General features: G+C 64.5%; 89 protein-coding genes, 2 pseudogenes and 2 riboswitches (1 of these 93 running past the window's edge). Of the genes and pseudogenes, 45 read left to right on the top strand and 46 right to left on the bottom strand.

Features of this window, described 5'->3' with window-relative positions; translation table 11 throughout:
- Nucleotides 1-58 precede the first annotated feature (58 nt).
- On the top strand, nucleotides 59-292 hold the full coding sequence (locus tag C4K38_RS19780; RefSeq protein WP_025804516.1) for a DUF465 domain-containing protein: 234 nt from the start codon (nucleotides 59-61) through the stop codon (nucleotides 290-292).
- 175 nt (nucleotides 293-467) lie between these two features.
- On the opposite strand, the gene C4K38_RS32355 is transcribed toward C4K38_RS19780, so the two are convergent.
- The 3 genes from C4K38_RS32355 to C4K38_RS19770 all read right to left on the bottom strand — a co-directional run bounded on the left by C4K38_RS32355 (nucleotide 468) and on the right by C4K38_RS19770 (nucleotide 3,099).
- Complete coding sequence (locus tag C4K38_RS32355; RefSeq protein WP_007932359.1) at nucleotides 468-605, bottom strand: PA0050 family protein; 138 nt, start codon at nucleotides 603-605, stop codon at nucleotides 468-470.
- A 189-nt stretch (nucleotides 606-794) separates the two neighbouring features.
- Entirely contained in the window at nucleotides 795-1,904 is a 1,110-nt protein-coding gene (locus C4K38_RS19775) for an SMP-30/gluconolactonase/LRE family protein (protein WP_053279829.1), read from the bottom strand.
- 25 nt (nucleotides 1,905-1,929) lie between these two features.
- Nucleotides 1,930-3,099: an SRPBCC family protein gene (locus C4K38_RS19770; protein WP_053279828.1), complete on the bottom strand. Its 1,170-nt coding sequence runs from the start codon at nucleotides 3,097-3,099 to the stop codon at nucleotides 1,930-1,932.
- 94 nt (nucleotides 3,100-3,193) lie between these two features.
- On the opposite strand from C4K38_RS19770, the gene bsrA reads away from it, so the two are divergent.
- Together bsrA and C4K38_RS19760 are read left to right on the top strand one after the other, a co-directional pair.
- Nucleotides 3,194-4,132, top strand: a complete 939-nt coding sequence (gene bsrA / locus C4K38_RS19765; protein ID WP_053279827.1) for a LysR family transcriptional regulator BsrA — start codon at nucleotides 3,194-3,196, stop codon at nucleotides 4,130-4,132.
- A 124-nt stretch (nucleotides 4,133-4,256) separates the two neighbouring features.
- Entirely contained in the window at nucleotides 4,257-4,883 is a 627-nt protein-coding gene (locus tag C4K38_RS19760) for a thiol:disulfide interchange protein DsbA/DsbL (protein WP_053279826.1), read from the top strand.
- A gap of 107 nt (nucleotides 4,884-4,990) precedes the next feature.
- Here C4K38_RS19760 and C4K38_RS19755 read toward each other — a convergent pair whose 3' ends face one another.
- From C4K38_RS19755 to C4K38_RS19720, 8 genes are all read right to left on the bottom strand, one after another.
- Nucleotides 4,991-6,403 (bottom strand): amidase, encoded by a 1,413-nt coding sequence (locus tag C4K38_RS19755; RefSeq protein WP_053279825.1) that lies wholly within the window; start codon nucleotides 6,401-6,403, stop codon nucleotides 4,991-4,993.
- The gene (locus C4K38_RS19750) at nucleotides 6,400-7,683 is read right to left on the bottom strand and encodes a Zn-dependent hydrolase (protein ID WP_053279824.1); all 1,284 of its coding nucleotides are present in this window, start codon (nucleotides 7,681-7,683) and stop codon (nucleotides 6,400-6,402) included. Before C4K38_RS19750 ends, C4K38_RS19755 begins: the two co-directional genes overlap by 4 nt.
- Before the next feature lie 13 nt (nucleotides 7,684-7,696).
- Nucleotides 7,697-8,392, bottom strand: coding sequence for an ABC transporter ATP-binding protein (locus C4K38_RS19745; protein WP_053279823.1), 696 nt, complete (start codon nucleotides 8,390-8,392; stop codon nucleotides 7,697-7,699).
- The gene (locus C4K38_RS19740; protein ID WP_053279822.1) at nucleotides 8,392-9,153 is read right to left on the bottom strand and encodes an ABC transporter ATP-binding protein; all 762 of its coding nucleotides are present in this window, start codon (nucleotides 9,151-9,153) and stop codon (nucleotides 8,392-8,394) included. The genes C4K38_RS19745 and C4K38_RS19740 overlap by 1 nt, the downstream gene beginning before the upstream one ends.
- Nucleotides 9,150-10,160: a branched-chain amino acid ABC transporter permease gene (locus C4K38_RS19735; protein ID WP_025804508.1), complete on the bottom strand. Its 1,011-nt coding sequence runs from the start codon at nucleotides 10,158-10,160 to the stop codon at nucleotides 9,150-9,152. Before C4K38_RS19735 ends, C4K38_RS19740 begins: the two co-directional genes overlap by 4 nt.
- Nucleotides 10,161-10,162: 2 nt before the next feature.
- Complete coding sequence (locus tag C4K38_RS19730) at nucleotides 10,163-11,023, bottom strand: branched-chain amino acid ABC transporter permease (RefSeq protein ID WP_009044477.1); 861 nt, start codon at nucleotides 11,021-11,023, stop codon at nucleotides 10,163-10,165.
- 84 nt (nucleotides 11,024-11,107) lie between these two features.
- Nucleotides 11,108-12,310: an ABC transporter substrate-binding protein gene (locus C4K38_RS19725; RefSeq protein WP_053279821.1), complete on the bottom strand. Its 1,203-nt coding sequence runs from the start codon at nucleotides 12,308-12,310 to the stop codon at nucleotides 11,108-11,110.
- A gap of 111 nt (nucleotides 12,311-12,421) precedes the next feature.
- Nucleotides 12,422-13,192, bottom strand: coding sequence for a FadR/GntR family transcriptional regulator (locus C4K38_RS19720; protein WP_009049687.1), 771 nt, complete (start codon nucleotides 13,190-13,192; stop codon nucleotides 12,422-12,424).
- 216 nt (nucleotides 13,193-13,408) lie between these two features.
- Between C4K38_RS19720 and C4K38_RS19715 the strand changes: the two genes are divergently transcribed.
- Nucleotides 13,409-13,813 carry a DUF488 domain-containing protein gene (locus C4K38_RS19715; RefSeq protein ID WP_053279820.1) on the top strand — a complete coding sequence of 135 codons (405 nt, stop codon included), beginning with the start codon at nucleotides 13,409-13,411 and terminating at the stop codon, nucleotides 13,811-13,813.
- Nucleotides 13,814-13,825: 12 nt separating this feature from the next.
- Here C4K38_RS19715 and C4K38_RS19710 read toward each other — a convergent pair whose 3' ends face one another.
- Nucleotides 13,826-14,287 carry a hypothetical protein gene (locus C4K38_RS19710; RefSeq protein ID WP_053279819.1) on the bottom strand — a complete coding sequence of 154 codons (462 nt, stop codon included), beginning with the start codon at nucleotides 14,285-14,287 and terminating at the stop codon, nucleotides 13,826-13,828.
- 106 nt (nucleotides 14,288-14,393) lie between these two features.
- Nucleotides 14,394-14,672 (bottom strand): hypothetical protein, encoded by a 279-nt coding sequence (locus C4K38_RS19705; RefSeq protein ID WP_231998521.1) that lies wholly within the window; start codon nucleotides 14,670-14,672, stop codon nucleotides 14,394-14,396.
- A 198-nt stretch (nucleotides 14,673-14,870) separates the two neighbouring features.
- On the opposite strand from C4K38_RS19705, the gene C4K38_RS19700 reads away from it, so the two are divergent.
- Together C4K38_RS19700 and C4K38_RS19695 are read left to right on the top strand one after the other, a co-directional pair.
- Complete coding sequence (locus C4K38_RS19700) at nucleotides 14,871-17,507, top strand: MGH1-like glycoside hydrolase domain-containing protein (RefSeq protein WP_053279817.1); 2,637 nt, start codon at nucleotides 14,871-14,873, stop codon at nucleotides 17,505-17,507.
- 208 nt (nucleotides 17,508-17,715) lie between these two features.
- Nucleotides 17,716-18,252, top strand: coding sequence for a GNAT family N-acetyltransferase (locus C4K38_RS19695; RefSeq protein WP_053279816.1), 537 nt, complete (start codon nucleotides 17,716-17,718; stop codon nucleotides 18,250-18,252).
- Between the two features lie 225 nt (nucleotides 18,253-18,477).
- Here C4K38_RS19695 and C4K38_RS19690 read toward each other — a convergent pair whose 3' ends face one another.
- Nucleotides 18,478-20,196, bottom strand: a complete 1,719-nt coding sequence (locus tag C4K38_RS19690; RefSeq protein WP_053279815.1) for a hydrogenase maturation protein — start codon at nucleotides 20,194-20,196, stop codon at nucleotides 18,478-18,480.
- Nucleotides 20,197-20,498: 302 nt separating this feature from the next.
- Between C4K38_RS19690 and C4K38_RS19685 the strand changes: the two genes are divergently transcribed.
- The 8 genes from C4K38_RS19685 to C4K38_RS19650 all read left to right on the top strand — a co-directional run bounded on the left by C4K38_RS19685 (nucleotide 20,499) and on the right by C4K38_RS19650 (nucleotide 33,829).
- Complete coding sequence (locus C4K38_RS19685; RefSeq protein WP_053279814.1) at nucleotides 20,499-21,011, top strand: sigma-70 family RNA polymerase sigma factor; 513 nt, start codon at nucleotides 20,499-20,501, stop codon at nucleotides 21,009-21,011.
- Nucleotides 21,008-21,961 carry a FecR domain-containing protein gene (locus tag C4K38_RS19680; RefSeq protein WP_053279813.1) on the top strand — a complete coding sequence of 318 codons (954 nt, stop codon included), beginning with the start codon at nucleotides 21,008-21,010 and terminating at the stop codon, nucleotides 21,959-21,961. Before C4K38_RS19685 ends, C4K38_RS19680 begins: the two co-directional genes overlap by 4 nt.
- Before the next feature lie 104 nt (nucleotides 21,962-22,065).
- Nucleotides 22,066-25,005 carry a TonB-dependent receptor gene (locus C4K38_RS19675; protein WP_053279812.1) on the top strand — a complete coding sequence of 980 codons (2,940 nt, stop codon included), beginning with the start codon at nucleotides 22,066-22,068 and terminating at the stop codon, nucleotides 25,003-25,005.
- A gap of 205 nt (nucleotides 25,006-25,210) precedes the next feature.
- Nucleotides 25,211-28,105, top strand: a complete 2,895-nt coding sequence (locus C4K38_RS19670) for a TonB-dependent receptor (protein WP_081001547.1) — start codon at nucleotides 25,211-25,213, stop codon at nucleotides 28,103-28,105.
- A 173-nt stretch (nucleotides 28,106-28,278) separates the two neighbouring features.
- Nucleotides 28,279-30,132, top strand: coding sequence for an extracellular solute-binding protein (locus tag C4K38_RS19665; RefSeq protein ID WP_053279811.1), 1,854 nt, complete (start codon nucleotides 28,279-28,281; stop codon nucleotides 30,130-30,132).
- On the top strand, nucleotides 30,119-31,183 hold the full coding sequence (locus C4K38_RS19660; protein WP_053279810.1) for a microcin C ABC transporter permease YejB: 1,065 nt from the start codon (nucleotides 30,119-30,121) through the stop codon (nucleotides 31,181-31,183). The genes C4K38_RS19665 and C4K38_RS19660 overlap by 14 nt, the downstream gene beginning before the upstream one ends.
- Entirely contained in the window at nucleotides 31,183-32,205 is a 1,023-nt protein-coding gene (locus tag C4K38_RS19655) for an ABC transporter permease (RefSeq protein ID WP_053279809.1), read from the top strand. The genes C4K38_RS19660 and C4K38_RS19655 overlap by 1 nt, the downstream gene beginning before the upstream one ends.
- A 1-nt stretch (nucleotide 32,206) precedes the next feature.
- A complete protein-coding gene (locus C4K38_RS19650) occupies nucleotides 32,207-33,829 on the top strand; it encodes an ABC transporter ATP-binding protein (protein ID WP_053279808.1) in 1,623 nt (540 codons plus the stop codon).
- Nucleotides 33,830-33,909: 80 nt separating this feature from the next.
- On the opposite strand, the gene C4K38_RS19645 is transcribed toward C4K38_RS19650, so the two are convergent.
- Nucleotides 33,910-34,224, bottom strand: coding sequence for an SCP2 sterol-binding domain-containing protein (locus tag C4K38_RS19645; protein ID WP_007921837.1), 315 nt, complete (start codon nucleotides 34,222-34,224; stop codon nucleotides 33,910-33,912).
- Between the two features lie 50 nt (nucleotides 34,225-34,274).
- Complete coding sequence (locus tag C4K38_RS19640; RefSeq protein ID WP_053279807.1) at nucleotides 34,275-34,985, bottom strand: histidine phosphatase family protein; 711 nt, start codon at nucleotides 34,983-34,985, stop codon at nucleotides 34,275-34,277.
- 204 nt (nucleotides 34,986-35,189) lie between these two features.
- Here C4K38_RS19640 and sohB point away from each other — a divergent pair, with 204 nt between their 5' ends.
- Entirely contained in the window at nucleotides 35,190-36,212 is a 1,023-nt protein-coding gene (gene sohB / locus C4K38_RS19635) for a protease SohB (RefSeq protein WP_053279806.1), read from the top strand.
- A 153-nt stretch (nucleotides 36,213-36,365) separates the two neighbouring features.
- Here sohB and C4K38_RS19630 read toward each other — a convergent pair whose 3' ends face one another.
- Nucleotides 36,366-36,860, bottom strand: coding sequence for a DUF934 domain-containing protein (locus tag C4K38_RS19630; RefSeq protein ID WP_009049671.1), 495 nt, complete (start codon nucleotides 36,858-36,860; stop codon nucleotides 36,366-36,368).
- On the bottom strand, nucleotides 36,844-38,502 hold the full coding sequence (locus C4K38_RS19625; RefSeq protein WP_053279805.1) for a nitrite/sulfite reductase: 1,659 nt from the start codon (nucleotides 38,500-38,502) through the stop codon (nucleotides 36,844-36,846). Before C4K38_RS19625 ends, C4K38_RS19630 begins: the two co-directional genes overlap by 17 nt.
- Nucleotides 38,503-39,000: 498 nt before the next feature.
- On the opposite strand from C4K38_RS19625, the gene C4K38_RS19620 reads away from it, so the two are divergent.
- Entirely contained in the window at nucleotides 39,001-40,098 is a 1,098-nt protein-coding gene (locus C4K38_RS19620) for an ABC transporter substrate-binding protein (RefSeq protein WP_053279804.1), read from the top strand.
- Nucleotides 40,099-40,105: 7 nt separating this feature from the next.
- Here C4K38_RS19620 and C4K38_RS19615 read toward each other — a convergent pair whose 3' ends face one another.
- Both C4K38_RS19615 and metH read right to left on the bottom strand, forming a co-directional pair.
- Nucleotides 40,106-40,324 carry a DUF2970 domain-containing protein gene (locus tag C4K38_RS19615; protein ID WP_007921856.1) on the bottom strand — a complete coding sequence of 73 codons (219 nt, stop codon included), beginning with the start codon at nucleotides 40,322-40,324 and terminating at the stop codon, nucleotides 40,106-40,108.
- Nucleotides 40,325-40,430: 106 nt separating this feature from the next.
- Nucleotides 40,431-44,141: a methionine synthase gene (gene metH / locus C4K38_RS19610; protein ID WP_053279803.1), complete on the bottom strand. Its 3,711-nt coding sequence runs from the start codon at nucleotides 44,139-44,141 to the stop codon at nucleotides 40,431-40,433.
- Nucleotides 44,142-44,297: 156 nt separating this feature from the next.
- Here metH and C4K38_RS19605 point away from each other — a divergent pair, with 156 nt between their 5' ends.
- Both C4K38_RS19605 and nfuA read left to right on the top strand, forming a co-directional pair.
- Nucleotides 44,298-46,589 carry a fatty acid cis/trans isomerase gene (locus tag C4K38_RS19605; RefSeq protein WP_053279802.1) on the top strand — a complete coding sequence of 764 codons (2,292 nt, stop codon included), beginning with the start codon at nucleotides 44,298-44,300 and terminating at the stop codon, nucleotides 46,587-46,589.
- Nucleotides 46,590-46,793: 204 nt separating this feature from the next.
- Nucleotides 46,794-47,378, top strand: a complete 585-nt coding sequence (gene nfuA, locus C4K38_RS19600; RefSeq protein ID WP_007921862.1) for a Fe-S biogenesis protein NfuA — start codon at nucleotides 46,794-46,796, stop codon at nucleotides 47,376-47,378.
- 166 nt (nucleotides 47,379-47,544) lie between these two features.
- Here the strand turns inward: nfuA and cobM are convergent, their stop codons facing one another.
- The 4 genes from cobM to C4K38_RS19580 all read right to left on the bottom strand — a co-directional run bounded on the left by cobM (nucleotide 47,545) and on the right by C4K38_RS19580 (nucleotide 49,690).
- Complete coding sequence (gene cobM / locus C4K38_RS19595) at nucleotides 47,545-48,291, bottom strand: precorrin-4 C(11)-methyltransferase (protein WP_053279801.1); 747 nt, start codon at nucleotides 48,289-48,291, stop codon at nucleotides 47,545-47,547.
- 81 nt (nucleotides 48,292-48,372) lie between these two features.
- On the bottom strand, nucleotides 48,373-48,786 hold the full coding sequence (locus C4K38_RS19590) for a cobalamin biosynthesis protein (protein ID WP_053279800.1): 414 nt from the start codon (nucleotides 48,784-48,786) through the stop codon (nucleotides 48,373-48,375).
- Entirely contained in the window at nucleotides 48,783-49,490 is a 708-nt protein-coding gene (locus C4K38_RS19585; RefSeq protein ID WP_053279799.1) for a CbtA family protein, read from the bottom strand. Before C4K38_RS19585 ends, C4K38_RS19590 begins: the two co-directional genes overlap by 4 nt.
- Nucleotides 49,491-49,501: 11 nt before the next feature.
- Nucleotides 49,502-49,690, bottom strand: a complete 189-nt coding sequence (locus C4K38_RS19580; protein WP_053279798.1) for a CbtB domain-containing protein — start codon at nucleotides 49,688-49,690, stop codon at nucleotides 49,502-49,504.
- Between the two features lie 98 nt (nucleotides 49,691-49,788).
- Nucleotides 49,789-50,010: riboswitch (cobalamin riboswitch) on the bottom strand.
- Nucleotides 50,011-50,115: 105 nt separating this feature from the next.
- Nucleotides 50,116-50,314: riboswitch (cobalamin riboswitch) on the top strand.
- 96 nt (nucleotides 50,315-50,410) lie between these two features.
- On the opposite strand from C4K38_RS19580, the gene cobW reads away from it, so the two are divergent.
- The 4 genes from cobW (at nucleotide 50,411) to C4K38_RS19560 (ending at nucleotide 57,057) form a co-directional block, all read left to right on the top strand.
- Nucleotides 50,411-51,478: a cobalamin biosynthesis protein CobW gene (gene cobW, locus C4K38_RS19575; protein ID WP_053279797.1), complete on the top strand. Its 1,068-nt coding sequence runs from the start codon at nucleotides 50,411-50,413 to the stop codon at nucleotides 51,476-51,478.
- Nucleotides 51,479-51,481: 3 nt separating this feature from the next.
- Nucleotides 51,482-55,255 carry a cobaltochelatase subunit CobN gene (gene cobN / locus C4K38_RS19570; protein WP_053279796.1) on the top strand — a complete coding sequence of 1,258 codons (3,774 nt, stop codon included), beginning with the start codon at nucleotides 51,482-51,484 and terminating at the stop codon, nucleotides 55,253-55,255.
- Between the two features lie 120 nt (nucleotides 55,256-55,375).
- Nucleotides 55,376-56,383 carry a magnesium chelatase ATPase subunit I gene (locus C4K38_RS19565; protein WP_053279795.1) on the top strand — a complete coding sequence of 336 codons (1,008 nt, stop codon included), beginning with the start codon at nucleotides 55,376-55,378 and terminating at the stop codon, nucleotides 56,381-56,383.
- Between the two features lie 53 nt (nucleotides 56,384-56,436).
- Entirely contained in the window at nucleotides 56,437-57,057 is a 621-nt protein-coding gene (locus C4K38_RS19560; protein WP_172833173.1) for a vWA domain-containing protein, read from the top strand.
- A 90-nt stretch (nucleotides 57,058-57,147) separates the two neighbouring features.
- Here the strand turns inward: C4K38_RS19560 and C4K38_RS19555 are convergent, their stop codons facing one another.
- The gene (locus tag C4K38_RS19555; RefSeq protein WP_053279794.1) at nucleotides 57,148-58,371 is read right to left on the bottom strand and encodes an NADH:flavin oxidoreductase/NADH oxidase family protein; all 1,224 of its coding nucleotides are present in this window, start codon (nucleotides 58,369-58,371) and stop codon (nucleotides 57,148-57,150) included.
- 78 nt (nucleotides 58,372-58,449) lie between these two features.
- Here C4K38_RS19555 and C4K38_RS19550 point away from each other — a divergent pair, with 78 nt between their 5' ends.
- Nucleotides 58,450-58,863: a MerR family transcriptional regulator gene (locus C4K38_RS19550; RefSeq protein WP_053279793.1), complete on the top strand. Its 414-nt coding sequence runs from the start codon at nucleotides 58,450-58,452 to the stop codon at nucleotides 58,861-58,863.
- An 87-nt stretch (nucleotides 58,864-58,950) separates the two neighbouring features.
- On the opposite strand, the gene C4K38_RS19545 is transcribed toward C4K38_RS19550, so the two are convergent.
- From C4K38_RS19545 to C4K38_RS19535, 3 genes are all read right to left on the bottom strand, one after another.
- Nucleotides 58,951-60,312 carry a Wzz/FepE/Etk N-terminal domain-containing protein gene (locus tag C4K38_RS19545; protein WP_053279792.1) on the bottom strand — a complete coding sequence of 454 codons (1,362 nt, stop codon included), beginning with the start codon at nucleotides 60,310-60,312 and terminating at the stop codon, nucleotides 58,951-58,953.
- 593 nt (nucleotides 60,313-60,905) lie between these two features.
- Nucleotides 60,906-62,444 carry an MFS transporter gene (locus C4K38_RS19540; RefSeq protein WP_053279791.1) on the bottom strand — a complete coding sequence of 513 codons (1,539 nt, stop codon included), beginning with the start codon at nucleotides 62,442-62,444 and terminating at the stop codon, nucleotides 60,906-60,908.
- Complete coding sequence (locus C4K38_RS19535; RefSeq protein WP_053279790.1) at nucleotides 62,441-62,938, bottom strand: GlcG/HbpS family heme-binding protein; 498 nt, start codon at nucleotides 62,936-62,938, stop codon at nucleotides 62,441-62,443. The genes C4K38_RS19540 and C4K38_RS19535 overlap by 4 nt, the downstream gene beginning before the upstream one ends.
- 103 nt (nucleotides 62,939-63,041) lie before the next feature.
- Here C4K38_RS19535 and C4K38_RS19530 point away from each other — a divergent pair, with 103 nt between their 5' ends.
- The 7 genes from C4K38_RS19530 to C4K38_RS19500 all read left to right on the top strand — a co-directional run bounded on the left by C4K38_RS19530 (nucleotide 63,042) and on the right by C4K38_RS19500 (nucleotide 67,687).
- Nucleotides 63,042-63,917 carry a LysR family transcriptional regulator gene (locus C4K38_RS19530; protein ID WP_053279789.1) on the top strand — a complete coding sequence of 292 codons (876 nt, stop codon included), beginning with the start codon at nucleotides 63,042-63,044 and terminating at the stop codon, nucleotides 63,915-63,917.
- Between the two features lie 174 nt (nucleotides 63,918-64,091).
- Nucleotides 64,092-64,745: a hypothetical protein gene (locus C4K38_RS19525; protein WP_053279788.1), complete on the top strand. Its 654-nt coding sequence runs from the start codon at nucleotides 64,092-64,094 to the stop codon at nucleotides 64,743-64,745.
- A 19-nt stretch (nucleotides 64,746-64,764) separates the two neighbouring features.
- Nucleotides 64,765-65,157 (top strand): PAAR domain-containing protein, encoded by a 393-nt coding sequence (locus tag C4K38_RS19520; RefSeq protein WP_016705345.1) that lies wholly within the window; start codon nucleotides 64,765-64,767, stop codon nucleotides 65,155-65,157.
- A 2-nt stretch (nucleotides 65,158-65,159) separates the two neighbouring features.
- The gene (locus C4K38_RS19515) at nucleotides 65,160-65,729 is read left to right on the top strand and encodes a DUF4123 domain-containing protein (protein ID WP_231998522.1); all 570 of its coding nucleotides are present in this window, start codon (nucleotides 65,160-65,162) and stop codon (nucleotides 65,727-65,729) included.
- Nucleotides 65,722-66,105, top strand: coding sequence for a hypothetical protein (locus C4K38_RS19510; RefSeq protein WP_053279787.1), 384 nt, complete (start codon nucleotides 65,722-65,724; stop codon nucleotides 66,103-66,105). Before C4K38_RS19515 ends, C4K38_RS19510 begins: the two co-directional genes overlap by 8 nt.
- Nucleotides 66,102-66,947: a Tox-REase-5 domain-containing protein gene (locus C4K38_RS32620; protein ID WP_269458469.1), complete on the top strand. Its 846-nt coding sequence runs from the start codon at nucleotides 66,102-66,104 to the stop codon at nucleotides 66,945-66,947. The genes C4K38_RS19510 and C4K38_RS32620 overlap by 4 nt, the downstream gene beginning before the upstream one ends.
- Before the next feature lie 17 nt (nucleotides 66,948-66,964).
- Complete coding sequence (locus C4K38_RS19500) at nucleotides 66,965-67,687, top strand: Imm52 family immunity protein (protein ID WP_053279786.1); 723 nt, start codon at nucleotides 66,965-66,967, stop codon at nucleotides 67,685-67,687.
- Nucleotides 67,688-67,739: 52 nt separating this feature from the next.
- On the opposite strand, the gene dhaL is transcribed toward C4K38_RS19500, so the two are convergent.
- The 7 genes from dhaL to C4K38_RS19465 form a co-directional block, all read right to left on the bottom strand.
- Entirely contained in the window at nucleotides 67,740-68,384 is a 645-nt protein-coding gene (gene dhaL, locus C4K38_RS19495) for a dihydroxyacetone kinase subunit DhaL (protein ID WP_053279785.1), read from the bottom strand.
- A 3-nt stretch (nucleotides 68,385-68,387) separates the two neighbouring features.
- Nucleotides 68,388-69,389, bottom strand: a complete 1,002-nt coding sequence (locus C4K38_RS19490) for a dihydroxyacetone kinase subunit DhaK (RefSeq protein WP_053279784.1) — start codon at nucleotides 69,387-69,389, stop codon at nucleotides 68,388-68,390.
- A gap of 133 nt (nucleotides 69,390-69,522) precedes the next feature.
- On the bottom strand, nucleotides 69,523-70,629 hold the full coding sequence (locus C4K38_RS19485) for an MDR/zinc-dependent alcohol dehydrogenase-like family protein (RefSeq protein WP_053279783.1): 1,107 nt from the start codon (nucleotides 70,627-70,629) through the stop codon (nucleotides 69,523-69,525).
- 39 nt (nucleotides 70,630-70,668) lie between these two features.
- Nucleotides 70,669-71,427, bottom strand: coding sequence for an SDR family oxidoreductase (locus C4K38_RS19480; protein WP_053279782.1), 759 nt, complete (start codon nucleotides 71,425-71,427; stop codon nucleotides 70,669-70,671).
- A gap of 39 nt (nucleotides 71,428-71,466) precedes the next feature.
- Nucleotides 71,467-72,489: a substrate-binding domain-containing protein gene (locus C4K38_RS19475; RefSeq protein WP_053279781.1), complete on the bottom strand. Its 1,023-nt coding sequence runs from the start codon at nucleotides 72,487-72,489 to the stop codon at nucleotides 71,467-71,469.
- 48 nt (nucleotides 72,490-72,537) lie between these two features.
- Entirely contained in the window at nucleotides 72,538-73,539 is a 1,002-nt protein-coding gene (locus C4K38_RS19470; protein WP_053279780.1) for an ABC transporter permease, read from the bottom strand.
- On the bottom strand, nucleotides 73,536-75,023 hold the full coding sequence (locus tag C4K38_RS19465; RefSeq protein ID WP_053279779.1) for a sugar ABC transporter ATP-binding protein: 1,488 nt from the start codon (nucleotides 75,021-75,023) through the stop codon (nucleotides 73,536-73,538). Before C4K38_RS19465 ends, C4K38_RS19470 begins: the two co-directional genes overlap by 4 nt.
- Nucleotides 75,024-75,307: 284 nt before the next feature.
- Here C4K38_RS19465 and rpiB point away from each other — a divergent pair, with 284 nt between their 5' ends.
- The 9 genes from rpiB to C4K38_RS19420 all read left to right on the top strand — a co-directional run bounded on the left by rpiB (nucleotide 75,308) and on the right by C4K38_RS19420 (nucleotide 99,096).
- Nucleotides 75,308-75,769, top strand: coding sequence for a ribose 5-phosphate isomerase B (gene rpiB / locus C4K38_RS19460; RefSeq protein WP_016705333.1), 462 nt, complete (start codon nucleotides 75,308-75,310; stop codon nucleotides 75,767-75,769).
- Nucleotides 75,770-75,878: 109 nt separating this feature from the next.
- Nucleotides 75,879-76,859, top strand: a complete 981-nt coding sequence (locus tag C4K38_RS19455) for a sugar-binding transcriptional regulator (protein WP_016705332.1) — start codon at nucleotides 75,879-75,881, stop codon at nucleotides 76,857-76,859.
- A 432-nt stretch (nucleotides 76,860-77,291) separates the two neighbouring features.
- Nucleotides 77,292-78,854: a TerC family protein gene (locus C4K38_RS19450; protein ID WP_053279778.1), complete on the top strand. Its 1,563-nt coding sequence runs from the start codon at nucleotides 77,292-77,294 to the stop codon at nucleotides 78,852-78,854.
- A 263-nt stretch (nucleotides 78,855-79,117) separates the two neighbouring features.
- Nucleotides 79,118-81,229 (top strand): type I secretion system permease/ATPase, encoded by a 2,112-nt coding sequence (locus C4K38_RS19445; protein ID WP_053279777.1) that lies wholly within the window; start codon nucleotides 79,118-79,120, stop codon nucleotides 81,227-81,229.
- Nucleotides 81,226-82,614: an HlyD family type I secretion periplasmic adaptor subunit gene (locus tag C4K38_RS19440; RefSeq protein ID WP_053279776.1), complete on the top strand. Its 1,389-nt coding sequence runs from the start codon at nucleotides 81,226-81,228 to the stop codon at nucleotides 82,612-82,614. Before C4K38_RS19445 ends, C4K38_RS19440 begins: the two co-directional genes overlap by 4 nt.
- Nucleotides 82,615-82,616: 2 nt before the next feature.
- Complete coding sequence (locus C4K38_RS19435; RefSeq protein ID WP_053279775.1) at nucleotides 82,617-84,758, top strand: type I secretion system permease/ATPase; 2,142 nt, start codon at nucleotides 82,617-82,619, stop codon at nucleotides 84,756-84,758.
- Nucleotides 84,759-84,887: 129 nt separating this feature from the next.
- Complete coding sequence (locus C4K38_RS19430) at nucleotides 84,888-93,875, top strand: TcdA/TcdB pore-forming domain-containing protein (RefSeq protein ID WP_053279774.1); 8,988 nt, start codon at nucleotides 84,888-84,890, stop codon at nucleotides 93,873-93,875.
- An 81-nt stretch (nucleotides 93,876-93,956) separates the two neighbouring features.
- Nucleotides 93,957-95,414, top strand: a complete 1,458-nt coding sequence (locus C4K38_RS19425; protein ID WP_081001545.1) for a TolC family outer membrane protein — start codon at nucleotides 93,957-93,959, stop codon at nucleotides 95,412-95,414.
- A 112-nt stretch (nucleotides 95,415-95,526) separates the two neighbouring features.
- A complete protein-coding gene (locus C4K38_RS19420) occupies nucleotides 95,527-99,096 on the top strand; it encodes a PAS domain-containing protein (RefSeq protein WP_053280006.1) in 3,570 nt (1,189 codons plus the stop codon).
- On the opposite strand, the gene C4K38_RS19415 is transcribed toward C4K38_RS19420, so the two are convergent.
- The 6 genes from C4K38_RS19415 to C4K38_RS19390 form a co-directional block, all read right to left on the bottom strand.
- Complete coding sequence (locus C4K38_RS19415) at nucleotides 99,093-100,010, bottom strand: LysR family transcriptional regulator (protein ID WP_053279773.1); 918 nt, start codon at nucleotides 100,008-100,010, stop codon at nucleotides 99,093-99,095. The genes C4K38_RS19420 and C4K38_RS19415 overlap by 4 nt on opposite strands.
- Before the next feature lie 20 nt (nucleotides 100,011-100,030).
- Nucleotides 100,031-101,005, bottom strand: a complete 975-nt coding sequence (locus C4K38_RS19410; protein ID WP_053279772.1) for a response regulator — start codon at nucleotides 101,003-101,005, stop codon at nucleotides 100,031-100,033.
- A gap of 79 nt (nucleotides 101,006-101,084) precedes the next feature.
- Nucleotides 101,085-102,161, bottom strand: a complete 1,077-nt coding sequence (locus C4K38_RS19405) for a GGDEF domain-containing protein (protein WP_053279771.1) — start codon at nucleotides 102,159-102,161, stop codon at nucleotides 101,085-101,087.
- A 310-nt stretch (nucleotides 102,162-102,471) separates the two neighbouring features.
- Nucleotides 102,472-102,933 (bottom strand): YccF domain-containing protein, encoded by a 462-nt coding sequence (locus tag C4K38_RS19400; protein WP_009044436.1) that lies wholly within the window; start codon nucleotides 102,931-102,933, stop codon nucleotides 102,472-102,474.
- A gap of 73 nt (nucleotides 102,934-103,006) precedes the next feature.
- Nucleotides 103,007-104,770: a hypothetical protein gene (locus C4K38_RS19395; RefSeq protein ID WP_053279770.1), complete on the bottom strand. Its 1,764-nt coding sequence runs from the start codon at nucleotides 104,768-104,770 to the stop codon at nucleotides 103,007-103,009.
- 214 nt (nucleotides 104,771-104,984) lie between these two features.
- Nucleotides 104,985-105,983, bottom strand: coding sequence for a bile acid:sodium symporter family protein (locus C4K38_RS19390; protein WP_053279769.1), 999 nt, complete (start codon nucleotides 105,981-105,983; stop codon nucleotides 104,985-104,987).
- Nucleotides 105,984-106,067: 84 nt separating this feature from the next.
- Here C4K38_RS19390 and C4K38_RS19385 point away from each other — a divergent pair, with 84 nt between their 5' ends.
- Entirely contained in the window at nucleotides 106,068-106,862 is a 795-nt protein-coding gene (locus C4K38_RS19385) for an AraC family transcriptional regulator (protein WP_053279768.1), read from the top strand.
- Nucleotides 106,863-106,972: 110 nt separating this feature from the next.
- Here the strand turns inward: C4K38_RS19385 and C4K38_RS19380 are convergent, their stop codons facing one another.
- The 3 genes from C4K38_RS19380 to C4K38_RS19370 all read right to left on the bottom strand — a co-directional run bounded on the left by C4K38_RS19380 (nucleotide 106,973) and on the right by C4K38_RS19370 (nucleotide 110,446).
- Nucleotides 106,973-108,622: an FMN-binding glutamate synthase family protein gene (locus C4K38_RS19380; protein ID WP_053279767.1), complete on the bottom strand. Its 1,650-nt coding sequence runs from the start codon at nucleotides 108,620-108,622 to the stop codon at nucleotides 106,973-106,975.
- 56 nt (nucleotides 108,623-108,678) lie between these two features.
- Nucleotides 108,679-109,161 (bottom strand): acyl-CoA thioesterase, encoded by a 483-nt coding sequence (locus C4K38_RS19375; protein WP_009049637.1) that lies wholly within the window; start codon nucleotides 109,159-109,161, stop codon nucleotides 108,679-108,681.
- Nucleotides 109,162-109,654: 493 nt separating this feature from the next.
- Nucleotides 109,655-110,446 carry a class I SAM-dependent methyltransferase gene (locus C4K38_RS19370; RefSeq protein WP_053279766.1) on the bottom strand — a complete coding sequence of 264 codons (792 nt, stop codon included), beginning with the start codon at nucleotides 110,444-110,446 and terminating at the stop codon, nucleotides 109,655-109,657.
- A gap of 90 nt (nucleotides 110,447-110,536) precedes the next feature.
- Between C4K38_RS19370 and C4K38_RS19365 the strand changes: the two are divergent.
- A pseudogene (locus C4K38_RS19365) lies at nucleotides 110,537-110,638 on the top strand (ATP-binding protein); the annotation flags it as partial.
- Here C4K38_RS19365 and C4K38_RS19360 read toward each other — a convergent pair.
- Nucleotides 110,635-110,823 (bottom strand): annotated as a pseudogene (locus tag C4K38_RS19360) (IS4 family transposase); the annotation flags it as partial. The pseudogenes C4K38_RS19365 and C4K38_RS19360 overlap by 4 nt on opposite strands.
- 428 nt (nucleotides 110,824-111,251) lie before the next feature.
- Nucleotides 111,252-111,524: a hypothetical protein gene (locus tag C4K38_RS19355; protein WP_053279764.1), complete on the bottom strand. Its 273-nt coding sequence runs from the start codon at nucleotides 111,522-111,524 to the stop codon at nucleotides 111,252-111,254.
- Nucleotides 111,525-111,939: 415 nt separating this feature from the next.
- On the opposite strand from C4K38_RS19355, the gene C4K38_RS19350 reads away from it, so the two are divergent.
- From C4K38_RS19350 to C4K38_RS19335, 4 genes are all read left to right on the top strand, one after another.
- Nucleotides 111,940-112,329, top strand: coding sequence for a RidA family protein (locus C4K38_RS19350; protein WP_028682636.1), 390 nt, complete (start codon nucleotides 111,940-111,942; stop codon nucleotides 112,327-112,329).
- 213 nt (nucleotides 112,330-112,542) lie between these two features.
- On the top strand, nucleotides 112,543-113,307 hold the full coding sequence (locus tag C4K38_RS19345; protein ID WP_053279763.1) for an IclR family transcriptional regulator: 765 nt from the start codon (nucleotides 112,543-112,545) through the stop codon (nucleotides 113,305-113,307).
- Nucleotides 113,308-113,344: 37 nt separating this feature from the next.
- Nucleotides 113,345-114,562: an amino acid deaminase gene (locus tag C4K38_RS19340; RefSeq protein WP_053279762.1), complete on the top strand. Its 1,218-nt coding sequence runs from the start codon at nucleotides 113,345-113,347 to the stop codon at nucleotides 114,560-114,562.
- Between the two features lie 154 nt (nucleotides 114,563-114,716).
- Nucleotides 114,717-115,343: the 5' portion of a sugar kinase gene (locus C4K38_RS19335; RefSeq protein WP_053279761.1), read on the top strand. 291 nt of this gene lie beyond the right edge of the window; the window shows 627 of its 918 coding nt (coding positions 1-627); the start codon lies at nucleotides 114,717-114,719; the stop codon falls past the right edge of the window.

Genomic DNA, 115,343 nt, shown 5'->3' with positions numbered 1-115,343 from the left:
GGTAACTGGCGAGCGCCTGTAAGTGCGCTTGCTACCGATCAACAAACGGAGGTGTTTCATGCCGGTGCCCCATGACCTGTATCAGGACCTGAGCTACAGCAAAGAAGACATTCAACAGCGTCGGGCCAATGACCCGCACTTGAATGCCTTGTTCGATAAATACTCCACCATTGATGATCAGGTGCTCAAAGCGGAGGCCGCGGCGGCCGCTGACGAGGAGTTGAAACGACTCAAGGAAAAGCGGCTGCTGATCAAGGATGAAATTTCCGAGAAGCTGACTGCCCGCTTCTGACCCCGACCCTGTCCTGAGCGAGATGTCCCGAGGTTTCGGGCGTCTCGCCAGGTTCTATGCAATCAAGAGCATCGCTGCTCTTCCTGCTGGTTGCGTATTTATTCCCCTGTCTCCACCCGCACGCTTGGCGAGACGCGCCCAGGAGCGGGCGCGCCTGTTTCAGCGCTTGCCTGCCTCAAGGGCACTCGCAGGTGCTCGGGCCGAATACCGGGCCTGCGCAGGGATCCTCGGACGGTCCGAACACCGGGCACGCGGCCAGCGCCGACAGGGATGAAGTGAGCAGCAGGGAAGCCAGGAGGATTTTGATTTTCATGGGTGGATCCACTCTCAATGTGATGGGAATCAATCGGATTCGATTGTTTGTCGTTCCATGGTGGGGGCGCCTGACGGCGCCGCGCGGGAGAGCTTAGATCAGAATCAATAGGCCTCCACCTCTGGCGGCCATGGCGGTGTCCGGTAGCGGCTCAGGACCCGATTCGCCCGGATCCAGGTCGCTACCGCATCAAGGCGCCTTCGCCAGGGCGACGCTCAGCGGCAGGCGCGCCATATGCGTGGCCTTGAGCGAGCCGAAGTACAGGGCGTCGCCGTATTCGCGCACCGTGGTGATGGGCGCGTAGTTGCCGGCGCTGGCGTCCTGCAGGTTGGCAATGACCTGGCCCTGGGTATCCAGGCCCAGGACGAAGCCGCGTTTTTCCACCGGCTTGGGCAGCAGGGTCATGGCGCGGACGATCATCTTGCGCACCAGGGGGTAGGGCGCGGTGCCGTCGAGCAGGACGTTGCGCGGGGCGTAGAGCGCCACCCAGAAACGTCCCTGGCCGTTGAAACTGAGGTTGTCCGGCAACCCCGGCAGGTTGTCGATGAACAGGTCGCGGGTGCCGGCCTTGGCGCCGCTGAGCCAGTAGCGGCTGATCCGGTAGGCGCCGGTTTCGTTGACCAGCACATAGGCTTCCTGGGGCCCGAGGGCGATACCGTTGGCGAACTCCAGGCCATCCAGCAATTGTTCGGTCTGGCCGGTCTGGAAGTCATAACGCAGCAGGCGCCCGTCGCCGCCGTGTTCGATCACCGCCTCGCCATCCTGGCCGTAGCCCCAGCGGCTGGTGGCGTCGCTGAAGTAGGCATAACGCCCGGCGGCGTCCACTGCCACGTCGTCGGTAAAGCCGAAGGGCAGGCCGTTGGCGGAAGTGCTGAGGGTGCTCAACTGGCCTTTGGCGTCCAGCGCGAGCAGGCCCTTGACCGCGTCGGCGATGATCAGCCGGCCATCCGGATGGCGGGCCAGGCCCAGGGGGCGCCCGCCGGTATTGGCCAGTACCTGCAGGGTGCTGCCGTCCAGGGCGGTGCGGATCACCCGCCCGTCATGCAGGCCGCTGATCAGCGAGCCGTCTTCCAGCAGCAGGGCTTCCGGCCCGTCGATATCCAGCGCACCCACCGCCTGCACGCCCTTGAGCTTCTGGTTCTCGGCGTACAGGCCGCTCTTCAGCGAAGGCGCCGCCGGCGGGGTCCAGGCCAATGGCTGGACCTTGGTCGGCATCAGCAGCAGAAAGGCGCCGATGGCGATGATCACGACCAGCAGCAGATGGCGAAACTTGATCCGACGGGGTGCGACTGGCTTCATCGATGGCGGCTCCTGGGTGATGGGTTCAGGTCACACTCTGCGGTGCGACGCTGGCGCCCAGGGGAATTGCCCGTTGCGCCATTTCGCATAAGGCTAGCAGGGAGTCGGCGGACTCCCGTTCTATCCGCCTTCTGAATAACAGGCGATTGCCCAGGCGCATCAGCAGGCCGTCGAAGCGGTATTCCAGGGTGCGGATAAACCGCGTGTGATGGGCGTCCAGTGCCTGGCACTCGTAGGTCACCACCAGCTGCAGGCCATGATCGCCCTGGGCCGAGGCACGCCAGCGATGCCCCGGCAGGTACTCATCGACCCTCCAGCTCAGGTGCCCGCTGCGCCCGCCGGCGTGGATGTCTTCCTCGAACCGCGCGCCGGCGGGCAGGGCCCCGGCCGGACCCTGGACCTTCAGCGAAGACGGGTGCCACTCCGGCCAGCGGCTGGAGGCGCTGGCGTAGTCGAGCAGGGCTACCGGGTTGCGCGGAATATCGATCTGATGCTGCATGCGGGTCATGGACGAGGACCTTGTCGATAGAGAGGAGGTAGCGGGTTCCGGCTCCCAGTACAGGGTGCCGAACAGGTAATCCATCAGCGGCAGGACAATGTTGAAGTTGCGCTCCTGCATCAGCTCGCGGCGGTGATGCAGCTCATGCAGGCGGCGCATCTGGCGGATCCACGGCAGCCGCGCCAGCGGGTGCCCGGCCGGCAAGTGTTCGCAGGCATGGAACACTTCGTAGGCCAGGTAACCGATCAGGGTGCAGCTGGCGAACAGCGCCGCGACATTGGCATTCCACAACTGCAGCAGCCACCACAGCGGCAGGGCGAACAACAGGCTGTGGACCAGGATCAGCCAGGCCGGGAACAGGATCACCCGCCAGTCCCGGGGGCTGTCGTAGGTCATGTATCCAGGCACGAAAAAGCTGTGGTGATCGCCGCTGTGGCGGGCGTAGAACATCCGCGCGAAGGCCTGCTTGTGGTGGCCCAGCCAGCGGTGCACGACGTAGATGCACAGGTTGAAGAACAGCAGCGCCACCGGCACCGCCAGCCACTCCAGCGGCTGCACCTGGTGCAGGGTGCTCCACAGCAGGGCGATGCACGCCATGCCGTAGGCCAGCACGAAACCGCCGTGCAGCCACGGGTTGTAGCGCGGATGAACCGCGGCGCGGTAACGCTCGCGAAATGCCAGGGTGGTTTGCCTCAAGGCCGTTCTCCTGTGGGTTTTGTTGTTCTTATTGACAGAAGATTAGTCCTGCTCGAATTATCCAGCTAATGGATATTCGGAATGGGCATTATTCATGAAGCTGAATTTGCGCCACCTGGATCTCAACCTGCTCTTGGTGTTCGACGCGCTGATGCAGGAGCAGAACCTGTCCCGCGCGGCGGTGCGCCTGAACCTCAGCCAGCCGGCCGTGAGCAACGCCCTGGCGCGCCTGCGCAGCCAGCTCGACGAGCCGCTGTTCATCCGCACCGCCCGGGGCATGCAGCCGACGCCGCGGGCCCATGTGCTGCACGGTTCGGTGCGCCAGGCGTTGCGCCTGTTGCAGGAAGGCCTGGACCCGAGCAGCGAGTTCGACCCGGCGGCGTCCGACCAGACCTTTAGCCTGTCGATGAATGACTACGCCCAGGCGCGCCTGTTGCCTGCGCTGTCGCGACGCCTGCAAAGCGCCGCGCCCAAGGTCCGCCTGGCGGTGCGCAGCGATGCCGCCGATTCCCTGCCGGCCTGGCTGACCACCGGCCTGCTCGACCTGGCAGTGGACTACCTGTATTTCGACGACCCCGACCTCTGCTACCAGCCGCTGCTGGAAGAACAGCTGGTGGTGATCGGCCGTATCGACCACCCGGACTTCGAGCCGCAACTGAGCCTCAAGGCCTATGAACAGAGCCAGCACGTGGCGATTCCGGACCGGGGCGGGCGCGGCTCGCCGCTGGAGATCGTCCTCGGTTCGGCCAAGGTCCAGCGCCATGTGCAGCTGTTCGTCCCGCATTACCTGAGCATTCCCTTGATCGTCGCCCAGTCGGACTTGCTGGGCACAGTGCCGCGGCGCCTGGCGGAGCACTTCTGCGCGCTGATGCCGATCCGCATCGCCGAGCTGCCGCTGGTGGCGCCGCCGGTGCAGGTCAGCCTGATCTGGCATCGCCAGCAGGAGCGAGTTCCGGGGCATCGCTGGCTGCGCGAGGAGATCATCGCCCTGGCTGCCCGGTTCGTGGGGCAGACGGAGCTGTCCGGGCATTGATGACAAAAAACCAACAAAAGATTGGGACGGGTCCGATTGGCATCGTGGACACCGCCTGTATCCTTTGGGGCCCGCTCGATGAGCAGCAGTGCTGACTCAGAGGCGTCAACCCATTGGAGATTGCATGCGTCACTCGATTCTGAACATTGCCCTGGCAGCCAGCTGCCTCTTTGGCTTGGCCGGGCAGACCGCCATGGCAGCGGTGGATGCCAGCCAGTACGTGGAACTCAAGGATGCCGTGCCGCAGGTCGTGCCCGGCAAGATCGAAGTGGTGGAACTGTTTTCCTACGGCTGCGGCCACTGCTACAACCTCGAAGCCTCTATCAACCCCTGGGCGGCAAAGCTTCCCGAGGACGTGAACTTCGTCAAGCTGCCGGCCATGTTCGGCGGGATCTGGGATGTCTACGGCCAGCTGTACCTGACCCTGGCGACCATGGATGCCAAGCCCGAAGTGCACCACGCGGTATTCGAGGCGATCCGCGGCGGCAACCGCCTGAAGACCCCCGAAGCCATGGCCGAGCTGCTCAAGGGGCAGGGCATCGAGCCGGCGAAGTTCCTCGCCACCTACAGCTCCTTCGCCGTGCAGGCCAAGGTGATGGACGCGAAAAAACGCACCGCGGCCTACCAGGTCACCGGCGTACCTTCGCTGGTGGTGGACGGCAAGTACCGCTTTGGCATGACCAGCGATGGCGCCAAGGGCCTGTTCGCGGTGGCGGACCAGTTGATCGCCCAGGTGCGGGCGGCGAAGTAAGCCTTTGATCCCCTGGCCGCTGCCGAGCCTTCAAGGTTCGGCGGCGGCTCCAGGGCATCGAGCGGTAGCCAAAAGGGCATCGATAGCGATGCCCCCCACAAGCATTGTCAGTCCTTGATCAACGGCGCCTGCGGATGCGGGCTCGGGAACGCCTGCTCATAAGCCCGGCACAGGCGCAGCACCTGATCATCGGCAAACCGCGCCCCCACCACATGCAGCCCGACCGGCAAGCCATCCTCGGCGAAGCCGCATGGCACCGACGCGGCCGGTTGCTGGGTCAGGTTGAAGGGGTAGCTGAAGGGCGTCCACTCCATCCATTCGCCCAGGCCGGAACCCGGCGGCACGTTGTGCCCGGCGGCGAAGGCGGTGAGCGGCAGCATGGGCGAGACCAGCAGGTCGTAGCGACTGTGGAACTCGGCCATGTGCGCCACCAGCGCCGCACGGGCTTCCAGGGCCAGGGTGTACTGGTGGAGGCTGATGCCTTCGCCCTGCCGGGCAATGCGCAGCAGGCCCGGGTCGAGCTGCTGGCGTTGCTCCTGGCTCAGTTGCCCGGTCAAGCGCGCGGCGCCGGCGAACCACAGGGTATTGAACAGTTCCAGCGGGTCGCTGAACCCCGGGTCGACCTGCTCGACGTGGGCGCCCAGTTGCGCCAGGCGTTCCACCGCCCTGGCCACCACCCGCGCCACCTGTGGCTGTACCTTCACGTAACCGAAATCGGCGCTGTAGGCGATACGCAGGCCTTTGAGGTCGCTGCGCTCCGGTAGCCAGGGCGTGCTGCGCGGGGCGCCGACCAGGCCGTCGCGGGCATCCGGCCGGGCGACGGTTTGCAGCATCAATACCGCATCGTCGACGGTGCGGGTCATCGGTCCCAGGTGCGAGAGAAGGGTCATGGCGCTGGCCGGCCACTGCGGCACGTAGCCGAAGGTCGGCTTGATCCCGAAGGTGCCGGTGAAGGCGCAGGGAATGCGGATCGAGCCACCGGCATCGCTGCCCTGGTGCAGCACGCCGAGGTTCAGCGACGCCGCGGCGGCCGCGCCACCGGAGGAGCCGCCGGCGGTGGTGCGGGTGTCCCAGGGGTTGCGGGTGATGCCGTACAGCGGGTTGTCGGTCACGCCTTTCCAGCCGAATTCCGGGGTGGTGGTCTTGCCCAGCAGCACCGCGCCGGCGTTGCGCATAAAGGCCGGGAAGGGCGCATCGACATCCCAGGGGCCGCTGGCGGAGGTGGTTTTCGAACCCTTGCGCGTGGGCATGCCACGGGTCAGGGTCAGGTCCTTGATCGAGGCCGGCACGCCGTCCAGCGCGCCGCAGGGCTGGCCCTTGAACCAGCGCTGCTCGGAGGCCTTTGCCGCGTCCAGCGCGCCTTGCGGGTCGACATGGCAATAGGCGTTGACTTGCGGGTTGAAGCGCTCGATGCGCGCCAGGGCATCCTCGGTCACTTCCACCGGCGACAGGCGTTTGTCGCGGTAATGGGCGAGCAGTTCGACGCCGCTCATCTCGGCGATTTCGCTGTGTCGGGTCATGCCGTCGCACCTGTTTGTTGTGCCGCGTTGACCATGGCCCGCAGCAACACCGCGCAACCGTCGGCCAGGTCCTGGGGCGCGGCGTTTTCGATTTCGTTGTGGCTGATGCCGCCTTCGCAGGGCACGAAGATCATCCCCGCCGGGCCCAGCTCGGCGATGAAGATCGCGTCGTGCCCGGCGCCGCTGACGATGTCCATATGGCTCAGGCCCAGCTGTTCGGCGCCCTGGCGCACCGCGGCGACGCAGGCGGGGTCGAAGTCCAGCGGCGGGAAGTCGGCGGTGGCGGTCAGCTCGAAGCCCAGGCCGTGCTGCTGGCAGGTGTCTTCGATCACCTGGCGCACCTCGTCGACCATGGCCTGCAGCTTATCGGCATGCAGGTGGCGCAGGTCGAGGGTCATCTGCACCTGGCCGGGAATCACGTTGCGCGAGCCCGGGTGCAGGCTCAGGCAGCCGACGGTGCCACAGGCGTGGGGCTGTTGTTCATGGGCGATGCGATTGACCGCGCTGATCACCTGGGCGGCGCCCACCAGGGCGTCCTTGCGCAGGTGCATCGGCGTCGGCCCGGCATGGGCCTCGACCCCACTCAGGGTCAGGTCGAACCACTTCTGGCCGAGGCAGCCCATGACCACGCCAATGGTGGTCTGGCGGTCTTCCAGCACCGGACCCTGTTCGATGTGCGCCTCGAAATACGCGCCCACCGGATGGCCGAGCACCGCCCGCGAGCCGGCATAACTGATGCGCTGCAACTCGCTGCCCACCGACAGCCCCTGTTCGTCCTGCTTGCGCAGGGTGTCGTCGAGGTCGAACTTACCGGCGAACACCCCCGAGCCCATCATGCACGGCGGGAAGCGCGAACCTTCTTCGTTGGTCCAGACCACCACCTCGATCGGTGCCTCGGTCTGCAGGCCGAGGTCGTTGAGGGTGCGGATCACCTCCAGGCCGGCCATCACCCCGTAGCAGCCGTCGAACTTGCCGCCGGTGGGCTGGGTGTCGATATGGCTGCCGGTCATCACCGGCGGCAGTTGCGGGTTACGCCCGGCGCGGCGGGCGAAGATATTGCCGATGCCGTCGATGCTGACGCTGCAGCCGGCCTCTTCGCACCAGCGCACGAACAGGTCGCGGGCCTGGCGGTCGAGGTCGGTCAGGGCCAGGCGGCATACGCCGCCCTTGGCGGTGGCGCCCAGTTGAGCGAGGTCCATCAGCGATTGCCAGAGGCGTTCGCGATTGACCAGCGGGGCGCTGTCTTGCAACAGGGGTACGGACACAATCGGACTGTTCATTTCAGCTCTCCCCTCAGGCGCTCAGGGCCAGGTAGCGGTTCTTGATGCTCGGGTCGGCGCGGAAGTCAGCGGCGCTGCCTTGGTAGACCACGCGACCCTGTTCGAGGACGTAATGGCGGTCGGCGAGCTTGTCGCAGACCATCAGGTTCTGCTCCACCAGCAGCACCGGCAGGCCGTCGTCCTTGATCTTGCGCAGGATCTTCACCAGCTCGTCGACGATCACCGGGGCCAGGCCTTCGGTGGGTTCGTCGAGAATCAGCAGTTTGGGATCGTTGAGCAGGGCGCGGGCGATGGCGAGCATCTGCTGCTCGCCGCCGGACAGCGCGTGGCCGGCGTTTTTGCGCCGTTCCTTGAGGCGCGGGAACATGCCGTAGACATCCTCCAGCTGCCAGCGGCTGCTCTTGCGCTGGGCGATGCGCAGGTTCTCCTCGACGCTGAGCAAGCGGAAGATGCCGCGGTGCTCCGGTACCAGCGCCAGGCCCTGGCGGGCGATCTCGAAGATCTTCTTGCCCACCAGCTCCTGGCCGTTGAAGCGGATCTGCCCCTGGCGCGGGCAGATGATCCCGAGGATGCTGCGCAGGGTGGTGGTCTTGCCCGCGCCGTTGCGCCCCAGCAGGGTCACCAGTTCGCCGGCGTTGACCTGCAGCGAGACGCCTTCGAGGACGTGGCTCTTGTCGTAGTAGGAATGGATATTCTCGACGGTCAGCATCAGGCGGCTTCTCCCAGGTAGGCGCTGCGCACGCGCTCGTCGGCGCGGACGAATTCTGGCGTGCCTTCGACCAGGATCTGGCCGTGGCTCATGACGGTGATGCGTTGGCTGATGGACATGACGATGCTCATGTTGTGCTCGATCAGCAGCACCGTGTGGTCGCGGCCCAGGTCGCTGATCAGCTGGGTCATGATCGGGATGTCGTCGATGCCCATGCCGGAGGTCGGCTCGTCGAGCATCAGCAGCTTCGGCCTGGAGCAGATCGACATGCCGACTTCCAGCACCCGCTGCTGGCCGTGGGACAGCTCGCCGGCGAGGGTGTCGGCGCGTGCCGTCAGTTGCAGGCGTTCGAGCACCTGGTCGGCCATCTCCAGGTGTTCGCGGCGGCTGTCGAGGTGGCGCCAGAAGTTCAGCGCCGCCAGGCCATCGCGACCCTGGGCGGCCAGGCGCAGGTTTTCCCGCACGCTGAGGTTCTGGAACAGGCTGGTCAACTGGAACGAACGGGCCATGCCCAGGCCGACCCGGCCGTGGGCCGGCTTCTTGATGATGTTCTTGCCGTTGAACAGGATCGCCCCTGCGGTGGCCTGGCGTTCGCCGGTCAGGCAGTGGAACAGGCTGGTCTTGCCGGCGCCGTTGGGACCGATGATGGTGTGGATGGTGCCGGCCTCGACCTTCAGGTTGACGCCGTTGACCGCGTGGAAGGCGCCGTAGGCCAGCTCCAGGTCCTGGGTTTGCAGCAGGTACTGCGCGGGGCTGCTCATGACAGTTTCTCCTCGGTCGGCAGGGCCGCCTTGCGTGGCCTCAGGATGCGTTCGAACAGGCTCGACAAGCCGCCCCACAAACCACCGCGCATGAAGATCACCACCAGGATCAGGATGATTCCCAGCAGCATCAGCCAGCGTGGCCAGAGTTCGGAGAGGAACTCGCCGAGCAGCACGATGGAACCGGCGCCCAGCAGGGAGCCGAACAGCGAGCCGGTGCCGCCGACTATGGTCATGATCAGGATGTTTTCCGACATCGCCAGGTCGATGCTCGACAGCGGCACGAAATGCAGGAGCATGGCGTACAGCGCCCCGGCGATCCCGGTGACCGCGCCGGACAGCATGAACACCAGGATCTTGAAGTGCCGGGTGTCGTAGCCGATGGCGGCGGCGCGGGTTTCGTTCTCGCGGATCGCCATCAGCGTGCTGCCGAACGGCGAGGCGATCACCCGCCGGGCGCCGATGAAGATCAGCAGGAACAGCACCGCGACAAAGGCGTAGAAGTAGCGCGCGTCGCTCAGCGACAGCAGCACCGTGTCGCCGATGCGGATCTCCGGGCGCGGCACGCTGAGCAGGCCATTGTCGCCGCCGGTCCAGTCGCTCAGGGTGTAGGCGATGAAGTAGGCCATCTGGCTGAACGCCAGGGTCAGCATCACGAAGTAGATACCGGTGCGCCGGATCGCCAGGGCGCCCACCAGCAACGCCAGCAGCGCGCCCACCAGGGCCGCGCCGAAGAGGGCGCTGAACAGCCCCAGTTGCAGGTGGATCATCAGCAGCGCGGCGCAGTAGGCCCCGGCGCCGAAGAAGATGCCCTGGCCGAACGACAGCAGGCCGGTGTAGCCCAGCAGCAGGTTACAGGCCAGCGCCGCGAGGGCGAAGATCAGGATCTCGCTGGCCAGGGTCGCCGATGGCAACACCAGCGGCAGGCCGATCAGTACCGCGACCACCAGCCACGGCAGGGCGCGCGACTGGGTCTTGGCGAACGGCAGGGGATTTTTCTCGCTCATGTTCATGCTCTCCCGAACAGGCCGTAGGGACGGACCAGAATCACCGCCGCCATGGCGCCGTAGATCATCAGGCTGGCGCCTTGCGGCCAGAGGGTGGTCATCAGGCTCTGCACCACGCCCACCAGCAGGCCGCCCACCAGGGCGCCGCTGAACGAACCCATGCCGCCGATCACCACCACCACGAAGGCGACCCCGAGGATTTCCGGGCCGACAAAGGGCTGGGCGCCACGCAACGGGGCGAACAGCACCCCGGCGATCCCGGCCAGGGCCACGCCGAGGGCGAAGGTCATGGAGAACAGGCGGAAGATGTTGGTGCCCAGCAGCGACACGGTCTCGGTGCTTTCGCTGCCGGCGCGCACCAGGGCGCCGAAGCGCGTGCGCTCCAGCAGCAGCCACAGCGCCAGCCCCACCAGTGCCGAGAAGACAATGAGGAACAGGCGGTAGTAGGGGTAGACGAAGTCGCCGACGATCAGTACGCCGCGCAGCAGTTCCGGCACCGCGACGCTTTTGCCGACGGGGCCCCAGATCAGCACGCTGGCTTCCTGGATGATCAGCGCGATGCCCAGGGTCACCAGGATCTGGAAGGTGTGGGGCAGGTGGTAGATGCGCTGGATCAGCAATCGCTCGATGGCCCAGGCCAGGGCCGCGACCACCAGCGGCGCGACCAGCAGCGCCAGCCAGAAGCTGCCGGTGAGGCTGACGGCGGTGTAGCAGATGTAGGCCCCGAGCAGGAAGAACGCGCCGTGGGCGAAATTGACGAAGTTCAGCAGGCCGAAAATGATCGTCAGGCCCACCGCGATCAGGAAGTAGATCATCCCCAGGCCGAGGCCATTGAGGATCTGGAACAGGTAAAGATTGAGCATGCAGGTACCCTCGACAGGGGGCCGGCGACTGTTGTCGTCGGGCGGCCCGCTGCCTCTAGCCAGCGATGAAAAGGTCGGTCGGGGTCAGGCCAGGTTGCAGCCGGTGGCGCCGGCATCCGGGAACGAGCGCCCGGAACTGAGCACTTCGGCCAGGTCGTCCTTGTCGCGCATGCTGGCCGTGGCCTTGCCCTGCAGCAGGTAGTAATCCTTGATTACCTGGTGGTCGCCGGCGCGGATGCTTTCCTCGCCGGTCGGCCCCTGGTACGTCAGGCCTTGCATGGCCTTGGCCACGGTCGCGCCGTCGAAACTGCCGGTGGCGACTATGGTGTCGAGCATGATCTTGGTGCCGATGTAGTCGGCGGCCAGCGGGTAGGTAGGGTTGATGCCGTACTTGGCCTGGGTCAGCTTGACCAGATCGCGGTTGAGCGGGGTGTCGACCTGGTGCCAGTACTGCGCGCCGAGATAGACGCCTTCGAGCACGTCGCTGCCCAGCTCCTGGAACTGGTCGAGCCCGGCGGACCACACCAGCAGCACTTTCATGCGTTCCTTGATGCCGAAGTTCACCGCCTGGCGCAAGGCGTTGGAGGACTGGCTGCCGAAGTTGAGCAGCACCAGCACGTCGGGCTGGGCGGCGATGGCGTTGGTCAGGTAGCCGGAGAACTCCTGTTCCTGCAACGAGTGATAGCTGTTGCCAACGTGCTCGATGCCATGCTCGGCGCACACCTGTTTGGCGCCGGCCAGCAGCGCTTCGCCGAATACGTATTGCGGGGTGATGGTGTACCAGCGCTTGGCCTCGGGCAGGCGCTTGATCAGCGGCACCATGGTTTCGCGAATGGCGCCGTAGGTCGGCACCGACCAGCGAAAGGTCGAGGCATTGCAGTCCTTGCCAGTGACTTCGTCGGCGCCCACCGGGGTCATGAACACGCCGTTGACCTTGCCCACTTCCTTGGCCACCGCCAGCGCCGAAGACGACAGGGTGCAGCCCTGGAAGAATCGCGCGCCGTCCTGGGCAATCGCCTCCTGGACCTTGCGCACCGCCTTGCCGGCGTTGCCTTCGGTGTCGATCACCTTGTAGTTCAGCGGGCGGCCGAGCAGGGTCGGGTACTGTTCCACCGCCAGGCGCGAGCCCATGTCGGCGAACTTGCCGTAGCTGGCGAAGGCGCCGGACATCGACTTGAGCCCGTAGAAGGTAAAGGGGTCGGCGGCAAAGGCGTTGCGCACCCCCAGCGGAAGGCTGAGGGCTCCGGCAACGGTCAGACTGGCTTTCAACAACGTACGACGCTGCATGGGGTAACTCCCTGGTTTAGTTATTGGCAGGAGTGGCAATGGCAAAACGGCGCAGCAGCCTGTGTTCAGGCTTTGTTATTGGCGAAGCGGCGGTGGCGGGTGCGGCGGTTATCAGTGGTGGTGATCGAACTCCAGCAGGAAGTGTTGGGTGACCTCGCCCTCGAGGGCGCTCATATGGTGTTCGGCGTCGCACATGTGTTCGTGCATCAGCTGGCGTACCGCGGCTTCGTCCTCGGCTTTGAAGGCCAGCAACAGGCGCTTGTGGTAATCGAGGTTGGCGGCGTCGAACTGCTTGCGCTTGGGCTTGTAGGCCTTCTTCAGCACCACCAGGTCGCGCAGCAGGTCGTTGAGGAACTGCGCCATGAAACTCAGCAGTGGGTTGGGGCAGGCGCGGCCCAGCAGGTTGTGGAATTCCAGCTCGGCGATGCGCTGTTCGCGCTGGCCGGCCTCGCTGTCTTCCGGGGCGCTGCAGAAGTCGATATTGGCCTGCAGCGCCTCAAAGTCGTCGGCGCTGAGGCGGCCGATCACCGACACCGCCAGCTCCACTTCGATGACCTTGCGCAGCTGGTACACCTGCTCGCCGTCCATCTGCTGGAAGTGCAGGTAATTGCGCAGGGCTCGGCTCGCCGGCTCAGTGCCGGCCTGGTTCAGGTAGGCGCCGCCGCTGGGGCCGGTGCGGGTGTTGACCAGCCCTTCGACCTCCAGCGCCTTGAGCGCTTCGCGGGCCGACCCCTTGGAACACTGGAAGCTTTCCATCAGCTCGCGCTCGGTCGGCAAGCGGTCGCCGGGACGCAGGGCGTTGATCACGATGGAGCGTTTGACCGACTCGACAATCACGTCGGAAAGCTTCTGGCGTTTGCGGCGAACAGGTCGTTTGAGCATGTTTTCGATTTATCGTATTAATGCGGATAAATAGTACTTAATAGGGCTGGACGCGGTGCGTCAATCATCCTGGGGACGAGGTGTCGTTTTCGATGCGGGAGGGTCGTAATCAGAACCCGGGCGAGTGGAGGCGAGGCACTTGTCTTCGTCCTGTGCCAGGTCTTGTCCAGCCACTAAGCTGATGGCAGGTCATGCAGTCATAGAGGGGAAGAACCCATGATTCAGTGCAAACGCGCCTACGAGCCGGCGAGCCCCGACGACGGTTATCGGGTGCTGGTGGACCGGCTGTGGCCGCGCAACTGTCGCAAGGAGCAGTTGCCGCTGGATGAGTGGTTGAAAGACCTGGCGCCGTCCACCGGATTGCGTCGCGCCTTCAAGTCCGGCGAGCTGGATTTCGCCAGCTTCCGCAGCCGTTACCGCCAGGAGCTGACAGCCCGCCCCGAGCATTGGTGGGCGTTGCTGGAGCGCGCGCAAAAGGGCCGCTTGACCCTGGTGTACTCGGCCCATGATGAAGCGCACAACAATGCCCGGGTGCTGGCCGAGTGGCTGGAAGACGAGCTGGACCGCCAGGGCGAGGGGAGTTCGCCGGTGTGTTACGCGCACCTGTCGCCGCCTGAGTGAAGGCGCTGGGTTTCAGGGGCGTTTCAACATCACATAGGCCTCGCCACCACGCCGGTCGTGCATCAGCAGGAAGGTCTGCTTGTCGAGGGTGATTTGCGCCGGCAGGTTCTGCGCCACCGGGGTGCTGGAAAACTGCTCGGCTATCTTGAGAAATTGCGCGGTCAGGGTCTTGTCCCCCTGCGACGGTGTGGTCACCGCGCATTGCTTGCCTTTCTGCACCTGGACCCCAAGGCTGTGGTCCGGCCTGAGCCCCATCCGCGCATACCCGGCATCGTTCAGCCTGGCGATGCCATAGCCTTTGGCCGCGCTGTCGGCCCCGGCGAAGGAGGGCGCGGACTTCAGGCAGATATCGCGAAAGGCCAGCACGCCTTCGGCGATGGCCGCCGGTTCCTTGTCGATGACTTCGGGCGGGCTGGCGCAGCCGGCCAACAGGGCCAGGGCCAGGCTCAAAGGGCTCAGGATCGTGCGGTTCATCGGGCCTCCCAGGCATTCGCGGGGCATGTTTATAGCCTAGCCAAGCTTCTGCCTGTGGGAGGACCTGGGCGACGGGAGCCTTACAGGCGTCGCTGAAAGAAGCGGCTCAGTTGAACCCGACCGACCACCGGTTCACCGTTTCTGGCTCATGGCGCTGGCTCGGGTCGGTTTCGTAATTGCACTGGGGGCCGCTGCAGGCGTGTTCCAGGGTGATCGGCGCCTTGAACTCCAGGTGGAACCTGCTGGGTTCCGGCTCCGCCGCCGGGCCGGCCGTCGCCTCTGTCAGGGCGGGCGCCGGGTAGCTCAGGTCCAGGCCTTCGGCCTGTGCCGGCAGGGCCAATACGCTGAGCACAAGGCTCGCCAGGAGGGTTTTGTCGCTGGACATCATGGGTACCGCGTTTACACAAAAGGGTTGCCGAGTATAACGAGCGTCTCCCCGGAAATTTAAGCCGAAGGCTCTATCACGGGGCTTGTGCGGCAATGGGTCGCGGTTGGCGCCTCGCAGCATGAAACATTTGTCATGGGCCGCCGGCGCCGCCAGCCCCTACACTGGCTTTCACCTCCATGGCTCACGGACACCCCCATGACGGCAGCAGCGGCGGCAAGCATCCTCGAAACGGTCGAAGGCCAGCGCCTCAATGGCCCGGCGGGCGAACCCTGGCGCGAGTGGGGGCCGTACCTGAGCGAGCGGCAGTGGGGCACGGTGCGCGAGGACTACAGCGCCGATGGCGATGCCTGGGCCTACTTGCCCCACGACCATGCCCGCAGCCGGGCCTACCGCTGGGGCGAGGACGGGCTGGCGGGGTTCTCCGACAAGGCCCAGCACTGGTGCCTGGGGCTGGCCCTGTGGAACGAGCGCGACAGCATTCTCAAGGAGCGCCTGTTCGGCCTGAACAACGCCGAGGGCAATCACGGCGAAGACGTCAAGGAGCTGTATTTCTACCTCGATGGCGTGCCCAGCCATGCCTATATGCGCATGCTCTACAAATACCCGCAGGCGGCCTTTCCCTATGAGGACCTGCTGCGGGAAAACGCCCGGCGCGGCCTGGACGATACCGAGTACGAGATCCTCGACACCGGGGTGTTCGAGGACGACCGCTACTTCGACGTGACGGTGGAATACGCCAAGCACGCGGTCGACGACATCTTCATGCGGGTCACCGTACACAACCGCTTTCACCAGCCGGCGCGCCTGCGGGTCTTGCCCCAGGTCTGGGCGCGCAATACCTGGAGCTGGGGCGGCGATTCGCGCAAGCCGAGCCTGCGCCTGGAGGGCGAGCGACTGCTGGCCCGGCATCCGCGCTGTTCGCCGATGCAGGTCACGGCCTGGGGGCCGGAGCCTTGCGAGTGGCTGTTCTGCAACAACGAAACCAACTTCCCGAAGCTCGATGGCCTCGCCACGCCCGGCCCGTTCAAGGACGGGATCAACGACTACCTGCTGGGTGGCGCCAGCACTGCCATTGCCCGCGACGGCGGGACCCGCGCCGCCGCCCACTTCAGCCTGGAGCTGGCCGGGCTGGAGAGCAAAAGCCTGTATCTGCGTTTTGCCCCGGCCGGTTCGACCCAGGTCAGCGCCCGAACGCTGTTTGCACAACGACGGGCCGAGGCCGACGAGTTCTACGCCGCGCTGCAACAGGGCATCGCCGATGCCGACGCGCGTAATGTGCAGCGCCAGGCCCTGGCCGGGCTGCTGTGGTCCAAGCAACTCTACGATTTCGATGTCAACCGCTGGCTTGATGGCGACCCTGGCCAGCCCGCGCCACCGGCGCCCCACGCCCATCTGCGCAACAGCCATTGGCGGCACCTGGCGAACTTCGACATCGTGGCCATGCCCGACACCTGGGAATACCCCTGGTACGCCTCCTGGGACCTGGGTTTCCAGGCGGTGGCCCTGGCCTTGATCGATCCGGGGTTCGCCAAGCACCAGCTGTTGCTGCTGGTCAAGGACCGCTTCATGCACCCCAATGGGCAATTGCCGGCCTACGAGTGGCGCTTCGACGACGCCAACCCGCCGGTGCACGCCTGGGCCAGCTGGCGGGTGTACCAGCGGGAAAAAGCCCTGACCGGCCAGGGCGACATGGACTTTCTCGAGCGGATCTTCCACAAGCTGCTGCTGAATTTTTCCTGGTGGGTCAACCGCAAGGACGCCGAGGGGCGCAACCTGTTCCAGGGCGGTTTCCTCGGCCTCGACAACATCGCGCTGTTCGACCGCTCGGCGCCCTTGCCGCCGGGTTACACCCTGGACCAGGCTGACGGCACTGCCTGGGTCGCGGCCTACGCCCTGGACCTGATGCGCATTGCCCTGGAGCTGGCCAGGCGCAACCCGGTGTACGTGGATATCGCGGTGAAGTTCTTCGAGCACTTCCTGTACATCGCCGGGGCCATCAACCGGCTGGATAACAGCGACGCAGGGCTGTGGGACGAGCAGGACCGGTTCTTCTACGACGTGCTGCATCGCCCCGACGGCGGCAACGAACCGCTGCGCCTGCGCTCCATCGTCGGCCTGATGCCGCTGTTCGCCGTGCAGGTGCTGGAGCAGCATGAACACGAATGCCTGCCGGGGCTGCGTGAGCGCCTGCTGGAGTTCATGCACCATCGGCCGGACCTGGCCAGCCTGGTGTCGCGCTGGAACGAACCGGGGCAGGGCAATCGCCTGTTGCTCGCCCTGCTGCGCGGCGAGCGCACCAAGGACTTGCTCAAGCGCATGCTCGACGAGGCGGAGTTTCTCTCCGACTTCGGTATCCGTTCGCTGTCCAGGGTCTTCGCCGAACACCCCTTCGCCCTGCAGGTCGACGGTCATCAGCTGCGCGCCCGGTACGCGCCGGCCGATTCCGACTCACGACTGTATGGCGGCAACTCCAACTGGCGCGGGCCGCTGTGGATGCCGATCAACTACATGCTGATTGAGTCTCTACGTGAGTTTCATCGCTACTACGCCGACAACTTCTCGGTGGAATACCCCAGCGGTTCCGGCTACCTGGCATCCCTGGAGGAAGTCGCCGACAGTCTGAGCCAGCGCTTGACCCGCCTGTTCCTGCGCGACGAGGACGGGCGGCGCCCGTCGATGTGCGCCTACGCGCAATTGCAGGCCGACCCCCGGGACCGGGAGCTGCTGCTGTTCCATGAGTACTTCCACGGCGACACCGGCCGCGGCCTGGGGGCCAGCCACCAGACCGGCTGGACGGCGCTGGTGGCATTGTTGTTGCAGCCCGGGGCCTAGTCAGCAACACCGACGGGCGAGGAGGCTGGTGGATTAACTAAAGGGACTTTTGTCGAGAAAGGCGTAGCCGCTGCCCGCCCGTTTGAGCAAAAGTAACTGAAAGACCTGGCCCGCTTGGGGCTGATAACGATGAGTCGTTATGGATGTTTGTCTCTGGGCTTCTCAAATGTGATGCAGGTTTTTGTAACTATATGGGGGCGGGTTTTTTGTGAAGATCGATACGCGGATTCCTATTGTTAATGGCGATTTTTATCTGGGGCCGTTGTTAATTTCCCATGTGGCGAGCTGGTACGAGTATCTGACGGATGAGCGGGTCAATCGTTATACCAGTTGGAATCTGCAGAGCCTGGCGGAGCTTGAGGAACTGGTTCACTTCTATAACTCTGGGAGCCCTGGAGGAGCGGTACGTTTCGGAGTATTCAGTGTCAGTACCCACGAACTGGTTGGCACGGTAGGGCTGCACTCGTTTTCGATAAAGGATGGTCGCGCGGAAATAGCCTATGACGTCAGGCCCGAGTTCTGGCGGCGAGGGATCGCTCGCGCGGCTTGTGGCGCCCTGGCCGGGTTGGCGCTCGGCAAGTGGAAATTGCAGCGTGTCCAGGCAACCCTGCTGGACGAGAACATTGGTTCGGCGAAAGTGCTGCAGCGGTGTGGGTTCGAGTTCGAAGGCGTGATGCGTAAATACCGGGTGCTCAGGGGCGTTGCCCGGGATTACCACCTTTACTCGCGGGTCGTTGAGGCGTGATGAGGCGCTTGCCCTGAAGCACATTTTCTGTGGCGTTGCTGGAGTCCTTGAAGCCGTCTTTCAGATCGTTGGCGGCCGATTTCTGATCGACGGATACAAAGGGCGTAAGGGTGGTCATCAGGATGAACGAGATGAACCACATAGCCGCTGTCGGGTTTTTCAGGACCGGCAAATGGGGGTAGATGTAGCCGCTGCCTGCGCCAGCGGCTACCACGCTTGTGCCGATCAGGCACTCAAGGTGTCTGGCTGCGGCACCGCCCAATCCTCGATCAACCGCTGCGGGGTGCAGCAGGTCTTGCGCTTGTAGACGAAGCCTGCGCATTTCTCGGCGAAGCCGTGGCGGTTCTGCACCATGTCCAGGTGCATCTGTTCCAGCTCGGCGTTGCGGCAATGTTGCATCAGCTGCGGGTCGGCGTTGGCCTTGCGCTCGCGCAGGGCCTGGTACTTCGGCTCGGTCAGTACCGCGTTGGCCCGTTGCAGCAGCCACAGGCCGAATTCGTCGGGGCAGCGCGGGCCGACTTCCTGGACCATGCCCATCTGCAGGGCCTGGAAGGCGTTGATCGGCAGGCATTCCTCGGTGAGCTTGTGTGCCATGGCGTGGCCGACGGCGCGGGGCAGGCTGTAGGTCCAGTATTCCGAGCCGTACAGGCCCATGCTCTTGTAGTGCGGGTTGTAGAGGGTATTGGCCCGGGCCAGCACCACATCGGCCGCCAGGGCCAGCATCAGGCCGCCGGCCCCGGCGTTGCCGGTGAGGCCGCTGACCACCAGCTGGCGGGCGCTGAGCAGCTCCTTGCAGACGTCGTCGATGGCCTGGATGTTGTTCCAGGCTTCCAGGCCCGGCACCGGTGCGGCCTGGATCACGTTGAGGTGCACGCCGTTGCAGAACGCGCCACGCCCGCCCTTGAACAGCAACACTTTGGTGTCCCGGGCCTTGGCCCATTGCAGCGCGCTGACCAGGCGCTGGCAGTGCTCGGTGCTCATGGCGCCGTTGTAGAACTCGAAGGTCAGCTCGCCGACATGGCCCGACTCGCGGTAGCGGATCGGCTGGTAGGCCTCGTCGCTGAACGGCTCGCTGGCGACCGACCAGTCCAGGTGGGGCACGCCGTCCAGTTGGCCGGCCAGCACATGGCGGGCCGGCAGCTTGAAGTGTTCCGTGCCCGGCCGGGCCTTGCGCTTGAGGGAGCCGATCCACAGGCTGCGGTCGCCGCAGGCCACCAGCACCGCATCGTCGTGCACCGCCAGCAACTCGCCGGGGGTGCCGCTGCGGCTATCCAGGTGCGCGTCATACAGGTAGTACTGGCCGCCGGCGAGGCTGGCCAGGACTCCGGGCTGGCCATCGGCGGCGTCGATGCAGCGCTTGATGAAGTTGGCGCTGTCGTGCCAGCTGAAGCTGCGGTCGTCCTGTTTCATGTTCGGTTGCAGGCGGCCGCGCACCTGCGGCTTGCTGTAGTCCAGGGGGACAGGGACGAACTCGCTGCCGAACTTCTCCACCACATCGCGAATGCAGTAGATCGCCGCATCGGCCACCGGCCCGTTGTACAGCTCGGACTTGCGTACCTGCGCTGGCACCTTGAATTCCCAGGTGGACCAGACCGGCCCGGCGTCCATTTCTTCCACCGCCTGCAGGGCGGTGACGCCCCAGCGCTCGAGGTTGTTGCTGATGGCCCAGTCCAGGGCGCTGGCGCCGCGGTCGCCGACGATGCCCGGGTGGATGATGATCACCGGACGGGTCGGGTGGCGCCACAGTTGCTCGGGCACCCGGTCCTTGAGGAAGGGGCAGATCACCAGATCGGCATCGGCCTGTTCGATCTGCCGGCAGACTTCGTCTTCGCTGGTGAACAGCACCACGCTAGGGCGGTGGCCGGACTGGCGCAGGTCCAGCCAGGCGCGCTGGGTGAGACCGTTGAAGGCGGTGGACAGCAGAATGATCTTCAGCGATTGCATAACGACTCTTCCTTGAAGGTGAAGCGGGGCCGGCCGTTCCGAAAAGCCGTCCCTGGCCGATGGAGGCGCCAGAGTAGAGAGGACCTTTGGGGGTACTGCTGACCGAGATCAATCAAGTGCGTCGCGCGGTGTAGCGAGGTGCCGGATTACATATATTCGTTAGTTAGCCTGGGTAAATTTTTAATTACTTCCAAATGGATTCAGCCCTGTTGCACAGTCGCTCCCCTAATCCTGGGTCGGCAATGTCCCGACCCAGCCAGATGATTTCGGGATGGGGGAGCTGTCTCGTGAGGGAGCAAGGCATGGGTGCGAATCAGAGCCCTCATTACTCACTGATCGGGCAGATGTTCAAACGCGACTATCAGTGGCTGTGCGCCTCGGTGGGTCGCGTCCTGGGCTGCCATCACAGCGCCCAGGACATCGCCTCGGAAACCTTCGTGCGGGTGCTGGCCCTGCCGGACCCTGCGGCCATCCGCGAGCCTCGGGCGCTGCTGACCACCATTGCCCGGCGCCTGGTCTACGAAGGCTGGCGACGCCAGGACCTGGAGCGCGCCTACCTGGAAAGCCTGGCCCTGGCGCCGACGCCGGTGCACCCGTCACCCGAGGAGCGGGCACTGGTGATCGAAGCGCTGCTGGCGGTGGACCGCTTGCTCAACGGTTTGTCCGCCAAGGCCAAGGCAGCCTTTCTCTACCATCAGCTCGACGGCTTGACCTACGCCGAAATCGGCCAGCAGCTGGGGGTGTCCACCAGTCGCGTCCAGCAGTACATGGCCGAGGCGTTCAAGCGGTGTTATCAGGCGATGGTCGACGCATGAGCCGTCCGCGCGCGAACGAGGCGCTGGTGGATGAAGCCGCGCAATGGATGGCGCTCCTGCAATCGGGGCAGATGAACGCCCAGGAATGCCAGGCATTCCACGACTGGCGCGCCGCCGACCCCCAGCACGAGCAGATCATCGCGCTGATGGGCGGTGGCCTGGGGGCGTTGCGCAGCCAGGCCTTGCGCAACCTGTCCCGGGACAGCCTGCTGCACAGCCTGAATGCGCCGTCGAGCCGCCGGCGCTTTATCGGCGGCAGCCTGAGTGTGATGGCCCTGGCCTTGGCCGCGACCTTGCTCGGCCGACGCTACGGCCTGCTGCCCGAGGCGGGCGCCCTGTACACCGGCACCGGCGAGCGCCGCGACTTCACCCTGGCCGACGGCAGCGCCCTGACCCTCAATGCCCGCAGCCAGGTCGTGACCCGTTTCGATGCCCAACAGCGGCTGTTGCAGTTGCGCAACGGACAGTTGCTGGTGGACGTGGCCAAGGAACCGCAGCGCCCCTTCGTGGTGGAAACCGAACACGGGCGCATGCGGGCCCTGGGCACGAAGTTCCTGGTGGAGCGCGGCGAGGACTGGACGCGCCTGGTGATGCTGCACTCGCAGGTCGAGGTGCTCACCGCCAGTGGCGCACGGCAGGTGGTCGAGGCTGGCGAAAGCCTGCGTTTCGACGGGCAGCGGCTGTTGTTGCTGGAGCGTGCCAAGGGCCATGAAAGCGCCTGGACCTCGGGGGTATTCGAGGCCCGCGACCGGCCCCTGAGCGAGGTGGTCGACAGCTTGCGTGGCTACCGGCGCGGCATCATCCGCCTCAGCCCCCAGGTGGCCGACTTGCGCTTGAGCGGCATCTACCCGCTGGACGACAGCGACCGCAGCCTGCAGCTGCTCGAGCGTTCGCTGCCAATCCGCGTCAGCTACCACAGCTCGTACTGGGTCAGCATCGAGCCGCGCTGAAGGGCGTGGTTATAACCCCATAGCCCCTTGGCCTAAGCGCCACCCTATAAAAACCCATCGGTCACTGCTCATTCCCTGCAACCGCATTCAACAGGGAATTGTCCATGCACTCATCGATCCTTTTCCACCCGCAGCGCCGACCACTGGCGTGCCTGTCACTGGCGTTGGCCCTGGCGTTCGGCGCTTGTGGCAGCGCTGCCTGGGCCCAGCAGGCAGAGACCAGGCCGATCACCTTCGACATTTCCGCCGGCCCGCTGGACGAGGTGCTGCTGGATATCTCGCGGCAGACCGGGGTGCCGATTTCCTTCAGCCAGGACCTGGTGCAGGGCAAGCGCAGCCCGGCCATTCGTGGCGCCCTGGGCGGCCAGCAGGCGGTGGACAAGGCCCTGCAAGGCAGTGGCCTGGAGGCTCAGCACAGCGAGCAGGGGCTGACCATTCGCAACGCCCCGGCCAGTGCCAAGGCCAGCCCTAAAGTCAGCGCCGTGGCGCCGGTTCGCGCGGCGGACCCGCAACTGGAAAAAGTCACGGTGACCGGCTCGCGCATCGCCCGCGGCCAGTCCGACGGCGCCACCCCGGTGAACGTCATCACCCATGAGGAGATGGAGGCCCGCGGTTACCGCAACGTCTACGATGCCCTGGCGACCCAGACACAAAACACCGGCATGACCCAGGGCGAGGACTACGGCAACACCTTCCAGCCCGCGGCCAGCGCCCTCAACCTGCGGGGGCTGGGGCCCAACCACACGCTGGTGCTGATCAACGGCCGGCGAGTGGCGGACTACCCGACGGCCTATGACGGCCGGGTCAATTTCACCAACCTGGCCAATATTCCTTCGGCGATCATCGACCGCATCGAGATTCTCAGCAGCGGCGCCTCGGCGATCTACGGTTCCGATGCGATCGCCGGGGTGGTCAACATCATCCTCAAGGAGAAGGCCAGCGGCATCGACGTCAACCTGCGTGGCGGTACCACCGAGCGTGGTGGCGGCGACAACCAGCGCCTGCAGATCAGCGGCGGTGGCAGCTGGGGGAATTTCGACGGCCTGTTCGGCCTGGAGCTGACCCAGCGCGATCCGATCTGGAACGACGATCGCGGCTTCATGAAAAACGGGCCGGTCCAGGATGTCGGTTACCGGCGCAACCTCGACACTGGCAAGTACATCGGCCCCGGTTGCGGCGCCTATCCGGGGGTCTTTGGCAATCACCTCAGCGGCAGCGGCGGGCGCTGCACCACCGACCAGTCCTACAACGATTACCGGACCCTGCAGACGCAAAAGGAAAACTACGACGGCTACACCCGTGGCACCTGGCATTTCAGCGACAGCGGCAAGGCCTTCGCCGACCTGATGTATGGCCTGGACCATATCCAGAACAACACCCGCGGGCCGAGCTTCACCTCGCCGGATTTCATCAACCAGAACAGCGGCAATCTGGAGCGCTGGTTCCGGCGTTTCTCCGAGGAGGAAATCGGCGGCCGCACCAGCAACAACAGCAAGTGGCGCGACACCTCCTGGACCGGCACCCTGGGTCTGTCCGACCGGATCGCCGACACGGCCTGGAGCTATGAGCTGGCGGCCAACCGTTCGGAGTACCGCAGCGTGCGCACCACCCGCTATACCCCGTCGGCCACTATCCGCGATTTCTACCTGGGCCCGCAGTTGGGCGAGCAGGGTGGTTATCCAGTGTTCGCCCCGGATGCCTCGCGCCTTGACCGGCCGCTGACCGAGGAGGAGTGGCGGCAGTTTCGCCGCAACCTGAGCCAGACCAGCAAGTCGGTGTCGCAGAGCTACAACGCCTCGCTCAATGGCGAGCTGTTCGACTTGCCAGCCGGGCCGGTGGGCTTCGCCGGCATCCTGGAACTGGGCAAGCAGGAATACCGCATCGACCCGGACGACGGGCTCAACGACGGCAGCTTCTACGGCACCACCCCGGCGCAGAGCTCCGGTGGCTCACGCAAGCGCTACGCCGCCGGCGGCGAGTTCAGCGTGCCGATCAGCGACAGCCTGCTGGCGTCGCTGGCGGGACGCTGGGACCAATACAAATTCAGCGGTCGCACCGAGCAACAGAAGACCTACAACCTGGGCCTGGAATGGCGCCCGCTGAACAGCCTGCTGTTGCGCGGCAGCTACGGCACCAGCTTCCGCGCCCCGGACCTGAACTACATCTACCAGGCCGACACCAACGGCTACATACCGGACCAGATCGACTACTACGGTTGCAGCCAGGGCGTGGAGGGCACCTGCGATCGCGGGCGGGTGGACTACACCCAGAGCGGCACCGCCGACCTCAAGTCCGAGCGGGGCAAGTCCTGGACCTACGGTTTTGTCTGGTCGCCGTCGCGCAACTTCGATGTGTCGGTGGATTACTGGCGCGTGCAGATCGAAGACCTGCTGACCACCGTCGACCAGAACCGCCTGCTGCAGGAAGAGAACGCCTGCCGCAGTGGTGCCATGGACATCAACTCGGCCGCTTGCCAGGCGACCCTGGCGCGGATCCAGCGCAACCCGGGCACTGCCGCGGTGGACCCGAACCGCTTGCAGCGGGTGCAGCTCAACGCGATCAACGCCGCCAGCGAACGGGTCAGCGGGCTCGACCTGAAAAGCAATATCCGCTGGGGCGCCGGGGAGTACGGGGCCTTCAGTTCGACCCTGGGCTACACCCTGGTGCTCTCGCATTACTACAAGGAATCGGACGACGCACCGACCCAGGACTGGCGCGTGGACCGCAGCAATCACGACTGGCGCAGCAAGGCGAACGCCAGCCTGACCTGGGATTACCAGCACTACACCGCAACCCTGCTGGGCATCCGCTACGGCAGCGTCACCAACGGCAGCGCCGACGGGCGCGTGTCGCCCTGGACGGTGTTCAACGCCAGCGCCCGCTACAAGGTCAACGACCGCGCCAGCGTCGGCCTGACCGTCAACAACCTGCTGAACCAGGTCAAGCGCGACGACTCCGCCGGCTGGCCGTATTACCCCGTCGGCAACTACGACCCCTATGGCCGGCAGTGGTGGCTGGATCTGAGCTATCACTTTGGCGGTTGATCCCTCCGCCGGAGGAGTCTTCTGTAGGAGCGAAGCTTGCTCGCGATAGCGGTGGGTCTGATACGACGCCATCGCGAGCAAGCTTCGCTCCTACAGGAATGATGAACGAGCATAAGCTCATCACCCAACGGTCTAGATCGGCCTCTATAAAAACCTCCCGGCCGTTGCACATCCCTGCATAAACCTAATGCAGGGATGGTTGTCCATGAGTCTGTTCGTACCCGGTAGATCCCCTTTGAGCCTGGCCTTGCTGCTGGCGTTGAATGCGTTGCCGGCCTGGGCCGCGACCACCCCGTTCAACCTGCCCGCGGGGCCGCTGGACCAGACCTTGCTGCAGATTTCCCGGCAGACCGGCCTGCCGATTTCCTTCGAGCAGAAGCTGGTGAGCGGCCGTTATGCGCCGGCGATCCAGGGCCAGCTCGACCAGCACCAGGCGCTGACCCTGGCGTTGCAGGACAGCGGCCTGAAGGAGCAGCAGGACACCCAGGGCGTGACCATCACGGCGGACACCAGCACCGCCAGCAGCACCCCGGCGTTCGCCGAGCCCACCACCCAGTTGCAGCGGGTGGAAGTGACCGGCACCGCGATCCGCCGGGTGGATGCCGAGACCGCGGTACCGGTCACCGTGCTGCGAGTGGAGAAGCTACGCGAGCAGGGTGTGACCACCACCGAAGAGCTGATCAACCGGATTTCCGCCAACCAGTCCTCGGTCGGTTCCGGGCGCTCGGTGGGCTCCAGCAGCGGCGGGGCGGCCTATGCCGACCTGCGCGGCATAGGCCCGAACAAGACCCTGGTGCTGCTCAACGGCCGGCGCCTGAGCAACAACGCGACCAACGCCATCAACGGCTCCGGGGTCGACCTCAACACCATTCCCTTCGCCGCTATCGACCGGGTCGAGGTGCTGCGCGACGGCGCGTCCGCGCTGTACGGCACCGACGCCATCGGCGGGGTGATCAACTTCATCACCAAGAAGAGCCTGACCCGTGGCCAGGTCAGCACCAGCTACGACACCCCGACCCATTTCGGTGGTGGCCAGAGCAAGAACTTCAGCGGCAGCTGGGGCATCGGCGACCTGGAAGAAGACCGCTTCAACGTGTTCGGCGTGGTCAGCTACGACAAGCAGGAGCGCCTGGCCGCCAAGGACCGTGGCTACACCTACAACTACCAGCCCGGCCGGGGCCTGGACTACACCTCCGGCACCGCCTCGCCGGCCAACTGGAGCCAGGGCGCCAATGCCACCCACCCGCTGGCCGGTTCCGGCTGCAACGCGCCGGGGCTGCTGTCGCGCAACGGCATCTGCCGCCAGAGCCTGTGGAGCTACCTGGACCTGGTGCCGGAAACCGAAAAGACCTCGGCCTTCGCCAAGGCCACCGGCAAGCTCAGTGACGATCACAACGTTAGCCTCGAATACTTCTGGGCGCGCAACGAGAACCGCACCCAGATCGGTCCCGGCACCCTGATGGGCAACCAGGTCAACCCGGGCACGGCGTTCTACCCGGGCAATGGCATCACCCCGGGGCCCAGCGGCTTTGCCCTCGACCCGACGCAACCGGTGGCGGCCAACTGGCGGGAAACCGATGTCGGCGCCCGCCGTCATGAAGACGACAACACTGGCCAGCGCCTGCTGCTGACGTTCGACGGCAGTGTCTCCGGCTGGGATTACAACATCGGCGCCTCGTACAACCAGAACAAGGTGGTCAGCACCATCCGCAGCGGCTACGTGAACGATGTGGCGGTGTCCCAGGGCATCGCCAATGGCGTGATCAACCCCTTCGGCCCGCAGACCGCGGCGGGCAGCGCGCTGTTGGCGGCCAATACGGTGGACGGCGATTACGCCACGGCGGTCGGGCGGGTCAAGGTCATCGACGGGCGGGTCAGCCGCGAGATCGGCGACTGGTTCGGCTCGGGCCCATCGGCCCTGGCCCTGGGCGGCGAGTACCGCAAGGAGGACTTCCACCAGGATTTCGCCCAGTTCGCCGGCAATGTGCAGAGCCTGGGCATCGACCCCAACGGCAGCGTGTCGGGCGACCGCAGCGTGCAGGCGCAATATGCCGAACTCAACGTGCCGGTGCTCGACAGCCTGGAGCTGACGGCGGCGATCCGGCATGACAAATACAGCGACTTCGGCAGCACCACCAACCCCAAGTATTCGTTCCGTTTCCAGCCGTTCAAGGAGCTGGTGCTGCGCGGCGCCTACAGCGAAGGTTTCCGCGCGCCGTCGCTGTATGAGCTGTACAACCCGACCTTTACCACCTTCACCAACGCCAACTACAACGACCCGCGGCTGTGCCCCGGCGGTACCCCGGCCAATGGCGGGATCGGCAATCGTGACTGCGCCCAGCAGTTCAACCGCAGCACCGGCGGCAATACCGAGCTGAAGCCGGAGACCGCGCGTAACGTGACATTCGGCTTCGTCTATCAGCCGTTCGACCGGCTCAACGCCGGGCTGGATTTCTGGTGGATCAAGCTCGCCAACCAGATCGCCGAGTTTCCCGAGTCGGCGCCGTTCGACAACCCCGACCTGTACGCCGACCGCCTGGTGCGCAAGGCCGACGGCTCCATCGATCACGTGGTCACCGGCATGGACAACCTGGGTAAGCTCAAGACCAGCGGGGTCGACGTCAGCCTCGACTACCGCCTGCCGGCCAATGCCTGGGGCGAGTTCGGCCTGGGGCTGCAAGGCACCTACGTCACCCGCTACGACTACCAGCAACAGCTCAAGGGCGAATACATCGACAAGCTGGGGGATTTTCGCGGCGGCGACTTCGCCTCGGCCGGCGCGGTGGCACGCTGGCGCCATAGCCTGACCGCGACCTGGAACCAGGGGCCGCTGGGCGCGACCCTGACCAACCGCTACACCAGCGGTTACCACGACTCCGATCGCGACAGCCATAACCGTGTCGGCTCCTACAACATCTGGGACCTGGCCGGCACCTACACCTGGCGCCAGGCCCTGGGCGTGACCCTCGGGGTGAAGAACCTGTTCGACCGCGAGCCGCCGTTCAGCAACCAGACCTACACCTTCCAGAGCGGCTACGACCCACGCTACTCGGACCCGTTCGGAAGGACCTTGTACACGCGGCTCAGTTACAACTTCTGAGTCGAGAGGCAATAAAAGGTCCGGACGCTTTTTAGTAACCAATGGTTCTAAAACCCGCTCTATAAAAATGCCCGGTCAGTTGCACATGACAGGCAGGAGCGGGGTGTTCCGGTGAGTCCAGGCTGGGGAGCGGACGCCGCCCTCCCGGCCGCTGTTCGCAGAGGCATCATTCCATGCTATTGCAACGCGCTGTGCTGTTCTGGCTCTGCCTGCTGCCGAGCCCCGTGCTGCTGGCCGCCGTGCAACCGTCGCTGACGGTCTACGGCGAAGCCCCGAAATACCCCGCCGGCTTCCAGCACTTCGACTACGTCAACCCGGACGCGCCCAAGGGCGGCAGCCTGCGCCGGTCCTCCCTGGAAAGCGGACCCTTCGACCATCTGATTCCCTATATCGACAAAGGCACCGGCGTGGCCGATATCGACGGCTGGCTGTATGCGCCGCTGGCCTATCGCTCCAAGGATGAGCCTTACACCGTGTACGGCCTGGTGGCCGAGGGCCTGGAGCTGGCCGCGGACCGTTCCTGGCTGCGCTTTTACCTCAACCCCCGGGCGCGCTTCGACGATGGCAGCCCGATCACCGCCCAGGACGTGCGCTACACCTTCGAGCTGCTGATGACCCAGGGCAGTTTCGTCTACCGCCAGCAGTTCGCCGATGTCGCCGAGGTGCAGGTGGAGTCGTCGACCCGGGTACGGTTTGTGTTCAAGAACAGCGACAGCCGGACCTTGCCCCTGGACCTGGCGTCGTTGCCGGTGTTGCCCGAGCACTGGTGGCGCGGCCGCAATTTCGCCGACGGTGGCGGCTTCGAAGCGCCGCTGGGCAGCGGGCCGTACCGGGTGAGCGCGGTGGACGCCGGGCGCAGCGTGGACTTCGAGCGGGTCAAGGACTGGTGGGGGCAGGACCTGCCGGTGGTCCGGGGGCGCTACAACTTCGATCGGCTGCGGGTGGAGTTCTTCGCCGACACCGATGTGTCGCGGCAGATCCTCAAGGCCGGCGGCTATGACTACAACCGTGAGCTGTCCGCCACCGGCTACACCATAGGTTATGCCGGCGCCGCGCTGGAGCAGGGGCGCCTGGTGCGCGAGCACCTGGCGCCGGGTTCGGCCCTGGGCGCCCAGGGTTTCATTTTCAACCTGCAGAAACCGCAGTTCCAGGACCGCCGGGTGCGCCAGGCGATCGCCATGCTCTGGGACTTCGAGTGGAGCAACCGGCAGATGATGCGCAGTATGTACCTGCGCCAGCAGAGCTTCTTTTCCCACAGCGAGCTGGCGGCGGTGGCGCTGCCGGACGCTGAAGAATTGAAGATCCTCGAACCCTGGCGCGGGCAGATCCCCGAGGAGGTGTTTACCCAGGTGTTCCAGGCGCCACGCACCGACGGCAGTGGGATCATCCGAGCGCAGCAGTTGCAGGCGCTGAAGCTGCTGGAGGCGGCGGGCTGGACTCCCCGGGGCGATCAGCTGGTGAATGCCGCCGGCGAGCCCTTGCATTTCACCTTTCTCAACGGCCAGAAAGGCCTGGAGCGCCTGCTGCTGCCGTTCAAGCGCAACCTGGCGCAGATCGGCATCGGCTTCGATATTCGCCAGGTCGACACCGCGCAATACACCAACCGCGTGCGCAGCCGCGACTACGACATGATCATCGCCGCCTACCCGGTGTCCCTGGCGCCGGGGCGCGAGCTGTTCAACTATTTCGGTTCGGTGAGCGCCGACGACCCGGGCTCGAACAACTACATGGCGCTGCGCGATCCGGCGGTGGACGGCCTGATCAGCGCCCTGGTGCAGGCCGACAGCCGCGCCAGCATGCTGGCCCACGCCCGGGCGCTGGACCGGGTGTTGCAGTGGGGCTACTACTGGATTCCCAACTACTACCCGCCGGGCATTTCCTCGGTGTGGTGGAACCGTTTTGGCCGGCCGGCCATCGCGCCGCTGTACGACGCCGGGCTCGACACCTGGTGGGAGGTCAGCCCGCAAGCGCTGACCCTGAGCCAGATGCGCCAACGCAGCAGGGAGGTTGTCCATGCTGGGTTATAGCGCGCGGCGTCTGCTGCTGATCGTGCCCACCTTGCTGTGCATCCTGCTGGTGAACTTCGTCATCGTCCAGGCGGCCCCCGGCGGTCCGGTGGAGCAGGCCATTGCCCGCCTGCAAGGCATTAGTGGTGCCGCGGCGGTGGGCGGCGGGCATGTGGAATCGGTGGGCGGCGAGTCCCGCGCCACCCGTGGCCTGGACCCCAAGCTGCTGGCCGATATCGAGCGCCAGTACGGCTTCGACAAACCCGCCTGCGAGCGTTTGTGGCTGATGCTCAAGAACTATTCGCGGCTGGATTTCGGCGACAGCTTCTTTCGGGGCGCCAAGGTCACCGAGCTGATCGCGCAGAAGCTGCCGGTGACCCTGTCGCTGGGCCTGTGGGCGACGCTGATCACTTACCTTGTGTCGATCCCCCTGGGGATTCGCAAGGCCATCCATGACGGCTCGGCCTTCGATGTCTGGAGCAGCGCGGCGATCGTTATCGGTTATGCCATGCCGGGTTTCCTGTTCGCTCTGTTGCTGATCCTGGTGTTCGGCGGCGGCACCTTGCTCGACTGGTTTCCGGTGCGCGGGCTGGTGTCGGAGAACTTCGCCCAGCTCTCGGCCTGGGGCAAGGTCGCCGACTATTTCTGGCACCTGGTGCTGCCGGTCAGTGCCCTGGTGATCGGCGGGTTCGCCACCTTGACCCTGCTGACCAAGAACAGCTTTCTCAACGAGATCTCCCGCCTGTATGTGGTCACCGCCCGGGCCAAGGGCCTGAGTGAGCGGCAGGTGCTGTACGGCCATGTGTTTCGCAACGCCATGCTGCTGGTGGTCGCCGGCTTGCCCCAGGCCCTGGTCAATGTGTTCTTCGGCGGCTCGCTGCTGATCGAGGTGATCTTCTCCCTCGATGGCCTGGGGCGCCTGAGCTACGACGCCGCGGTATCGCGGGATTACCCGGTGGTGTTCGGTTCGCTGTTCATCTTCACCCTGTTCGGTCTGCTGATAAAACTGCTCGGCGACCTGTGCTACACCCTGGTCGATCCGCGTATCGACTTCAGTGCAAGGAGCGCCTGATGTTGACCTTGTCTCCCATAGGCCAGCGGCGCTGGCAGCGCTTCAAGTCCCACCGGCGCGGCTGGTGGTCGTTGTGGCTGTTCATCGCGTTGTTCGCCTTGACCCTCGGCGGTGAGCTGATCGCCAACGACAAGCCCTTGCTGGTGGCTTACCAGGGCCACTGGTATTTCCCGGTGTTCAAGCGTTACACCGAACAGCAGTTCGGCGGCGAACTGCCGTTCCAGCCGGATTACCGCAGCGCTTCGGTGCGCCAGTTGATCGAGGGGCAGGGCGGCTGGTTGTTGTTCGCGCCCATTCCTTTCGCTTTCGACACGGTCAACTACGACCTGACGGAACCGGCGCCCAGCCCACCCTCGGCGCAGAACTGGCTGGGCACCGACGACCAGGCCCGGGACGTGCTGGCGCGGGTGATCTTCGGCACCCGGGTGTCGCTGCTGTTCGCCCTGGCGCTGACCGCCGCCAGTGCGCTGATCGGCATCGCCGCCGGCGCCCTGCAGGGCTATTACGGCGGCTGGATCGACCTGTTGGGGCAGCGCTTGCAGGAGGTCTGGTCGGGGCTGCCGGTGCTGTACCTGCTGATCATTCTCTCGGGGTTCGTCGAGCCGGGTTTCTGGTGGCTGCTGGGGATCATGGCGCTGTTTTCCTGGCTGACCCTGGTGGACGTGGTGCGCGCCGAGTTCCTGCGCAGCCGTGGCCTGGAGTACGTCAAGGCGGCGCGGGCCCTGGGCGTCGGCGATACCCAGGTGATGCTGCGGCACATCCTGCCCAATGCCATGAGCGCCACCCTGACGTACCTGCCGTTTATTCTCACCGGGGCCATCGCCACTCTGTCGGCCCTGGATTTCCTGGGCTTCGGCATGCCGGCCGGCAGTGCTTCCCTGGGCGAGTTGATCGGCCAGGGCAAAAGCAATCTGCAGGCGCCCTGGCTGGGGCTGACGGCGTTTTTCGCCCTGGCGCTGATTCTGTCGTTGCTGGTGTTTATCGGCGAAGCCTGCCGCGACGCCTTCGACCCGAGGCATTGAGATGAGTGAAAGACTGATTGAACTGCGTGGCCTGCGGGTGGCGTTCAAGGCCACTGAAGTAGTGCATGGCATCGACCTGGAGATCCGTCCCGGCGAATGCCTGGCGCTGGTGGGCGAGTCCGGCTCCGGCAAGTCGGTGACGGCCCACAGCCTCCTGCAACTGCTGGATCCGGGCAGCACGCGCATCGCGGGCAGCATCCGTTATCGCGGCGAAGAGTTGCTGGGTGCCAGCCCGGCGCGCTTGCGCCAGCTGCGCGGCAACCGCATCGCGATGATCTTCCAGGAGCCCATGAGCTCGCTGAACCCCCTGCATAGCCTGGAGCGGCAGCTGGGGGAGACCCTGCGCCTGCACAAGGGCATGGCCGGCACCCAGGCCCGCGAACGGATTCTGGAACTGCTGCATCTGGTAGGCATCCGGCAGCCGGAGCAGCGCTTGCAGGCCTACCCCCATCAGCTCTCCGGCGGGCAACGCCAGCGGGTGATGATCGCCATGGCCCTGGCTTGCGAACCGGAACTGCTGATCGCCGACGAGCCGACCACTGCCCTGGATGTCACTGTGCAACGCAAGATCCTGCTGCTGCTCAAGGACCTGCAGCAGCGCCTGGGCATGGCCTTGCTGCTGATCAGCCATGACCTCAACCTGGTGCGCAGCATCGCCCAGCGGGTGGCGGTGATGCGCGCCGGGGAGATAGTCGAAACGGCTGGCTGCGAGCAGCTGTTCGCCGATCCCCGGCATCCCTACAGCGTCCAGCTGCTGAATGCCGAGCCCGGCGGCCAGGCGCTGCGTCGCGGGCCCAGCGAGACCCTGCTGGCGGTGGAGGGGCTGAAGGTCTGGTTCCGCCTGGGCGGTGGCTGGCTGCGGCCCAGGCGTTACCTGAAGGCGGTGAACGGCATCGACCTGCAACTGCAACGGGGCAAGACCCTGGGCATTGTCGGGGAGTCCGGCTCGGGCAAGTCGACCCTGGGCCAGGCGATCCTGCGGCTGATCGCGTCCGAAGGCAGCATCCGCTTCAAGGGCCAGGACCTGCAAAGCCTCGACGGCAAACAACTGCGGCCGTTGCGCCGGCAGATGCAGGTGGTGTTTCAGGATCCCTTCGGCAGCCTCAGCCCGCGCCTCAGCGTGCAGCAGATCATCGCCGAAGGCTTGCTGGTGCACAGCGAGCTGAATGCGCGGCAGCGTGAGCAGGCGGTGATCGAGGCGCTGCAGGAAGTCGGCCTCGACCCGGCCAGCCGCCATCGCTACCCCCATGAGTTCTCCGGCGGCCAGCGCCAGCGCATCGCCATTGCCCGGGCCCTGGTGCTCAAGCCGGAACTGATCCTGCTCGACGAACCGACCTCGGCCCTCGACCGCACCGTGCAGAAACAGGTAGTGGCGCTGCTGCGTCGCCTGCAGCAGGAACATGGCCTGACCTACCTGTTCATCAGCCACGACCTGGCGGTGGTGCGGGCGCTGGCCCATGACCTGATCGTGATGAAGGAGGGCGAAGTGGTGGAGCGCGGCGAGACCGAGCAGCTGTTCGCCACGGCGCGCCATCCCTATACCCGGGAGCTGCTGGCGGCGTCCTCGGTGATGGCGGCTTCCGTCGCCGGCTTGCCGCTGGCCGAGCCCCTTGGCGCCGACTGAAAGCGCGGGCCTGAAACGACGAATCCCGCCAGAAGGCGGGATTCGTGGGTAAACAAGGGCTTCCCTGGGGAAGCGCTTACTTAGGCCGGGAACAGTTCGCTCAGCTTCATCGCCAGCATCATGTCGCCTTCGGCGCGCAGCTTGCCGCCCATGAAGGCCTGCATGCCGTCGGTTTCGCCGCTGACGATGCCTTGCAGGGTTTCGCCGTCCATTACCAGAGTGACCTGGGCGTCCGGGTTCTCGCCTTCCTTGAGCTCGCAGGTGCTGTCTTTGACGATCAGCGAGAAGTTCTTGGTGTCATCGATACGGAAGCCGAAAACCAGGTCCAGGCCGGCAGCGGCAGCTGGGTTGAACTTGGCTTTCATGGCTTGTACGGCGTCGGCTACGGAGGTCATGGTTCGATCCTTTTATGGGTTGTTACAGCAAGGGTCACAGTGATCCGGACTCAGCGGAAAGTGATGAGTTCCGGGGCCTTCAGCAGCTGCAGGTGGGCATGGCTGTTGAAGGAAGCCAGGGCGACCTCGCGACCGCGAAACTTCAGCAGGTTGAGCGAGGTATTGACGATTTGCCAATTCAGTTCGAAGGCCTGGGCGGCAGGCATCCGGGTAATCAGGTGGAGCAGGGCGGTGATGGTGCCGCCGGAGGTGAACACGGCGATTTTCTGGGTGTTGTCGGCCTGGTCCAGAATACGCTGCAGGCCGGCCTGCACCCGTTCGACGAACCCCAGCCAGCTTTCCAGGCCCGGTGGATCGTAGGTGCCGGCCAGCCAGCGGTCGATGATCAGGGCGAAGATGCGCTGGAATTCGGCGCGGTTCTGCGCGGCGTTGCGCAGGATGTCCAGGGCGTTGGGCTCCTCGGACAACATATCGGGCAGCAAGGCGCGGATCACCGCGTCGGCATCGAATTCGTTGAACGCCGAATCGGTTTCCAGGATCGGCGTGGGCAGGCCCGCGGCGCTGAACTGTTGCAGGGTGGAGTTGGCGGTGTGTTGCTGGCGGCGCAGGTCGCCAGCCAGGCAGCGGTCGAAGTTCACCCCCAGTTCGACCAGGTGTTGACCGAGCACTTCGGCCTGGCGAACACCCGTGGTCGACAGGACGTCGTAGTCGTCCGCACCGAAGGAGGCCTGGCCATGTCGAATCAGATAGATGCTGCCCACGTCCGCGTCATCCCGGTACGTTGAAAGTTTTGCGAGGTTATGAGGATGCCGGTGAGCTGTCAATGAAAAAACATACGCTTGTTTGAAATGCCCGTTAGAGCACGGTAACAGAAGGTTTCGCGACTGGTCGACGCCTGGCTGCGCCGGTATGCTGGAGCCATTCCGCCACGTGTTGGCAGTGATGCACGTCTTTAAGGAGTCCCTGTGGAGTTTCTCTCCGAGTACGCCAGTTTCCTGGCCAAAACCGTCACCCTGGTCATCGCCATCCTGGTGGTGCTGATCACCGCTGCCTCGCTGCGCAGCAAAGGCCGGCGCAAGGGCGCCGGGCAGCTGCATGTGAGCAAGCTCAACGATTTCTACAAAAGCCTGCGCGAGCGTCTGGAGCAGAGCCTGCTCGACAAGGACCAGCTCAGGGCCCTGCGCAAGTCCGAGGCCAAGGCCGAGAAAAAACACAAGAAGCACCCCGAGGAAAAGCCGCGGGTGTTCGTGCTGGATTTCAGCGGCGACATCAAGGCTTCGGCCACCGAGGGGCTGCGCCACGAAATCACCGCGCTGCTGAGCCTGGCCACACCCAAGGACGAAGTGGTGCTACGCCTGGAAAGCGCCGGCGGCATGGTGCACAGCTACGGGCTGGCGTCGTCGCAACTGGCGCGGATTCGCCAGGCCGGCGTGCCGTTGACGGTGTGCATCGACAAGGTCGCGGCCAGCGGCGGCTACATGATGGCGTGCATCGGCGAGAAGATCATCAGCGCGCCGTTTGCCATCCTCGGTTCGATCGGCGTGGTGGCGCAGTTGCCGAACGTCAACCGCCTGCTGAAAAAGCACGACATCGACTTCGAGGTGCTGACTGCCGGTGAGTACAAGCGCACCCTGACCGTGTTTGGCGAAAACACCGAAAAGGGCCGGGAGAAATTCCAGGAAGACCTGGACGTCACCCATCAGCTGTTCAAGAACTTTGTCTCCCGTTACCGGCCACAGCTGGTCATCGACGAGGTGGCCACCGGTGAAGTCTGGCTGGGTGTTGCGGCGCAGGAGAAAAAGCTGGTCGACGAGCTGAAAACCAGTGACGAGTATCTGGCCGAACGCGCCAAGAGCGCCGAGCTGTTCCACCTGCACTACGCCGAGCGCAAGAGCCTGCAGGAGCGGGTCGGGCTGGCAGCCAGCAATTCTGTCGACCGTGTGCTGCTGACCTGGTGGAGCCGCCTGACCCAACAGCGTTTCTGGTAAGGGACACTACGCGGACCTGTTTCTTCTGTAGGAGCGAGCGGGCGGCGATCCGACTTGCCCGCGATCGCGGGCACCGCGTTAAAGTTAAAGATGGCAGGTACAAAAAAGCCCTGAACCGGTTTCCCGGTCCAGGGCTTTTTGTTGGCGCAGCGCTTAGCGGCGACGGAACAGCGGCAGCGGTTCGTCGGTGGCGGCCTGGTAGGTCACGGAGAAGTCCTTGAGGCTTTCCAGGGCTTCATACGGGTCCTTGTCGGCGCGCAGGGCGTAGGCGTCGAACCCGCAGCGGCGCAGGTAGAACAGCTGGTCGCGCAAGATGTCGCCGATTGCCCGCAGCTCGCCCTTGAAACCGTAACGGTCACGCAGCAGGCGGGCGTTGGAGTAGTTACGGCCGTCGGTGAAGGCCGGGAAGTTCAGGGCGATGACCTGGAAGTGCTGCACGTCATCGCCGATCTCTTCGGCTTCTTCATCGCTGTCCAGCCACACGCCCAGGCCGCCGTCGCGGGCCTTGAGGGCGTGAGCGTGCTCGCGCCACAGGGCCAGCGGCACGATCAGGTCGTCGCAGTTGGAAATGCCGTCGAGGGTCGCGTCCTTGGGCAACAGGTGCCAGGTTTCGTCGATGACCTCGTTGTTCTTAATGATTCGCTGCATAGACGCGCTCCTTGAAGAGGTCGATGCCAATACGTTGGTAGGTGTCGATGAAGCGCTCGTCCTCGGTACGTTGTTCCACGTACACGTCGATCAGTTTCGAGATCACGTCGGGCATGTCGTCCTGGGCGAAGGACGGGCCGAGGATCTTGCCCAGGCTGGCGTCGCGGCTGGCGCTGCCACCCAGGGATACCTGATAGAACTCTTCGCCTTTCTTGTCCACGCCGAGGATGCCGATGTGGCCCACGTGGTGGTGGCCGCAGGCGTTCATGCAGCCGGAGATGTTCAGGTCCAGCTCGCCGATGTCGAACAGGTAGTCCAGGTCGTCGAAACGGCGCTGGATGGATTCGGCGATCGGGATCGACTTGGCGTTGGCCAGGGAGCAGAAATCGCCGCCCGGGCAGCAGATGATGTCGGTCAGCAGGCCGATGTTCGGCGTGGCGAAACCTTGCTCGCGCAGCTCGCCCCACAGGGTGAACAGTTGGCTCTGCTCGACGTCGGCGAGAATCACGTTCTGCTCGTGGGAGGTGCGCAGCTGGCCGAAGCTGTAGCGCTCGGCCAGGTCGGCGATGCCGTCCAGCTGCTTGTCGGTGACGTCTCCCGGGGCTACGCCAGTGGGTTTCAGCGACAGGGTCACGGCGACATAACCCGGCTTCTTGTGGGCCAGGGTGTTGCGCGTGCGCCAGCGGGCGAAGCCCGGATGCTGCTGGTCGAGTTCGGCCAGTTCGGCGTCCTGGTTGACCAGGGCCTTGTAGTCCGGATCGACGAAGTGCTTGGCTACGCGATGCACTTCGGCGTCGGTCAGGGTGGTCTGTCCGCCGCGCAGGAAGGTCATTTCCGCGTCGACTTTCTCGGCGAACACTTCTGGGGTCAGGGCCTTGACCAGGATCTTGATCCGCGCCTTGTACTTGTTGTCGCGACGGCCATAGCGGTTGTAGACCCGCAGGATGGCGTCGAGGTAGCTCAACAGGTCCCGCCATGGCAGGAACTCGTTGATGAAGGCGCCGACCACCGGGGTCCGGCCCAGGCCACCACCGACCAGGACCCGGAAGCCCAGCTCGCCAGCGGCGTTGTGCACCGGCTCCAGGCCGATGTCGTGGACTTCGATGGCCGCGCGGTCCGAGGTCGAACCGTTGATGGCAATCTTGAACTTGCGCGGCAGGTAGGCGAATTCAGGGTGGAAGGTAGTCCACTGACGGACGATTTCACACCAGGGGCGCGGGTCGATCAGCTCGTCCGCGGCGACGCCGGCGAACTGGTCGGTGGTGACGTTGCGCAGGCAGTTGCCGCTGGTCTGAATGGCGTGCATCTGCACGGTCGCCAGCTCGGCCAGGATGTCCGGGATGTCTTCCAGCGCCGGCCAGTTGAACTGCACGTTCTGCCGGGTACTGATGTGGGCGTAGCCCTTGTCGTAGTCGCGAGCGATCTTGGCCATCATCCGTGCTTGGCGCGAAGTCAGCTGGCCATAAGGCACCGCCACCCGCAGCATCGGGGCAAAACGTTGGATATAGAGCCCATTCTGCAGGCGCAGAGGGCGGAATTCTTCTTCGCTCAGCTCGCCTGCCAGATAGCGCCGGGTCTGATCACGGAACTGCTTGACGCGGTCCTCGATGATCCGCTGATCGTACTCGTCGTATACGTACATATAGATCCTGTTCTCAGGCTTATCAGGTGACGCAGAGGCGGATGTCACCCAAGAAATTCTGCGCGCACGGCCGCGCACTCCCAACGGAGCCGGGCGAAGATACCAGTTTGCAGTTATGCGCAAAAGTGATGTTTGAGTATATGCAAAGAACCAAAACGACTAACGGTAACCAGCCGCCTCAAACCCACATTTGTGGTAAGGGCAATCCTCGACTTAACTGTGCTCGAGTCTTTGTGCAGTCACCGATAAAACCGACAAGAGGCGATGCTATGAGCAATCCAACCAAGGCAAGGAAAAGCGACAGCAGTGTCGATGCTTGGGCCATTCTCTTTCTGATCATTCTGGTCGTGGGAACGGCGGTGTTCTGGGTCAGTCATCAATAGTTGCGGTCGAGCGATGAACAGAGCCCGAATTGTCTCTGGGAAATGACAATTTGCCGACATTGGCCAGTATTTTGCCAGTTATACTGCAAGGCAATATTCCGGGGCTCTGGTCGCAATGTTGAAGGTGTTAGGTAGGTATCTGCTGGTACTGCCGCTGGTACTGAGCGGGTCGTTCTGGGCCGTGGCCCATGCCACCTCGGTGGTGTTTCTGAACCCGGGCCATTCTACCGAAGCCTTCTGGGTCGGCTATTCACAGTTCATGCAGGCCGCGGCCAACGACCTCGGCCTGGATCTGCGCGTGTGTTATTCGCAGCGCGATTCGCAAATCACCATCCGCCAGGCCCGGGAAGCCCTGCAGGGCCCGGACCGGCCGGATTACCTGGTGGTGGTCAACGAGCAATATGTCGCGCCGGAGATCCTGCGCCTGTCCCAGGGCAGCGGGGTGAAGCTGTTCGTCGTCAACAACGCGCTGACCAGCGACCAGCAACGCTTGCTGGGCGATCGCCAGAGCCGTTATCCCGACTGGATCGGCAGCATGATCGCCAACGACGAAGAGGCCGGCTACCAGATGCTCAAGGAGCTGATTCGCCGTCATGGCCCGCTCGCCCCCGGGCAGCACATCGACCTGTTGGCGTTCTCGGGCGTGAAGAACACCCCGGTGGCGCAATCCCGTGAACAGGGCCTGCAGCGGGCGCTGGCCGAGCACCCGGAGGTGCGGCTGCGCCAGCTGGTGTACGGCGAGTGGAGTCGCCAGCGCGCCTTTGAACAGGCCCAGCAGTTGCTCAAGCGCTATCCGCAGACGCAACTGATCTGGTCGGCCAACGACGAGATGGCCCTGGGGGCCATGCAGGCGCTGGAACAGCAAGGGCGGCGCCCGGGCAAGGAGGTGCTGTTCAGTGCCCTGAACAGCTCGCCGCAGGCCTTGCAGGCGCTGATCGACGGGCGTCTGACGGCGCTGATCGCCGGGCACTTCACCCTGGGTGGCTGGGCGATGGTGGTGCTCAATGACGACGCTCGGGGGCTGAACCCGGCAGCCTATGGCGGCCCGGACTGGCAACTGGATGTGTTCCAGTTATTGGACCGGGTCCAGGCGCAGCGCTTGCTGGATCTGCAGGGTTCGCAACAATACGGCGTGGATTTCCGCGGGCTGTCGGCCCAGGGCAAACCGGCCGGCTACCGTTATCCCTTCTCGCTGAATCTGTTACTGCACTGACAGGCGTTCAGAGCCCCGCCAGGTGCACTACCAGCTTGACGATACCGAACAGGGTCAAGGCGAACACCGCGGTGAACAGAATGCCCAGGATCACGAAATGGCTGGGCTTGCCGTGGGTGAAGTCGCGCTTGCGGTTCTTGCCGCTCTGCACGCCAAAGGCGGCAGCGGCGACGCTTTGCAGCATCTGCCAAAGGGTCGGCGGCTTGTCGTTGATGGGGTCGTCCATAAATCCCTCGACACAAGTGGGTGTGGGGAAAGCATAGACAATACCGCTTGCTCCGGCCTGCGGGAGCGCCGATCGGCTGCTCCCGCGGGTGAAGCGCCCTGGGCTTTTAGTTGTCGTAGCCCAGGTTCGGCGCCAGCCAGCGCTCGGTCACGGCCAAGTCCTGGCCTTTGCGCGCGCTGTAGCTGTTGACCTGGTCCTTGTCGATCTTGCCCACGGCGAAGTACTGCGCCTGCGGATGGGCGAAGTACCAGCCGCTGACCGCCGCCGCCGGGAACATGGCGAAGTGCTCGGTGAGGAACACGCCGCTGCGTCCGGCCTTGCCTTCGGATGCCTCGGGGTCGAGCAGGGCGAACAGGGTGCTCTTCTCGGTGTGGTCCGGGCAGGCCGGGTAACCCGGGGCAGGGCGGATACCGCTGTACTGCTCCTTGATCAGCGCCTCGTTGTCCAGCTGTTCATCCTTGGCGTAGCCCCAGTAGTCTTTACGCACCTGCTGGTGCAACCACTCGGCGCAGGCCTCGGCCAGGCGGTCGGCCAGGGCCTTGACCATGATCGAGTTGTAGTCGTCGCCCTTGTCCTGATAGGCCTTGGCCACTTCTTCGGCGCCGATGCCGGCGGTGGTGATGAAGCCGCCCACGTAGTCGGTCACGCCGCTGTCTTTGGGCGCGACGAAGTCGGCCAGGGAGAAGTTCGGCTTGCCATCGGTCTTGATGGTCTGCTGGCGCAGGTGGTGCAGCTTGGCCAAGGGCTGGCCGTTGTCGCCATAGACTTCCAGGTCGTCGTCCTGCACCTGGTTGGCCGGCCAGAAGCCGAACACCGCGCGGGCGCTGATCAGCTTCTCGTCGATCAGCTTGTCGAGCATTTCCCGGGCGTCCTTGTACAGCGCGGTGGCGGCTTCACCCACCACTTCGTCCTGGAGGATGCGCGGGAACTTGCCGGCCAGGTCCCAGGAGATGAAGAACGGCGTCCAGTCGATGTATTCGGCCAGGACCCGCAGGTCGATATTGTCCAGCACCTTGGCCCCGGTGAAGGTCGGCACGGTCGGCTGGTAGCTGCTCCAGTCGAACTGCGGCTTCTTGGCCACGGCCGCTGGGTAGCTCAGGCGCTCGGTGCGGGCGCTGCGGTTGGCGGTGCGCTCGCGGACTTCCACGTACTCTTCGCGGGTGCGCTCGACGAAACCGGCCTTGAGCTCCTTGGACAGCAGCTGGGTGGCCACGCCCACGGCGCGCGAGGCGTCGGTGACGTAGACCACCGCGTCATTGCTGTACTTGGGCTCGATCTTCACCGCCGTGTGGGCCTTGGAGGTGGTGGCGCCACCGATCATCAGCGGCAGGTGGAAGTCCTGGCGCTGCATTTCCCGGGCGACGTGGACCATCTCGTCCAGCGACGGGGTGATCAGGCCGGACAGGCCGATGATGTCGCACTTCTGTTCCTTGGCCACCTGCAGGATCTTCTCCGCCGGCACCATCACGCCGAGGTCGACGATGTCGTAGCCGTTACAGCCCAGGACGACGCCGACGATGTTCTTGCCGATGTCGTGCACGTCGCCCTTGACCGTGGCCATGAGGATCTTGCCCTTGGCTTGCGGCTTGTCGCCTTTTTCCAGCTCGATAAAGGGGATCAGGTGGGCCACGGCCTGCTTCATCACCCGGGCGGACTTCACCACCTGGGGCAGGAACATTTTGCCGGCGCCGAACAGGTCGCCGACGATGTTCATGCCGGCCATCAGCGGGCCTTCGATCACTTCGATCGGGCGGGCGAAGGACAGCCGCGACTCTTCGGTGTCTTCGACAATGTGCGTGGTGATGCCCTTGACCAGGGCGTGTTCCAGGCGCTTGTTGACGTCCCAGTTGCGCCACTCTTCGGTCTCGGCTTCCTTGACGCTGCCGTCGCCCTTGTACTTGTCGGCGATGGCGAGGAGGGCGTCGGTGCCTTCCGGGGTGCGGTTGAGGATCACGTCCTCCACGGCGTCGCGCAGCTCCTGCGGGATCTGGTCGTAGATCTCCAGCTGGCCGGCGTTGACGATACCCATGGTCAGGCCGTTGCGGATCGCATACAGCAGGAACACCGAGTGGATCGCCTCGCGCACCGGGTTGTTGCCGCGGAAGGAGAACGACACGTTGGACACCCCACCGGAGCTCAGCGCATAGGGCAGCTCGTCGCGGATGTAGGCGCAGGCGTTGATGAAGTCCACCGCGTAGTTGTTGTGTTCCTCGATGCCGGTGGCCACGGCGAAGATGTTCGGGTCGAAGATGATGTCTTCCGGCGGGAAGCCGACGTCGTTGACCAGGATGTCGTAGGAGCGTTTGCAGATTTCCTTCTTGCGCGCCTCGGTGTCGGCCTGGCCGGCTTCGTCGAAGGCCATCACCACCACGGCGGCGCCGTAGCGCTTGCACAGCTTGGCGTGATGAATGAACTGCTCGACGCCTTCCTTCATGCTGATGGAGTTGACGATGCCCTTGCCCTGGATGCACTTGAGGCCGGCTTCGATCACTTCCCACTTGGAGGAGTCGATCATGATCGGCACGCGGGAGATGTCCGGCTCGCCGGCGATCAGGTTGAGGAAGGTCACCATGGCCTTCTTCGAGTCCAGCATGCCTTCGTCCATGTTGATGTCGATCACCTGGGCGCCGGCCTCGACCTGCTGCAGGGCGACTTCCAGGGCTTCGGTGTAGTTCTCTTCACGGATCAGGCGGGCGAACTTGGCGGAACCGGTGATGTTGGTCCGCTCGCCGACGTTGACGAACAACGACTGGCGATCGATGGTGAACGGCTCCAGGCCCGACAGGCGGCAGGCCTTGGGGATGTCCGGGATCTGTCGCGGCGCATAACCGGCGACGGCCTTGGCGATGGCCTCGATATGCCCCGGGGTGGTGCCGCAGCAGCCGCCGACGATGTTCAAAAAGCCGCTCTGGGCGAATTCTTCGATGACCTTGGCGGTTTGCGCCGGCAGTTCGTCGTATTCGCCGAATTCGTTGGGCAGGCCAGCGTTGGGGTGCGCGGACACATGGGTGCTGGCTTTGTTCGACAGCTCTTCCAGGTAGGGGCGCAGTTCGCTGGCGCCGAGGGCGCAGTTCAGGCCGACGGAGATCGGCTTGGCGTGGGCCACCGAGTTCCAGAAGGCTTCGGTGGTCTGCCCGGACAGGGTGCGGCCCGAGGCGTCGGTGATGGTGCCGGAGATCATGATCGGCAGTTCGAGGCCCAGCTCTTCGAACACGCCCTGCACGGCGAAGATCGCCGCCTTGGCGTTGAGGGTGTCGAAGATGGTCTCGATCAGGATCAGGTCGGCGCCGCCCTCGATCAGGCCCTTGGTGGCCTCGGTGTAGTTCTCCACCAGCTCGTCGAAGGTGACGTTGCGGTAGCCGGGGTTGTTGACGTCCGGCGACAGCGAGCAGGTGCGGCTGGTCGGGCCCAGCACGCCGGCGACGAAGCGCGGCTTGTCCGGGGTCTCCAGGGTCTTGGCGTCGGCCACCTTGCGCGCCAGGCGCGCGCCTTCGACGTTGAGCTCATAGACCAGCGCTTCCATGCCATAGTCGGCCATGGAAATCTGCGTGGCGTTGAAGGTGTTGGTTTCGAGGATGTCGGCGCCGGCATCCAGGTAGGCTTTCTCGATGCCGCCGATCACGTCCGGACGGGTCAGCACCAACAGGTCGTTGTTGCCCTTGACGTCGCTCGGCCAGTCGGCGAAGCGTTTGCCACGGTAGTCCTGCTCCTCGAGCTTGTAGCTCTGGATCATGGTGCCCATGCCGCCGTCGAGAATCAGGATGCGCTCTTTGAGGGCTTGCTGAAGGGCTTGGAGGCGCGTGCTGCGATCGGACATGAAAGACTACCTGGAAGGGCCATTACGAAGGGCGAGGATCATAGCAAACCTGTGCGCTTTTAGAGCATGCGGCGGTTTTGCATGAATATCGCTCATGTTGGTGGAGGTGCTGGCCCGGTAGAATCGCCGGATTTTCTTATGGACTGGACCAGGGATATGTCTTACCGCGTTGTCATCGGCAGTGTGCTGCTGCTTTTAAGTTCGTTCGCCAGCGCCCAGGGTCCCGCGCCAGCGATCTCCTATACCCGCGATATCCAGCCGATCTTCACCGAGAAATGCGTGGCCTGCCATGCCTGCTACGACTCGGCCTGCCAGCTCAACCTGGGTAGCGGCGAGGGCGCGGCCCGCGGCGCCTCGAAGATCCCGGTGTACGACGGCGAGCGCAGCAAGGCGCAGGCGCCGACCCGCTTGTTCTACGACGCTTCCGGCAAGCACGCCTGGCAGGGCATGGGCTTCTATTCGGTGCTCGACGCCCAGGGCAGCCAGGCGGCGCTGATGGCGCGCATGCTGGAGCTGGGCCACAAGACGCCGTTGCAACCCAACGCCAAGCTGCCGGAGGACATTGTCCTGGGCCTGAACCGCGAGAACATGTGCGCGCAACCGGCCGAATTCGACGGTTATGCCAAAGCTCATCCGCGCGAAGGCATGCCGCTGGCGGTGACCGGCCTGACCGATCAGCAGTACCAGACCCTGCAGCGTTGGCTGGCCTCCGGTGCGCCGATCGACGAACAGGGCCTGGCGCCGAGCGCCAAGGAAGCGATGCAGGTGCTGCAGTGGGAAAACCTGCTCAATGCCCCGGGCGCCCGGGAAAGCCTGGTGGCCCGCTGGTTGTTCGAGCACTGGTTCCTCGCCCATATCTACTTCGAGGGCGGTGAGCCGGGGCATTTCTTCCAGTGGGTACGCTCGCGCACGCCGAGCGGCCAGCCGATCGACCTGATCAACACCCGCCGGCCCAACGACGATCCGGGCACCCAGGTGTATTACCGCTTGTGGCCGGTGCAGGGGGTGATCGTGCACAAGACCCACATCACCTACCCGCTGAGCGCGGCGAAGATGGCGCGGGTCAAGACTCTGTTCTACAGCGGCGATTATCAGGTCACCGCGCTGCCGGGTTATGGCCCGGGCCGTCGCGCCAACCCGTTCGAGACCTTCGAGGCGATTCCGGCCAAGGCCCGCTACCAGTTCATGCTGGATAACGCCGAGTACTTCGTGCGCACCTTTATCCGTGGCCCGGTGTGTCGCGGGCAGATCGCCACCGACGTGATCCGCGACAACTTCTGGGCGCTGTTCCAGGCCCCGGAGCACGACCTCTACATCACCGACCCGGCCTATCGTGGCCAGGCCACGCCGCTGCTGGCCATGCCTGGGCAGAACGATGATGTCGGCAGTGTGCTGAGCCTGTGGCTGGCCTACCGCGACAAGCGCAACGAATACGAGGTACTGCGCCGCGACTCCTACGCCAATGCCCCGGCTCCGAGCTGGTCGACCCTGTGGGCGGGCAACGACAACGCGCTGCTGAGCATCTTCCGCCATTTCGACAGCGCCTCGGTGACCAAGGGCCTGATCGGCGAGGTGCCACAGACGATGTGGCTGTTCGACTATCCGCTGCTGGAGCGCACCTATTACCAGTTGGCGGTCAACTTCGACGTGTTCGGCAACGTCTCGCACCAGGCGCAGACCCGCCTGTACTTCGACCTGATCCGCAACGGCGCCGAGCAGAACTTCCTGCGCCTGATGCCTGCCGGCACTCGCGAGGACTTCCTCGACGATTGGTACCAGAACAGCGGCAAGTTCAAGATGTGGTTGGACTACGAGTCCATCGACGACGACAAGGCCAGCGCCCTGGTCCTGGACGAAAAGGACCCGAAACGCGACTTCGCCAACCAGTTGCTGAGCCGGTACGGCGACCTCAATGCGCGGCCCGATCCGATCAACCGCTGTGACGGCGCCTACTGCTCGCGGCCGAATATCGATCCGGCGCTGCAGAATGCCGAACAGGCCCTCAGCCGCCTGGTTTCGCGGCCGGCGGCCGGCATGCGGGTCATCGACCTGCTGCCGGAGGCCACCATGCTGCGCATCCAGGCGCCGAGCGGCAAGCGGGTGTTCTACAGCATGCTGCGCAACCGCGCCCACAGTAACGTGGCGTTCCTGCTGGGCGAGTCGCTGCGCTACCAGCCGGGCCTGGACACCCTGACCATCTACCCGGGCGTGCTCAGCAGCTACCCGAACTTCATGTTCAACATTCCCGCCGAGCAAGTGCCGGCGTTCGTGGCCGATATGGAAAACGCCAAGGACGCCCACCGTTTCGAGAAAATCGTCGAGCGTTGGGGGATCCGTCGCAGCCATCCGCAGTTCTGGCAGTACTTCCATGACCAGACCCAGTACATTCTCGAAACCGATCCGAAAGAGGCGGGCGTACTGGACATGAACCGCTACGAGAACCTCTGAAGGCGCCAAGCCCTTGAAATTCCGGGCCGGAGCCCTCAGCTTCCGGCCCGGCCCATCCCGGAAAAGCCTGGTAAAAAAATCCCAGGCGTTGCGTTGACCACGCAGCGCGGGCCTATCGACCAAGGTCTATCCCGACAAAAATACTAGGACTTTGTCCGGCACGCCGATTGGCGTAAACTGCGCCCACGCCTGCGAGGAATTTCCATGACCGCTATTACCATTACCGACGCCGCCCACGATTATCTGGCTGATCTGCTCTCCAAGCAGAACACCCCGGGCATTGGCATCCGCATCTTTATCACCCAGCCAGGGACTCAGTACGCCGAGACCTGCATCGCCTATTGCAAGCCGGGCGAAGAAAAACCTGAAGACAAAGCCCTGGGGCTGAAGAGCTTCACCGCCTACATCGACGCCTTCAGCGAAGGTTTCCTCGATGACGCGGTCGTCGACTACGCCACCGACCGCATGGGCGGCCAGCTGACCATCAAGGCGCCCAACGCCAAGGTGCCGATGGTCAACGCCGACAGTCCGGTCAACGAGCGCATCAACTACTACCTGCAAACCGAGATCAACCCGGGGCTGGCCAGCCACGGCGGCCAGGTCAGCCTGATCGATGTGGTCGAGGACGGCATCGCCGTGCTGCAGTTCGGTGGTGGTTGCCAAGGCTGCGGCCAGGCCGACGTGACCTTGAAGGAAGGCATCGAGCGCACCCTGCTCGAGCGCATTCCCGAGCTCAAGGGTGTACGTGACGTCACCGACCATACGCAGAAAGAAAACGCCTACTACTAAGGCGTTCGCTGCGAACATGAAAAACGGCGCCCCGTGAGCGCCGTTTTTTTATGCCCGGATGTATGTGGCTCCAGTTGCTCCGCGGCGCCTGGATCGCGAGCAAGCTTCGCTCCTACAGAGGAATGCGCATGCTCCTGTAGGAGCGAAGCTTGCTCGCGATAAGGCCTCAAGGCCGATACAAATGCGCATGCCCTGCGCGATACAACGACGACTCGCTGAAACTGTCCGTGGCCAGCACCCGGCCCACCAGGATCAGCGCCGTGCGCCGAAAACCCTTGGCTTGGACCTTTTCGGCAATGTCCGCCAGGGTGCCCAGCACCCAGTCCTGATCCGGCCAGGTCGCCCGGTGCACCACGGCAATCGGGCAGTCGGCGCCGTAATGGGGCAGCAGTTCGGCGACTATTTTCTCCAGGTGGTTGACCCCCAGGTGGATCGCCATGGTGGTGCCGTGGGCGGCCAGGCTGGCGAATGCCTCGCCAGTGGGCATCGAGGTCTTGTCGGCATAACGGGTCAGGATCACGCTCTGGGCGACGTCCGGCAGGGTCAGCTCGGCCCCCAGCAAGGCCGCGCAAGCCGCGGTGGCGGTCACGCCGGGGATGATCTCGAAGGGGATGTCCAGCTCGCGCAGGCAGCGAATCTGCTCGCCGATGGCACCGTACAGGCTCGGATCGCCGGAATGTACCCGGGCCACGTCCTGGCCTTTGGCATGGGCATCCTTGATCAGCTCGATGATCTGTTCCAGGTGCAGTTCGGCGCTGTTGACCAGCTGTTCGGCACTATGGCCCTGGAGCACGGCTTCGGGCACCAGGGAGCCGGCATAGATGATGACCGGGCAGCTGTGGATCAGCCGCTGGCCCTTGACGGTGATCAGTTCCGGGTCGCCGGGACCTGCGCCGATAAAAAAGACGGTCATGGCGTTCTCCTGTGAAAAAAGGGGCGAGGCAACCTCACAGATGAAGATTGCTCATGATCAGAGGCGGGGATTATCGAAGATTTACCCGCAGCAGGCCAAGGCGAGGGTTGCCTGGGCGTATTTCTGCCGCGGGACAAGCAGTTTCGCCGAGCCTTGGGCCAGGTATTCGGCCAGGGCCAGGGCGGCACTTTCGGCGACCCCGTAGCAGCCGGTGTGCTCGTAGGCGATCTCTGAACGATGGCTGAGCTGCAGCACATAAGGCGTCAACTGGCGGCTGCTGAAACAGGTCAGGGGCAGGCCCAATTGCGCGGCCAGGGCCAGCAGCCCGGGTTCCTCGCGTTTCAGGTCGATGCTGGCCAGGGCCTTGATCTGCCCGAGGTCGATGCGGTGGGCGCTCAGGGTCTGGTCGAGCAGGGCACGCAAGGTCTCCACCGGGCAGCCCCGCTGGCAGCCCAGGCCGACCACCAGGGTCGGCGCTGTGCTGGAGTCTGTCATGCCGAGTACTGATCGTCGCTCTTGCGGCGGAACAGCCAGGCGCTGATCAGGCCCAGGGCCAGCCAGAACGCGGCGTTGGTCAGCTGCGAAGCGATCTTGAACTGCGCTTCCAGTGCCTGCGGCGCGAGCATCGAATGCACTTCCGGCTGCGGCGCGCCAATGATGTGCGGCACGGCGAGGATGGCCACGCCCAGCACTTTCAGCAGCCAGTGGCGCGCGAAGACAATCAGGGCAATGCCGACCGCGGTGGAAGCGGCGGTGCCGACCCACCAGATCTGTCGTTGCGCCAGGTCCGCGGCGGCGGTGCCCGGCAGTTCGGGCGGCAGGCCGAGGGTCGGCGCCAGGCAGAAGGTGGCATAACCGGCCAGGCCCCAGAGCAGGCCCTGGGAAGTACGGTTCGGCGCACGCAGGGTGTAGAGGCCGGCGAGCATCAGGGCGAAGCCCACGGCGACCACCAGGTTGCCGCCGGTGGTGGACAGCACGCGCTGCCAGCCGTCTTCCGGCTCCCAGGCTTCGGCGTCGTGGCTGTGGGCGGCGGTGCCGGCGGCGTGCTCATGCACTGCTTCATGCTGGGCGGCTGGGGCCTTCTCATAGGTTTCCGCCTCCAGGATCAGCGGCGCGACCCAGAAGCTTTGCAGCAGGGTCAGCAACAGGGCTGCCAGCAACCCGGTGAACCCCGCGGTTTGCGCGATACGCTTGATCATCTCGGCAGGTCTCAGTGGCAAGGAAAGGCGGCGCTGTGACGGGTATCGTGGGCGGCGTTGTGCACCGCTTCGATATGGGAGAAACCGGCGAAATACACCAGGCACGCACCGAGGATCGAGGCGCCGATGGCGGCGACCAGGCGTTGGCTCAGGGTGGCGGTGGTGGTGCTGGAGTGGCTGGTGCTGCTGATGATCGACATGGCGCTTCCCTCTGGTGTGTCAGCGGGTGAATCGAGCGCAGCAAAACCCCGCGAGACGGGCTCGCGGGGAATTAACAGCGCCCGCCCACCGCGGGTTTGTTATGACTGTGTAGCGGGCCGGTCTCCGGGCTCGCGAGGGGCTGGGCTTGCGCCTGGCCGGCAAGAATCGCCTTCCCATGCCGGACTGCTGGCACAGTGGATCTGATTCTTCGCTCGCTTACCGTTGCGGGGGCAGCACCGGACTGATCAAGGCTTTTGGCCTGTGACGCACCGGTTTCCCGTTTCACCCTGTGAAGGGCACCCGTAACAAGGTGTGTAGGAGAGCATGGGCGAGGGAGGGGCGTCAATTGCCAAGGGTTCTCGTTTTCGAGCACGATTCGCCGGGCTTCGCGCCGCATGAAGATTGACCGCCCCCCAAGCTCTGCGTAGCCTTGCGCTCTCGAGGTTCTTCGGCGTCTGCCGAAGCTAAGAAGGGAACGCGGTCCAAGCCGCGGCTGCCCCCGCAACTGTAACCGGTGATGAACGATGCAAGGCCACTGCCAGGCGGCGGGAAGGCGCATCGTTCGCCAGTCCAACGACCGGCGCACCGTCAGCCAGGAGACCTGCCTCGGACCAGATTCTCACTACAACCGGGCGGGGTGATCCGGTGGCGAACTCTTCCGTGCACCTGCCTGCGCGGTTCTCGTCCCGTATGCCCGCCACCTTGCCAAAGGGCATCCGATGAAAACACTGGCCAAACTTCCCGTCACCATCGTTACCGGCTTTCTCGGCTCGGGTAAAACCACCTTGCTGCGGCATATGCTGGACAACGCCCAGGGCCGCCGCATCGCGGTGATCGTCAACGAGTTCGGCGAGCTGGGCATCGACGGCGAGATCCTCAAGCAGTGCGCCATCGGTTGCACCGAGGAAGAGGCCAGCGGCCGCGTCTACGAGCTGGCCAACGGCTGCCTGTGCTGCACCGTGCAGGAAGAGTTCTTCCCGGTGATGCGCGAACTGGTGGCCCGTCGCGACGACCTCGACCATATCCTCATCGAAACCTCCGGCCTGGCCCTGCCAAAACCCCTGGTACAGGCTTTCCAGTGGCCGGAAATCCGCAACGCCTGCACCGTCGACGCGGTGATCACCGTGGTCGACAGCCCGGCCGTGGCCGCTGGCACCTTCGCCGCCTTCCCGGATCAGGTGGACGCCCAGCGCAAGCTCGACCCGAACCTCGACCACGAATCGCCGCTGCACGAGCTGTTCGCCGACCAGCTGTCCAGCGCCGACCTGGTGATTCTCAACAAGGCCGACCTGATCAGCCCGGAAGACCTGGCCAAGGTGCGCCTGGAAGTCGCCGAGGAACTGCCGCCGGCGGTGAAAGTCATCGAAGCCAGCAGCGGTCGCCTGCCGCTGGACGTGCTGCTGGGCCTGGGCAAGGGTTCGGAAGAACACATCGACGGCCGCCACAGCCACCATGACCATCACCACGACGGTGATGACCATGATGATCACGATCACGACGCCTTCGATTCCATCTCCATCGAGCTGCCACAGGCCGACGAAAGCCTGCTGCTGGACGCCCTGACCCAACTGGTGGTGCAACACGGCATCCTGCGGGTCAAGGGTTTCGCGGCGATCCCCAACAAGCCGATGCGCCTGTTGATCCAGGGCGTGGGCACCCGTTTTGACAAGCACTTTGACCGTCAGTGGGGCGCCGACGAAGCCCGTACCACGCGCCTGGTGCTGATCGGCCAGGAACTGGACGCCGCATTGCTCGAAGCGCAATTGCGCGCCGCCCTCAGCGTGTAAGCCATGCACCTGCTCAGGACCCAGCCCGGCGGTTTCGTGTCGGATGACAACATTGCCGACCTGGGACAAACCCCTGCCGAACTGGTGATCCTGTGCAGCGGCGACTCCAGCCTGGCGCTGTTGGCCGAAGCGGCGCAGCAGCTGCCGGAAGACTACCCGAGCTTTCGCCTGGCCAACCCGATGCAGGTGCAAAACCACGCCTCGGTCGACCTGTATGTCGACCAGGTGCTGCGCCACGCCAAGGTGATCCTGATTTCCCTGCACGGTGGCATCGCCTATTGGCGTTATGGCATCGAGCAACTGGTGCAGCTGGCGCAACGTGGTGTGCAGCTGATCCTGGTGCCGGGCGACGATCGCCCGGACCCGGAGCTGAGCGACCTGAGCACGGTACCCGCCGCCGACCGCGAGCGCCTCTGGCACTTCCTGCGCCAGGGCGGAATGGGCAATGCGCTGAACCTGTACCGCTGCCTCGCCAGCGGCTGGCTGGGGCGCGATTACCCTTGGTCCGAGCCGCAGACCCTGCCGCGCACGGCGATCTACCACCCGCACAACAGCAGCGCTGCCCTCAGCGATTGGCAAGCCGACTGGCGGGCCGGTCGGCCTGTGGCGGCGCTGCTGTTCTACCGCTCGCATTTGCAGGCGGCCAACACCGCCTTTATCGATGAGTTCTGCCGGCGCTTGCAGGCGGCGGGCCTGAACCCGTTGCCGATTGCCCTGGCCAGCCTGAAAGAACCCGGTTGCCTGAGGGTGGTCGAGGAACTGCTGGATGAGGTGCAGGCGGGGGTGATCCTCAACACCACCGGTTTTGCCCAGTCCAGCCCGGAGGCGCCGCACCTGCGGCCGTTCCGCCGCGATATTCCGGTGATCCAGGCCATCTGCGCCCAGGACAACGAACCCGGCTGGCGCGCCAGCGAGCAGGGCCTGGGCCCGCGGGACCTGGCGATGCACATTGCCTTGCCGGAACTGGACGGGCGCATCATCAGTCGGCCCATCAGCTTCAAGGACCTGGCCTGGCGCAGCGAGCGCAGCCAGTCGGACGTGGTCTGCTACCGCGCCGCGCCCGAGCGCATGGATTTTGTCGCCGAACTGGCGCGGCGTTGGGTCGATCTGGCCCGGCTGCCCAATGGCGAAAAACGCATCGCGCTGATTCTTGCCAACTACCCGACCCGCGACGGCCGCATCGGCAACGGCGTGGGCCTGGACACGCCGGCGGCGGCGCTGAATATCCTGCGCGCCCTGCAAGCCGAGGGTTATCCGCTGCCGGCCGAGTTGCCGGACAGCGGTACGGCGCTGATCCAGCAATTGCTCGGCGGGGTCAGCAACGACCTGGACAGCCTCGACCTGCGCCCGTGCCAGCAAAGCCTGGCGCTGGACGAGTACCAGGCGATGTTCGACGCGCTGCCCGAAGCCAATCGCCTGGCGGTGCTCGAACGCTGGGGCGGGCCGGAAAACGACCCGATGTTCCGTAGCGGGCGGCTGATGATCGCCGGCCTGCGTTTTGGCCTGACCTTCGTCGGCATCCAGCCGGCGCGCGGTTATCAGGTCGACCCGAGCGCGGTCTATCACGACCCGGACCTGGTGCCGCCCCACGCTTACCTGGCGTTCTATTTCTGGCTGCGCCAGACCTACGGCGCCCACGGGCTGATCCATGTCGGCAAGCACGGCAACCTGGAATGGCTGCCGGGCAAGGGCGTCGGCCTGTCCGAAAGTTGCTGGCCGGACGCGCTGCTGGGGCCGCTGCCGAATATCTATCCATTTATCGTCAACGACCCGGGCGAGGGCGCCCAGGCCAAGCGCCGGACCCAGGCGGTGATCATTGACCACCTGATGCCGCCGCTGACCCGCGCCGAAACCTACGGCCCGCTGCGCGATCTGGAGCTGTTGGCCGACGAGTACTACGAAGCGCAATTGCTCGATCCGCGCCGCGCCCGTGAGTTGCAGAAGGACATTCTCAAGCTGGTGCGGGTGACCCGGATCGACCGCGAACTGCAACTGGACGGGCAGCTCGATAGCGAGGCCGACGCCGCGCTCTGGCTGCCGCGCCTGGATACCTACCTGTGCGACCTGAAGGAGTCGCAGATCCGCGACGGCCTGCATGTGTTCGGCGAGTCGCCCGTGGGTCGCTTGCGCATCGACACTCTGCTGGCCTTGCTGCGCATTCCTCGTGGCGATGGTCGGGGCGCGCAGTCGAGCCTGTTGCGGGCCCTGGCCAAGGCCTTCGAGCTGGGGTTCGATCCGCTGGATTGCGCCCTGGCCGAACCCTGGAGCGGGCGCCGGCCACAGGTCTTGCAGGACATCAGCGAGCAGCTGTGGCGCACCGCTGGCGATACCCGCGAACGCCTGGAGCTGTTCGCCGGGCAGTTGATCGAAGCTGTGTTGTCGGGCGAAGTCGAGCAACTGAACGAGCCCGCCTGGAGCGAGGTCAAGGCGATCATCGACAGCCTGCGCGAGGTGGTGGCGCCGCGCCTGGATGCCTGCGGCCCGGCGGAGATGGGCGGTTTGCTGGATGCCCTGGGCGGGCGTTTCGTACCGGCCGGGCCCAGTGGGGCACCGAGTCGCGGGCGCCTGGATGTGCTGCCCACCGGGCGCAATTTCTATTCGGTGGACGTGCGCAACCTGCCGACCACCACCGCCTGGCGCATCGGTTTCCAGTCGGCCAACCTGATCCTCGAACGGCACTTGCAGGACCATGGCGACCACCTGCGCCAGCTCGGCCTGTCGGTGTGGGGCACGGCGACCATGCGCACCGGCGGCGACGATATCGCCCAGGCCATGGCGCTGATGGGCGTGCGTCCGGTGTGGGCCACCGGCAGCCAGCGGGTCGACGACTTCGAGATCCTGCCGCTCAGCCTGTTGGACCGCCCGCGGGTGGACGTGACGTTGCGGGTGTCCGGGTTCTTCCGCGATGCCTTCGCCAACCTGATCCGCCTGTTCGACGCTGCCGTGCAGGCGGTGGCCGCGCTGGACGAGCCGGACGACCTCAACCCGCTGGCGGCCAAGGTCCGCGCCGAGCGTGAAGCGCTGCTGCAGTCCGGCCTGGATGCCGAGGCCGCGCGGCGCCAGGCCGGCTGGCGGATCTTCGGCGCCAAGCCCGGGGCCTATGGCGCGGGCGTGCAGGGGGCTATCGACGGTCGCCTGTGGCAGAGCCGCGAGGACCTGGCCGAGGTCTACCTGAACTGGGGCGGCTACGCCTATGGCGGCGCCGACGAAGGCACCGCGGCCCGTGGCCAGTTCGCCCAGCGCCTGAGCCAGGTGCAGGCGGTGCTGCAGAACCAGGACAACCGCGAACACGATCTGCTGGATTCCAACGACTACTACCAGTTCCAGGGCGGCATGCTCGCCGCCGTGGAAAGCCTCAGTGGCGCCAAGGCCGCCAGCTACCATGGCGACCACAGCCAGCCGGACCTGCCGAAAATCCGCAGCCTCAAGGAAGAGCTGAACCGGGTGATCCGCTCCCGCGCGGCCAACCCGAAGTGGATCGAAGGGGTGAAACGCCATGGCTACAAGGGCGCCTTTGAAATGGCCGCCACCCTGGATAATCTGTTCGCCTTCGACGCCACCACCCAGTTGATCGACGATCACCAGTACGCCTTGCTGGCCGACGCCTATCTGCTGGACCCGGCGACCCGCGAATTCATCCAGCAGCACAACCCCCATGCGTTGCGCGATATGACCGAGCGCCTGCTCGAAGCCCAGCAACGCGGTATGTGGCAGGAGCCCGGCGAGTACCGCGAAGCCCTGGAAAACCTGTTGCTGGATATAGAAGAAGATGGCTGACGCGCGCGAGGACTGCCTCCTCGATCGCCGGCAAAAAGCACCGCGCCTCTGTAGGAGCGAGGCTTGCCCGCGATGAGGGCTTGCCAGCCAATACCCGACTCGACCCAACCGAGAACCGACATGAGCGATACCCCACATTTCCCGCTGTCCGCCGTGGTCGGCGCCGATGACCTGAAACTGGCGCTGTGCCTGACGGCCATCGACCCGAAAATCGGCGGCGTGTTGATCGAAGGGCCGCGGGGCATGGCCAAGTCCACCCTGGCCCGCGGCCTGGCGGACCTGCTGGCGAGCGGGCAGTTCGTCACCTTGCCCCTGGGCGCGACCGAAGAACGCCTGGTCGGCACCCTGGACCTGGACGCGGCCCTGGGCGAGGGGCGGGCGCAGTTTTCCCCGGGAGTGCTGGCCAAGGCCGATGGCGGGGTGCTCTACGTCGATGAAGTGAACCTGCTGCCGGACCATCTGGTGGACCTGCTGCTGGACGTGGCCGCCAGCGGCACCAACCTGATCGAGCGCGACGGTATTTCCCACCGGCATTCGGCCAGGTTCGTGCTGATCGGCACCATGAACCCGGAAGAGGGCGAGTTGCGTCCGCAACTGCTGGACCGCTTTGGCCTGAATGTCGCCCTGAGCGGCCAGACGCCGCCCACTGAACGGGGGCAGATCATTCGCCGGCGGCTGGATTTCGACAGCGATCCCCAGGGCTTCTGCCAGCAGTGGGCCGCCGAGCAGGAGGCGCTGCGCCAGCGCTGCCAGCAGGCGCGGGGGTTGCTGGCGGAGATTGCCCTGGACGATCAAGCGCTGGAGCGGATCACCGAGCGCTGTTTCGCCGCCGGCGTCGACGGCCTGCGCGCGGACCTGGTCTGGCTGCGTGCCGCCCGCGCCCATGCGGCCTGGCGCGGAGCCAGGGTTATCGAGGAGCAGGACATCGATGCGGTGGCCGAATTCGCCCTGCGTCATCGCCGTCGCGACAACCCGCCGAGCGCGGCCCATCAGCCGCAGCCCTCTCAAGCACCAGCCCCGGCCCAATCCAGCCCCGCCGAAGGCCAGGGCCAGTGGGGCGAGCTGCCGGCCCAGGCGCTGGCCACCGGCGCCCGACGTGAAGTACCAAGCTGGCCAAAAAAGCCCTAGGCATTCGCCCCCGGTCCGACGCGGGGGCGAATGCCAAACCCCGCGCCGGGCGGTTGGACCAGGGCAGGCAAGGCCGGGCCCGCGCCGCCGTCCACGGCTCGATCAACTGGCCGGGTACCTTGCTCAACGGTCGGCCCCGTCAGCGCGACGATTTGTTGTGGCACCTGCGCAGCCGTTCGCCCCATGAACTGTGGCTGGTGATAGTCGATGCGTCGGCCTCGACCCGCCGCCATCAGGCGCTGAGCGATGCCAAGGGCCTGTTGGCCCAGTTGTTCGACGATGCCTACCGACAGCGCGCGCGTTTGGCCCTGCTGACCGCCAGCGGCCGCACGCCGAACTGGCAGGTGCAGGGGCTGAAGGCCTCGAAGGATCTGCGCGACTGGCTCGACGGACTGGGAGCAGGCGGCGGCACGCCGTTGCTGGCGGCTCTGGCCGAAGCGGGGCAGTGGCTGGTGTCCCGACAGAAACGTTATCCGGCCGAGCAGCAGCGGGTGCTGCTGCTCACCGACGGCCGGCTGAAAACCCTGGCGCCGCTGACGCACCTGGGTTGCCCAACCTTGTTGATCGATATCGAACGCGGCCCAATCCGCCTCGGCCGCGCCCGCGAACTGGCGCAGCAACTCAACGCGCAGTACCAGCATATCGACAGCCCTTCGCAGCCCCAGCTTCTGTAGGAGCGAGGCTTGCCCGCGATAGCGGTGCACCTGACCCAGCGCAGCGCTTGCATCGCGCGCAAGCTGCGCTCCTACAGGTTTGGCGGGTATCTATTCGGCCATCGCCCGGCGGTACTGGCGCGTGCGTCTGGCGCTGTTCAACTGGTCGAGCAGCAGCGCCAGCCAGGGCCGTACTTGAGGTTTGGGCGCGCGCCCGCGACTCAGGCGATGTATCTGCAGGCGGACGATGGCCATGGTCGCCAGGGAGGCCAGGGGCTTGCGTTTCCAGCGTAACGGCGGCAGTTGCGGGTGGCTCTGCTGGCCGCTGCGCCAGAGCCTGGGCAAGGCCGGTTCGAGGGCCAGGGCGGTGGCGATGCCGGCCATCGCGATGCCGCTGTCCAGCACCTGCTGCACCACCGGCAGGCGGCGGATGCCGCCGGTGACCATCACCGGCATCTGCGCCACGGGTGCCAGCGCGCTGGCCATTTCGATGAAGTAGGCTTCGCGCGCCAGGGTCCGGCCGTCGCGCACTTCGCCCTGCATGGCTGGAGATTCATAGCTGCCACCGGACAGCTCCAGCAGGTCCACCGGCAGGCCGTTGAGTATCTCGATGACCTGGCGTGCGTCGCCGGCATCGAAGCCGCCGCGCTGGAAGTCGGCGGAGTTGAGCTTGACCGAGACGCAGAAGGTCGCGGAAACCCGTTCACGCACGGCCTTGATCACTTCCACCAGCAGCCGCGCGCGGTTCTCCAGCGAGCCGCCCCATTGGTCGGTGCGGCGGTTGGTCAGCGGCGAGAGGAACTGGCTGATCAGGTAGCCGTGGGCGGCATGGATCTGCACCCCGGTAAAGCCGGCCTGTTCGGCCAGCCAGGCGCTGTTGGCGAAGCGGCGGATGATCTCGGCGATGTCCTCTTCGCTCATGGGCTTGGGTTCGGCGAACATTTTCGAGAACTGCCCCATGTCCAGGGCCACCGCCGATGGCGCCAGGGCCTGCTGGCCGAGATTGGCCATGGTCTGGCGCCCGGGGTGATTGAGCTGCATCCAGAACTGCCCGCCCTTGGCGCGACCGGCGCGGGCCCACTGGCGGAACAGCTCCAGGTGCTGCTGGTCTTCCAGGGCCACGCCGCCGGGACCGGTCATCGCGCGGCGGTCGATCATCACGTTGCCGGTGAGGATCAGCCCGGCCTCACCCTCGGCCCAGGTCTGGTAGAGCCGGATCAACGCCGCGGAGGGGGCCTGCTGGCGATCGGCGAGGTTCTCCTCCATCGCCGCCTTGGCAATGCGATTGCCGATCGTCTGGCCGTTAGGCAAATTCAAGGCTTGAAAGGGTGACATGCTTGACTCCTCATCAATAGATGCCTGAGGCTAAGCTTAAAGTTAACTTTAATGTCAAGCAGGTTATCGAGGCCGAAAATGAACATTGGCGAATTGGCACAACTCAGCGGCCTGGCGGCGTCGCGCATCCGTTTTTACGAAGCCCAGGGCCTGCTGCCCCAGGTTCAGCGCCAGGCCAACGGCTATCGCCGTTACCCGCCACAGATCCTGCAGACCCTGAAGATCATCCAGTGCGCCCAGCAGGCCGGGTTCAGCCTGGACGAACTCAAGCAGTTGCTGCCGGGCTGCGAGTCGAGCGACGTAGACCATCAGGCCTTGCTGCAAAGCCTGGAGCGCAAGGTCGGGCAGATCGAGGAAATGCAGCAGCACCTGGCCCAGAGCAAGGCGCAACTGCTGGAGATCATCGACAGCATCCGCAACAGCCCGGAAGGCATGGACTGTTCCGAGAACGCCGAGCGGGTCATGGCGTCGATCAAGGGGGGGAAGTCCTGAGTAGGCCTGCCTTTGCGGGTGCTGAAAACAATTTGGGCGACCGTTGCGGTCGCCCAAAGGGTGTTTCAGATTGGCAGGTCGAACGGCTTACTGCGGCGTGTCGTCGCCTTTGCCTCGAACCTTGCCGGACTGGTCCAGCAGTACTGGGGTTGCTAGCAGGCCATCGTGGTGCGATGTGCGGTTACGATGCGAGTGGATGAGCTGGCGGATCAGGGCGATTGCCACACCGAGTATCAGGCCGAATACCAGCGACAGTATGACGACCAGCAGTGGCTTCGGCTTGATCGGGCTCACCGGTTGCAAGGCCTTACGATCGATGGTGACCAGTTTCAGCCGGTCCATATCAATGTTCAGGTCGCGCAGGCGAGCCACTTCAGCCCTGAGCGGAAAGACGTCCTTCAGGAAAATGTCTTCGTTGGAGCGCTTGTTCAGTTCCTGCACCTGGCGGTTGACCTGCAACATCTGCAGCTCCTTACCGATTTCGGCGATACGTTTCTCGGTGAAATCGTCAGTGGTGCGTTTCTGCAAGGCCGCGCGTTCCGCCTCGAGGGTTTCGTAACCCATGAAGTACAGCGGGATCTTCTGAGTATTGACCTCGGTGCGCATGACCTGGGCCGAGCCGGCGTGGGCGGCGTCAGACATCGAGGATGGAGTGGTCGGGGTACGGATGCCCATCGATTTGGCGATGGCGATCGCTTCGGCCAGTTCGGCCAGACGGTCCTTGCGCCGTTCTTTCAACTGTCCGCGCAAGGCCTTGAGTTCGTCCTCGAGTTGCGCACGGCGGATGTTGTCGCTTTCGAGCAAGCTCGCAATTTTCGATTCCTTGTCGGTTTCGTAATTGGAGCGTGCCGCGGCAATTTTGCCTTTGAGTTCATTGAGCCGGTTATTGACGATAACCTTGAGGTCGGCGCCGATGCGCTCACGCTCAGTATCGATGGCGTATTCGACAAAACCGTTGAGGACCGCCACCCCGTCGATATCCTTGGGGTATTGCATTTCCAGACTGATGTAACTGCTCAGGGCGTTGTCTTTTTTCGGATCTGGCTGAACCAGCTTGATCGAGTCGCGGTTGAAGTCCTCGAAGCTTTGTTCGAGGGTTTGTCCTGGGCGTTTGAAGGCCTGGAACAGATCCTGATGAGAGCGGAAGAACTCCAGTCGTGTCTCATAGGACTCAAGCGCGGCGCCGACCTTGGACAGGGCATCGGCGGGCGGCAGTTTGTAGACTTCCGAGCGATTGAGGGCATCGAGTTCATTCAGTGAGGCTGGGCGTAATACGCTACTGACCTCATATACGCGGGGAGCCAATAGCACATAAGCCAGGCCTGCCAGCGTTACCGCTACGGTACAGCCTATTACCAGCTTCTTTTGCTGCCAGACGGATTGGAATAATGCAAACAGGTCAATTTCATCCGCGTCAGCATTCATCTGAGGCCGGGGAATAATGTTCAAATCAGCACACCCTCTAATTCATGTGAATCCTAACCCTGTCATGCCGTACCCCAGACGGAGCATGCATGCCGGGCCGCCCCCGTGATGAGGCTCCTTGCCGATGGGCGCCACTCGTTGCCAGAAAAAACCATGAAACAGGGGCTGTTTTCTTGCGGGAGATAGTTGGCTGGCCACTTTCCGAGGTGAGGCCCGGAAATAGCTGTTTTGATGCCTAGCGCCGATTTAACGTAACTCTTGAATCCTGCAGGCACTTTGCCATTGACGATGCTGAAGACGTTAAGTGGACGAATATTACAGGAATGCTCGGGAGGATAAATATATGAATTTAACCGTACCTTCATAATTCGCCTTTATCTATTTCTGTTTGGATAGCAAAGCGGCCTGTTTCCTATATGGAAGTTTATCTGTGCCCCATAAGAGGGCGGGTAGGCTCACAAGTTGTAAGTATTTATCTAGTAGCCTGGCAGTTGGCCTCAAAAGAACGGGGTTATAGAGCATCTTGAAGGCTTATTGGTGCTGGGCAGATCACGACCGGCCTGATACAGAGTTGCCGTACCTTGAACCTGAGAAGATGCGGCGAACCCCATGAGTTTTTACTCCACGCTCAGCGTCAAAGGCCGCGGCTGCGGAATGGGCTTGCGCATTAACGTACCCACCGTCAGCGCCGCCAGCAGCGCCAGGAGGCCGGCCACCCAGAGCACCACGCCGAAGCCGTCGACGAAGGCCTGGCGGGCCAGCGGTTCGACCAGCCCTTTCGCCGAGTCGGGCAGCAACGCCAGGGCCGCGGGCATGTCGCCGGCCACCACCCGTGAGGCGATGGCCTGAGCCTGGTCGAGCCATGGCGCGGCGCTCTCGTTCAGGCTGGCGTGCAGGCGTTGCTGGGTATGGCTGCCGAGCAGGGCGCCGAACACACCGATGGCCAGCATGATGGCGCTGAAACGCATGGTGGTGCTCAGGCCCGAAGCCATGCCGGCGCGGTCGCGGGGGACGCAGGTCATGATGTTTTTCTGCGTGTCGCCGTTGAGCAGGCCGGCGCCGGCGCCGGTCACCGCGATGGCCAGGGCGAAGTTCAGGTAGCCGCCTGCATGCACGGCCCAGGCCGCGAGCAGGTTGCCGCAACCCACTAGGGTCAGGCCGGCGGCCATCAGGGTTGCCGGGGCATAACGCGTCGCCAGGCGCACGCCGATGCGCGGGCAGATCAGCATGGTCAGGGCAAACGGCAGCATGCCCAGCCCCGAGGCGATGGCCGAGAAACCCAGGCCGTTCTGCAGGTAGAAGGGCAGTAGGGTCATCATCACCTGGGCGCAGCCGGCGTAGGCGAACATCCCCAGCAGGGCACCGATAAAGCGCGGATGGCGGAACAGCTGCAGGTCGACCATGGGCCGGTGCTGTACCCGCTCGATCAGCACGAACAGCCCGAGCAAGGCCATGCCGGCCAACAGTCGGGTGTAGGTCAGCGGATGGCTCCAGCCGATGCGATTGGCTTCGATCAGGCCCCAGATCAGGCATAGCAGGCTGGCGCTGAAGGCCAGGCTGCCCCAGGGATCGAGGCGCGCGGCCTGGGTGTCGCGGGATTCCGGTATCGCGCGCAACACCATCAGCACCAGCAGCCCGCCCACCGGCAGGTTGAGGTAGAAGATCCAGCGCCAGCCGATGTACTCGGTGATCAGGCCGCCAATGGTCGGCGCGGCGGTCATCGCCACGCCCATGCAGGCTCCCCAGAACGCCCAGGCCTTGGCCCGTTCGACCTCGTCATGGAAGGTGTGGCCGATGGTGGCCAGGGCCGAGGTCAGCAGCAAGGCCGCGCCGACGCCCTTGAGCGCCCGGGCGATATCGAGCAACAGCACGTTGGGCGCGGCGCCACAGCCGAGGGAGGCGAGGATGAACAGCCCCAGGCCGCAGAGCAGGGTGCGCTTGCGCCCGAAACGGTCGGCGAGGCTGCCGGCCGGCAGCAGCAGGGCGGCGAAGGCCAGCATGTAGGCGCTGACCACCCATTCGATATCGGCGAAGTTGGCCCCCAGGTCGCGGGCGATGCTCGGCAGGGTCACCGCGACTATGTTGGTGTCGAGCACGATCAGCGAACACACCCCGGACGCGGTGAGCAGGGTCAGGCGCGGGCTGGCTGGCCTCATGGCTGCACCCGTTGACCCAGCGCGGCGAGGGCGGCCTGGGCGATTTCATCGTCGTGGGCCGGGGTGTCGGCGCTGATGCCGATGGCGCCGATCACCTGGCCGTCGACGCGGATCGGCTGCGCGCCTTTCATCATCAGCAGGCCCGAAGTGATGGCTGCCTGGCGTCCGCCGTTGATGGCGTTTTCCAGGTCGCCGGAAGGACGCTTGAACAGCGCCGAGGTCCGCGCCTTGCCCTGGGCCAGTTCGATGCCGGCCACCACCGGCGCTCCGTCCATGCGCGCGCTGAGGATCGGCCAGCCACCGTCGTCGACGATTGCCACGGCGCAGGGCCAGCCTTTGGCGTCAGCGGTTTCCTGGGCGGCCTTGAGCAGCTGCTGGGCGGTGGCGAAATTCAGGATTGCCTTCTGGGCAACGTCGGCGTTTTTCTCGGCGGCGAAAGTCGCGGGCACGCTGCAGCAAGTGATCATGGCCAGAAACAGAGGTTTGACGTGCATGGCTTGGGCTCTCTACTGTGAAGGTCTGGCCAGCTTATCCCGGGCTTTCGCCCATTCTGTTAGGCGAGCTGGAGCACTTCATTACCTTTGAGCTAATGCACTCATGGAAATCCGTCATTTCCGCTATTTCCTGGCGGTGGCCCGGCAACGCAATTTCACCCGCGCCGCCGAACAGCTGGGCATCGCGCCGCCGACCCTGAGCCGGCAGATCCAGGACATGGAGCAGGCCCTGGGCACCCGCCTGTTCGTGCGCCAGCAGCGTGAGGTCAGCCTGACCGAGGCCGGCGCGGCCCTGGTGCGCGAGGCCGAGGCCACGGTGCGCCAGTTCGAGTTCGCGCAACGTAACGCCCAGCGCGCCGGGCGCGGCGAGATCGGCCATATCGAGTTGGGCTATGTGGCCTCGGCGGTGTATTCGGGGCTGTTGCAAAAACAGGTGCAGCGCTTCAGCCAGGACTGCCCGGACGTCAGCCTGAGCGTGCGCGAAAGCCCGATGGCGGCGTTGCCGGGGCTGGTGGCCGAGGGACGCTTCGACATCGGCTACATCCGCTCGCCCATGACCCTGCCCGAAGGGGTGGAGGCGGTCCGCCTGGATGCCGAAGGTTTTGTCCTGGCACTGCCCGCCGAGTCCTGGCTGGGGCGCTTGCCGGAGATCGCCCCGGCCCATCTGCACAATGAGACCTTCGTGCTTCCCGAGCAGATCAGCGGCACCCTGCAGGTCGCCGCCGAGGGCGGCTATGCGCCGAAACTGGGGCCGCAGCCCGGTGGCCTGGTGGCGGTGCTGGCCCTGGTTTCCCTGGGGCAGGGCGTGGCCGTGGTGCCGGAGTCGGTGGTCGGGCACGTGGGGCTGCCCAATGTGTTGTACCGGCCGATCCAGGGCAGCTCGGCGTCGTCCTGGCTGTCGCTGATTCACCGCCGTTTCGAGAAGGCGCCGGCGGTGGCGCGGTATATCGAGCAGGTCAGAGGCCAATTTCGGGGGTAGGGGCAATATGGTCACAGAGGCCGTTCTATTCTTCTGAAATATTTTGTAAAGAACTCATCGGGGCCTGTGGGTACAAGGCTTTGAGCGCAACTGCGCAACTTTTTGCGCAGTTCATGGTTGCTAGAGTGGCGGACTCGATGGAGTAACAGAGAGTGCTACCTGGGAGGGAGCGAGATGGTTCGATTTCAAGGACTGAGATCCTCTATTCGTCTTTATGGCCTGGTCACGGTCACAGGTATTCACGATCAGCTTGCCCTGGATCCGGTGCAGATAAGCTGTGTCGGCGACCCTGATGCACCGATAGTCCGGGCGTTCATTTCCCGGTTGGACGCGGAGATCTACCTGCGCTCTTCCCATCTGCGCCACTATCGTGTGGTTCCGCTTCGGTTATTCGATCCTTCCCAGCTTCTCAGGCATGCCGATGGCTGGTTGAAACTCAATATCTGCCTGGGTTTCGCGGCCCAGGACGACTACCTCCTCAGCACCGATCAACAGGAAATGATTCCGGTCGGGCTGACCGCCTGGACCCGGCCCGTCCTGGATGATCAGGGCTACTACCTGCAATGGTCGGATACGGAATTACCCGAGTACCTGCTGAGCGCCTATAAAAGTGTTGGCGTGCCAGACTACAACCGGCAGCTCAACGAACTGGACGACTGGGCGCCAGCCGCCATGGAGCGGACTGTCGCTGATGCGTTTCAGAGGTCGCTCCCCGTCAAGGCTCCAGGTTCGATGGCCAGCCAGCTCGCATTATTCGATGTGGAGGATGCCTGTTGGCGCTTTGGTCTCTTCCATATCGATGGCGTAGGGACAACATGCAATACCTAACGGATAAAGGAGATTGCCAATGAGTGGAAAACCTGCGGCCCGTGTCACGGATATGACTGCTTGCCCATTGCCTGGGCACGCCAGCAACCCGATTGTTTCGGGTTCGCCTGACGTATTGTTCGATGGGCTCAGTGCAGCGCGGATGACGGATACCACGGCCTGCGGCAGTGCCCTGGTCAGCGGCGTGGTTGCCAATGTGCTGATCAATGGATTGCCGGTCGCGACTCTGGGCACGACGGGCAACCACGGGAATGTGGTGGTGAGCGGATCGGGAAGCGTAATCATCGGGCAACAGGTCAGTGCTGCGGCTGTCGCGCCAGTGGTCAAGATTCCCGGGCTTTGCCTGCCGTGCCTGTTGGCGGCGGCGCAGCGCAATGAAACCTTTGTCCCGCTGCAAAGCCTGGGGAACTGACCATGAGTGCTTCAGGCAATGGACGCCGACCTGATCCGAATGTTCTGCAATTCCGCACCCATATCCGTCATTGCCTGGAACAGCATCCTGAAACCCGGCTCTATGTGCTGGTGGATGGTGCCCGTTACATGACCCTGGAGAACCGCCTGGACGCGGCCGGGGCGGCGATCCGCGTCGAATGGTTGCTGGCCGCTACCGAACTGGACGAAATCAGCCGTGGGGGGCCAGCACTGGTGGAGTTCGTAGGGGATAGTGCCGAGGCCACGCACCTGCTCGACTGGCTGATCGAGCGGGACCAGAAGTCGCCGCTGGTTTCGTGGCTGTGGAGCGAGCGCTCCTTTGAGGCATTGAGCAACCACCTCAAATCCCATTTGTTCACCCGCCTGCCGGATGGCCGGAGGGCGCTGTTTCGCTATTACAACCCAATCGTCCGGCGTGGCCTGGAGACTGTCCTGGACAGCGAACAGCGAATGGCCCTGATGTTGCCGCTCGATCGCTGGCAGATCTGGCAGCCACTGGTGCTGGCGTACCAGACGTACTATCGGGTCGGGCAGGAGGCTCGCCATGCTTGAGTTGACGGCAGACCAGCTGAAAGCGCTGGAACAGGTTCGGCAAAATGAGGTGATCGAGAAGATCATGCTCGAGATACGTCAGCACAATCCTCAGTGGCTTGAGCAGAAAGGGCAGTGGCAGACGATCCAGTACCTCAAGGACTACCGGGAAAAAGCCTGGGCCCTGCAAATCGAAGAGCCTGATACGGTTGAGAGCTTCATGCGCTTTGGCCTGCAATTTCCCGGTTTCGAACAAACATCCGGATTTATCCGGTGGATGAAAAGGCCGGTAAACGACACCCCGGAACAGCGTTTTCGCGATTACGCAAGCGTCATGGGCTTCGTCCAGGGGCAACGGGCTTGGCGGGCCGCACTCAAGACAGGGATGCCTGAATGACCAGTTTTATTTCCGGAGCCGTCGCGCAACTTGCGCCTCCCATGACCGGCGCGTTGCGTATGCCATTACCTCGCGGCGGGCCGAAGCTGCCCTTCGAGGTGCCCATGCCCGCGCCGCCTCGATTGCCGATGCCGCCGCCCCGACCATCGCCGATCCCGCCCCCGGAAGTCGTGCCCCGGCCATTGCCGCTACCGAACCCAAGGCCGGTGCCGCAACCTTTGCCGCTGCCCGGGACCAAGCCTGAGGCACTGCCCAAGACGGATGCACCCGCAAGCACCCGGGACCGGACCAAGGAGGCCGAGAAAGACTGCAAGACTCAGAAGAAGGACTGCGTGAAGTGCCCGCCCGAAGACGGGCAAATGTATATTCCCGTCAACGGGAAAGGGCACAGCATGAGTGACCTGTCGAGCAGGTACCAACACTGGGTGACCAACTTCCCGTTCCCCTGGGAATGGCTGTGGAGCGGCACTGATTGGGACGGTTTCGTGAAAAGCCGCTGTACCTTGCAAGAGGCCAAGGCCAACTACAAATTCATGCTCATACTCGGTTTCAAGCACCCTAAGTTTGCCAAGAACCTTGAGAAGGACCTGATCGTGAAGGCGTTCAAGCAGGCAGACAAGGCCAAACCCAGCCCGCCGGTGAGGCTCGAGTGGCATTTTCTTCAGCGCGAGGTCTACGAGTATTGTTCCGAGAAGTACGAGGAAGGTGGGCTCACCAACCTGACGGCTTACTGGAACCCGATGCCTGGCACCAAGGATGATGAGGAGTACCAGGAAATGCGTCGCGAGGAGAAAAAGGCGCTGGACGAGTACTACAAGCAGAACCCGGATTTAATTGCCTGAGACCGTATGGAGTACTCATGGACACATTCAAGCGTTTTAATTTCAAGCTGAGCTTCGATAAGCAGAAGATTGCCCAGGTCACCGAACAGGAGCAGATCGACAGGAGCCTGGCCTTTCTCAAGGCCATAGGCGAGATCGACCCGATCCTCAAGAACTGGTTCTTGTGCGCCGAAGGCAAGGATGATGGCCTGACGCACAACGTGCTTCTCGACCCGAGCAGTCTGAGGAGTGAAATAGCCTCCTGGAAAGACTCGGATTCCGACGTCAACGACATGAGTTTTGTGTTGTGGAACGGGATATCCGATCCGCTCAAGGGCGGGCTTTCGCTCACCTATCACGCACGAAGTGGCGGTTCGTTGCCCGCGGGTATTGAGTTTTCCGAAGCCGGGACCTTGGTCCGTTGTCTGAAGGACCCTCGGCAGGGCATTGTCGAGTTGATGAACGCGGCGGTCGATCTTTGGCCGGAAATTTCCTGGGGCGTGGCCGCTCCCAACGAGTATTTCCGCAAGCAGCGGGTGTTCCAGGACCGGCAGACCATCGGCTGGATCGGCTATTGCCCGCACCCGCTGTCGACGGCGGATTTTCCGGAGGTCGCTGAACTGCGCCCCACTCGATCGAAGGGCACCATCGTCGTGGCCTGCCCCGGCATCATGGACGAGAAGAACGTCCAGCATGTGCAGGTGGTGGGTGACACCGATATCAAACTGGTGGAACTCGGGCTTTTGCCCGGGCGCTATTGAATCAGCCCGGGCAGGCTCGCTGTTGCAGGAGCGAGCCTGCTCGCGCGGTGCTTCAGGCCAGGCGCGGTTCCACCGAGTCCGCCAGTTGCGTGAGGATCAGGCAGCAGGACACGGCGCCGGCATCCAGTGCCCCCAGCGAGCGCTCGCCCAGGCGGCTGGCGCGGCCGATCTTCGCCACCAGGTCGCGGGTCGAGTCCCGGCCCTGGGAGGCCGCGCTTTTCATCCGCTGCAAGGCCTCCTTGAACGAGGCGCCGCCGGCCTCGGCCTGTTCGAACGCCTCCACGGCGGGAATCAGCGTATCCATCAGGCACTTGTCGCCCACCCCGGCGTCGGTGATGTCCTGCAATGAGCTCAGCCCGCCGCGCAATAGCCGGGCGAAGCGGGTGGCATCGATCTGCTGGCAGCCGCGGACTTCGTCGGCCATGCCGATAAACAGGCTGCCGTAGAGCGGGCCCATGGAGCCGCCGATGCCTTCCATCAGGCTCAGGGTCAATTCGTCGAGGGCCCCGGCCAGGTCCAGCTGGCGACCGGCGAGGGCCCGGCCGCAGTGGGCGAAACCCTTGGCCATGTTGATGCCGTGATCGCCATCGCCGATGGCGCCGTCCACTTCGCTGAGGTACTCACGGTTGGCGACTATCACCGTCACCAGGTCGTTGACGATGGCGCTGCCGTCGAGGCTGGAAAAATGCTGGCTCATGGTTCACTCCGCCTGGGTCATGCCGATGGAGCGGCAGGGTTGGTCGATCAGGGTTTTCAGCTCGGCATCCAGGCCCAGCAGGGTCAGGGTCACGCCCATCATTTCCAGGGAGGTGAAGTAGTTGCCGACATAGCAGCGATGGATCTTCAGGCCCCTGGCCCTGAGTTGGCGCTCGACTTCGGCGTAGAAGATATACAGCTCCATCACTGGCGTGGCGCCGAGGCCGGAGACCAGCACCACCACGCTGTCGTCGCGGCTGAAGTCGCGATCGGCGAGGATCGGCGCGAGCATGCGCTCGGCCATGGCGGCGGCGGACTCGACCGGCACGACCTGGATGCCGGGTTCGCCATGGTGGCCGATGCCCAGCTCCATCATGCCGTCGGCGATCTGGAAGTTCGGCTTGCCCACCGCGGCAATGGTGCAGGGCGTGAGGCCGACACCAATGGAGCGGCACTGGTCGACGGCCTTTTGCGCGACGCCGATCACCCCGTCCAGGTCATAGCCCTGGGCGGCCGCCGCGCCGCCGACTTTCCACATGAAGATCTCGCCCGCCACGCCGCGGCGTTTGCCGATCTCTTCACGGGGCGCTGAGGCCACGTCGTCGTTGGCTACCACAGTGCGGATCCGCATGTCCTTGCTGGCGGCCATCTTCATCGCCAGCTTGACGTTCATGTTGTCGCCGGCGTAGTTGCCGTACAGGCAGGCCACGCCCGCGCCCTGGTCGGCGGCGCGGAAGGCGTCGAAGAAGCTCTTGGCGGTGGGCGAGGAGAAGATTTCACCGACCGCCACGGCGTCCACCAGGCCGGGGCCGACATAACCGAGAAAGGCCGGCTCGTGGCCGGAGCCGCCGCCAGTGACGATGCCCACCTGGCCGGGCGGAGAGAGGCGGCGCTTGCGGATGACCCGTGGGTTGGCCTCGTATTGGGCCAGTTCGGGGTGGGCCAGGAGTATGCCTTGCAGCATGTCCTCGACCACCTGGTCCGGATCGTTGATCACTCGATTCATGACGCGGTTTCCTTGTTCCTGTTGGCTGCACGGCTGTGCAGTGAGTCGCCGGCAAGCTCGCCTCCCGTGGAGGGAGTGGGAGAGTCCGCGGGTGGCGGGCTTGTCGACGAACCGGTTGGAAGGCGGTGGGGCCTCAGGGCTTGAGCACCACCTTCAATGATCGGTCGCCGCGCTCCATCATCGCGAAGGCCTGCTTGAAGTCGGCCAGGGCGAAGGTGTGGGTGACCACGTCGCGCATGTCGATCTTGCGCTTGCCGATAAAGTCGATGGCCCGTGGGTACATGTAGGGCCCCAGGTGCGAGCCGAGCACGTCCAGCTCCTTGCGGTCGCCGATGATCGACCAGTCCACCGTGGCTTCGTCGTTGAACACGCTGAACTCGACGAAGCGCCCGAGCTTGCGCAGCATCGCCAGGCCCTGGTTGACCGCCTTGTGATGGCCGGTGGCTTCGATATAGATGTCGCAACCGTAGCCGTCGGTGATCGCGCGAATCTTCTCCAGCACGTCCTCCTGGGCCGGGTTCCAGACTTCGTCGGCGCCCAGGCGCAGGGCCAGCTCGGCGCGCTCGGGCTTCATGTCGAGGACGATCAGGCGCTTGGGGTTGCGCATCCGTACCGCGCCGATGATGCCCAGCCCCAGGGTGCCGGCGCCGGCCACCACCACTATGTCGTCGAAGCCGACATCGGCGCGCTCGGCGGCGTGCAGCGAGCAGGCCAGGGGTTCGATGAGGATGGCTTCGTCCGGCGGAATCTCGTCCGGCACTTTGTGCACGATGCCTTCCTTGGTGAAGATCATGTACTGCGCCATGGCGCCCTGGACATTGTTCTGGAAACCGTACAGGTCGTGCTTCTGGCACATCCAGTACTGGCCGTGGTTGCAGAAGCGGCAGCCCCAGCACGGCACTATCTGTTCGGAGATCACCCGGTCGCCGACCCGCACCCCACGTTTTTCCGCGCCCGGCCCCAGGGCCACCACGCGGCAGACGAACTCATGGCCGGGAATCATCGGCGGCTTGACGTAGCGCGGCTGCTCGGCGTCGCCCCAGAAGGAGGGGGCGCCACGGTAGGTCTTGATGTCGCCCATGCAGATGCCGCACAGCTCGACCTTGGTCAGGATTTCGTCCGGGCCGGGTGTCGGCACCGGCACCTGTTCCAGGCGGTAGTCTTCGGGGCCGTGGCAGACCACAGCCTGCATGGTGCTGGGAATCTCGGGTGACAGGTGTTCGGCGGGCAAGGTGGACATGACGACGGGCCTCACTGCAAGAATGGGAGTAACGCTCGATTACTGGATGCTGTAGCCGCCATCGATCACCACGTTCTCTCCGGTGATCATCTGCGCGGCGTCGCTGAGCAGGTACAGCACCAGCCCGGCGATTTCCTCGGGCTGGGCGAAACGGCCGACCGGGATCTGTAATTTGGCCCGCTCGCCCAGTTCGCCGGCCCAGGCCTTCTTGCCCAGGGCGGTCTCGACTATGGTCGGCGAGACGGCGTTGACGTTGATGCCGTGGGCCGCCCATTCCATGGCCAGGACCTTGGTCATGCCCACCACCGCGGCCTTGCTCGCGCAATAGGCCACGTGCCGGTCCAGGCCGATGACGGCGGCCTGTGAGGCGAGGTTGACGATGCGTCCGCTACCGCGTTCGAGCATGTGCCGGGCGCAGGCCTGGGCAACGAAAAAGCTGGCCTTGAGGTTGATGTCCAGGGTGCTGTCCCAGGCGCTTTCGCTGACCTCCAGGGCCTTGTCCAGCAGGGCGACGCCGGCGCTGTTGACCAGGAAATCCAGGCGCCCGAAGTACTCGGCGACCCGGTCCACGGCATGCTGCACCTGGTCCAGCTGGCGCAGGTCGAGGGCCAGCCCCAGGTGCCCGCCGCCGAGGCGGGCGGCGATCTCGACGACCTCCGGGTCGCGATCCAGCAGGGCCACCTTGGCGCCGCGCTCCACCAGCAGCGTGGCGCAGGCCAGGCCGATCCCGGCGGCGCCGCCGGTGATCACCGCGCAGCGACCGCTGAGGTCGAAGGCCTGATCCCAGAATCCGGACATGATGTTGACTCCTGTATGGCGAATGAATGGCAGGGGGGGTTATTTGCTGCCGGCGACCTGCTGGTACAGCGCATCGGCATTGGCGTTGGTCACCGGCACCCACGGCAGGATGTACAGCTTGTCGCTGCCGTCACCCCATTTCACGTCCTGGGCATAACGCTCCCAGATCACCGACTGCGGCTTGTAGTCCTTGCCGGCCAGGGTGCGCAGGGCCACGTCCAGGGCGCCCTGGGACTGGGCCTGGGCGTCCTGCAGGAAGGTGGTGATGTCGCCTTTTTTCGCCGCCTGGATCGCATCCGGCATGCCGTCGATGGAGGTCACCGGTACGTCGCTTGGCGACAGGCCGCGAGACTTCACGGCCTGCAGGGCGCCGAGGGCCATGTCGTCGTTCTGCGCGATGATCCCGGAGATGCCACCGTTGGGGTGGGCATTGAGCCAGTCCTCGGTCAGCGACAGGGCCTCGGCGCGCGACCAGTTGGCGGTCTTCATTTCGATGACCTTGATCCCGGGGTTCTTCTTCAGCACTTCCATCTCGCCTTTCTCGCGGTCGATCTGTGCCGACTGGCCGATCGGGCCCTGGATGATCACCACGTTGCCCTTGCCCTGGAGCTTGTCGACCATGGCCTGGGCCTGCAGGCGGCCGCCCTCGACGTCGTCGTTGCCGACATAGGGCACGCTGGCGCTGGCGACCTTGGTATTGGAGGCGATCACCGGAATGTCGTTTTCCTGGGCGCGGGCCACGGCGCCGACGCCGGCCTTGGTGTCGATCGGCACGAAGATGATCGCGTCGTAGCGCTGGGTGACCATGGTTTCGATCTGGTTGTTCTGGGTCAGGGCGTCGTAGTTGCCGTCGAACACGGTGATCTGCACCGTGCCGTCCTTGACCGCCGGATGCTGTTTCAGCTCGCGTACCCAGTTCTGCATGAACTGGCCCTTGAGGCCGTAGACCGCGGCGCCGATCTTGTAGGTCTTGCCCTCGGCCAGGGCCATGCCGCTGGCGAGCAGGGAGGCCGTGGCCAGGGCGAACAGGGAGGTGCCAAAGGAGGTAGGGGAAAGCTTCATGGGGAACTCCGTTATTGTTGTAGTCGTGCCATGGAAAGGACGGGGGAGTCAGCGTTTCTTCTTGCGCCAGACATCGATGAGCACCGCGAACACGATGATCAAGCCCTTGGCGACTTGTTGGTAATAGGAAGACACCCCGAGCAGGTTCAGGCCGTTGTTGATCACACCGATCAACAGGGCGCCGAACAGGGTGCCGACGATGCTGCCGGTGCCGCCGGAGAGGCTGGTGCCGCCGATCACCACCGCGGCGATGGCGTCCAGTTCATAGGACGTGCCGGCCTGGGGCAGGGCGGAGGTGGTGCGGGCCGAGAGCACCACGCCGGCCAGGCCCGCCAGCAGGCCCGAGACCACGTACACCGAGAACATCACCTTGCGTACGCCGATCCCCGAGGTGCGGGCGCTCTTTTCGTTGCCGCCCACCGCGTACACGTAACGGCCGTAGGTGGTGTAGCGCAGGACCATCCAGAAGATCAGCGCGACCACGGCGAAGATCACGACCGGCACGCCCACCGGGCCGATCTTGCCGATGCCCAGGGCCAGGTAGTTTTCCGGCAGGTCGGTGACCGGGCTGCCGTCGTTGAGAATGAAGGTCATGCCGCGGGCGATGCTGAGCATGCCGAGGGTGGCGACAAAGGGCGGGATCGACAGGTTGGCGACCATGAAACCGTTGACCACCCCGAGCATCGCCCCGGCGAACATCCCGGCGCTGACCGCGGCCAGCAGCCCGTAGCCCTGGGTGGCCACCAGGGCGCTGCACAGGCCGGCGAAGGCGAGGATCGAACCCACCGAGAGGTCGATGCCCTTGGTCAGGATCACGTAGGTCATGCCCACCGCGAGAATGCCGTTGATCGAGGTCTGGCGCAGGATGTCCATCCAGTTGCGCCAGGTCATGAAGTACTCGCTGGCGAAGGCCATGACCACGCACAGCAGGATGAATACCAGCGGCAGGCCGAAGCGGTCGAGGGCCAGGCGCAGGCGGCTGCGGGGTGCCGGGCCGACGGCGTTGGAGGCGGGTGTGGCGGTGGGGGTGACAAGGGTCTTGGCATTCATGAGGCGAGACTCAGCAGGGCTTCCTGGGAAAGAGCGGTATCGGTGCTGATGGTGACCAGGCGGCCGCCCTTGAACACCGCGATGCGATCGCTCAGGTGGAGCAGTTCCGGGGCTTCGGACGAGACCACTATGGCCGCGCCGCCAGCCCGCACGAACTCGTCCAGCAGGTGGTAGATCTCCTGCTTGGCGCCTTCGTCGATGCCCCGGGTCGGTTCGTCGCACAGCAGGCACACCGGCTGGGTCGACAGGCACTTGGCGAGCACCACCTTCTGCTGGTTGCCGCCGCTCATGGAGGCCACCGGCAGGTCCAGGGAGGAGACCTTGATCTGCAGGCGCTTGACCATGTCCCGGGCCAGCGCCTGTTCCTTGCGGGCGTTGATCAGCGACCAGCTCGACAGCTGCCGGTAGGCCGACAGGGCAATGTTGGACAGGATGCTGCCGCTGAGCACCAGGCCGCTGTCCTTGCGGTCTTCGGTGACCAGCGACAGGCCGGCGCGAATGGTCGCCGCCGGTGCGCCGACCGGCAGCGGCCGGCCTTGCAGGCTGACCGTGCCGGCGTCGGGCTCGGTGAGGCCATAGAGGCAATTGAGGAATTCGCTGCGGCCTGAGCCCATCAGGCCGTAGATGCCGAGAATCTCGCCCTGGCGCAGTTGCAGGCTGATGTCCTGGAACTCGCCGTCGCGGCTCAGGCCCTGGACTTCCAGGCAATTGTGCGCCGCGCATTCGCGCCCGATCTTGTGGTCGATGCGTTGCAGTTCCTGGCCGACGATGCCGCGCACCAGGTGGGCGCGATCGATGTCGGCCATGCGCCCGCTTTCGACGAAGGCGCCGTCGCGGAAGATGCTGTAGTCGTCGGCGATCTGCGCCAGCTCGCTCAAGCGGTGCGAGACATAGACGATCCCGGCGCCGCGGGCGGTGAGGCGGCGGATGGCCTTGAACAGGGTCTCGGCTTCGCGCTCGCCGATGGCCGAGGTCGGCTCGTCCATGATCATCACCTGGCAGTCATGGCTGAAGGCCTTGGCGATTTCCACCAGTTGCACCTGGGCCACGCTCAGGCGGTGCATGGGGCTGTCGGGGTCGACCTCGAACTCCAGGTTCTCCAGCAGCTCGCGGGTGCGCCGGTTGAGGGCCTTGCGGTCGACGATGCAGCCGGCGCGGCGTGGTTCGCGGCCGAGCCAGATGTTCTCGGCGACGCTCATGTAGGGAATCGGTTCCAGTTCCTGGGTGATCATCGCCACCCCGGCGGCCAGCGCCTCGCCAGGGCGGTTGAACTGCACCGGGCGGCCGTTGAGCGCAATGCTGCCGGCGTCACGCTGGGTGATGCCCATCAGGATGCTGAGGAAGGTGGATTTGCCGGCGCCGTTGCCGCCGCACAGGGCGTGCACGCTGCCGGCGCGCAGGGCGAGGCGGCCATCGCGCAGGGCAGGGATCCCGGCATAGGCCTTGGCGACATGTTCAGCCTGGAGCAGTAATGGCGTGGCCATCGGCGTGTCCTCGTGCTGTGAATTCTTATTAGGTCGCAGAGTCATGTTTCGCTGTGATCATATGTGTATCAAATGAAATTCTGATCAGTCAATCTCTTTCAAGGTAAATCTGTATCGGCGGTCATTCATGCTTTCGTAACCCTTTGTGTAGGGCCTTTACTCGACTGTCAGGTAAATCCTGCTTGACAGTCAGGGGGTGAATGCCTGAGAAATGACTGAGCAAAGTTTCAGATAGTGATCATATGATCAGTCTTGCTCTCACCCAGACAGCGGAGCGAAATGCCATGAACACAGCCTTTTCAGTGGCCATCGGATGTGATGAAGCGGGTTTCGAGCTCAAGGAGTTGCTCAAGCGCCATATCGAGACCCTGGGCCATCCGGTGGAGGATTTCGGCACCCATTCCCTGGAGCCGGTGCTCTATCCGGACATTGCCCTGGCGGTGGCCACGGCCATCGGCGCCGGGCATCACCGCCTGGGGGTGCTGGTCTGCGGCACGGGCATCGGCATGGCCATCTCGGCCAACAAGGTGCCGGGCATCCGCGCGGCCCAGGCCCACGACACCTATTCGGCCGAGCGCGCACGCAAGAGCAACGATGCACAGATTCTCTCCATCGGCGCGCGGGTGGTGGGGGCCGAGCTGGCCAAGAGCATCGTCAAGTCGTTCCTCGAGTCGGAGTTCGAGTCCGCGCGCTCGGGGGCCAAGGTCGAGCGGATCAACGCCATCGAGCGCGACGGCCACCGGTAGGCGCCGGCTGCCGCGGAGCCCGCTGCCCATGGGGCGGAACCGGCTGTAGACGCGACCTGCATCGACTAGAGAGAATGCGCCTTTGATGCCCATACGGAAGCCAGTCCACATGAGTGACAGTACCCCGCGCGGAGCCAGCGACATCGATCTGATGACCGAGGTGGCGATGCTCTATTACCTTGAGAACGTCACTCAGGAGGCCATCGCCAAGCGCTTCGACCTGTCCCGGGCCAAGGTCAGTCGCCTGCTCAAGCGGGCGCGGGACGAAGGCATAGTCGAAGTCCGGGTGCTGCAGCATCCGGCGATGAACAACGAGCTGGAGCAGGCGCTGGTGGAGCGCTTCCAGCTGGATCGGGCACTGATCGCGGTCGACCACAGCGACCCCGACACCCAGCGCTCGGCGGTGGCCAGCCTGGTGGCCAACTACCTGAACAAGACCCTGAGCGATGGGATGATCGTCGCCGTCGGCATGGGCCGCAATGTCGGCGCGGTGGCCGACAACGTGTTCCTGCCGGTGACCCGCAACTGCACCTTCGTCTGCGCCATCGGCGGCTCGTTGCGCGCCGGCGAGTACATGAACCCCGACCATATCTGCCGGCGCCTGGCCCTGCGTTTCGGCGCGGAAAGCGAAACCCTGTACGCCCCGGCGCTGGTGGCCAACCCGGAGCTGCGCAGCGTGCTGATCAGCAACGACACCGTGCGTTCGACCCTGGACCGCGCCCGGCGCGCCGACATCGCGCTGATCGGCATTGGCGACATGAGCGAGAACAGCAACATGGTGCGCATGGGCTGGTTCTCGCCCCAGGAAATCGCCCAGGCGCGGCTGTCCGGTACCGTGGGCGACATGATGGGCTACGACTTCATCGACATTCATGGCCAGCCGGCGGTCAACGCCATCCAAGGCCGGGTGATCGGCCTGACCGTGCAGGAGCTGGTGCGCATTCCCGATGTGGTGGCCATCGCCAGTGAGAACACCAAGGCCGCCGCGACCCTCGGCGCCTTGCGCTCCGGGGTGATCAACACCCTGGCGACCACCGTGACCAATGCCCACACCATCCTTGCGCTGGACGATGCAACGCGTAAGGGCTGAGGTCGCCAGAGCGCATCATGAACCAGCCTGTTCCTGCAAAAAAAACGCCTTTGCAGGGGCGGGCCGGTTCGCGATAGCGTGGGTCCGGGCAGCCCCCGCTAAGATCTTGAAATGATTTCCCCATAGGAAATTTCCCTTGAGGTTGTAGGATTCAAGTCCGTTTTTCTTTACAGGACTTGCATGAACACCCTCTCGGAGCCTCCCAGTCGTCCCTATCCCTGGACGCCTCAGTCTTTCCCCGCTCGATTCGCTTCGCGACGCCTTTTGTCAGTCATAGGGCGCGGCCGTTACCCCGAACTTCCTGTTTTTCGCTGCTCGCCGCCGGTTGTCGCAACCCTTGGGCGCTGGCCTGCGTTCGCCGTTCAAAGGCCTTGTGGCCTTGCCTTGCCGTGCCCGGCTGTCTGAATTCACTGGAGAGATAGAGTCGTTTTTATGGAATGGATAATGGACCCCACGGCCTGGCTTGGCCTGTTGACCCTGATCGTGCTGGAGCTGGTGCTGGGTATCGACAACCTGGTGTTTATCGCGATCCTCGCGGACAAGTTGCCGCCTCATCAGCGTGACCGCGCGCGGATCATCGGCCTGTCCCTGGCGCTGATCATGCGCCTGGGCCTGCTGGCGAGCATTTCCTGGTTGGTGACCCTGACCGCGCCGCTGTTCGAGGTGTTCGGCAAGAGCTTCTCCGGCCGTGACCTGATCATGCTGTTCGGTGGTGTGTTCCTGTTGTTCAAGGCCACCATGGAGTTGCATGAGCGTCTGGAAGGTCATGTCAGCCAGCGCACCGGCAATGCCGCTTACGCATTGTTCTGGCCGATCGTGGCGCAGATCGTGGTGCTGGACGCGGTGTTCTCCCTGGACGCGGTGATCACTGCCGTGGGCATGGTCGACGAACTGGCGGTGATGATGATCGCGGTGATCATTTCCATCGGCCTGATGATCGTCGCCAGCAAGCCGCTGACCCGCTTCGTCAACGCCCACCCGACGGTGATCATGCTGTGCCTGGGCTTCTTGATGATGATCGGTTTTGCCCTGACCGCCGAAGGTCTGGGCTTCCACATCCCGAAAGGCTACCTGTACGCGGCCATCGGCTTCTCGATCCTGATCGAGCTGTTCAACCAGATCGCCCGTGCCCGCCGCAAGAAGTCGATGCAGGGCCTGCGGCCGATACGTGAACGCACGGCCCATGCGGTGATGCGCCTGCTGGGTGGTCGCCAGTTGGCGGTGGAGGAGGTGGGCGAGGAGATCGTCGACCTGCTGGACAATGGCCAAGCGCCGAGCGCCGAGCTGTTCGACCGCCGCGAGCGGGTGATGATCAGTGGTGTGCTGCAACTGGCCGAGCGACCGATCCGTACCCTGATGACCGTGCGCGCCGACGTCGACTACATCGACCTGGCCGACGATGCCGAAGCCATCCGCAACAAGCTGATGCATTCGTCCTACTCGCGCCTGCCGCTGGTTCGCGACGGCGCGGTGGAAGAGCCGCTGGGCTTCGTGCACAAGAAGGAACTGCTCAAGGAATACCTGGCCGGCAACGAGCCGAACCTGGAGCACCTGGCGCGCACGGCGATCAACCTGCTGGACAGCTTCTCGATCCTCAATGCCCTGGAGCAGATGCGCAAGGCCTCGACCCACATCGCGTTCGTGATCAACGAATTCGGCGATTTCGTCGGCGTGCTGAGCATGACCGACATCCTCGAATCCATCGCCGGCGAGCTGCCCGACGCCAGCGAAATCGAAGGCCCGGACATTGTCGAAGAGCAGGGCGGTTTCATGGTCAGCGGCGCCTTGAACCTGACGCAGATCCGCCAGCGCACCGGCTTCAACGCCGAGCCGACCGAGGACTACCAGACCCTGGCCGGGCTGGTGATGAGCCTGCTGGACCGCTTGCCGGTGATTGGTGACCGACTGCAATGGCAGGACTGGACGCTGCAGGTGGTGAGGGTGGAAGAGCGGCGGGTGACCCGGGTGCTGATGCACAGGCCGGACGCTGCCTGAGCCATGAGCTGACAGAAAGCCGGACGCGAGTCCGGCTTTTTTTTGCCCGGAATATGGCTCGCGCCCAAGGCCAGGTTCCGATTGATTAAGTTTTGCTTAAAAGCTTTCAACCCCGCGGCTGATTATCATTCCCGGACAGCTGCCGCAGACTGGTTTCGTATCTCCATGCACCCTTGTTCTTGCCGCGAGGGTCTTGAAACGAGCGGTCTATGTCAGTCAATCCCGCAATACCCCCGCAGCCAGCCCCTGTCGAATGCCCCGCCATGGCGGAGCTCTCCGCCACCGCTGCCATCCACTCGGCCCTGGCCTGTTGCCAACTGCTGCTGCAACTGACCCAGGAGCGCGCGCCACAGGCCGCCGACCCGGGAGACGAGCGCGACCTGCGTCGGGCGCTCAAGGACTACGCCCGGGGCGCCGGCGTCGAGCTGCGCCTGGAGCGTCTGGCGCTGGCCCGGCTGACCTCGAAGATGCTGCCCCTGGTCTGGCGCGACCGCAGCGGCGCTTTTATCCTGCTGGCCCGGTTGTCCGACGCGCAGGCCCTGGTACAGCGACCGGCAGCCCATACCCCGGATGTGCTCGATCGCGCGCAGTTGACCGAGGAGTGGAGCGGCGAGGTGATACGCCTGCGCCAGGGCGGCCTGCGCTTCGACCTGTCCTGGTTCGTTCCGGAACTGCTGCGCCACCGGCGGATACTCGGCGAAGTGTTGCTGTGCTCGTTGCTGCTGCAAGTGCTGGCCCTGGCGACCCCGTTGTTCTTCCAGGCGGTGATGGACAAGGTCATGGTGCACCGGGCGCTGTCGACCCTCGACGTGCTGGTGATGACCCTGGTGGTGGTCGGCCTGTTCGAGGTGCTGCTCAAGGGCTTGCGCGAATACCTCTCGGCGCACACCGCCAATCGCATCGATATCGGCCTTGGGGTCAAGCTGTTCCGCCACCTGCTTGGCCTGCCGCTGCTGTACTTCAAGCAGCGCCAGGTAGGCGCGATCATCACCCGGGTGCAGGAGCTGGACAGCATCCGCGAGTTCCTCACCGGCTCCCTGCTGACCCTGTGCGTGGATGTGGCCTTCACCCTGGTGTTTTTCGCGGTCATGGCCTGGATCTCCTGGCCGCTGACGCTGCTGGTGCTGCTGACCCTGCCGCTCTATGTGCTGCTGGCCTGGGCCAGCACCGGGCCGCTGGAGAAACGTATCGAGCGGCAGTTCTACAGCGCCGCGCGCAACACGGTCTTTCTCAACGAAAGCGTAAGCAGCAGCGAAACCATCAAGAGCCTGGCGGTGGAACCGCGCATGCAGCGGCGCTGGGAGGCGCAGACGGCGGAGATGGTCGAGGCCGGTTTTGCCAGCCAGACCCTGGGCAGCGCGATCAGCCAGATGGTCACGCTGTTGCAGAAAGTCACGGCGGTGGCGGTGATTTGCTGGGGGGCGAGCAAGGTCATCGACCTGCAGATGACCATTGGCCAGTTGATCGCCTTCAACATGATGCTGTCCCACGTCAGCCAGCCCCTGGCCAAGCTGATCGAGGTCTGGCAGCAGTTCGTCCGGGTGCGGGTGTCGGTGGACAAGCTGGGCGACATGCTCAACCTGCCGGTGGAGCAGGCCGAGGGGGATCAACGCCCGGCACAGGCCCTGCGTGGCGAGGTGCGCATCGAGCAGGTGACGTTCCGCTATCGCCCGGAACTGGAGCTGGTGCTGCGCGGCCTGGACCTGCATATCGCCGCTGGCCAGACCCTGGGCATCGTCGGGCCGTCCGGGTCGGGCAAGAGCACGCTGACCCGCCTGCTGCAAAAACTCTACACCCCGGACGCCGGGCGCATCCTCATTGACGGCATGCCGCTGCAGCAGTTGCAGCCAGCCTGGTTGCGCAGTCAGATCGGCGTGGTGCTGCAGGAAAACTACCTGTTCAACCGCAGCGTGCGGCACAACATCGCCCTGCGCCATCCCACGGCGTCCCTGGAAAACGTGATCGCCGCGGCGCGCCTGGCCGGCGCCCATGACTTCATCCTGCGTCTGCCGCTGGGCTACGACACGGTGCTGGCCGAGGCCGGCAGCTCGCTGTCCGGTGGCCAGCGGCAACGCATCGCCATTGCCCGGGCGCTGATGGGCGACCCGCGGATCCTGATTTTCGACGAAGCCACCAGCGCCCTGGACGACGAATCCCAGGCGCTGATCCAGGACAACATGGCGCGCATCGCCGAAGGTCGCACGGTGATCATCATCGCCCACCGCCTGTCCGCGGTCCGCCATTGCCAACGCATCATCGCCCTGGAGCAGGGGCGTATCAGCGAGTCGGGCAGCCACCAGCAACTGCTGGCCAACGGCGGCTGTTATGCGCGCTTGTGGGCGCTGCAACAGGCGCTGCGCAAGGAGGCCGAATGATGCGCGGTTCATTCCTGACCCCCTTGCGACGCGCCTGGCAGCAGCTGCGCGAGGCGCCGGCGCTGCTCAAACGCAGCCGCGACGAGTACGAGTTCCAGCCCGGTTACCTGGAGATTGTCGAGCGCCCGCCCGCGCCTTGGGCGCGGGGCACGGCACTGGTGTTGATCCTGTCGATCCTGCTGGCCCTGGGCTGGGCGATCCTCGGCTTCCTCGACATTCATGCCAGCGCCGCCGGGCGCCTGATGGTCTCCAGCTACACCAAGGTGATCCAGGCCCATGAGGCCGGCGAAGTGCGGGCCATCCATGTGCGTGACGGGCAACGGGTCAAGGCCGGCGATGTGCTGGTGGCGCTGAACCCGATCGGCATCGACGCCGAGTTGAGCGAGTTGCGCGCGCAACTGGCGTTCAAGCGCCTGGAGCTGGCCCGGGCCCGCGCGCTGCTGACCCCGGACCCGCTGGGCAGCTACCAGGCGCCGGACGGCCTGGACGCGGAACAGCTCGCGGCGGCGCGGGAACAGTTGGCGAGCACCTGGAAGGAGATCCGCGCCAACCTCGACAGCCTCAACGCCGAGATCGCCATCAACCAGGCCAGCCAACAGGCCCGCAACAGCGAGATCGCCGCCCTGGGCAAGCTGGCCAGCAACGTTCGCCGACGCCTCGATGCACGGCGGGCGATGGCGGCCGAACAGTTGATGCCCCGGGTCGAATTGCTCGAACAGGAAAAGGAGCAACTGGAGGTCGAGCGTTCCCTGGCCCAGCAACATGCCGAGCTGCAGGTGCTCAAGGCCCAGGCGCAGAACCGCCGGGAGCAGCGCGACAGCTTCCTGGCCAGGACCCAGCGCGAGCAGCACGACCTGCTCAACCGCAGCCACCAGGATGTCGCCGTGCTCGAACAGCAACTGATCCGTGGCCGCGACCGGCAGCGCCTGCAAACCCTGCTGGCGCCGGTGGACGGGGTGGTCCAGCAACTGGCGGTGCATACCCTGGGCGGCGCGGTGCAACCGGCGCAGCAACTGCTGGTGATAGTGCCCGAGGGGGCCGAGCTGGATGCCGAGGTCATGGTGCTGAACAAGGACGTCGGTTTCGTCAGGGCCGGCCAGCCGGTGGAGATCAAGGTCGACGCCTTTCCCTACACCCGCTACGGCACCTTGCGCGGCACGGTCGAGCATGTCTCCGGCGACGCCATCAAGGACGAACAGCTGGGCCTGGTGTTCCCGACCCGGATCCGCCTGGAGCGCGCCGCGATCGCCGCGGGGCAGGGGTGGATGCCCTTGCAGGCCGGGATGAGCGTGACCGGCGAGATCCGCACGGGCGAGCGGCGGGTGATCAATTACCTGCTGAGCCCGATTCGCGAGTATCAGTCCGAAGCGTTGCGGGAGCGTTGAGCATGACCACCGCCTTCAATCCCGCGGCCGAACAGTCGCCGACTGTCCTCGATACCGGCCTGCACGCCCTGGCCTGGGCCGCCCGGCGTTTCGACCTGAGCATCAGCGCGGCGCAACTGAACCACCGCCTGGGGCGGGTCGAGGGCCTGGCCGACAGCCTCGACCTGCGGCGCTGCGCCGGCTGGATCGGCCTGCGGGCGCGGGCGGTGCACAGCCAGGTGCAGCGCTTGCAGCACCTGCCGTTGCCGGCGCTGCTGGAAACCAGCCAGGGCTGGGCGGTGCTGGACGCGGTGGACGGCGACCAGGTGCGGCTGTTCTGGCCGTTGCAGGGGCAGTGCCAGAGCTTGTCTCGTGAGGAGCTGGCAGCGCTCTGGCAGGGCCAGGTGCTGCTGCTGGCCGAGCGGCATGTCGAACCCAAGGCGCGCGGCTTCGGCATCGGCTGGTTCCTGCCGTCGATCCTCAAGCACGGGCGGCAGTTTCGCAGCGTGCTGCTGGTGTCGCTGATGCTGCAACTGGTGGCGCTGGTCACGCCGCTACTGTTCGAGAACATCATCGACCGGGTCCTGGTCAGTCGCGGCCTGTCCAGCCTGCAAGTGCTGGGCATCGCCATGCTGGCCTTGGCGCTGTTCGAGCCCCTGTTCGGCCTGCTGCGGTCCTGGCTGTTCAGCAACGTGGCGAGCAGGATCAACGCCGAGTTGTCCGCGCGCCTGTACCAGCATCTGATCCAGCTGCCGCTGGGCTATTTCCAGGGGCGGCAGACCGGCGAGATCATCGCCCGGGTCGGCGAGATGCAGCAGATCCGCCAGTTCCTCACCGGCTCGGCCCTGACCCTGGTGCTGGACTTGGCCTTCTGCGGGCTGTTCATCGCCGTGATGTATGCCTATGCACCGCTGCTGACCTGGGTGGTGGTCGGTTCCCTGGCCTTGTACTTCCTGTTCTGGCTGTGCGTGGGGCCCTTGCTGCGCAGCCGGGCCTTGCGCGAATACGAGTTGAACGCGGCCAACACCGCCTTTCTCACCGAAGCGGTGACCGGCATTGAGACCATCAAGACCGGGGCCATTGAAGGCGGCTTCCAGCAGCAGTGGCAACGGCAGATGGCGGCCTATGTGCGCGCGGCGTTCCACACTCGCATCGTCGGTATCTGGGCCGGGCAGGGCATTGGCGTGATCCAGAAACTCACCGCGGCGCTGTTGCTGTGGTGGGGGGTGATGCTGGTGCTGGACGGCCAGTTGAGCCCCGGCCAACTGGTGGCCTTCAACATGCTGGCCGGCCATGTGGTGGAGCCGATCCTGCGCCTGGCCCAGGTCTGGCAGGACTTCCAGCACACCCTGATTTCCCTGCGGCGCCTGGGCGACATTCTCGACACCGAGTGCGAAAGCGGCAGCGGCGGCCTGGCCTCGGTGCCGGCGTTGCAGGGCGGGGTGAGTTTCCAGGGCGTGCGCTTTCGCTATGAGGAAGACGGCCAGGAGATCCTGCGCAGCCTCGACCTGGAGATCCAGCCGGGGGAATTCGTCGGCATCACCGGGCCATCCGGCTCCGGCAAGTCGACCCTGACGCGCCTGTTGCAGCGCCTCTATGTGCCCCAGCACGGCCGGGTGCTGGTGGACGGCATCGACCTGGCCATCGCCGACCCGGTGGCCCTGCGCCGCAACATGAGCGTGGTGCTGCAGGAAAGCGTGCTGTTCGCCGGCAGCGTGGCCGAGAACATCCGCCTGTGCCGGCCCCAGGCCAGCGATGCCGAGGTGCAGCACGCCGCCAGCCTGGCGGGGGCGGCGACCTTTATCGAGGCCCTGGCCCAGGGCTACGAGACCCAGGTCGGCGAGCGCGGCGGTCAGCTTTCCGGCGGCCCGGGCCAGCGCATCGCCCTGGCCCGGGCCCTGCTGAGCAACCCCGGGATCCTGCTCCTGGACGAAGCCACCAGCGCCCTGGACTACGAGTCGGAAGCGGCGGTGATGGCCAACCTGCAGGGCATCGCCCAGGGCCGCACGGTGATCAGCGTGGCCCATCGCCTCAATACCCTGCGCCACGCCGACCGGATCCTGGTCATCGACCAGGGCCGGGTGCTCGAACAGGGCACCCACGAACAGCTGCTCGCCCTGGACGGGCTGTATGCCCGGCAGTGGGCCTTGCAGATGAAGGATTGAACCGCTGACCCACTGACGGCAGGAGAACGCACGAACCAGGCATCTCTCCCCACCCCGGATACCCATACCGAATAGGCAGCCTTTCGCGGTGCGAAGGGCTTGGCTCAAAACAGACAAAGGATCACTGCAATGGCTTCCATGTCCAAGGACTTCACGCGCCTGCTCAATACCCTGATCGATCAACAGGTCAAGGCGGCAGGCCGGCAAACCGAATGGTTCAACATGAGCGCCGACGAGCGCGCCGCGTACATCGCCCAGGTTGGCGAGCGCCTGCTGGAAATGCAGCAGAGCACCCTGAGCGTGCTGGCCGCCCAGCATTATCAGATGCAAGACAACCCGGTCTCGGTCGGTGACCAGTTGAAGACGCTGCAGCAACGCCGCCAGGAGATGAACGCCATCCCCGACACCCCGGCGACCAGCGCCTACAAGCTGCAACTGGACCGCGACATCCTGTTGTACAGCCGCCAGCAGACGGCGATCACTCACTATGACAGCACCTGGAACACCGCCCTGGGCATGCTCAGCCCCGGTGGTGCCAAGCAGCTGGAAATCAAGGGCCTGAAGGCCGATGCCCTGGCCAAGCAGGGCAAGCTCAAGGGGCGGATCGAGCGCCTGGAGCAGCAGTTGACCATTCAGGTGGCCGACTCCACCTTCAGCCAGAAATACGTGAAGCTGTTCTCCGAGTTGCAGGCCTACAAGGAAGTCAGCGCCCGCTACAACAGCTTGCTCAAGGCCGCGCCCGAGCAGCAAGCGGCGAGCCTCGGCGCGCTGGCCAAGCCGCCCCGGGCCTCCGACGATCTGCCGGTGAACATTTCCCTGCTGATGATGGAAGAGCGCCCCGGCTACGTCCGTATGAACGTGGCGCTGGTCAATGCCAGCACCGATGGGCGCTTCAAGGACTTCTTCCTGGAGAATGGCAGGCTGGTGGTGCCCACCGACGGGGTGCTGAACTTCTCCTTCGGCACCGCGGCCCGCTCCCTGGCCTGGCAGCAACAGTACCGGCTGAAGAACGAGCCGCCGTCCTTCCGCTCGCCGACCTACGCGCCGATCCGCTCGGTGCTGGTCAAGACGTCCTTTGTCGAGCAGTACTTCGCCAACCACCTGGTGTCGGAAAGCTCCTTGCGCGAAGGCTTCAAGGCCCAGGTGCTGGGCAACGGCCACAAACTGCTGTTGACTAGTGTCGATCGCAAGGTGCCGAACCAGGTCGGCATCCAGGTCTCCGGCCAGTCGCCCACCACCACCGTCACCCGCGAAGTGCCCCTGGCCGGCGCCTTGAGCGATCTGATCAACCAGAACGCGGACATCGCCAGCTTCCAGACCATCGGCCTCGAAGGTTTTCGCCAGAACAGCTACCACCCCGACCGTGACGGCGTCTTCGTCAATATCCACGAGCTCGAACGCTCGGTGGGTTTTGCCGAGCGCCAGTACCTGCTGGAAATGCCTCAGGGCGGCGATTACCGCGCTGCGACGCCTTTTGCGCTGATGACTGTCGACGGTGACAAGGTCAGCAGCAGCCACCTGAGCAAGGCGCAGACCGACGCCCTGTATCAATACAACGCGGCGTTTTTCGACAAGCTGGAGCAACTGCGCGACGGCGGCATCAAGGCCAGCCGGCTGTTCGAAGGCAGCCGCGAGCGCACGACCTTCGTGCAGCAGCTAACCCGCTTGCTCGAGCGCAACCACATCACCCCGGCCGGGGTGCTGATGCCGGAACACAGCCGCGCCAGCCTGCGCGATATCAAGGGCAACAACCTGAACAAGGTGCTCTGGGAGCAGGCCTTCGCCGCGTCGGTCTGGCAGAGCCGCGACAACGACGCGCTGCTGTTCGGCCTGGCCGACAAACTAGTGAACAACCAGGCGCTGGCCAAGGTCCTGCAAGGCGGTTATGTGCAGAGCGACATTGCCCAGGCCAAGCTGCTGCTGGCGCCGCTGTACGAGCCATGGCGGGTCCGGGCGATCGACGCGGAAACCCAACGGGTCGCCGCGGCCAACGCGGCGCAGCATCCGGATAATCCGAAAGTGCATGTGTTCGATCAGGTGGCGGTCGAGCGGTCCCTGGACAGCAAGCTGCTGACCCTGTTGTTGCGTGGCCCCGAAGGGCTGGAGCAGGCCGATGGCAAACTGCGCCCGACCGTCGAGGCGCTGCTGTCGAGCGACCAGGGCCGCAGCCTGCGCAAGCAGGCGCTGTTCCATGCCCTGCGCCCGGTGGCCGACAGCTTTTCCAAGGCCGCGGTGCCGGTCAATGGCCATGCCGCGCTGGCGCCGCAGAGTGGCGCCGACAAGGTCATGATCAACAACCGGCTGAATCAGCCCGACCCCTACCTGATCCTCAATACCCACCCGGAGCAGGCCCAGGCCGATGCCACGTTCCTGATCGCGGACGACAAGTACCGCAGCTACAGCCAGTTCCGTCCCGACCCGGGCAATGCCGCCACCCGCTACATGAACGACCTGGACACCCCATTCGTGGGCGGTATTTCCGGGACCACCCAGACCGTCAGCAATGCCTTGCCGGAGTTGTTCGGTGGCGCCCTGAGCGTCAAGCAGTACTGGCAGTTCCAGATGGCCAACGCGGCCTTCATGATCCGCAACGGCTATCACTCGTTCTTCGAGACCCTGTACGTCGCCGCCCGCTATGAACCCCAGGGGCCGGGCAGCATCGGCCAGGACCTGCTGCAGATGTTCGACCGCTACCGCGCCGAAGGCAGCAGGGAGGCGCTGCACGGCGAGCTGTACGACGGGGTGATGGCTCGCGTGCTGCCCATCGTCAACCAGGGCTTGCCGGCGGCCGAGGAGTTCCATCCGCCGCGCTTCACCAGCGTTGGCCCGTTGCCCGCGCTGCTGGGGCAAGCAGCGAAGGACCTGCAGCTCAAGACCGGGCTGGCGTCCCTGGGGGCCGGGTTCGAACCGCGCCAGGGCAGCGCCGACATCCAGCAGTTCGCCGCCGACCCTGTGCAGTTCGCCAAGACCCACACCCTGAGCGCCGAGGCCCTGGTCAAGTCGGGACGCTTGCCGGCCCAGGGCAACGTGCAGTTGGTCAAGGTCGCGCCGAACCTGTACGAGCTCGAATACACCGAGCACAGCGCCAATGACATTGCCGGCAGCGGCGTCGACAGCGTGCCGGCGTATTTCCTCGGCTACAACGGCCCGAACCAGGCCAATGCCGCGCCGGCCTATGTGGATATTCCCAAGCACGCGGCCGCGGGCAGCTTCCTCTTCACCGGGACCTTGTCGGGCTGCTCGCTGGTGGTGACCAGCCTGGACGCCAACACCTTCCGGGTCTACCACGACGGTCGGGTCAACAGCTCGCTGCTGTACGACAACGTGGTGATGGCGGTGGACTACAAGGACTATCAGGTCGCCGGCACCGCCGAGGGCCTGGCCGCGGCCTACATGCAGTACGTCGATGGCCAGTGGCAACTGGTGTTCCAGCGCCAGGAGTACCAGCGCGAAGGGCAGATGGTCTGGCCGAAGCTGCGCGACGGCGCCCAGCCCCTGGCGATCCAGACCGCCGACCCTCAGGTGGTGGAGCGCAACCGGGCCGAGTTCGCCACCTACCGCGAGCAGGTGCACCAGAACCTGAAGAAAGTCGCGACCCAGTTCGGGGTGTCGGTCGAAGGGGTGGCCGACGGCGTCTACACTGAGGGCGCCTTTTCTCCCGAGCATCCGGCGATCGCCAGTTGGAACCAGCTGCGCGAAGCGGTCCAGGCCAAGGTCAACGCCGATATCCAACAGCTGGCCGACAAGCGCTACCAACTCCAGCAAGACCGGCGCGGGGCCAGCGACAAGGGCCTGATCGACCAGCAGATCAAGCAGCTCAACCTCACCCAGGACTACTACCGGGCGCAGTACGACCCGGTGTTGCGTGAAGCCGGCTCGGTGGAAAAGACCTGGCTCTGGCAGCAGATCAAGGCCAAGGAGGGGAGCGCCGCGGTGGTGCGCACCGACGATACGGCGATCCAGGGCGCAGGCGAGGAGCGCGCCAGCAGCGTCGGCGAGCGTTATGCGATTGCCGAGGCCTATCAGCGGGGGGCGCGCGGCACGGCGTTCAGCGACGGCCTGCGGGATTTCCGTGAGATCAAGATCCCCAGGGTGAACGACAAGATGTCGGCCCTGGAGATGAAGCAGCTGTTTCTCGACGGCACCCTCACTCCCCGCGAGCGTGGCGCCCTGAGCGGTCGCATCACGGAAACCGCCCAGGCCGAGTACATCGACAAGGTGCTGCGCCAGACCGCAGTGTTCAGCGAAGACTTCCACAAGGCCGGCAGTGTCTTCGGCCAGCTGGCGCCGCAGGACTTCTACCTGTCGCTGGTGGGCGACCGCTCCGGCGGCCGTTGCTACCCCCTGGTCCGGGCGATGGCCGTGGCCCTGGCCAGTGGCGGCGAGGCGGGCGTCAACAGCCTGGTGCAGAAGCTGTTCCTGGCCTCCGCCGACCCTCAGGCGGGCAGCTCGACGCTGCTCAAGAACAGCCTGATCCGCCTGCATTCCAATGTCGAAGCGGTCCAGGCGTCGAAGGAGCTGGGACAGTTCAAGCTGGCCGAGGTGGTCTCGCGGCTGGCCGCCGGCAGCGGTACCTCGATGTTCGCCCTCAACACCCAGAACCACTCGATGATGGTGGGCAGCACACAGACCGCCGAGGGCCGTCGCTACTACTTCTACGACCCGAACGTGGGGATCTTCGCCTTCGACTCCACCAAGGCTCTGACCAAGGCCATGCAGCAGCACCTGGTGGAGCGCAAGCTGGCCGCGCACTATGGCTCGTTCGGCAGCCAGTCGCAGCCGGCCTTCAACCTGATCGAGATCGACACCGGCAAGATGGCCGAGGTGCCGGTGGGCAACGGGCTGAATGTGGCCGACCTGTCGCGGCCCGAGGAGCTGGCGGGGGTCATCGGCCAGCGCCGCCAGGTGGAGCAGGCGGTGGACGCCCAGCAGCGCGTCAGCGAAGACCTGCGCCTGGGAGCGGCCTTGACCACCTTCGACGCCGAGCAGTGGGGCGCGCGCTTCGAAGTCGCCAGCACCCGGCTGGCCCAGGAACATCAGTTGGGCAGCCAATGGATACCGATCATTGCCAACATCGAGGAGCAGAAGGAGGGCGGCTATCGGGTCCAGTTCATCAACCGTGACCAACCCGAGCAGACCCGCTGGCTGGCCACCGACGATGGCACCTTTGTCGAGTTCCGGCGTTTCGTCGATGAGCACATGCGGGTGTTCAACGAACACTTCACCCTGGAGCATGGCCAGATACGGCCCCGTGCCGGCATTAGCGAAGCATCGCCGGTGGACGGCCTGAACGCCGGCTTCGCGGTACAGACGCTGATCCAGTGGTTTGCCGACAAGAACCGCAAGGACACGGCCCAGGGCACGGTCTCGCCGGACCTGGCCACCGCGCTGAAGATCCACAGCTACCTGGGCCTGGCGCAGATCGGCCATGGCACCTTGCAGGACGTGGTCAAGGTCACCGAACTGGTACAGACCGCGTTGCGCGGCGAAGCCATGGCTGCGGAAACCTCGCTCAAGGACTTTGCCTCGACCCTGGGCCACACCGTCAACGAAGGCGCGGGCGTGCTGTTTGGCGGGGCCATGGTCGGCCTGGATGCCTATGAACTGGCCCATGCCGAGAACGATGTGCAGAAGGCGGTGTTCGGCACCCAGCTGGCGTTCGACTCGGCCAGCTTCGTCACCGGCGCGGCCGGAGTCGGCGCCGGGCTGCTCGGCGCCTCGACGGCGGCCGCGGTGCTCGGTGGCGCGGGGGTAATCCTCGGCGGCCTGGCGGTGGGCTTCACCGCGCTGGCCCAGGCCTTCGGCGCGGTGGCCGAGGACGCCAAGGCGGTCGGGCGCTATTTCGATACGGTCGACAAGGCCTATAAAGGCAACGGCTACCGTTACGACGCGGAGAAGAAGGTGCTGGTGCCGCTGGCCGGCGCGGTGGTCAAGCGCCTGGACCTGCGCAACAACCAGATAGGTTTCGACAGCCAGTACATTTATCGCACCCACCACGGCTCCACCGGTTCCGGGGCGATCAACTACTTCTTCTGGGCCGGGGATTTCCCACAGATGATCCACGACCGTGGCCAGGCGATCGAGGTGCGCAGCGGCATCGGCTACAAGGACGCCACGCGCACGCTGGAGCATGGCGACAGCACGGCGGTGATCCTGCCGGGCACGCCCAAGTCCTACATCAGCTACGAGTACATGATCCTGCCTGGGTCCACCACCCGGCATGACACCGGTTTCGACGTGATCCGCAGGCTCGAGGAAGACCGGCGCTTCGACTACGACTTCTACATCTTCCCGAGCGAGGAGACGATCCGGCGGATTCGCCAGGAGTACGTCGACACCCCGATCGAGGTGCTGCTCGATTCGCGCGACCGGCAACTGGTGATACCCGAGCTGCCCAAGGAGCTGTACGGCTATCTGAACTACCAGATCAAGGGCGCGGGCGGGCGCTATCTGGTCGGCCTCAATGAAGGCACCCGGGTCGATCTGTCCAGCGAGTCCGGCACGCCGTCGCGCTGGATCATCGACAGCAGCCAGCTGGCGAGCGAGAGCATCAGCGTGTCGAAGGACCAGCTGGTGGTGGGCGGCGTGGTGGTCAAGCTCGACCCGGCGCACAACGGCCAGGTGCTGGTGGTCAACGCCAAGGGCGAGGTGCGCGAAGTCGATTTCGCCGGCATGAGCGCTCGGGTGGTGGAGGAAGACGCGAGCAAATGGCAGCTGCCTGGCCAGCGTATCGAACAGCACCTGAGCGAACTGGCCAAGGCCCATCAACTGCACGGTCAGTACGTGGTCGTCGATAACTACAGCCACGAAGGACGCAATGTCGGCCGGGCGTTCTACGACGTCGCCAAGGACCGCATGCTGTTCACCGACACCCAGGTGGAACAGGCCAGGAATGCCCAGTTGGGGGCGGTCATCGGCGAGCATGCCTACTTCGTCGACGCCGAGAACGCCGCGGCGTGGCGGGTCGAGATCGCCACCGGCAAGGTCGACGCGCAGTTCGCCCCGTCGTTCAACCAGAGCGCGGGCCGGATCAGCCGGTTCTGGCAAGAGGGCGACGCGGTCTACCTGGCCCGTCGTTATCAGTTCAAGGAGCGGGAAGCCGAGCTGAACTTCCGCATCATCGGTGACCGGATGGAGCTGGTCGGGGTGGTCGGCGATGACGCATTGCTGCAACTGTCGGCCCGCACCGGCCAGCATGGCGATGCGCTCAAGGCCATGCTCCAGGGCTACCAGAACCAAACCACGCAGCGCGCCACCCCGGTGTACAACCTGGGCGCGCCGATGATGGAGCCGAGCGCCGCGGCGCTGGTGACGGTGTTTGGTCTGGATAACGCCAAAGTCGCGCACCGCTACTGGGTGCGCACCAGCGACGGCACGGTGATCAAGCCGAACCTGGCGCCCCCGGCGGGTCAGCTGCCGCCGGTGGATGCCCAGGGCAAACCCCAGAGCGCCTGGCCGATTCCGGCGGATCTGGTGTTCGCCGGCAGCATGCCGCAGCCCGCTGGCCAGGAAGTGTTTTTCTTCTACAGCCAGAAGGAGAAGGTGCTGTTCCGCCAGGAAGGGCCGGGGCAGCAGGTCCTCGACGGTAGCCAGCCGAGTGCCTTGCGCCTGGCCACGCCGACCCTGGCCAATGTGCTCGAACTCAACGGCCATCTGGTGGCCGTGACCGAGGACGGGCGTGTCGCGCGGATCGAGGCGACAGGGCGCCTGAGCTATGAAGCGGTCAACGAGCATTGGCTCAAGGGTCGCAGCACCTGGTGGAAGGACCTGGCCAGTGTCAGCGGCAGCAATGCCACCCTGGCGGTATTCGGAGCCAAGGCCGCCGATGGTAAGAGCGCGCTGCCGGTGTGGTACCACAACGGCCAGGTGATCGTGGCGGCGTCCTCGCTGCAAGGCAAGCCGCTGCAGTTTCTCGGCTTCGACAGCGCCAGCTCCAGCGCGCGGCTGTTCGAGCCCGAGAGCGGCAAGCTCTACCTCCAGGCACCGATGACGCCCGAGGCGCTGGCGACCGCGTTCGGTGGCGACGAGGTGCTTGAGGCCTCGGCGCGGTTGCCCGCCGCCACGCTGCCGATGCCCGAGGCGCAACTGCGCTCGGCGGTCCAGGTGGATGCCGGGTTGCGGCTGACGACGGTGCAGGGCGAAGTCCTGCTGCGCACCAACAGCGGCGATGTGCAGCTGGTGGCGGTCGACAAGGGCTGGCAGCAGCAACACCTGGGTAATCTGCCCCAGGCGCTGGCCCAAGTGGCCGGGCAGTGGCGAGCCAAAGGCGTGTTGACCTTGCAAGGCGCCGACAGCCAGGGCTGGTTCGATGTCGCCAGCGGGCAGATGTTCGCCAGCACCGGCATTCCCGCCGCGAGCGACCTGCGTTTTATCGGCGTGGCCGCCGAATCGCAGCGCTCGGCCTATGTCTACAGCCCGACGGAGCAGGCGCTGTACAAGGTCAAGCAGGGGGCTGCGCAGAAGCTCGGGCACTACGGCAATGTCGAGCGTATCGGCTCCTCGCTGCTGCTGCAGGGCGGGGGCGTCGGCGGTCGTCAGGACGAACTGGCGCCGCCGTTGATCGCCGGGGTCGACAGCGTGGTGCTGCATGGCGGCGGTGCCAGCGACACCTACCGCTTCAGCCCGGCGATGTGGGCGCACTACCGCACGGTGGTGATCGACAACGATGACCCGGGCCAGGCCCTGGATCGCCTGATCCTGCCGGTGGCCGATGGCAAGAACATCCTCGTCAGCCGTCAGGGCGAGAACGTGCTGCTGACCGACGCCGGCACCGGCACGGCCCTGGTGCTGCGCCAGGTGTTGGGCAACCAGGCCGCGGCGCATCGGCATCTGCAGATCGAGCTGCAAGGCGACTCATCGGTGATCAGTGTCGATCATCTGGTGAAGGGCTTTGCCCAGGCGGGATCGGCCAGGGACGCTTTGTTCGAGCTGTCCTCGCGCGAGCGCCAGACCCTGCCGACGGCGAATGACATCGCCTCGGTGACGGAGGTTGAGGGCCCCAGCCTGGCCAAACTGAGCGGGGCCATGGCGGCCTTCGCCGACACCGGCGGCGCTCGTGAACAGGTGCCGCAAAACCGTCAGGCCGCCCAGGCGGTGCTGGTGCCTTCACTGACCTGACCACGCAGGAGCAACCACGGGAGGGGCGCAAAGCCTCTCCTGTCTCCGGCCGAATCACTTCTTTATGTAGAACAGCAAACCATGATCAAACCCATGATTTCGCGGCAGCGAGCCCTTGCCGGCTGGTTGCTTGTCCCTCTGTTGCTTGCCGCATTGCCGGCCGCCTCCCTGGCGCAGGCGGCCGAATACCCGCGCCAGGCCATGCCCAGCGACCTCTGGCGGGTGTACCTGGATGCCCAGCAGAACAACAGCGAACTGGCGGCGGCCCGTGCCGACCAGGCCGCTCGCGCCGAGGCGGTGCCCCAGGCCCGCGCCGGGCTGCTGCCCACGCTGTCGGCCAGCGCCGAGCTCAATGGCACCAGCACCTCCCTGCAACAGCCAAAGCAGGACACCCGGCGCAGTGGCACCAGCTACCAGGCGGTGTTGAACCAGCCGATCTTCCGCGCCGATCGCTGGTTCAGCCTCAAGGCCGCCGAAGCCGAGGACCAGCAGGCCCAGCTGGAACTGGCGGCGGCTGAGCAGAAGCTGATGCTCGACAGCGCCCAGGCCTATTTCGGCCTGCTCAAGGCCCAGGACGCCCTGGCGGCGGCCAAGGCTGAAGAAGCAGCGCTCAAGCGCCAGCTGGAACTGGCCGAGAAGGGCTTGCAGCTGGGCCTGTCGGACCGTACCGATGTGCTCCAGGCCGAGGCCGGGCATGACACCGCGCGGGCCAACCGGATCGTCGCGCAAAAACGCACCGACGATGCCTTCGAGGCCCTGGACACCCTGACGCACCAGCAATATGCAGCGATCCAGGGGGTGCGGCATGACATGCCGGTATTGTTGCCGGAGCCCAACGATGCCCGGCGCTGGGTCGACACCGCGGTACGGCAGAACCTGACCCTGCTGGCCAGCCAGCACGCCCTGGACGCGACGCAACAGACCCTGAACGCGCGCAAGGCCGGGCACGCGCCGACCCTGGACGCGGTGCTGCGTTACCAGACCGGCGACAACGACAACCTGGGGTACGGCAACAGCGATATCCGTGGCAGCGGCTATGGCGGCAATGTCGAGCAGCGCTCCGTCGGCCTGCAGTTGAACATTCCACTGTTCAGCGGCGGCCAGACCTCTTCCCAGGTGCGCGAGGCCCACCAGCGGATGAATCAGCGCGAGTACCTCAACGACAACCTGCGGCGCCAGGTGGTGGAGCAGACCCGCAACCTGCATCGCGGCCTCAACAGCGGGGTCGATCAGGTCAAGGCGCGGCGCCAGTCGATCATTTCCAACCAGGGCGCGGTGCTGGCTTCGCAGCTGGGCTTCCAGGTCGGCACCCGCAATATCGTCGATGTGCTGGAAGCCCAGCGCCAGCTCTACAACGCGGTGCGCCAGTACAACGACAGCCGTTATGACTACATTCTCGACACCCTGCGGCTCAAACAGTCGGTGGGAACCTTGTCGCCCCAGGACCTCAAGGCGCTTGGTGATTACCTCAAGGCCGACTACGATCCCGATCGCGATTTCCTGCCGCCGGAGTTTCCACGCCGGCTGGCGGCGCGTTGAGGCTGTTTGTCAGGGCGACGGGTACGGATTCATCAGGTAAAGGGGCGAGGTGTTGCACAGGTTAACCCACTTCTTCGACAGCCACAGAGGGTGTTGCTACGCCCTGGGCGTGGTGATCGCGGTCGGTGCCGCGGTGGCGCTGGGCAACTACTACCGCCTGCAGGTCGAGGACGTCTACCAGGCCAGTATCGAGATGCAGACCCAGGACTACGCGGCGGATCTGCAGCAGTGGAAGTCCGACGGTTTTGCCATTGGCGCGCTGTCGATCCTGGGGCGCCACAACCCCTCGCTGAAACGGGTGATCCTGGAGCGCGAGCCCTCCGCGGAATTGATGGAGCAGGCGGCGATCCCGTTGAAGACGCTGTCCATGGTGGTGGGCGCCAACCATGCCTTTGTCCTCAACCGCGACGGGGTGGTGGTGGCGGCCTATGATCACCAGGGCCAGGCACCGCTGGGGCTGAACGTGGCCTTCCGGCCTTACTTCAAGGTGGCGCTCAACGGCGGCAGCAGCGTCTATGGCGCGATCAGCGCCACCACCGGGACCCGCATGTTCTACATGGCGGTCCCGGTCTACGAATCGCGCACGCGTCAGGACAAGGTGATCGGGGTGCTGGTGGCGCGTTTCGACGGCAAGATGCTCGACACCAGCCTGAGCAAGCAGTATGGCGACGACCTGAAAATGATCCTGTCGCCCAGCGGCGTGGTGCTGGCCGCCAGCACCCCGGATTTTCTGCTCAAGGCCGACCGCGCCTGGTCGCTGCGCGAGTTCAGCGGCGAGATCCGCCGCCAGTTCGGCGACCACCCGTTCGCCCATGGGGTGCCCGAACGCTTGCCATTCGATGCCCATCAGCCGCAGGTCAAGCTGGATGGCCGGCGCTACAGCCTGTCCCGGGCCGACTTCGACTGGAACGACCCCAGCGGTCCCTGGACCCTGATCACCCTGGGCGACCTGGATGCGGTGCTGCCGGCCGAGCAGGTGCTGCTGATCAAGGGCTTGAGCGCCGTGCTGTTCCTGCTGTTGCTGTGGGGCGGCCTGCGGCGCCTGGCCGATGCCCGGCGGCACAAGGCCGACGTGGCGCGGATCGAGCAAAGCGAGCGGCGCCTGGACATGGCCCTGCAAAGCGGGGCGCTGGGGCTGTGGGATTGGAACGTCAGCCTGGGGATCGTCATCAACAACGATGTCTGGCTGCGGATCCTCGGCTACAGCAAGGAGGAGCTGGACCAGACCTTTGGCAATGGCCTGGATCGCTGGGCCTGCCTGGTCCATCCGCAGGACCATGAGCCGGTCATGGCCAGGCTCAGGGCGCACCTGGACAACGAAGTCGAGGAGTACCGCGCCGAGTACCGCATGCGCAGCAAAAGCGGGCGCTGGTTGTGGGTGCTGGACATCGGCCGGGTCATGCAGCGCGATGCCGATGGCGCGCCGACGCGGGTCACCGGCGTGCTGCAGGACATCACGCAAGCGGTCGAGGTGCAGCAGTCGATCGTCGACAGCCAGACCAAGCTGCAGTCGATGATCGCCAACATTCCCGGGGTGGTGTTTCGCAGCCTGCCGGACGGCGCGCGGACCATGGTGTTCGTCAGCGATGCCATCGAGGGCCTGAGCGGTTTTCCGGCGGCGCATTTCCTCGCCGGGCACAGCTATCGCGACCGGGTCCACCCCGACGACCTGGAGATTTTCCAAGGCGGCCTGAACAGCGCCAGCTACATGCTCGAATACCGCATCATCACCGCCAGCGAGGAGGTGCGCTGGGTCTACGACAAGGGCCAGACCATTGTCGTCGACGGGGTGCCGCAGTACCTGGACGGGGTGATTTTCGACATCAGCGAGCGCAAGGCGGTGGAAGCGCAGATCCAGCAATCGCGGCGTGACGCCGAGCTGGCGACCCAGGCCAAGTCGGAGTTTCTCGACAGCATGTCCCATGAGATCCGCACGCCGTTGAACGCGATCATCGGCATGGCCCACCTGGTGCAGGACATGCCCCTGGAACGGGTGCAGCGCGACTACATCGAGAAGATCGACCGCGCGGCGAGGAACCTGGTGGGCACCATCAATGGCGTGCTCGATCTGTCGAAGATCGAAGCCGGCAAGCTGAGCATGGAGCAGGTCTGCTTCGACCTGCGGGAACTGGTGGACGATGTGTTGCTGCTGGTGCGCCAGCGCGCGGAAGAACAGGCGCTGCAGCTGCGCCTGGACATTCCCGCCATGCTGCCGCGCAGCTATGTCGGCGATCCGCTGCGCCTGGCCCAGGTGCTGACCAACCTGGTGGACAACTCGATCAAGTTCACCGAGGCCGGCCATGTGTGCATCGGCGTGTGCCTGGTGCGCCAGTGGAACGACAAGGCGCTGCTGTGCTTCAGCGTCACCGACACCGGGGTGGGCATCAGCGAGGAACAGCAGGCACGGCTGTTCAATGCCTTTGTCCAGGCCGACCTGTCCATCAGCCGGCGTTACGGCGGCAGCGGCCTGGGGCTGACCATCTCGAAGAAAATCGTGCAGATGATGCAGGGCGACATCTGGGTGCACAGCAAGCCGGGGCAGGGCGCGGTGTTCAAGTTCACCGTGCAGTTGAGCCTGCCGCGACAGCGGCCGCAGGCGTCGCCCGCGCCGAGTTGCAGCACGCCGGCAACCCCATCGGTGGCCGGTGCGGCGGGGCTGTGCACGGTCAACGACTATGCGCGGTTGCTGGCGGGGACGCGGGTGCTGGTGGTCGAGGACAACCGGCTGAACCAGGATGTGTTGCAGGGCCTGTTGCAGCGCGCCGGGGTCCAGGTGGTGCTGGCCGACAATGGTGCCGAGGCCTTGCAGCGGTTGCTCGGGGATGGTCGCTTCGACGGGGTGCTGATGGATTGCCAGATGCCGGTCATGGACGGCTACGGCACCACGCGCAAGATCCGCGGTTACCCGCACCTGCAGTCGCTGCCGATCATCGCGGTGACCGCCAGCAGCCAGGCCGATGTCCAGGGCCGGGTGCTGGCCGCCGGCATGAGCGACCTGGTGAGCAAGCCCCTGGAGGTCACGGCCTTCTATCGGACCCTGGTGCGCTGGATCAAGCACCTGGAATTGCCCGCGGGGGCGATTGCGGCAAGCCCGCCCAGCGGCGTCTCGACCCCGGGCTACGCGGGCATCGACTCGGCGCTCGGGCTGGCGGTGGTGAACCAGGACCTGGCGCTGCACCAGAAACTGCTGGCGGATTTTCGCGATGACCAGCAAGGGATCATCGAGCGCCTGTGGCGGGCCCATGCCGCCGAGGACTTGCAGGTCATCGGCTTTCTGGCCCACAGCCTGCAGGGCGCGGCCGGCAACATCGGCGCCACGGCGGTCCGGCAGGCGGCCAGGCAACTGGAGGAACAGTGTGCCGGGCAGGCTGAGCTGGTGCCCTTGATCCGCCAGCTGGCGCAGTGCCTGGAGCCGCTGCTGGCCGGCCTGGTGTGCTTGCCAGCGGCGGGTGTCGGGCCCCAGGCCCGGGAGCGCGAGGCGCTGGACAGTGAGCAGGTGCTAAAACTGGAGCGACTGGCCAAGCTGCTGCGCAATCACAATGCGCAGGCCCTGGCGCTGATCGATGAGCTGTGCGAGCAGAACCCTTGCAGCGCCTTGCGGGCCATTCAGGAGCGGATCTACCGGTTGGAGTTCCAGCAGGCCGATGAGCTGCTGGTCGATTTGCGCGCGGCCCAGGGTTAGCGCGTGGCCTGGGTCAGGGCGAGGTAGCGCGCCATCCGGTCCGTGCAGTGCTCCACCAGGCATTGATGCAGGGCCCGCAGCGACTCGGTGATTTGCGAGCGGTGCGACACCACCAGGCTCAGCGGCGCGGCGTCGGCCTGCCAGCCGGGGAGCAGGGGCAGCAGGCGCCCGGCGAGCAGGTCCTCGACCACGTTCAACAGCGGCAGATAGACCACGCCGTGGCCGGCCACCGCCCAGCGCCGCGCGGCATCGCCATCGTCGCAGCAGAAGTGCCCCTGCACCCGCACGTCCTCGATCTGGCCCGGCGCGTGGAAACGCCAGCGGCTCTCTGGCCGGCCAATGCTGTGGCAGATGATGCACTCGTGCTCGCTCAGCTGTTCCGGCGATTCGGGCTCGCCGTGTTCGGCCAGGTAGCCGGGCGCGGCGCAGGCGATGAAGTGGTGCTGCTTGAGCACCGGCAGTTCCACCAGGTCCAGCGCCAGGCTTTTGCCATAACGCAGCGCCGCGTCGAAGCGGCCCTTGAGCAGGTCCTCTTCCTTGTCGCTCAGGGCCAGCTTGATGTACAGGCGCGGCCGTTGCTGCTTGAGCCGGGCGAGCAGGTCCAGCAGCAGGTTGCGGCCCAGGTCGGAAGACACCGTGAGCTCCAGCATGCCGTCGTCGTGGGTCAATGAGCGCTTGCCGTTGGCCAGGATCTTCAGGGCGTGCTGCGCGCTTTCCAGGTAACGCACGCCCTCGGGGGTGAGTTTCATGGTGCGGGTGGAGCGGGTGAACAGGCGCACGCCGAGACGGTTCTCCAGGCGCTTGAGTGCGAGGCTGGCGGCGGCCGGGGTGATCGACATGATCCGCGCGGCGGGCGACAGGCCCTGCAACTCGGCAATCAGCACGAACAGTTCCAGGTCGGCGAGGTTAGGCATGGGCAAGGCTCATTGTCCGTTCACAGGCCGAAAAAGCTCTGTGACGAACTCAGCAAGGCCGCCGAAAGCGACTCCGGGCCGCAGGCGATGCATTGCTCGAACCCCGGCTGTTGATACATCCGCGCCATGGCCTGGGCATGCCGGCCAGGCAGGTCGCCGCCGGGTTGCAGCAGGCTCAGGTGGTAGTTCAGCGCCAGGGCGAACAGGCGGGCCGAGAGCGGGAGATCGAGGCTTGCCGGGCTGCGGTCGCCCTGGAGCAGCGCCTCGGCATGGGTGATTTTCCAGGCGAGGTTGAGGATGCGGTCTTCCGGGTCGGCGTGGGCGAGAATTTCCTCGATCAGCACCCGGCTCTGGGCCAGGGCCTGGCCGATGCTGCTGCCGGGCTGGTTGAGGCCCATCAGGGCCAGGCAGGCGGCGCCGCGAAACGCCGCGGGGTCGCTCTGGGTCAAGCCGCTGTCGAGCAGGATCGACAAGGTATCGAGCAGCGCCTCGAGGCGGATCTGCGGGTTGCCGGCCAGCTGCAAGGCCAGGGCGTCGATAAAGCCGTCGCGCATGTCGCTGCCGGCCGAGGGTTCGGCCGCCGGTTGCGGGCTGTGCAGGGGCTTGTCGCGGTACCCCAGTTGTGTCGCGACCCGGGCCAGCACCACCGGTGGCGAAATCGGCTTGGCGATGTAGTCGGCGGCGCCGAGCAGCAGGCCCAGGCGCTCGTCTTCGACGCTGCTGCGCGAGGTCAGGAAAATCACCGGGATGGCGGCGGTCGCCGGGTGGCTCTTGAGTTCGCTGAGCACCTGGAAGCCGTCCATCTCGGGCATCAGGATGTCGAGGATGATCAGGTCCGGGCTGGCGCTGCGGGCCAGGGCCAGGCCGCGCTCGCCGTTCTTCGCCAGCAGCACTTCATATTCGGTCGTCAGGGTTTTCGAGAGCACGATCAACGACTGCGGGTCGTCGTCGATCGCCAGGAGGGTATAGGGCTTGGGGGCGTGCTCTGCGGGCATGACGGGGGCGCCTGAACAAGATAGGGCGGCAGTTTATCTTATTTGACCGGCGGGTCGCGCTGGTGCGTTGCCGCAGCCGTCACGGGTAAAAGGTGTAACGATCCTTGCCTGTGTGCTTGGACTGGTACAGCGCCTTGTCGGCCTTGACCAGCGCCTGGTTCAGGCTGTCGCTGTCCTCGACCCGGGCCAGGCCGATGCTGATGGTCACCGGGTGGCGGGCTGGTGCCTGGCGCACCACCTGGCACAGGCGTTCGGCCAGTTGCTCCACGTCGCCGCGCCGCACACCGCACAGGTAGATGGCGAACTCCTCGCCGCCCAGGCGCGCGTAGTCGAAACCGGCCATGACCGTGCTGATGTCCGCGGCCACCCGTTTGAGCACCTCGTCGCCGATGTCGTGGCCGTACAGGTCGTTGACTGTCTTGAAGTTGTCGACGTCGATCATCGCCAGGTAGTGGTCATGCTCCCGGGGCTGCATCGCCAGCTGTTCGCCGGCGCGGGCCATGAACGAGCGGCGGTTGGGGATGCCGGTCAGGGTGTCGTTGTAGGCCTGCTCCAACAGCAGCTTGGACATGATGTAGGTGTGCAGCTTGGCCTGGCGCAGCTTGATGAAGCTGTAGAGGGTCAGGGCGGTGAGGAACAGCGCGTAGATCAGCAGCATGGCGCCCTTGAGTTCCAGCACCGAGGTCTGGGTCATGATGAACGGGTCGAGCACCACCCAGGTCAGCACGACGGTGGCGAAGAACGACCAGCGGCGCAGGGGCAGCACCGAGGCGCTGTAGAGCATGCTCGAGGCGCCGATGATCAGCCAGTCGGGGCGCAACGCCAGCGGCAGGCCTTCGATCACCAGGCGGATGCCCGCGCCGATGATCAGCACGAAGACCAGGTTGAGCCACTGGAAGTGCCGGACCTTTTTGGTGAAGGCCAGCATGATCGCGTTGATCGCCAGGGCGGCCAGGAACGCCATCGAGTACAGGGTGAAGCCCTGCTTGCCGGGAAAGCTGACGATCAGGTTGAACAGCAGCCAGATGCTGATGCTGGCGACGTAGATCAGCAGGCAGAAACCGTGCAGCCGTTCGAAGTCGTACTGGGCGAACTCGGCCTTTAGGGCTGGCGGCGTGGCCTGTTTCAGCACTTGCGCTTCAATGGTCTTGAGCATTGCGGGCCTTGGGCGTGAGCGGGTGGGCGGGGGCGACAAGCCTCCTGGCGAGAGCGCGGACTGCGCAGGGCCCCGGGGCTGAATGAAAGCAGTGGGCGTGGGACTTGTCCAACTGCGGCGGGCGCCGTTGTGGGCGTCCTTCAAGGTCCTGGTGCGGTTTGTTTCAAGGTGACGCGGCTTTGGCGATCGGGTTGCGAGCTTGAGGGTAGCGCCGATACGTAATGGCCAGGGTCGGAGTGCGCAGCGTGGGGAGAATACCGGTCGGCATGCGCAGCGGCAGAGGCCTCGACGAGGCCTCCGCGCCTGGGCTTCAGCCTGGCTGACGCTGTTTCAGCGCCGCATCCTGGGCATTGAAGGTGCGCGCCGCGGCGGCCACTTCCTTGCGCACGATGGTCTTGCCGATCGGCGCCAGGGCGATGCCCGCCAGCTTCAGGTGCTGGATGCCGAAGGGAATGCCGATGATGGTGATAAAGCACAGCAGCGCCGACATCACATGCCCCAGCGCCAGCCAGATACCACCGAACACGAACCAGAGCACGTTACCGATCACCCCCAGGCCGCTGGTGCCGATATCGTCCTTGTTGTTCAGCTCGCGACGGCTGATCGCCTCCTTGCCGAACGGAAAGAACGAGAAGGCGCCGATCACGAAACAGGCCCGGCCCCAGGGGATGCCGACGATGCTGATAAAGGCCAGGATGCCCCACAGCCACCAGCACAGGCCCATGAAAATGCCGCCGAGGATAAACCAGAGAAAATTGCCGATGGCGCTCATGTGAAGCTTCCTTGTTTGAACCGTGAAGGGTGTCGTACAGGCCCCGATTCGAGACCCGTGCAGGTATAGACGCTTATTCCTTGCGCCGAGTCAGACCGGAGACGATCGCTACCAGCAACAGGCTGATGCCCCAGCCGATGAGGGTTTCGAGCCAGATCAGCAGACGGATGCCGTGGCCCCATTCCAGGTTCTTGAGTTCATCCCAATAGCCGGGGAAGGGCGTCGGGGTGATCGGACCCCAGTCCTTTTCCTGCTGCAGATCAACCAGCGACAGCAGGATGTCCAGCGAATAGGCGCCGGGGCTGAAACCGGTGTATTCACCGCGCAGGGCCTTGCAGGTGTACCAGTTGCCGATCTCGGCCGGGCGCTCGGCAGCGGGGTGCTGTCGTTGCCAGGCTTCGCCATATTCAGGGGGGCAGCTGGCGTAGGCCTCGTTCTGGAATACCAATGGGTTGCTGGGGGCGAAGACCTTGTGTTCGACGGCGGCGTACCAGTAGACGGTGGTGAAGAACAACCAGATGCCCAGTATCCAGGCCAGCAGTCGCATAGGGCGATAGCCGTAGCCGGTGAGGGCGCCATAGAGAACGTGGGGGACCTTGCCGAGCCAGCGGGTTCCCCATATCCAGTTGGCCGTGCGGTGGCCCACCATGCCGACCTTGCGTAGACGCTGTTCGAAAGCAATACCGACCTCTCGTGCCTCTTCGAAGTGGCCCATCTTTTCGAAGACGTGTTTCAGTTGCAGCCAGGGCTGTGGCAGGAATCCACTCTCGGAGCCTTTGAGGCCGTCGTCGCCTGTGCTGGATGGCAGCTGTGAGTCGAGCCAGGCGATACGATCCTTGGCCCTCAAGGGGGAATCGGTGGTCAGGAAGTCGTAGGTAAAACCGTTAAGGCCTAGCTCCTTGCCCCAGGTCTTTGAGTCGTCGCTCAAGGTCCTGACGTGAGAGCCGCTGAAAGCCGCGTTTTGTAAAGGATGTTCCAGATAGGTGAGCATCAGTGTTTTACCGACGATCATGTTTTGCGCGATCAAGGAAAAACCGCCGTTGCCATCCAGATGATGTGAACCTTTCAGACTCAACTGTCCGTCGATTCGCGCGGCTGTGAAGCGAACCGTGCCAATGGAGTGGAAGCCAGTAGAAAGAAATACGCTACCGCTCACATGAGCCTTGTCCGCGTTCAAGGCAATGCCGGTAGTGGCGGTAAAAGTGCAATCCGAGCACTTCAATCCTTTCATCGTCGCGCTGTTCAATCGTACTTCGCCTGAAGACTTGAACCCGTCTTCGAATACGATGTTTGCGTCAATGACACAACGATCAGCATCCAGGGCGTTTTTCCCCAGGCCATCGAGTTGAGCGCCGCTGAATATCAGTGATCCTGCGACCTTTGCGCCTATCAGGCATAGGGTTCCCTGGCAGTGGAACCCTCGCAGGCTGAACGATGAGCACACGCGAAGATACTGGGCCTCAACGCCGGAAAACTGGCTGCCGCTCAAATCAAGCCAGCCGTCGATCACCGTATTTTCAAGCCGCAGGTCCTTGTCGCACAGGCAATGGGTCAAACTGACGTTAGTGGCGATGGTGGCGGAGCTGAGGTGCAGGGAACCCTGGATGAAGGCGCCTTCGAGGTGAACCCCATTCAGGTCTATCGGGTTCTTGTCATCGCCGCCCAGTATCAGGAACCTCAGGAAACTGGCGCGAATGGTGTTTTCCGCCGTGCCGGCTACAGGTCTTTGCTTGGCGATACTGAACCGTGCTCCTGTGGTGCTGTAAGCCAGCAGTTTTTTTTCCACCGGGTTCAAGGGCTTGTAATGCTGGAGTATCCGATCGGCGGTAAGCGTCATGCTTTTCACTCCTGGATAGCGCCGAGTTCGGCGAGAGTGGGCGCTTGTCTGAGGCGGCAACCAGGGAGGAGGGGCAAAGCGCGAGGCACGAGCGGGGGATGCATAAAAACTTCCATGTAGGGTCGTCGGGCGGCAAAAGGCTGGCAGTATGCCATCGGCTTGCCGTCCCGACAAAAGCACAAGCCCCTGCTCCTGCAAGGGCTGTTGCTGGGCTTCAGGGATCGACCTGCACCATCAGTACCGGGATCGATTCCGGGCGCTTGGCGTAACGCTGGGCCAGCACCGCGCAGACCATCAGCTGGATTTGGTGGAACAGCATCAGCGGCAGGATCAGCACACCCATGGTGCTGCCGGCGAACAGCACCTGGGCCATGGGCACGCCGGTGGCCAGGCTTTTCTTCGAACCGCAGAACAGGATGGTGATGCGGTCTTCCTGGTTGAAGCCGAAGAGCTTGCTCAGCAGGCTGGAGGCCAGCAGCGCCAACGCCAGCAGCACGCCGCAGGCCAGCACCAGCCCGGCCAGGTTCCACAACGGGATCTGGTGCCAGATGCCTTCGTTCACCGCCTCGCTGAAAGCGCCGTAGACCACCAGCAGGATCGAACCCTGATCGACGAATTTCAGCCAGTTCTTGTTGCGACCCACCCAGGCGCCGATCCAGCGGCGGGCGATTTGCCCGGCGATGAAGGGCAGCAGCAATTGCACGCTGATCTTCACAATGGCATCCAGGGTCGAGCCGGCATCGCCGTGCACATTCAGCAGCAGGGTCACCAGCAACGGCGTGAGGAAAATCCCGAACAGGCTGGACGCCGCGGCGCTGCAGATCGCCGCCGGCACATTGCCCCGCGCCAGGGAGGTGAAGGCAATCGCCGATTGCACGGTGGCGGGCAGGGCGCAGAGGTAGAGCATGCCCAGGTACAGCTCGTTGCCGATCAGCGGCGACAGCAGCGGCTTGAGCGCCAGCCCGAGGATCGGGAACAGCACGAAGGTCAGGCTGAAGATCAGCAGGTGCAGGCGCCAGTGGCCGGCCCCGGCGATGATCGCCTCGCGCGACAGCTTGGCGCCGTGGAGGAAAAACAGCAGGGCGATGGCAGCATTGGTCAGCCAGCCGAAGCCTAGCGCCACCTGGCCGCTGGCCGGCAGGAAGCTGGCCAGCAGCACCACGCCGATCAGGGTCAGGGTGAAATTGTCGGGCAAAAGACGTGAGCGACTCATAACGGGATCATCCAGGGGTTGCCAGGGCGGTGGAGCGACTCTAACGTGATGACGGACAGCCGACTAACGCCAATGAGCCAGTAAATGCCGCCTAAAGGACATGAAAAGATCGTCCGCCGCAGTATTCCCGGTCTGCCGAGCCTGCCGCGACCGGTGTACGGGCGCACCGAATCCCTGCCCAATCGGGCGCTGACCCGGCGCCACAGCCACCCCTGGGTGCAATTGTCCTACGCCATCCAGGGCGTGCTGGAAGTGCAGACCAGCGCCGGGCGTTTCATCGCCCCGCCGCAGCGGGCGGTGTGGATCCCGGCCGGCATGCCGCACAAGGTGTTCAGCTCGCCGCGCACCGAAATGCGCAGCCTCTACCTGGATTGCCGTGTCACCGCCTGGGCCGGCGCGACCTGCCAGGTGCTGGCGGTGAGCAGCCTGCTGCGCGAGTTGATCCGCGCCTTCAGCGAGCTGCCGGTGGAATACGCCGAAGACGGCGCCGACGGCCGCCTGGCCCAGGTCCTGCTGGACCAACTGGCCGCCGCGCCGCAACTGGACCTGATGCTGCCGCTGCCCCAGGACCCGCGCCTGCGGCAGATCTACCGCAGCCTGCAAGCGCACCCGGACCAGCCGACCACCCTGGGGCAGTGGAGCGAAAAGCTGGGCGTGACGGAGAAAACCCTGAGCCGCCTGTTCCTGCGGGACACCGGCCTGACCTTCCGCGCCTGGCGCCAACGCCTGCGCCTGCTGGGCGCCTTGACGCCCCTGGAGCAAGGCGAGCGGGTGACGGACGTGGCGCTGGCCTGCGGCTACGACTCGACCTCGGCCTTTATCGCGGCGTTCCGCCAGCAGTTCGACGCCACACCCGGGGAGTTTTTCCGTCAGGCCTGATCGCAACCTGTAGGAGCGAGGCTTGCCCGCGATAACGTCAGTGACCGCTCCCTCAACCCTGGACCTTGCCCCGTCATCCAGCGCGAACGGCCACCTCGTCATTCAAAAACCTAAGCCAACGTCAGCCGCTCAGCCCTGGCCGGCACAGCCACAGCCAGCGGCGCAAAGCTATGGGCCTGAGCCATGTTCCACATACGCGCATAGAACTCCGAGCTGATCGGCCGTTGCAGCAGCTCGCCCGGTTCGAGGAACACGTGGATCTGCGAGAACAGCCGCACCTCGGTGGTGGTCAGGCGCCGTACCAGGTGTTTGGCCTGCAGTTGCGCCGGGTGGTCGAGGCCGGCGGCGCTGAGCATTTCGCCGAGGGCGACCAGGGTATTGCGGTGGAAGTTGTGCACCCGCTCGGCCTTGTCCGTGACCTGCAGCGCTTTCTGGCGCAGCGGGTCCTGGGTGGCGACGCCGGTGGGGCATTTGTTGGTGTGGCAGCTTTGCGACTGGATGCAGCCGATGGCGAACATGAAACCGCGCGCGGCATTGACCCAGTCGGCGCCGATGGTCAGCACGCTGGCGATGTCGAAAGCACTGACGACCTTGCCGCTGGCGCCGAGCTTGATCTGCGAACGCAGGCCGGCGCCAACCAGGGTGTTATGCACGAACAGCAGGCCCTCGCGCATGGGCATGCCGATGTTGTCGGTGAACTCCCGAGGCGCGGCGCCGGTGCCGCCTTCCTTGCCGTCGACCACGATAAAGTCCGGCTGGATGCCGGTCTCGAGCATGGCCTTGACGATGGCCATGAACTCCCAGGGATGGCCCACGCAGAACTTGAAACCCACCGGCTTGCCGCCGGACAGGTTGCGCAGCTTGACGATGAATTCCAGCAACTGGATCGGCGTGCTGAACTGCGAATGCCGCGCCGGCGACACGCAGTCATGGCCCATCTGCACCCCGCGGGTCTGGGCGATTTCGGCGGTGACCTTGTGCTTGGGCAGGATGCCGCCATGGCCGGGCTTGGCGCCCTGGCTGAGTTTGATCTCGATCATCTTCACCTGCGGATGGCTGGCCTGCTCGGAGAAGCGCTGGGCATCGAAATGGCCGTCCAGGGTGCGGCAACCGAAGTAGCCGCTGCCGATTTCCCAGATCAGGTCGCCGGCGAATTCCTGGTGATAGGGGCTGATGCTGCCTTCCCCGGTGTCGTGGGCGAAGCCCCCGAGCCTGGCGCCTTTGTTCAGGGCGCGGATGGCGTTAGCGCTCAGCGCGCCGAAGCTCATGGCCGAGATGTTGAACACCGAGGCGCTGTAAGGCTGGAGGCAGTCCGGCCCACCGACCACCACGCGGAACTGGCTGGGGTCACAGGCATCGCCCGGGACCATCGAATGGCTGATGAACTCGAAGCCGGGCTGATAGACATCGGCCAGGGTGCCAAAGGCTTTTTCCGCAGGCTGGTTCTTGGCGCGGGCGTAGACCATCGAACGCTGCGAGCGGGAGAAGGGCAGCTTCTCGTCGTCGCCCTCCAGCAGGTACTGGCGGATCTCCGGGCGAATCGACTCGATCAGGTAGCGGATATTGCCGATGATCGGGTAGTTGCGGCGCACGGCATGGTGGTTTTGCAGCAAGTCGTTGAGGCCGACCAGGCTGAGCACCCCGGCCAGCACGATCAGCCCCTGGCCCCAGAGGCTGGCGGGCCAATACAACAGGCCGAATACACTAATGACAAGGCAGAGGGTCAGGGTCGCGTAGCGACTCAACAGCGATATTTTCATGATCTTTCCTTGGGCAAATCGCAAGACAGGGGTTCAGGCGGGTAGGCAGGGCGGGCTCAGTCCGAGTTGCGGATCTGCTGGTAGCGCTCCTGCAGCTCCTGGCGCTGCTGCTTGCGCAGCAAACCCTGGGCGTAGCGGCGTTTTTCGATGGCGGTTTCCGGCACGAAGGCGCGCACCGGGTGCGGGCGCCCGTCGGGGTCGACGGCGACCATGGTGAAGTAGCAACTGTTGGTATGGCGCACCGTGCGCTCGTGGATGTTCTCGGTCATCACCTTGACCCCGACCTCCATCGAGGTGCGCCCGGTGTAATTGACCGAGGCCAGGAAGGTCACCAGTTCGCCGACGTGGATCGGCTCCTTGAAGATCACCTGGTCCACCGACAGCGTGACCACATAGCGCCCGGCATAGCGCTTGGCGCAGGCGAAGGCCACCTCGTCGAGCAGCTTGAGCAGGGCGCCGCCATGCACGTTGCCGGAGAAATTGGCTTTGTCGGGCGTCATGAGCACGCTCATGCTCAGTTGATAACTGCCTGGTTCCATGGGTGACCTCATCAGTAATCGATGCTGTCCGGATAGGCAGGCTAGAGCCCCGCGGACAGCATTTGGCTGGAGACCGGAGGGTAATAAGAAGTCTTAATAGTTAGCTAGCTATCTTTTGCAATGAGCTGTTGTGGGGATTGCAATAATGAGTGGGGAGGGGGCGATACCTAGCGCTTGTCATTCACCGTTGAGCGGGGAATCGAAGTTGTCTGAGGGATACGGATCAGCATTTTGAGAATGGCCTTAATGCCTGGAGCGTCGGCCTTCAAAAGGCTGTTTCGTTGGTTGGAGGAGCCTGCGATAGAGGGGCTGTAGCCGCTGCCGCAGGCTGCGATCAGGCGCTTGCGCCTGCCAAACCTGATCCACGATTTGAACGAGGGGAGCGCTACGGTAGCGACTGTTTCTTTGCATGACACCGACCTGTAGGAGCGAGCTTGCTCACGCTGCCGTTTTTGGACGGTGTCACAGGTAGCCAAAGAAATTGAATGCAGGATCAATAATGATAGCGACGGATTGCTTGCTCAAGACGGAAATCCGTCTTCGGAGGATTGTCCACGAGCCGCGCAACAATGAAGAGCTTATCGACATCATCGATCATGTGTCGCATGTAACAGTTGACCATTCGATAGCGTTCTATGGAGAAATAGGTGTTCATTATTTTGATTTTTTCGTCCATATCACCGTCATCACCTACGGCGCCACTACCTGGTCCGAAAACATTGTGGCTTTCAAACAGTAGGTAGCCACCCGGCTTTAGAAACGACACCAGGCGCTTCATGTAGTTTTCAAACCCCATATTGAGGTTGCCATCAATGGTGTGATGATTGGAAAACGACAGCACCACATCAAATTTTTTATCTGTGGCAAATACCGAAAAATCGCTTTCTATAAACTCTATATTGTCGCGCTTCAAATAACGCGCGGTATCCTTCGCCACTTTATTGAGAAAAGGGTTGAGTTCGACGGCTGTCACGGATTTCGCCAGTCGCGAACAATATACTGAGACAAAACCGCAGTTGCTGCCGATGTCCAGTACGTCAGCGCCCTTCAATTCTTCATCAATGGCGTATTGCTTGAACCGAAAACCCGTAGGCTTCAGGCCTGTGATTCCCAGTTCTTCCAAGCCCTGATAGAAATATCCTTGGCTGTATTGTTGCTTCTTTGGCCAGTTCTTCTGCTGCTCCTTCAAATGCCCTCGCAAACGCTTCTGGATGAAAAGCGTGCCTTTGAAGAGCCCCTTCCAGAAATCAAAAAATGAAAGTCTGATGCTGTATGGAATTTCCATTGATAACCCTGAAATAAGACGTCGATACTGGTGAGCCTTCCATCCTATCGGCCGCAGGTGGATTCACATTAGGCGTGCAGCCTTAACAAAAGCGTGGTCATCACGACCAACCTCAGCTTCTCGGAATGGTCGAGCGTATTTGGCGACGCCAAGATGACCACGACGTTGCTGGATCGGCTGACACACCACTGTACCCACGCTTTCGGTTTGGGCACCTTTGGACCTCGTGGGCTTTTGGCTATCTGCTTAGGCTGGATATTTCGAGCGAGGGCTAACAGGCGCTGAGCCAAGCCTTTCAGGGGGATGACGGGTAAATGTTCTGACGGCAAAGCGATCTGCAGGCCCTCATAACCACTTCTGATCTGTAACGCCAAATGTGATCACTGCTTCTGTAGGAGCGAGGCTTGCCCGCGATGGCGTCTGTTCTGGCGCTGCATTTTTTGGACGGGTACATATCCATTCCTGCGGTCACGGCCACTTATGGTTCCGCCCTTACGGCGGGTCACTTTTGGCAAACGCCGGAATGCCGGCCCAGCAAAAAGTAACCAAAAGGTCTCGCCCCACCATTCGGTGCCTCGCCTAGGCTCGGCATGCCCTCACTCCGGTCCTGCTCCGGGGGCCGCCGCCATCGGCCATCCCTGGCCGAGGGCGGCTACCTCGGCATCCCTGCCGAGGTGCCCCCTGCGCAAGACCTGCGTTTGGCCTCTGGGAAAGGGGCGGGCAGATCAAGGGCAAGATCAAAAGCCAAAGCCAAAGCCAAAGCCAAAGCCAAAGCACAGCAAGAGCAAAGGCTAAGGCGGTTCGGTTAAGGCTCTGGCAGCTCCATCGCCCGTTGTTCTGCCACGCGCAACACATCGCATCCGTCCTGCAACAACAAGGTTGCCACGCTGGAGAAGCGCATCAGGTCGAGATCGTCGGCGTTGCGGCTGGTCATGCCGGACACGCTGTCCAACATGTCCCGGGCAGCGCGGATGCGCAGACCGGCATAGGTCAGCAGGTCAAGCAAGGGGGCTTGAGGGTTGATAAAGGCGACGGGGTGGTTGGTGGTGTTGGAAGAGGTGAGGGGTTGAAAATCCATAACGGTGACGCTCCATGAAGGAAGTTTAGGGTTTGCTCATGGAGATTCGGACGGCCAAATCCGGTCGCAGCGTTGGGAGCGACGAAACGGAATATAGGAGGCGTATAGCGGGGTAACAAGCCTGGAGGGCATGTTTACACCAGATACAGAAACGCCTTACACGAGCCGTCATTAATGGCTGAATAAATGGGGGTAGCAGCATTTATGTCAGGCCTGTTCTCTATCTCCTTGGTTCCAGATGTGTTGCCTATCCTCTGTTATCCCTCTCTTTCCCATGGCACACTCTTCGTGAGTTTTCCGTTGTTGTATATTTTTATCCGTTATAGCGGAATAAGTGCCTTCTTGAATTACGCGAAGCGCCTTTTTAGGAACGGCTTATTCTGCTCAATCTTCCCTTTACTTAGGAGAACACCCCATGAGCATCACTCGCTACGGCACCGGCAGCACCGCCGGCGGTGGCCAACCCCGTCCTTTCGCTCGTGCCGTTGAGGCCGATGGCTGGTTGTATGTGTCCGGTCAGGTGCCGGCACTGGATGGCGAAATTATTCATGGCGGCATCGTTGAGCAGACGCATCAGACGATGCGCAATGTGGTGGCGATTCTGGAGGAGGCGGGGTACGGCCTGGAGGATGTGGTGCGGGTCGGGGTGTGGCTGGAGGATCCGCGGGATTTCTGGAGTTTCAACAAGGTGTTCGGTGAGTACTTCAAGCCGGAGCATGCGCCGGCGCGGGCTTGTGTGCAGGCCAGCATGATGGTGGATTGCAAGGTTGAGATTGATTGTGTGGCCTACAAGAAGAAGGGCTGATTTGCGGCGTTTTTGTAGACGCCTGTAGCCGCTGCCGAGCCCCAGCGAGGCTGCGATCGGCCCCGAAGGGGACGCGGCGATGTTGAGATCCATGCGCCCGCGTTGCGGTCGATCGCAGCCTCGCCAAGGCTCGGCAGCGGCTACAGGGATAGGTGCAATGCCGGGGTTTTGGGCGCGCCGGGAATTTCGCAATTTGTAGGAAATGGCACTGATATGACCGAAGACACCATCAAGCGCCGGGCCAAGGGGCTGGACCGGGCGTTCGATATTCTCGATTTCCTCAAGGAGATCGGCCAGCCGTTGCGGCCCAACGATATCGCCAAGGGCATCGGCAGCCCCAAGTCCACGGTGTACGAGCTGGTGGCGTCCTTGCTGGAGCGGCGGATTCTGGAGCCGGTGGGCCAGGACGGGCATGTGTACCTGGGGCGGCAGCTGTACTTCCTGGGGCAGGCCCATCTGCGCCATTTCGATCTGACCCGCGAGGCCGACTCGGCCTTGCAGGAGATTGTCAGCCAGACCCGCGAGACCGCGCAGATGTGCCTGCTCAACGGGCGCAAATACACGGTGGCGCTGATGAAGGAGGGCGAGCGGCATTTTCGCATTTCCTCGAATATCGGCGAGAACGCGCCAATTCCCTGGACCGCTTCCGGGCGGCTGTTGCTGGGGCATTTGAGCGATGAGCAGATCGTCGAGTTGATCGACGAGCGCGACTTCATTCTCCCCGACGGTGAGCGCCTGCCTTTGGCGACTTTCTTGAAGGAAATCCGCCAGGCCACGAAGGACGGTTTTTTCTCCTTCGACAGTGTGGCCGACACCTTTACCCATTGCTTCGCCGCCCCGGTGCGGGACGAGCGCGGGGTGTGCATCTGCACCCTGTGCATCGTCGCGCCACGGGCCGATGCCCAGAACAATTACGCTGACTACCGCCGGGTGCTGATCGACAGCGCGAATCGCCTGGCCCGTCGCATCAACGACTAGCGTCAGCCCCAATGGCGGCGCTGTAAGGAGTTCGAATATGTCTTCTGTATTGACCAACGCAGCGGTGGAAAAGGGCGCGGCCCAACCCGGCGTCAGCCTGGTGCGCGATGTCAGCCTGCCGGCCCTGGTGCTGCATCGCGCGGCGCTGGAGCACAACATCCGCTGGATGCAGAAGTTCGTCAGCGACAGCGGCGCCGAGCTGGCGCCCCACGGCAAGACCAGCATGACCCCGGCACTGTTTCGTCGGCAGCTGGAGGCGGGCGCTTGGGGCATCACCCTGGCCACCGCGGTGCAGACCCGCGCGGCTTACGCTCACGGCGTGCGCCGGGTGTTGATGGCCAACCAGCTGGTGGGTACGCCGAACATGGGGCTGATCGCCGAGCTGCTGGCCGACTCGGGTTTCGACTTCTATTGCATGGTCGATCACCCGGACAACGTCGCCGACCTCGGGCAGTTCTTTGCCGCGCGCGGGGTGCGCCTGAACGTGATGATCGAATACGGCGTGGTCGGCGGTCGTTGTGGCTGCCGCAGCGAGCAGGAAGTGCTGGAGCTGGCGCGCGCAATCAAGGCGCAACCGGCCTTGGCCTTGTGCGGCATCGAGGGTTACGAAGGGGTGATCCATGGCGATCACGCGGTGAGTGGCATTCGTGAGTTTGCCGCGTCCCTGGTGCGCCTGGCGGTGCAGTTGCAGGACGACGGGTTGTTCGCCATCGATAAGCCGATCATCACTGCCTCGGGTTCGGCCTGGTATGACTTGATCGCTGAATCCTTCGAGGCGCAGAACGCCCAGGGGCGTTTCCTCAGTGTGCTGCGCCCCGGCAGTTATGTGGCTCATGACCACGGCATCTATAAAGAGGCACAGTGCTGCGTGCTCGACCGTCGCAGCGACCTGCACGAAGGCCTGCGCCCGGCGCTGGAAGTCTGGGCCCATGTGCAGTCCCTGCCGGAGCCGGGGTTCGCGGTGATCGCCCTGGGCAAGCGCGATGTGGCTTATGACGCCGGGTTGCCGGTGCCGTTGTTGCGCTACAAGCCGGGTGTAGTGCCGGCCAAGGGCGATGATGTCAGCGCCTGCAAGGTCACGGCGGTGATGGACCAGCACGCGTTCATGACGGTGGCGCCGGGGGTTGAGTTGCGGGTGGGGGACATTATTTCTTTCGGTACCTCGCACCCGTGTTTGACCTTTGATAAGTGGCGCACCGGGTTGTTGGTGGATGAGCGGCTGGATGTGCTGGAGAGCATGGAGACCTGTTTCTAAGGCTGGCACCTGCTGCGCAGGTGATCGCGGGCAAGCCTCGCTCCTACAGAAGCGCGTGTTGATCGCCATGGCGGAAACGACGTGAACCTGTAGGAGCGAGGCTTGCCCGCGATGACGTCCTTTCCAACAACAAAAAATTGTCAGAGACACCTCCATGAACACTTCCAATGCTGGGAAACGCATCGCCCTGATCGGCGAATGCATGATTGAACTGCAACACCGCGCCGACGGCAGCCTGCAACAGAGCTTTGGCGGCGACACCCTGAATACTGCGGTGTACCTGGCCCGTGAATTGGGCGAGGGCGCTTATGTCGACTATGTCACCGCACTCGGTGACGACAGTTTCAGCGATGCCATGTGCCAGAGCTGGGCCGAGGAAGGCATTGGCCTGGGCATGGTCCAGCGCCTGCCGGGGCGTTTGCCCGGGCTGTACTGCATCCAGACCGACGCCAAGGGCGAGCGGCGTTTTCTTTACTGGCGCAACGAAGCGGCGGTGCGCGACTGTTTCACCACCCCTGCGGCCGAGCCAATCCTGGCGGCGCTGCCGGCCTACGATGTGCTGTATTTCAGCGGCATCACCCTGGCGGTGCTGGGCGAGCAGGGGCGCAAGAAACTCATCGATACCTTGGTTGAAGCACGCAAGCGCGGGGCGCGGATCGTCTTTGACAATAACTACCGGCCACGGCTCTGGGCTTCGGTGGAGCAGGCGCAGGCGGCTTATCGCCAGGTGCTGGCCTATGTCGATCTGGCGTTGCTGACCCTGGATGACGAGCTGGCGTTG

Source organism: Pseudomonas chlororaphis subsp. piscium (assembly GCF_003850345.1).
GTDB classification, from domain to species: Bacteria; Pseudomonadota; Gammaproteobacteria; order Pseudomonadales; family Pseudomonadaceae; genus Aquipseudomonas; species Aquipseudomonas piscium.
The sequence above is the reverse complement of the archived record's forward strand: the minus strand, read 5'-3'. Positions and strand labels throughout refer to the sequence as shown.

Coding starts and splice junctions, on each gene's coding strand:
- C4K38_RS19780 (WP_025804516.1), top strand. CDS start 59: ATGCCGGTGCCCCATGACCTGTATCAGGACCTGAGCTACAGCAAAGAA.
- C4K38_RS32355 (WP_007932359.1), bottom strand. CDS start 605: ATGAAAATCAAAATCCTCCTGGCTTCCCTGCTGCTCACTTCATCCCTG.
- C4K38_RS19775 (WP_053279829.1), bottom strand. CDS start 1,904: ATGAAGCCAGTCGCACCCCGTCGGATCAAGTTTCGCCATCTGCTGCTG.
- bsrA (WP_053279827.1), top strand. CDS start 3,194: ATGAAGCTGAATTTGCGCCACCTGGATCTCAACCTGCTCTTGGTGTTC.
- C4K38_RS19760 (WP_053279826.1), top strand. CDS start 4,257: ATGCGTCACTCGATTCTGAACATTGCCCTGGCAGCCAGCTGCCTCTTT.
- C4K38_RS19755 (WP_053279825.1), bottom strand. CDS start 6,403: ATGACCCGACACAGCGAAATCGCCGAGATGAGCGGCGTCGAACTGCTC.
- C4K38_RS19750 (WP_053279824.1), bottom strand. CDS start 7,683: ATGAACAGTCCGATTGTGTCCGTACCCCTGTTGCAAGACAGCGCCCCG.
- C4K38_RS19745 (WP_053279823.1), bottom strand. CDS start 8,392: ATGCTGACCGTCGAGAATATCCATTCCTACTACGACAAGAGCCACGTC.
- C4K38_RS19740 (WP_053279822.1), bottom strand. CDS start 9,153: ATGAGCAGCCCCGCGCAGTACCTGCTGCAAACCCAGGACCTGGAGCTG.
- C4K38_RS19735 (WP_025804508.1), bottom strand. CDS start 10,160: ATGAGCGAGAAAAATCCCCTGCCGTTCGCCAAGACCCAGTCGCGCGCC.
- C4K38_RS19730 (WP_009044477.1), bottom strand. CDS start 11,023: ATGCTCAATCTTTACCTGTTCCAGATCCTCAATGGCCTCGGCCTGGGG.
- C4K38_RS19725 (WP_053279821.1), bottom strand. CDS start 12,310: ATGCAGCGTCGTACGTTGTTGAAAGCCAGTCTGACCGTTGCCGGAGCC.
- C4K38_RS19720 (WP_009049687.1), bottom strand. CDS start 13,192: ATGCTCAAACGACCTGTTCGCCGCAAACGCCAGAAGCTTTCCGACGTG.
- C4K38_RS19715 (WP_053279820.1), top strand. CDS start 13,409: ATGATTCAGTGCAAACGCGCCTACGAGCCGGCGAGCCCCGACGACGGT.
- C4K38_RS19710 (WP_053279819.1), bottom strand. CDS start 14,287: ATGAACCGCACGATCCTGAGCCCTTTGAGCCTGGCCCTGGCCCTGTTG.
- C4K38_RS19705 (WP_231998521.1), bottom strand. CDS start 14,672: ATGTCCAGCGACAAAACCCTCCTGGCGAGCCTTGTGCTCAGCGTATTG.
- C4K38_RS19700 (WP_053279817.1), top strand. CDS start 14,871: ATGACGGCAGCAGCGGCGGCAAGCATCCTCGAAACGGTCGAAGGCCAG.
- C4K38_RS19690 (WP_053279815.1), bottom strand. CDS start 20,196: ATGCAATCGCTGAAGATCATTCTGCTGTCCACCGCCTTCAACGGTCTC.
- C4K38_RS19685 (WP_053279814.1), top strand. CDS start 20,499: ATGGGTGCGAATCAGAGCCCTCATTACTCACTGATCGGGCAGATGTTC.
- C4K38_RS19680 (WP_053279813.1), top strand. CDS start 21,008: ATGAGCCGTCCGCGCGCGAACGAGGCGCTGGTGGATGAAGCCGCGCAA.
- C4K38_RS19675 (WP_053279812.1), top strand. CDS start 22,066: ATGCACTCATCGATCCTTTTCCACCCGCAGCGCCGACCACTGGCGTGC.
- C4K38_RS19670 (WP_081001547.1), top strand. CDS start 25,211: ATGAGTCTGTTCGTACCCGGTAGATCCCCTTTGAGCCTGGCCTTGCTG.
- C4K38_RS19665 (WP_053279811.1), top strand. CDS start 28,279: ATGCTATTGCAACGCGCTGTGCTGTTCTGGCTCTGCCTGCTGCCGAGC.
- C4K38_RS19660 (WP_053279810.1), top strand. CDS start 30,119: ATGCTGGGTTATAGCGCGCGGCGTCTGCTGCTGATCGTGCCCACCTTG.
- C4K38_RS19655 (WP_053279809.1), top strand. CDS start 31,183: ATGTTGACCTTGTCTCCCATAGGCCAGCGGCGCTGGCAGCGCTTCAAG.
- C4K38_RS19650 (WP_053279808.1), top strand. CDS start 32,207: ATGAGTGAAAGACTGATTGAACTGCGTGGCCTGCGGGTGGCGTTCAAG.
- C4K38_RS19645 (WP_007921837.1), bottom strand. CDS start 34,224: ATGACCTCCGTAGCCGACGCCGTACAAGCCATGAAAGCCAAGTTCAAC.
- C4K38_RS19630 (WP_009049671.1), bottom strand. CDS start 36,860: ATGCAGCGAATCATTAAGAACAACGAGGTCATCGACGAAACCTGGCAC.
- C4K38_RS19625 (WP_053279805.1), bottom strand. CDS start 38,502: ATGTACGTATACGACGAGTACGATCAGCGGATCATCGAGGACCGCGTC.
- C4K38_RS19620 (WP_053279804.1), top strand. CDS start 39,001: ATGTTGAAGGTGTTAGGTAGGTATCTGCTGGTACTGCCGCTGGTACTG.
- C4K38_RS19615 (WP_007921856.1), bottom strand. CDS start 40,324: ATGGACGACCCCATCAACGACAAGCCGCCGACCCTTTGGCAGATGCTG.
- metH (WP_053279803.1), bottom strand. CDS start 44,141: ATGTCCGATCGCAGCACGCGCCTCCAAGCCCTTCAGCAAGCCCTCAAA.
- C4K38_RS19605 (WP_053279802.1), top strand. CDS start 44,298: ATGTCTTACCGCGTTGTCATCGGCAGTGTGCTGCTGCTTTTAAGTTCG.
- nfuA (WP_007921862.1), top strand. CDS start 46,794: ATGACCGCTATTACCATTACCGACGCCGCCCACGATTATCTGGCTGAT.
- cobM (WP_053279801.1), bottom strand. CDS start 48,291: ATGACCGTCTTTTTTATCGGCGCAGGTCCCGGCGACCCGGAACTGATC.
- C4K38_RS19590 (WP_053279800.1), bottom strand. CDS start 48,786: ATGACAGACTCCAGCACAGCGCCGACCCTGGTGGTCGGCCTGGGCTGC.
- C4K38_RS19585 (WP_053279799.1), bottom strand. CDS start 49,490: ATGATCAAGCGTATCGCGCAAACCGCGGGGTTCACCGGGTTGCTGGCA.
- C4K38_RS19580 (WP_053279798.1), bottom strand. CDS start 49,690: ATGTCGATCATCAGCAGCACCAGCCACTCCAGCACCACCACCGCCACC.
- cobW (WP_053279797.1), top strand. CDS start 50,411: ATGAAAACACTGGCCAAACTTCCCGTCACCATCGTTACCGGCTTTCTC.
- cobN (WP_053279796.1), top strand. CDS start 51,482: ATGCACCTGCTCAGGACCCAGCCCGGCGGTTTCGTGTCGGATGACAAC.
- C4K38_RS19565 (WP_053279795.1), top strand. CDS start 55,376: ATGAGCGATACCCCACATTTCCCGCTGTCCGCCGTGGTCGGCGCCGAT.
- C4K38_RS19555 (WP_053279794.1), bottom strand. CDS start 58,371: ATGTCACCCTTTCAAGCCTTGAATTTGCCTAACGGCCAGACGATCGGC.
- C4K38_RS19550 (WP_053279793.1), top strand. CDS start 58,450: ATGAACATTGGCGAATTGGCACAACTCAGCGGCCTGGCGGCGTCGCGC.
- C4K38_RS19540 (WP_053279791.1), bottom strand. CDS start 62,444: ATGAGGCCAGCCAGCCCGCGCCTGACCCTGCTCACCGCGTCCGGGGTG.
- C4K38_RS19535 (WP_053279790.1), bottom strand. CDS start 62,938: ATGCACGTCAAACCTCTGTTTCTGGCCATGATCACTTGCTGCAGCGTG.
- C4K38_RS19530 (WP_053279789.1), top strand. CDS start 63,042: ATGGAAATCCGTCATTTCCGCTATTTCCTGGCGGTGGCCCGGCAACGC.
- C4K38_RS19525 (WP_053279788.1), top strand. CDS start 64,092: ATGGTTCGATTTCAAGGACTGAGATCCTCTATTCGTCTTTATGGCCTG.
- C4K38_RS19520 (WP_016705345.1), top strand. CDS start 64,765: ATGAGTGGAAAACCTGCGGCCCGTGTCACGGATATGACTGCTTGCCCA.
- C4K38_RS19515 (WP_231998522.1), top strand. CDS start 65,160: ATGAGTGCTTCAGGCAATGGACGCCGACCTGATCCGAATGTTCTGCAA.
- C4K38_RS19510 (WP_053279787.1), top strand. CDS start 65,722: ATGCTTGAGTTGACGGCAGACCAGCTGAAAGCGCTGGAACAGGTTCGG.
- C4K38_RS32620 (WP_269458469.1), top strand. CDS start 66,102: ATGACCAGTTTTATTTCCGGAGCCGTCGCGCAACTTGCGCCTCCCATG.
- C4K38_RS19500 (WP_053279786.1), top strand. CDS start 66,965: ATGGACACATTCAAGCGTTTTAATTTCAAGCTGAGCTTCGATAAGCAG.
- dhaL (WP_053279785.1), bottom strand. CDS start 68,384: ATGAGCCAGCATTTTTCCAGCCTCGACGGCAGCGCCATCGTCAACGAC.
- C4K38_RS19490 (WP_053279784.1), bottom strand. CDS start 69,389: ATGAATCGAGTGATCAACGATCCGGACCAGGTGGTCGAGGACATGCTG.
- C4K38_RS19485 (WP_053279783.1), bottom strand. CDS start 70,629: ATGTCCACCTTGCCCGCCGAACACCTGTCACCCGAGATTCCCAGCACC.
- C4K38_RS19480 (WP_053279782.1), bottom strand. CDS start 71,427: ATGTCCGGATTCTGGGATCAGGCCTTCGACCTCAGCGGTCGCTGCGCG.
- C4K38_RS19475 (WP_053279781.1), bottom strand. CDS start 72,489: ATGAAGCTTTCCCCTACCTCCTTTGGCACCTCCCTGTTCGCCCTGGCC.
- C4K38_RS19470 (WP_053279780.1), bottom strand. CDS start 73,539: ATGAATGCCAAGACCCTTGTCACCCCCACCGCCACACCCGCCTCCAAC.
- C4K38_RS19465 (WP_053279779.1), bottom strand. CDS start 75,023: ATGGCCACGCCATTACTGCTCCAGGCTGAACATGTCGCCAAGGCCTAT.
- rpiB (WP_016705333.1), top strand. CDS start 75,308: ATGAACACAGCCTTTTCAGTGGCCATCGGATGTGATGAAGCGGGTTTC.
- C4K38_RS19455 (WP_016705332.1), top strand. CDS start 75,879: ATGAGTGACAGTACCCCGCGCGGAGCCAGCGACATCGATCTGATGACC.
- C4K38_RS19450 (WP_053279778.1), top strand. CDS start 77,292: ATGGAATGGATAATGGACCCCACGGCCTGGCTTGGCCTGTTGACCCTG.
- C4K38_RS19445 (WP_053279777.1), top strand. CDS start 79,118: ATGGCGGAGCTCTCCGCCACCGCTGCCATCCACTCGGCCCTGGCCTGT.
- C4K38_RS19440 (WP_053279776.1), top strand. CDS start 81,226: ATGATGCGCGGTTCATTCCTGACCCCCTTGCGACGCGCCTGGCAGCAG.
- C4K38_RS19435 (WP_053279775.1), top strand. CDS start 82,617: ATGACCACCGCCTTCAATCCCGCGGCCGAACAGTCGCCGACTGTCCTC.
- C4K38_RS19430 (WP_053279774.1), top strand. CDS start 84,888: ATGGCTTCCATGTCCAAGGACTTCACGCGCCTGCTCAATACCCTGATC.
- C4K38_RS19425 (WP_081001545.1), top strand. CDS start 93,957: ATGATCAAACCCATGATTTCGCGGCAGCGAGCCCTTGCCGGCTGGTTG.
- C4K38_RS19415 (WP_053279773.1), bottom strand. CDS start 100,010: ATGCCTAACCTCGCCGACCTGGAACTGTTCGTGCTGATTGCCGAGTTG.
- C4K38_RS19410 (WP_053279772.1), bottom strand. CDS start 101,005: ATGCCCGCAGAGCACGCCCCCAAGCCCTATACCCTCCTGGCGATCGAC.
- C4K38_RS19405 (WP_053279771.1), bottom strand. CDS start 102,161: ATGCTCAAGACCATTGAAGCGCAAGTGCTGAAACAGGCCACGCCGCCA.
- C4K38_RS19400 (WP_009044436.1), bottom strand. CDS start 102,933: ATGAGCGCCATCGGCAATTTTCTCTGGTTTATCCTCGGCGGCATTTTC.
- C4K38_RS19395 (WP_053279770.1), bottom strand. CDS start 104,770: ATGACGCTTACCGCCGATCGGATACTCCAGCATTACAAGCCCTTGAAC.
- C4K38_RS19390 (WP_053279769.1), bottom strand. CDS start 105,983: ATGAGTCGCTCACGTCTTTTGCCCGACAATTTCACCCTGACCCTGATC.
- C4K38_RS19385 (WP_053279768.1), top strand. CDS start 106,068: ATGCCGCCTAAAGGACATGAAAAGATCGTCCGCCGCAGTATTCCCGGT.
- C4K38_RS19380 (WP_053279767.1), bottom strand. CDS start 108,622: ATGAAAATATCGCTGTTGAGTCGCTACGCGACCCTGACCCTCTGCCTT.
- C4K38_RS19375 (WP_009049637.1), bottom strand. CDS start 109,161: ATGGAACCAGGCAGTTATCAACTGAGCATGAGCGTGCTCATGACGCCC.
- C4K38_RS19370 (WP_053279766.1), bottom strand. CDS start 110,446: ATGGAAATTCCATACAGCATCAGACTTTCATTTTTTGATTTCTGGAAG.
- C4K38_RS19355 (WP_053279764.1), bottom strand. CDS start 111,524: ATGGATTTTCAACCCCTCACCTCTTCCAACACCACCAACCACCCCGTC.
- C4K38_RS19350 (WP_028682636.1), top strand. CDS start 111,940: ATGAGCATCACTCGCTACGGCACCGGCAGCACCGCCGGCGGTGGCCAA.
- C4K38_RS19345 (WP_053279763.1), top strand. CDS start 112,543: ATGACCGAAGACACCATCAAGCGCCGGGCCAAGGGGCTGGACCGGGCG.
- C4K38_RS19340 (WP_053279762.1), top strand. CDS start 113,345: ATGTCTTCTGTATTGACCAACGCAGCGGTGGAAAAGGGCGCGGCCCAA.